General features: G+C 72.7%; 74 protein-coding genes and 5 riboswitches. Of the genes, 52 read left to right on the forward strand and 22 right to left on the reverse strand.

Annotated elements, in window-relative coordinates:
* Positions 1–195 precede the first annotated feature (195 nt).
* The gene (locus tag ACFWNV_RS10620) at positions 196–1356 is read right to left on the reverse strand and encodes a hypothetical protein (RefSeq protein WP_383943644.1); all 1161 of its coding nucleotides are present in this window, start codon (positions 1354–1356) and stop codon (positions 196–198) included.
* Between the two features lie 240 nt (positions 1357–1596).
* Positions 1597–1736: riboswitch (cobalamin riboswitch) on the forward strand.
* Between the two features lie 140 nt (positions 1737–1876).
* On the opposite strand from ACFWNV_RS10620, the gene ACFWNV_RS10625 reads away from it, so the two are divergent.
* Positions 1877–2365 carry a DUF4430 domain-containing protein gene (locus ACFWNV_RS10625; RefSeq protein ID WP_383943647.1) on the forward strand — a complete coding sequence of 163 codons (489 nt, stop codon included), beginning with the start codon at positions 1877–1879 and terminating at the stop codon, positions 2363–2365.
* A 220-nt stretch (positions 2366–2585) separates the two neighbouring features.
* Here the strand turns inward: ACFWNV_RS10625 and aceB are convergent, their stop codons facing one another.
* Both aceB and aceA read right to left on the reverse strand, forming a co-directional pair.
* A complete protein-coding gene (gene aceB, locus ACFWNV_RS10630) occupies positions 2586–4202 on the reverse strand; it encodes a malate synthase A (RefSeq protein WP_383943650.1) in 1617 nt (538 codons plus the stop codon).
* Positions 4203–4231: 29 nt separating this feature from the next.
* On the reverse strand, positions 4232–5545 hold the full coding sequence (gene aceA, locus ACFWNV_RS10635; RefSeq protein ID WP_383943653.1) for an isocitrate lyase: 1314 nt from the start codon (positions 5543–5545) through the stop codon (positions 4232–4234).
* Positions 5546–5869: 324 nt separating this feature from the next.
* Between aceA and ACFWNV_RS10640 the strand changes: the two genes are divergently transcribed.
* The gene (locus tag ACFWNV_RS10640) at positions 5870–7345 is read left to right on the forward strand and encodes a short-chain fatty acyl-CoA regulator family protein (protein WP_383943656.1); all 1476 of its coding nucleotides are present in this window, start codon (positions 5870–5872) and stop codon (positions 7343–7345) included.
* A 21-nt stretch (positions 7346–7366) separates the two neighbouring features.
* Here the strand turns inward: ACFWNV_RS10640 and ACFWNV_RS10645 are convergent, their stop codons facing one another.
* A complete protein-coding gene (locus ACFWNV_RS10645) occupies positions 7367–8284 on the reverse strand; it encodes an ABC transporter substrate-binding protein (protein ID WP_383943659.1) in 918 nt (305 codons plus the stop codon).
* Positions 8285–8338: 54 nt separating this feature from the next.
* Positions 8339–8517, forward strand: a riboswitch (cobalamin riboswitch).
* A gap of 188 nt (positions 8518–8705) precedes the next feature.
* On the opposite strand from ACFWNV_RS10645, the gene ACFWNV_RS10650 reads away from it, so the two are divergent.
* Genes ACFWNV_RS10650 through ACFWNV_RS10670 form a run of 5 tightly spaced genes read left to right on the forward strand, consistent with a single transcriptional unit; the run spans position 8706 to position 14128 of the window.
* The gene (locus ACFWNV_RS10650; RefSeq protein ID WP_383943662.1) at positions 8706–10205 is read left to right on the forward strand and encodes a CoA-acylating methylmalonate-semialdehyde dehydrogenase; all 1500 of its coding nucleotides are present in this window, start codon (positions 8706–8708) and stop codon (positions 10203–10205) included.
* Positions 10202–11353, forward strand: coding sequence for an acyl-CoA dehydrogenase family protein (locus tag ACFWNV_RS10655; protein WP_383943665.1), 1152 nt, complete (start codon positions 10202–10204; stop codon positions 11351–11353). The genes ACFWNV_RS10650 and ACFWNV_RS10655 overlap by 4 nt, the downstream gene beginning before the upstream one ends.
* Positions 11350–12447, forward strand: coding sequence for an enoyl-CoA hydratase/isomerase family protein (locus ACFWNV_RS10660; protein WP_383943668.1), 1098 nt, complete (start codon positions 11350–11352; stop codon positions 12445–12447). The genes ACFWNV_RS10655 and ACFWNV_RS10660 overlap by 4 nt, the downstream gene beginning before the upstream one ends.
* Complete coding sequence (gene mmsB, locus ACFWNV_RS10665) at positions 12444–13346, forward strand: 3-hydroxyisobutyrate dehydrogenase (RefSeq protein ID WP_383943671.1); 903 nt, start codon at positions 12444–12446, stop codon at positions 13344–13346. The genes ACFWNV_RS10660 and mmsB overlap by 4 nt, the downstream gene beginning before the upstream one ends.
* The gene (locus ACFWNV_RS10670; protein ID WP_383943674.1) at positions 13343–14128 is read left to right on the forward strand and encodes an enoyl-CoA hydratase; all 786 of its coding nucleotides are present in this window, start codon (positions 13343–13345) and stop codon (positions 14126–14128) included. Before mmsB ends, ACFWNV_RS10670 begins: the two co-directional genes overlap by 4 nt.
* A 60-nt stretch (positions 14129–14188) precedes the next feature.
* Here ACFWNV_RS10670 and ACFWNV_RS10675 read toward each other — a convergent pair whose 3' ends face one another.
* Positions 14189–15601, reverse strand: a complete 1413-nt coding sequence (locus ACFWNV_RS10675; protein WP_383943677.1) for a hypothetical protein — start codon at positions 15599–15601, stop codon at positions 14189–14191.
* Positions 15602–15740: 139 nt separating this feature from the next.
* A riboswitch (cobalamin riboswitch) is annotated at positions 15741–15815 on the reverse strand.
* Positions 15816–15942: 127 nt separating this feature from the next.
* A riboswitch (cobalamin riboswitch) is annotated at positions 15943–16081 on the forward strand.
* Between the two features lie 110 nt (positions 16082–16191).
* Here ACFWNV_RS10675 and ACFWNV_RS10680 point away from each other — a divergent pair.
* The 6 genes from ACFWNV_RS10680 (at position 16192) to ACFWNV_RS10705 (ending at position 25108) form a co-directional block, all read left to right on the forward strand.
* The gene (locus ACFWNV_RS10680; RefSeq protein ID WP_383943680.1) at positions 16192–18987 is read left to right on the forward strand and encodes a prenyltransferase/squalene oxidase repeat-containing protein; all 2796 of its coding nucleotides are present in this window, start codon (positions 16192–16194) and stop codon (positions 18985–18987) included.
* On the forward strand, positions 18984–19922 hold the full coding sequence (locus ACFWNV_RS10685; protein ID WP_383943683.1) for a hypothetical protein: 939 nt from the start codon (positions 18984–18986) through the stop codon (positions 19920–19922). The genes ACFWNV_RS10680 and ACFWNV_RS10685 overlap by 4 nt, the downstream gene beginning before the upstream one ends.
* Positions 19923–19926: 4 nt before the next feature.
* Entirely contained in the window at positions 19927–21123 is a 1197-nt protein-coding gene (locus ACFWNV_RS10690) for an energy-coupling factor transporter transmembrane component T (RefSeq protein ID WP_383943686.1), read from the forward strand.
* On the forward strand, positions 21120–22781 hold the full coding sequence (locus tag ACFWNV_RS10695; RefSeq protein ID WP_383943688.1) for an ABC transporter ATP-binding protein: 1662 nt from the start codon (positions 21120–21122) through the stop codon (positions 22779–22781). Before ACFWNV_RS10690 ends, ACFWNV_RS10695 begins: the two co-directional genes overlap by 4 nt.
* A complete protein-coding gene (locus tag ACFWNV_RS10700) occupies positions 22778–23617 on the forward strand; it encodes an ECF transporter S component (protein WP_383943691.1) in 840 nt (279 codons plus the stop codon). Before ACFWNV_RS10695 ends, ACFWNV_RS10700 begins: the two co-directional genes overlap by 4 nt.
* Before the next feature lie 255 nt (positions 23618–23872).
* A complete protein-coding gene (locus ACFWNV_RS10705) occupies positions 23873–25108 on the forward strand; it encodes an MFS transporter (protein WP_383943695.1) in 1236 nt (411 codons plus the stop codon).
* Between the two features lie 25 nt (positions 25109–25133).
* On the opposite strand, the gene ACFWNV_RS10710 is transcribed toward ACFWNV_RS10705, so the two are convergent.
* Positions 25134–25640 carry a cupin domain-containing protein gene (locus ACFWNV_RS10710; RefSeq protein WP_383943698.1) on the reverse strand — a complete coding sequence of 169 codons (507 nt, stop codon included), beginning with the start codon at positions 25638–25640 and terminating at the stop codon, positions 25134–25136.
* Positions 25641–25778: 138 nt separating this feature from the next.
* Between ACFWNV_RS10710 and ACFWNV_RS10715 the strand changes: the two genes are divergently transcribed.
* The 11 genes from ACFWNV_RS10715 to ACFWNV_RS10765 all read left to right on the forward strand — a co-directional run bounded on the left by ACFWNV_RS10715 (position 25779) and on the right by ACFWNV_RS10765 (position 37617).
* The gene (locus tag ACFWNV_RS10715; RefSeq protein WP_383943701.1) at positions 25779–26225 is read left to right on the forward strand and encodes an RrF2 family transcriptional regulator; all 447 of its coding nucleotides are present in this window, start codon (positions 25779–25781) and stop codon (positions 26223–26225) included.
* Positions 26222–27163: a DsbA family protein gene (locus ACFWNV_RS10720; RefSeq protein ID WP_383943702.1), complete on the forward strand. Its 942-nt coding sequence runs from the start codon at positions 26222–26224 to the stop codon at positions 27161–27163. Before ACFWNV_RS10715 ends, ACFWNV_RS10720 begins: the two co-directional genes overlap by 4 nt.
* A gap of 592 nt (positions 27164–27755) precedes the next feature.
* Positions 27756–29339, forward strand: a complete 1584-nt coding sequence (locus ACFWNV_RS10725; protein WP_383943704.1) for an ABC transporter substrate-binding protein — start codon at positions 27756–27758, stop codon at positions 29337–29339.
* Between the two features lie 31 nt (positions 29340–29370).
* On the forward strand, positions 29371–30399 hold the full coding sequence (locus tag ACFWNV_RS10730) for an ABC transporter permease (protein ID WP_383943707.1): 1029 nt from the start codon (positions 29371–29373) through the stop codon (positions 30397–30399).
* A 2-nt stretch (positions 30400–30401) separates the two neighbouring features.
* Positions 30402–31292 carry an ABC transporter permease gene (locus ACFWNV_RS10735; RefSeq protein ID WP_383943710.1) on the forward strand — a complete coding sequence of 297 codons (891 nt, stop codon included), beginning with the start codon at positions 30402–30404 and terminating at the stop codon, positions 31290–31292.
* Complete coding sequence (locus ACFWNV_RS10740; RefSeq protein ID WP_383943713.1) at positions 31289–32191, forward strand: ABC transporter ATP-binding protein; 903 nt, start codon at positions 31289–31291, stop codon at positions 32189–32191. The genes ACFWNV_RS10735 and ACFWNV_RS10740 overlap by 4 nt, the downstream gene beginning before the upstream one ends.
* Complete coding sequence (locus ACFWNV_RS10745) at positions 32188–33063, forward strand: ABC transporter ATP-binding protein (RefSeq protein WP_383943716.1); 876 nt, start codon at positions 32188–32190, stop codon at positions 33061–33063. The genes ACFWNV_RS10740 and ACFWNV_RS10745 overlap by 4 nt, the downstream gene beginning before the upstream one ends.
* 42 nt (positions 33064–33105) lie before the next feature.
* Positions 33106–34446 (forward strand): LLM class flavin-dependent oxidoreductase, encoded by a 1341-nt coding sequence (locus ACFWNV_RS10750; protein ID WP_383943719.1) that lies wholly within the window; start codon positions 33106–33108, stop codon positions 34444–34446.
* Positions 34447–34456: 10 nt separating this feature from the next.
* Positions 34457–36208, forward strand: a complete 1752-nt coding sequence (locus ACFWNV_RS10755) for an FAD-dependent oxidoreductase (protein ID WP_383943722.1) — start codon at positions 34457–34459, stop codon at positions 36206–36208.
* Between the two features lies 1 nt (position 36209).
* Positions 36210–37016 carry an alpha/beta hydrolase gene (locus ACFWNV_RS10760; protein ID WP_383943726.1) on the forward strand — a complete coding sequence of 269 codons (807 nt, stop codon included), beginning with the start codon at positions 36210–36212 and terminating at the stop codon, positions 37014–37016.
* A 55-nt stretch (positions 37017–37071) separates the two neighbouring features.
* Entirely contained in the window at positions 37072–37617 is a 546-nt protein-coding gene (locus tag ACFWNV_RS10765) for a flavin reductase family protein (RefSeq protein WP_383943729.1), read from the forward strand.
* Positions 37618–37672: 55 nt separating this feature from the next.
* Here ACFWNV_RS10765 and ACFWNV_RS10770 read toward each other — a convergent pair whose 3' ends face one another.
* Positions 37673–38350 carry a TetR/AcrR family transcriptional regulator gene (locus tag ACFWNV_RS10770; RefSeq protein WP_383943732.1) on the reverse strand — a complete coding sequence of 226 codons (678 nt, stop codon included), beginning with the start codon at positions 38348–38350 and terminating at the stop codon, positions 37673–37675.
* A 141-nt stretch (positions 38351–38491) separates the two neighbouring features.
* Here ACFWNV_RS10770 and ACFWNV_RS10775 point away from each other — a divergent pair, with 141 nt between their 5' ends.
* Positions 38492–40219, forward strand: coding sequence for an amidase (locus ACFWNV_RS10775; RefSeq protein WP_383943735.1), 1728 nt, complete (start codon positions 38492–38494; stop codon positions 40217–40219).
* A gap of 78 nt (positions 40220–40297) precedes the next feature.
* Here ACFWNV_RS10775 and ACFWNV_RS10780 read toward each other — a convergent pair whose 3' ends face one another.
* Positions 40298–40801 carry a DinB family protein gene (locus tag ACFWNV_RS10780; RefSeq protein ID WP_383943738.1) on the reverse strand — a complete coding sequence of 168 codons (504 nt, stop codon included), beginning with the start codon at positions 40799–40801 and terminating at the stop codon, positions 40298–40300.
* Positions 40802–40908: 107 nt separating this feature from the next.
* Between ACFWNV_RS10780 and ACFWNV_RS10785 the strand changes: the two genes are divergently transcribed.
* The 8 genes from ACFWNV_RS10785 to ACFWNV_RS10820 all read left to right on the forward strand — a co-directional run bounded on the left by ACFWNV_RS10785 (position 40909) and on the right by ACFWNV_RS10820 (position 47458).
* Entirely contained in the window at positions 40909–41286 is a 378-nt protein-coding gene (locus tag ACFWNV_RS10785) for an FKBP-type peptidyl-prolyl cis-trans isomerase (protein ID WP_383943741.1), read from the forward strand.
* Between the two features lie 233 nt (positions 41287–41519).
* Positions 41520–42443, forward strand: coding sequence for a heme A synthase (locus tag ACFWNV_RS10790; protein ID WP_383943849.1), 924 nt, complete (start codon positions 41520–41522; stop codon positions 42441–42443).
* Between the two features lie 175 nt (positions 42444–42618).
* Entirely contained in the window at positions 42619–42741 is a 123-nt protein-coding gene (locus tag ACFWNV_RS10795; RefSeq protein WP_133895650.1) for a lasso RiPP family leader peptide-containing protein, read from the forward strand.
* 120 nt (positions 42742–42861) lie between these two features.
* The gene (locus tag ACFWNV_RS10800) at positions 42862–44664 is read left to right on the forward strand and encodes an asparagine synthase-related protein (RefSeq protein WP_383943744.1); all 1803 of its coding nucleotides are present in this window, start codon (positions 42862–42864) and stop codon (positions 44662–44664) included.
* Positions 44658–44909: a lasso peptide biosynthesis PqqD family chaperone gene (locus ACFWNV_RS10805; RefSeq protein WP_383943747.1), complete on the forward strand. Its 252-nt coding sequence runs from the start codon at positions 44658–44660 to the stop codon at positions 44907–44909. The genes ACFWNV_RS10800 and ACFWNV_RS10805 overlap by 7 nt, the downstream gene beginning before the upstream one ends.
* Before the next feature lies 1 nt (position 44910).
* A complete protein-coding gene (locus ACFWNV_RS10810) occupies positions 44911–45405 on the forward strand; it encodes a lasso peptide biosynthesis B2 protein (RefSeq protein ID WP_383943750.1) in 495 nt (164 codons plus the stop codon).
* On the forward strand, positions 45387–46295 hold the full coding sequence (locus ACFWNV_RS10815; RefSeq protein ID WP_383943753.1) for a phytanoyl-CoA dioxygenase family protein: 909 nt from the start codon (positions 45387–45389) through the stop codon (positions 46293–46295). Before ACFWNV_RS10810 ends, ACFWNV_RS10815 begins: the two co-directional genes overlap by 19 nt.
* Positions 46296–46321: 26 nt before the next feature.
* The gene (locus ACFWNV_RS10820; protein WP_383943756.1) at positions 46322–47458 is read left to right on the forward strand and encodes a hypothetical protein; all 1137 of its coding nucleotides are present in this window, start codon (positions 46322–46324) and stop codon (positions 47456–47458) included.
* 18 nt (positions 47459–47476) lie between these two features.
* Here ACFWNV_RS10820 and ACFWNV_RS10825 read toward each other — a convergent pair whose 3' ends face one another.
* On the reverse strand, positions 47477–48514 hold the full coding sequence (locus ACFWNV_RS10825; RefSeq protein ID WP_383943759.1) for a PP2C family protein-serine/threonine phosphatase: 1038 nt from the start codon (positions 48512–48514) through the stop codon (positions 47477–47479).
* 114 nt (positions 48515–48628) lie between these two features.
* Positions 48629–49273 carry a dihydrofolate reductase family protein gene (locus ACFWNV_RS10830; RefSeq protein WP_383943762.1) on the reverse strand — a complete coding sequence of 215 codons (645 nt, stop codon included), beginning with the start codon at positions 49271–49273 and terminating at the stop codon, positions 48629–48631.
* A 226-nt stretch (positions 49274–49499) separates the two neighbouring features.
* On the opposite strand from ACFWNV_RS10830, the gene ACFWNV_RS10835 reads away from it, so the two are divergent.
* The 6 genes from ACFWNV_RS10835 (at position 49500) to ACFWNV_RS10860 (ending at position 53111) form a co-directional block, all read left to right on the forward strand.
* On the forward strand, positions 49500–50090 hold the full coding sequence (locus tag ACFWNV_RS10835; protein ID WP_383943765.1) for a TIGR03086 family metal-binding protein: 591 nt from the start codon (positions 49500–49502) through the stop codon (positions 50088–50090).
* Positions 50091–50208: 118 nt separating this feature from the next.
* Positions 50209–51147: an alpha/beta hydrolase gene (locus ACFWNV_RS10840; protein ID WP_383943768.1), complete on the forward strand. Its 939-nt coding sequence runs from the start codon at positions 50209–50211 to the stop codon at positions 51145–51147.
* 104 nt (positions 51148–51251) lie between these two features.
* The gene (locus ACFWNV_RS10845; protein ID WP_383943771.1) at positions 51252–51440 is read left to right on the forward strand and encodes a DUF6381 family protein; all 189 of its coding nucleotides are present in this window, start codon (positions 51252–51254) and stop codon (positions 51438–51440) included.
* A gap of 155 nt (positions 51441–51595) precedes the next feature.
* Entirely contained in the window at positions 51596–51961 is a 366-nt protein-coding gene (locus ACFWNV_RS10850; protein ID WP_383943774.1) for an STAS domain-containing protein, read from the forward strand.
* A 42-nt stretch (positions 51962–52003) separates the two neighbouring features.
* The gene (locus ACFWNV_RS10855; RefSeq protein ID WP_383943777.1) at positions 52004–52492 is read left to right on the forward strand and encodes an ATP-binding protein; all 489 of its coding nucleotides are present in this window, start codon (positions 52004–52006) and stop codon (positions 52490–52492) included.
* Between the two features lie 82 nt (positions 52493–52574).
* Positions 52575–53111, forward strand: coding sequence for a SixA phosphatase family protein (locus ACFWNV_RS10860; protein WP_383943780.1), 537 nt, complete (start codon positions 52575–52577; stop codon positions 53109–53111).
* Positions 53112–53129: 18 nt separating this feature from the next.
* Here the strand turns inward: ACFWNV_RS10860 and ACFWNV_RS10865 are convergent, their stop codons facing one another.
* The 3 genes from ACFWNV_RS10865 to ACFWNV_RS10875 form a co-directional block, all read right to left on the reverse strand.
* A complete protein-coding gene (locus ACFWNV_RS10865) occupies positions 53130–54431 on the reverse strand; it encodes an acyltransferase (protein ID WP_383943783.1) in 1302 nt (433 codons plus the stop codon).
* Positions 54432–54433: 2 nt separating this feature from the next.
* Positions 54434–56521 carry a bifunctional polysaccharide deacetylase/glycosyltransferase family 2 protein gene (locus ACFWNV_RS10870; protein WP_383943851.1) on the reverse strand — a complete coding sequence of 696 codons (2088 nt, stop codon included), beginning with the start codon at positions 56519–56521 and terminating at the stop codon, positions 54434–54436.
* A 95-nt stretch (positions 56522–56616) separates the two neighbouring features.
* On the reverse strand, positions 56617–57150 hold the full coding sequence (locus ACFWNV_RS10875; protein ID WP_383943786.1) for a hypothetical protein: 534 nt from the start codon (positions 57148–57150) through the stop codon (positions 56617–56619).
* Positions 57151–57654: 504 nt separating this feature from the next.
* On the opposite strand from ACFWNV_RS10875, the gene ACFWNV_RS10880 reads away from it, so the two are divergent.
* Entirely contained in the window at positions 57655–58605 is a 951-nt protein-coding gene (locus ACFWNV_RS10880; protein WP_383943789.1) for a glycoside hydrolase family 16 protein, read from the forward strand.
* Positions 58606–58712: 107 nt separating this feature from the next.
* Here ACFWNV_RS10880 and ACFWNV_RS10885 read toward each other — a convergent pair whose 3' ends face one another.
* Positions 58713–61100: an ABC transporter permease gene (locus tag ACFWNV_RS10885; RefSeq protein WP_383943791.1), complete on the reverse strand. Its 2388-nt coding sequence runs from the start codon at positions 61098–61100 to the stop codon at positions 58713–58715.
* Positions 61097–61789: an ABC transporter ATP-binding protein gene (locus tag ACFWNV_RS10890; protein WP_383943794.1), complete on the reverse strand. Its 693-nt coding sequence runs from the start codon at positions 61787–61789 to the stop codon at positions 61097–61099. Before ACFWNV_RS10890 ends, ACFWNV_RS10885 begins: the two co-directional genes overlap by 4 nt.
* Positions 61790–62023: 234 nt before the next feature.
* Between ACFWNV_RS10890 and ACFWNV_RS10895 the strand changes: the two genes are divergently transcribed.
* The 3 genes from ACFWNV_RS10895 (at position 62024) to ACFWNV_RS10905 (ending at position 64716) form a co-directional block, all read left to right on the forward strand.
* Positions 62024–63367: a sensor histidine kinase gene (locus tag ACFWNV_RS10895; protein WP_383943797.1), complete on the forward strand. Its 1344-nt coding sequence runs from the start codon at positions 62024–62026 to the stop codon at positions 63365–63367.
* Positions 63364–64062: a response regulator gene (locus ACFWNV_RS10900; RefSeq protein WP_383943800.1), complete on the forward strand. Its 699-nt coding sequence runs from the start codon at positions 63364–63366 to the stop codon at positions 64060–64062. Before ACFWNV_RS10895 ends, ACFWNV_RS10900 begins: the two co-directional genes overlap by 4 nt.
* A 180-nt stretch (positions 64063–64242) precedes the next feature.
* A complete protein-coding gene (locus ACFWNV_RS10905; protein ID WP_383943803.1) occupies positions 64243–64716 on the forward strand; it encodes a MarR family winged helix-turn-helix transcriptional regulator in 474 nt (157 codons plus the stop codon).
* A 28-nt stretch (positions 64717–64744) separates the two neighbouring features.
* Here ACFWNV_RS10905 and ACFWNV_RS10910 read toward each other — a convergent pair whose 3' ends face one another.
* Positions 64745–66253, reverse strand: coding sequence for an MFS transporter (locus tag ACFWNV_RS10910; RefSeq protein ID WP_383943806.1), 1509 nt, complete (start codon positions 66251–66253; stop codon positions 64745–64747).
* A gap of 135 nt (positions 66254–66388) precedes the next feature.
* Between ACFWNV_RS10910 and ACFWNV_RS10915 the strand changes: the two genes are divergently transcribed.
* On the forward strand, positions 66389–66886 hold the full coding sequence (locus ACFWNV_RS10915) for a MarR family winged helix-turn-helix transcriptional regulator (RefSeq protein WP_383943809.1): 498 nt from the start codon (positions 66389–66391) through the stop codon (positions 66884–66886).
* A gap of 41 nt (positions 66887–66927) precedes the next feature.
* Here ACFWNV_RS10915 and ACFWNV_RS10920 read toward each other — a convergent pair whose 3' ends face one another.
* Positions 66928–67350 (reverse strand): MarR family winged helix-turn-helix transcriptional regulator, encoded by a 423-nt coding sequence (locus tag ACFWNV_RS10920; protein ID WP_383943812.1) that lies wholly within the window; start codon positions 67348–67350, stop codon positions 66928–66930.
* Positions 67351–67512: 162 nt separating this feature from the next.
* Between ACFWNV_RS10920 and eno the strand changes: the two genes are divergently transcribed.
* On the forward strand, positions 67513–68820 hold the full coding sequence (eno, locus tag ACFWNV_RS10925) for a phosphopyruvate hydratase (protein ID WP_383943815.1): 1308 nt from the start codon (positions 67513–67515) through the stop codon (positions 68818–68820).
* Between the two features lie 175 nt (positions 68821–68995).
* Entirely contained in the window at positions 68996–70255 is a 1260-nt protein-coding gene (locus tag ACFWNV_RS10930) for a DUF2254 family protein (RefSeq protein WP_383943818.1), read from the forward strand.
* A 21-nt stretch (positions 70256–70276) separates the two neighbouring features.
* Here the strand turns inward: ACFWNV_RS10930 and ACFWNV_RS10935 are convergent, their stop codons facing one another.
* On the reverse strand, positions 70277–71728 hold the full coding sequence (locus tag ACFWNV_RS10935; RefSeq protein WP_383943821.1) for a nucleobase:cation symporter-2 family protein: 1452 nt from the start codon (positions 71726–71728) through the stop codon (positions 70277–70279).
* A gap of 333 nt (positions 71729–72061) precedes the next feature.
* On the opposite strand from ACFWNV_RS10935, the gene ACFWNV_RS10940 reads away from it, so the two are divergent.
* Entirely contained in the window at positions 72062–72793 is a 732-nt protein-coding gene (locus ACFWNV_RS10940; RefSeq protein WP_383943824.1) for a multiprotein-bridging factor 1 family protein, read from the forward strand.
* A 343-nt stretch (positions 72794–73136) separates the two neighbouring features.
* A complete protein-coding gene (locus tag ACFWNV_RS10945) occupies positions 73137–74567 on the forward strand; it encodes a nucleobase:cation symporter-2 family protein (RefSeq protein WP_383943827.1) in 1431 nt (476 codons plus the stop codon).
* Between the two features lie 59 nt (positions 74568–74626).
* Here the strand turns inward: ACFWNV_RS10945 and metE are convergent, their stop codons facing one another.
* A complete protein-coding gene (metE, locus tag ACFWNV_RS10950; RefSeq protein ID WP_383943830.1) occupies positions 74627–76984 on the reverse strand; it encodes a 5-methyltetrahydropteroyltriglutamate--homocysteine S-methyltransferase in 2358 nt (785 codons plus the stop codon).
* A gap of 172 nt (positions 76985–77156) precedes the next feature.
* Positions 77157–77380, reverse strand: a riboswitch (cobalamin riboswitch).
* A 228-nt stretch (positions 77381–77608) separates the two neighbouring features.
* Between metE and ACFWNV_RS10955 the strand changes: the two genes are divergently transcribed.
* The 4 genes from ACFWNV_RS10955 to ACFWNV_RS10970 all read left to right on the forward strand — a co-directional run bounded on the left by ACFWNV_RS10955 (position 77609) and on the right by ACFWNV_RS10970 (position 80910).
* Positions 77609–78100, forward strand: a complete 492-nt coding sequence (locus ACFWNV_RS10955) for a DUF1269 domain-containing protein (protein ID WP_383943833.1) — start codon at positions 77609–77611, stop codon at positions 78098–78100.
* 123 nt (positions 78101–78223) lie between these two features.
* Positions 78224–79948 carry a SulP family inorganic anion transporter gene (locus ACFWNV_RS10960; RefSeq protein ID WP_383943835.1) on the forward strand — a complete coding sequence of 575 codons (1725 nt, stop codon included), beginning with the start codon at positions 78224–78226 and terminating at the stop codon, positions 79946–79948.
* A gap of 48 nt (positions 79949–79996) precedes the next feature.
* Positions 79997–80428, forward strand: coding sequence for a hypothetical protein (locus ACFWNV_RS10965; RefSeq protein ID WP_383943836.1), 432 nt, complete (start codon positions 79997–79999; stop codon positions 80426–80428).
* Entirely contained in the window at positions 80419–80910 is a 492-nt protein-coding gene (locus ACFWNV_RS10970; RefSeq protein ID WP_383943839.1) for an FxLYD domain-containing protein, read from the forward strand. The genes ACFWNV_RS10965 and ACFWNV_RS10970 overlap by 10 nt, the downstream gene beginning before the upstream one ends.
* A gap of 112 nt (positions 80911–81022) precedes the next feature.
* Here the strand turns inward: ACFWNV_RS10970 and ACFWNV_RS10975 are convergent, their stop codons facing one another.
* From ACFWNV_RS10975 to ACFWNV_RS10985, 3 genes are all read right to left on the reverse strand, one after another.
* Positions 81023–81901, reverse strand: a complete 879-nt coding sequence (locus ACFWNV_RS10975; RefSeq protein ID WP_383943842.1) for a GNAT family N-acetyltransferase — start codon at positions 81899–81901, stop codon at positions 81023–81025.
* A gap of 163 nt (positions 81902–82064) precedes the next feature.
* Positions 82065–83402 carry a M1 family metallopeptidase gene (locus tag ACFWNV_RS10980; protein ID WP_383943844.1) on the reverse strand — a complete coding sequence of 446 codons (1338 nt, stop codon included), beginning with the start codon at positions 83400–83402 and terminating at the stop codon, positions 82065–82067.
* A gap of 86 nt (positions 83403–83488) precedes the next feature.
* A complete protein-coding gene (locus ACFWNV_RS10985; RefSeq protein ID WP_383943847.1) occupies positions 83489–87439 on the reverse strand; it encodes a Pls/PosA family non-ribosomal peptide synthetase in 3951 nt (1316 codons plus the stop codon).
* Positions 87440–87601 lie beyond the last annotated feature (162 nt).

Below are 87601 nucleotides of genomic sequence, written 5' to 3' on the forward strand. Positions count from 1 at the left end.
ATGCGCGGTGTGTCAGGGACTTCAGCTGACGCGGTGCGCCGCGAACGACTTGTCGACGACGATCTCGAGCAGGTTCTTCACAGTCGGACACCTCCCTTCCGATGTCTCGGGACGCGCAATGCGCGGTGTGTCAGGGACTTCAGCTGACGCGGTGCGCCGCGAACGACTTGTCGACGACGATCTCGAGCAGGTTCTTCACAGTCGGACACCTCCTTCCTTGTTCTCGATCCGGATCGATGCGCCGTCGGATACGGCGGCACCGCTCTCGACGAGCCGCGTCACCGCGGCGTCGAGGAGTTCTTGGGGAACGGCCTGGGGGAAGGTGTCCTGCACCGTGGTGAACAGCTCTTCGCGGGAGCGCCCGTCCAGGGCCGCCCACACGCGCACCATGGCCTCCGTCACGCGGTAGCCGATGTCCGGGCCGGACATCCCCCACGAGTCGCAGAAGCGAACGGGGGTCACCCAGGGGCTGCGCACCGGACCGCCCGCGGCACGGCGGTCGGTGAACCCGGGGACCCGTTCGAGCGGGGCGTCCCAGCCGCCGAGGAGGGCGTGGGCCACGAGGTGCGAGACCAGCAGCAGCCGGCGGACCACGATCTGCCGGGCGGTCTGCGCGCAGGCCAGGTCGGCGGGCTGGCGCAGGGACTCCCACACGTCGTCCAGTACCTCGCCCAGCGCCGCGGAGCGGGCCGCGCGCCGCAGGTGGAACTTGCGGCCCAGGTACACGTCGCCGACGCCGCTCAGGACGCACTCCAGGGAGAGCTCCACCGCGATCAGCGAGGTCTGCAGCGCCGTGAGCGTGTCGCCCACCTGCAGTGCCCCCAGCGCGTCCTCGGCGTAGCTGTTGAGCTGGTAGGCGCTGCGGTTCATGAGGACCCGCCGGATCGTCGACCGGGCCTGCTCGGCTTCCGGCACGCCGCTGCCGTTGTCGGCCAGCACGGTGCCGATCGAGAACCGCACGGCGCGCTGGAGCTCCACATCGCTCAGACCGGTCTGCCACCGGTCGGTCGCGGTGTCGGTGTAGCCGCGGCAGATCCGCACGATGCGGTCGAGCTCCGCGTGTGACACCGGCGTCAGCTGGACGACGAACCCGTCGCGTTCGTACGACACTTCGGGGCGGGGGGCGTCGTCGGTCGTCGCCACGTAGAGGTCGATGTCCGACAGGCCGTGGCCCAGGCCCGCGGCCAGCGATCCGCTGACGAAGGCGAGCCGGACGTTGTCCCGGCCCACCGCTTCGTCCAGCACGGTTCGTGCCGCGGCCAGGTGGGCCTCGCTCAGGTGGACGTCCGGCACTGCCCGGACCGCGTTCCCCCGGGGTGTCTCCGCGCTCGTCGCGTCCCGCTCCGCCGTCTGCATCTCGCGTCCCTTCCCTGCCCGTTTCCGCCCCCGCCGTGTGTGGCCGGGGCATGAACCGAACAGTAGGAACGGGCGATCCACAGCCCGTATTCACTCGATATACGGGGGCGTGTATCGCCGGACCGGCGCGCTCGCGGCGCGCAGCCACGGGGACGGGACAGCGGGGCGGCGAGTCGGCGAGTCCGCCGGGAACGCCCGAAAGCCGCCACTGGTCAGCACGTTGTCGCGACCGTACGATGCGTGTGCCCGGTCGGACCGGGTGACAACTGAATTGCCGTGTGGCCAGGGGGAAGCCGGTGTGAATCCGGCGCTGACCTGCAACCGTGTGGGGCGCCTGCGCGCCCCGAGTCGGATAGCCCGCCATGCGGCTCGTACCGCCTCCCACTGTCACGGACTGCAGCGCGGAGCCTTGAGTCGCCGACTCGCCACAGCCTGTTCCCGCCGCATCGGGGAACGGTGCTGCAGGGCGATGCCGCAGCGGAGGGGCCCGGCTGCGCCGGCCCTGCCCGAAAGGCAACCCATGCGCCCGAACCTCGTCCGTCGCTCCCTCGTCACGACGGCCGCCCTGGGGCTCGCGCTCGCCACCGCGCCCGCCGTCGCCCACGCCAAGCCGGCACCGCACACGAACGCCCCGGTCAAGGTCAGCCTCACGGTGCAGGGCCCGGGCGGCCTGCTGTTCAAGGGGAAGATAAAGACCAAGGGGCACGACGTGACCACCCCCACCGGCGGGACGCACCCGTGCGACGGGACGAACGGCGGCGCCAACCCGAGCGCCGTGCCCACGCCGACGGCCGCGCTGGACGACGCCGCGAAGAAGAAGCACTTCACCTGGGACGGCGCCTGGTACGCCTCGTTCAGCGACTTCTCGGTGGACACGATCAAGAACGTCAGCGGTGGCGGCGTCGCCTACTGGAGCATCTCCGTCAACGGCACGCCGACCCCGGTCGGCGGCTGCCAGTTCAAGCTGAAGGCCGGCGACCAGGTCACCTACACCTGGACCTCCTTCTAGCAGGCGGCTTCCAGTGCCGTGACCGGCACGCACGGTGGGGGTGCGGCGACACCACTCGCCACACCCCCACCGTCCCTGGTCGCCTCCGGCGCACCCTCATGGCCGGAGGTCTGCCGGGCCCCTCAGACCCGGCCGTACATGTGGAACCCGCAGCCGGTCTTGCGGCCCAGCAGCCCCGCCTGCACCATCCGCCGGAGCAGCGGGGTCGCTACGGGGGCGTTCACGCTGTCACCCGCAGGGCGTGGGAGGTGCGGCGGACGAGGTGGCGGACGAGGTGGCGGGTGTAGGCCTCGGGGGTGAAGAAGGCCGGGAGTCGCACCGAGAGGGCGGTGTTCACGAAGATCTCCCTGGCTTCGAGGGGGCGTGCCCGCGGGTCCTCGGCCTCCAGGGCCGCGCATTCGGCGTCGAGGAGGTCGATGACCGTGCCCCGGTCCACGCGGTCGTGGCGGAGCCACTGCCAGATCTGGACGCGGGCGATCTCGGCGGTCGCGGCGTCCTCCATCAGGCCGTTCAGGGCCACGGCCCCGCTGCCGCGCAGCCAGGCGTCGAAGTAGCGCAGCGCCACGGCCACGTTGGAGCGGACGCCCTCCGCGGTCGGCGGAGCGGCGATCCGGCGGACGGACAGCAGGTCGGCGGCCGTGACGTCGATGTCCTCGCGCGTCCGGTCCAGCTGGTGCGGCCGGTCCCCCAGGACGTTGTCGAAGACCGCGCGGCAGACGGGGACGAGCCCGGGATGGGCCACCCAGGATCCGTCGAACCCGTCCTCCGCCTCCCGCTCCTTGTCGAGGCGGACGCCTGCGAGCGCGGCGGAGTCGGCCGCGGTGTCCTTGCTCGGGACCTGGGCCGCCATGCCGCCGATGGCGTGGGCTCCGCGCCGGTGGCAGGTGCGGACGAGCAGGTCGGTGTAGGCCCGCATGAAGGGGGCCGTCATGGTGACGGCGGCCCGGTCGGGGAGCTGGAAGTCGGTGCGGTGGCCGAAGGTCTTGATGAGGCTGAAGAGGTAGTCCCAGCGGCCCGCGTTCAAGCCGGCGCTGTGTTCGCGCAGTTCGTGGAGGATCTCCTCCATCTCGAAGGCGGCCGTGACCGTCTCGATCAGGACGGTGGCCCGTACGGTGCCGCGCGGTATGCCGAGCAGGTCCTGGGCGAGGACGAACACGTCGTTCCACAGCCGTGCTTCGTACGCGTTCTCCAGCTTGGGGAGGTAGAAGTACGGGCCGTGTCCGGCGTCGATCTGCCGCTGGGCGCAGTGGAAGAAGTACAGGCCGAAGTCGACGAGCGAGGCCGGGACGGGCCGGCCGTCGATCTCCAGGTGCTCCTCGGTGAGGTGCCAGCCGCGCGGGCGGACCATGATCGTGGCGAGGTTCTCGCCGAGGCGGTACTCCTTGCCCTGCGCCGTGGTGAAGTCGATGCGCCGCTCGATGGCGTCGAGCAGGTTCAGCTGGCCGCCTATGACGTTGTCCCAGGTGGGCGCGGTGGCGTCTTCGAAGTCCGCCATCCACACGCGGGCGCCGGAGTTCAGGGCGTTGACCGTCATACGGCGTTCGGGCGGCCCGGTGATCTCCACCCGGCGGTCGGTGAGCCCTGGAGCCCGGGGCGCGACGCGCCAGTGGGGGTCGTCCCGGACGGCTCGTGTGGCGAGGGGGAAGACGAGCTGCTTCCCGTCGGCCAGGTGGGCGGAGCGGCGGCGCCGCTCCTTGAGGATGTCCAGGCGCCGGTCGGCGAACGCCGCGTCGAGCCGGCCGATGAACTCCAGGGCCGGGGGCGTCAGGATCTCCTCGTGCCGCTCGCCCGGCACACCGAGGACCTGGACGCTTCTGATCAGGGGCTTGAGTGACATGCGGATCTTCTCCTCGGCGTGGGGCGGGCTCAGTGGAACTGCTCTTCCTCGGTGGAGCCGGCGAGTGCGGTCGTGGAGGAGGCGGGGTTGACGGCGGTGGAGACGAGGTCGAAGTAGCCCGTGCCGACCTCGCGCTGGTGCCTGACCGCGGTGAAGCCCTGGGCCTGGGCGGCGAACTCCCGCTCCTGCAGGTCCACGTAGGCGGTCATGCCGTGCTCGGCGTAGCCGCGGGCCAGGTCGAACATGCCGTGGTTGAGGGAGTGGAAGCCTGCCAGGGTGATGAACTGGAAGCGGTAGCCCATCGCGCCCAGCTCGCGCTGGAACTTGGCGATCTGGTCGTCGTCCAGCGCGGCCTTCCAGTTGAAGGACGGCGAGCAGTTGTAGGCCAGCATCCGGTCCGGGTACCGCGCGTGGATCGCCTCGGCGAACTCGCGGGCCTGGGCGAGGTCCGGGGTGCCGGTCTCGACCCAGATCAGGTCGGCGTACGGGGCGTAGGCGAGACCGCGGGCGATCACCGGTGCCATGCCGTTCCGCACGCGGTGGAAGCCCTCGGCCGTGCGCTCGCCGGTCACGAACGGGGCGTCGCGCTCGTCGACGTCGCTGGTGATCAGGTTCGCCGCCAGGGCGTCGGTGCGGGCGATGATCAGGGTCGGCGTGTCGGCGATGTCGGCGGCGAGGCGTGCCGCGTTGAGGGTGCGGATGTGCTGCGCGGTCGGGACGAGGACCTTGCCGCCGAGGTGGCCGCACTTCTTCTCCGAGGCGAGCTGGTCCTCGTAGTGGATGCCGGCGGCGCCGGCCGCGATCATCGCCTTGGTCAGTTCGAAGGCGTTCAGCGGTCCGCCGAAGCCGGCCTCGGCGTCCGCGACGATCGGCGCCAGCCAGTCCGTACGGTCGTGGCCGCCTTCGGCGGTGGCGATCTGGTCGGCGCGCAGCAGCGCGTTGTTGATCCGGCGGACCACCTGGGGAACGGAGTTGACCGGGTAGAGGCTCTGGTCGGGGTAGGTGTGCCCGGCCTGGTTGGCGTCGGCGGCCACCTGCCAGCCGGACAGGTAGATCGCCTGCAGGCCGGCCCGTACCTGCTGGACGGCCTGGCCGCCGGTCAGGGCGCCCAGTGCGTGGATGTAGTCCTGCTCGTGGAGCTGTCGCCACAGGCGCTCCGCGCCCCGCCGGGCCAGGGTGTGCTCCTCGCGCACGCTGCCCGCCAGCCGGACCACGTCCTCGGCGGTGTAGGTCCGCTCGATGCCCGCCCACCGCGGGTCGTCCGCCCACCGCCGGCGCAGCTGCTCGGCCGCCGCCGTCGTCGTCTTCGTCGTCTTCGTCGTCTTCGTGTTCGCCTCTGCCATGACCGTCACCGTTTTCATCCGTCGCTTGTCTTGCCAATGCGCCGCGCACGAACCCGATCACTGGCACCAAGTGCCTGAGTGTGACCGGATCGCCGATATCAGGGCATGAATCGGCGATCCGGAGTTCGTTCCCCCACACCGGTTCCTGGCTGCGGTTCCGGCTGGGTGCAGGACCGACTCTGGCATTGGCACTGGGTGCCATCAAGGTGGGACGACTGCCAAGGTCTGCGAATCTTCGAGGCCGGATCTGCCAAGGTTGCGAAGGCCCGGAGCGAGCGAAGGCCTTCTATGCTGACGGGGCCCGTCCGACGGTGGAGGAGTCCGGTGAGCAAGACGTACGCGGGAACGCGGCTGCGCAGGCTGCGCGAGGAGCGCCGCATGACCCAGGCCGATCTGGCCCGGGTCCTGGGCATTTCACCCAGCTACCTCAACCAGATGGAGCACGATTCGCGCCCGCTCACCGTCCCGGTACTGCTGCGGCTGACCGAGGCGTTCGGGGTGGATCCCGGCTTCTTCTCGGAGCGTGACACCAGCCGCATGGTGGCCGACCTGCGCGAGGCCCTCGCCGAGCAGGTGGCCGAGGCCCGGGTGTCCCCTTCGGACCTGGCGGAGCTGGCCACCCGGATGCCGGCCGTGGCCTCGGTGCTGCTGGACCTCGGCCGCCGGAGCCAGCTGCTGGCGGAGCGGCTCGCCGACGCCGCCGACGGGCGCGATTCGGTGGAGGAGGCTCCGCGTTCGCCCCACGAGGAGATCCGCGAGTTCTTCTACCGGCGGCAGAACTACCTCCACGAAGCCGACCTCGCCGCCGAGGAGTTGGCCCGCGCGATCGGCATCCGCCCCGGGGACGTCATCCGCGCACTGACCCAGCGGCTCGCCGACCGCCACGGGATCCGCATCTGCGCGGACTCCGACCGGCTGCACCACTACGACACCGCCGCGCGGGTGCTCCACCTGTCGAACCGGCTCCGCCCGGGCCAGCAGGCCTTCCGGATGGCCACCCAGCTCGCCCTGGTCGAGTACGGGGACGGACTCGACCGGCTGGCCACCGAGGACTTCCCGCCCGGCTCCCCCACGCACGCCCTGGCGCGGATCGGCATCGCGAACTACTTCGCGGCCGCCCTGATCCTCCCGTACACGGCTTTCCACACCGCGGCGGAGGAGTTCCGGTACGACATCGAGCGGCTCACCGACCACTTCGGCATCGGCTACGAGACGGTCTGTCATCGCCTGAGCACCCTGCAACGTTCCAGGCTGCGCGGTGTGCCCTTCTCCTTCGTCCGGGTCGACCGCGCCGGGAACATGTCCAAGCGGCAGTCCGCCACCGGGTTCCACTTCTCCCGCGCGGGCGGCACCTGCCCGCTGTGGAACGTGTACGAGGCCTTCGCGGCGCCCGGCCGCATCCACGTACAGGTCGCGGCCATGCCGGACGGGCAGCGGTACCTGTGGACGGCCCGCGCCGTCACCCGGCACCGCGGCGGCTGGGGCGAGCCCGGCAAGACCTTCGCCATCGGCCTGGGTTGCGAGATCCGGCACGCCTCCCGGCTCGTGTACGCGGACGGGCTCGACCTCGACAACAGGTCGGCGGCGACCCCCATCGGCATGGGCTGCCGCCTCTGCGAACGCCTCGACTGTCCCCAGCGGGCGGTCCCGCCGCTCGGCCGGGCCCTGGCCGTGGACGAGAACAGCAGCACCTTCGTCCCGTACCCGGTGGTGGGCCCTCCCGCCCCTGCCCCCGACCGCGGCTCCGTCCCCGTCCCTGCCCCCGTCCCTGCCCACGGCCCCGCCCCCGCCCGCGACTGACCACGGCCGCGGCCCCGCCGCTCACTCCTCCATGCGGCGGGCCTCGGCCGTGGTCACGGGCTCACCCGCCCGAACCCCGTGCAGGACATGGGCGAGCACCTCGGCTCCGCGCACCACTCTGGGCCCGGGGCGGTTGAAGTAGGCGGGCCCGTCCAGGACCCAGACCTCCCCCGCCCGTACGGCGGGGAGCTCGTGCCAGCCGGGAAGGGAGGTCAGCAGGTCCCGTTCGCGGAGCGTGCGCTCGGGCGGGAAGCCGCAGGGCAGGAGCAGGAGCACGTCGGGGCGGGCGGCACGGACCGCTTCCCAGGTCATCGGCTTCGTGTGCTCCCCCGGCGCCGCGAGCAGCGGTTCGCCCCCGGCACACGTGATCTGTTCGGGCACCCAGTGGCCGGCGGGCCACAGCGGGTCGAGCCATTCGACGGCCACGACCCGGGGCCGGGCCCGCCCCGCCGTCAGCCCGCGCACCTCGTCGAGCCGGGCGCGCAGTTCCGTCCGCCGGCGTTCCGCCCGCTCCCGTACGCCGAGCAGGTCCCCGACGGTGACCAGGCAGTCCAGTACGTCGTCCAGGGTGCGCGGCTCCAGGCTGAGCACGCGGGCTCCACCGTGGAGTACGCGCACCGCGCGCGAGACTCCCTCGTAGGACACGGCGCAGACGTCGCACAGGTCCTGGGTGAGGACGAGGTCCGGGGCGAGGGCGGCGAGCGCCGCGGTGTCCAGGGTGTAGAGGGAGGAGCCGGAGTGGGCGGCCCCGCCCACGGCTTCGGAGATCTCCCGGCTGCTGAGCTCCTCGGCGGCGAACTCGGCCCGGGTGACCACGGGTACGGAGGCGACCGCCGCGGGCGGCCAGTCGCATTCGTGGGTGCGTCCGACCAGGTCGGCGGCGAGACCGAGCTCCGCCACGATGTCGGTGGCCGCCGGGAGCAGGGAGACGATGCGCATGCACCGACTGTAGGCGCGCGGGCGGCGGGTCTGGACTTACTAGGACGTCCAACTATATGTTCGTGCCCATAAGGTCCGCGGTGCAGGGAAGCCGGTGAAAAACCGGCACGGTCCCGCCACTGTGACCGGGGAGTGTGCTGCCATCCACACGCCACCGACGAGGGCTGTCGGGAAGGCGGGCGCCGCGCGGTGATCCGGGAGTCAGGATACCGGCCGCGGATGTTCCGTGTTGTCCACGAGGATGGAGCAGACACGCATGGCACCGGTTTGTACCCACGACCCTGGTGATCTGGCGGAGCACGCGCACACCCTTTCCGCGCGCTCGTAGTCCCACGACGTTTCCCTCGCGGCGCACCCCCACCGGGTCCGTCCGCGGTCACGTCGTGCCATCCCGGATCCAACCTGACGAGAGCAGGCATCCATGGTCCGCGAACTCACCCATTTCATCGGCGGAAACCACACCACCGGCGCGTCCGGCCTCTTCGCCGACGTGTACGACCCCAACACCGGAGCGGTGCAGGCCCGCGTCCCGCTCGCCGGGCGCGCCGACACCGAGGCCGCCATCACCAACGCCCAGGAAGCGCAGGTGGACTGGGCGCAGTGGAACCCGCAGCGTCGGGCCCGCGTCCTGCTGCGCTTCCTCCAACTGGTCGAAGGGGAGCGGGAGTCGCTCGCCCGGCTGCTGTCCGCCGAGCACGGCAAGACCGTGGCCGACGCCCATGGTGACCTGCAACGCGGCCTGGAGGTGGTCGAGTTCGCCGCCGGGATCCCGCACCTGCTCAAGGGGGAGTTCACCGACAACGCGAGCACGGGCATCGACGTGCACTCGCTGCGCTCGCCGCTGGGCGTCGTCGCCGGGATCACCCCCTTCAACTTCCCCGCCATGATCCCCCTCTGGCAGGCCGCCCCCGCCCTGGCCTGCGGAAACTCCTTCATCCTGAAGCCCTCCGAACGCGACCCGTCCGTACCGCTGCGGCTGGCCGAGCTGTTCCTGGAGGCGGGCCTGCCGGCCGGCGTGCTCAATGTCGTCAACGGCGGCAAGGAAGCCGTCGACACCCTCCTCGAAGACCCCCGCGTGCAGGCCCTCGGCTTCGTCGGATCGACCCCGATCGCCGCGTACGTCTACGCCACCGCCGCCGCTCACGGCAAGCGCGCCCAGTGCTTCGGCGGGGCCAAGAACCACATGGTCGTGATGCCCGACGCCGACCTGGACCAGGCCGTCGACGCGCTGATCGGCGCCGGATACGGCTCGGCCGGGGAACGCTGCATGGCCGTCTCCGTCGCCGTACCCGTCGGCGAGGAGACCGCCGATGCGCTGGTCGCCAGGTTGAAGGAGCGCATGGGCACCCTGCGCGTCGGCCGCTCCGACGATCCCGAGGCGGACTTCGGGCCGCTGGTCAGCCGCGACGCACTGGACCGGGTGGAGCGCTACGTCGGCATCGGGACGGTCGAGGGCGCCGAACTCGTGGTGGACGGACGGGGGTTCACCCTGCCCGGGCACGAGAACGGCTACTTCACCGGTCCCAGCCTCTTCGACCGCGTCACCCCACAGATGCGGATCTACCGCGAGGAGATCTTCGGCCCGGTGCTGAGCGTCGTACGGGCCGCCGACTACGAGGAGGCGCTGCGCCTGCCCACGGAGCACCCGTACGGCAACGGCGTGGCCATCTTCACCCGGGACGGCGACACCGCCCGCGATTTCACCCGCCGGGTGGGCGTCGGCATGGTCGGCGTCAACGTGCCGATCCCCATCCCCGTCGCCTACCACACCTTCGGCGGCTGGAAGCGGTCCGGCTTCGGCGACCTGAACCAGCACGGTCCCGACTCCATCCGCTTCTACACCCGGACCAAGACCGTGACCTCGCGCTGGCCCTCCGGGGCCAAGGAGGGCGCGAACTTCACCATCCCGACGACGGGATGAGCCCGGTGGCCACCCTGACCGAGGACCAGCTCGCCCTCGCCGAGGTCACCCTCGACTTCGCCCAGGAACAGCTCGCTCCGCACGCCGTCCTGTGGGACCGGACCAAGCACTTCCCGGTCGACGTCCTGCGCCGGGCCGCCGCGCTGGGGCTCGGCGGGGTCTACGTCCGCGAGGAGCACGGGGGTTCCGGGCTCAGCCGGAGCGACGGGGTCCTCGTCTTCGAGACCCTCGCCACCGGCTGCCCGTCCATCGCCGGGTACCTCTCCATCCACAACATGGTCGCCTGGATGATCGACCGCTACGGGGACCCGGCGCAGCGCGCACGATGGCTGCCCTCCCTGTGCACGGCCGAGGTCCTGGGCAGCTACTGCCTCACCGAGCCCGGGGCCGGATCGGACGCCGCCGCCCTGCGCACCCGCGCCGAGCGGGACGGCGACCACTACGTCCTGACCGGCGTCAAGCAGTTCATCTCCGGCGCCGGAGCCGCCGGCGTCTACGTGGTCATGGCGCGGACGGGCGAGTCCGGACCCGGCGGGATCTCGGCCTTCGTCGTCGAACGCGAAGACCCCGGCGTCTCGTTCGGACCCAACGAGGCGAAGATGGGCTGGAACGCGCAGCCCACCCGCCAGGTCGTCCTGGACGGCGTACGGATCCCCGCCGATCGCCGCCTCGGCGCCGAGGGCGACGGCTTCCGCATCGCCATGAACGGCCTCAACGGCGGGCGCCTCGGCATCGCCGCCTGCTCCCTCGGGGGCGCACAGAGCGCCCTGGACCGCAGCCTGTCCCACCTCGCGGACCGCGAGGCCTTCGGCGGCCGGCTCATCGACGCGCAGGCCCTCCAGTTCCGGCTGGCCGACATGGCCACCGAACTGGCCGCCGCCCGCGCCCTGCTCCGGCAGGCCGCGGAGGCCCTCGACGCGGGCGATCCGCTGGCCCCGCGCCTGTGCGCGATGGCCAAGCGGTTCGCCACCGACACCGGGTACGCGGTCGCCGACCGCGCCCTCCAACTCCACGGCGGCTACGGCTACCTCAGCGAGTACGGCATCGAGAAGATCGTGCGCGACCTGCGCGTCCACCAGATCCTGGAAGGCACCAACGAGGTCATGCGCGTCATCGTCGCGCGCGGACTGACGGAGACCCTGCGATGAACCACGCCTCCCCCGATGCATCCTCCGAAGAACCGGACCACGTCCTCCTGCGCACCGAAGGCCACGCGGCCTACATCACCCTCAACCGCCCGAAGGTCCTCAACGCCCTCACGCACCCCATGGCCCTGCGCATCGACCGGGCCCTCACCGCCTGGGAGCAGGACCCGGGCATCGAGACCGTCGTCATCGAGGGCGCCGGCGAACGCGGCCTCTGCGCGGGCGGCGACATCCGCGCGATCCACGAGGACGCCCGCACCGGCGGCGCGGCCTCCGCGGAGTTCTGGCGCGACGAGTACCGGCTCAACGCCCGCATCGCCCGCTACCCCAAGCCCTACGTCGCCCTCATGGACGGCATCGTGATGGGCGGCGGCGTCGGGATCTCCGCGCACGGGAGCGTCCGCATCGTCACCGAACGCTCCCGCATCGCCATGCCCGAGACCGGCATCGGCTTCGTCCCGGACGTCGGCGGCACCTACCTCCTCGCCCTCGCCCCGGGAGAACTCGGCACCCACCTCGCCCTGACGGGCTCGGCCGTCGGTGCGGCGGACGCCCTGGCGTGCGGGCTCGCCGACCACTTCGTCCCCTCGGCGGCCCTGTCCGCCCTGGGCCGCGACCTGGCCTCCGCGTCCGTGCACGCCGTACTGGAGCGGTACGTCGAACAGCCGCCGCCCGGCGAACTCCACGCCGCACGCGCGTGGATCGACCCCTGCTACGCCGCCGACACCGTCGAGGAGATCCTCGCGCGGCTGCGCGCATCGGACGCCCCCGCCGCGAAGGCCGCGGCGGACACGCTCCTGAAGAAGTCACCGACCGCCGTCAAGGTCACCCTGGCCGCGCTGCGCCGGGCCCGCGCGCTCGGCCCGTTGGAGCGGGTCCTGGAGCAGGAGTACCGCGTCTCCCTCGCCGCCCTCTCCTCCCCCGACCTCGTCGAGGGCATCCGCGCCCAGGTCATCGACAAGGACCGCGACCCGCACTGGTCCCCCGCCGTCCTGGAGGCCGTGGACCCGGCCGACGTCGAACGGTTCTTCGCCCCGCTCGGCGACCGCGAACTCCGCCTCGCCGCGTCCGCATCGTCCACGGAGGTCGCCTGGTGACCCGTACCGTCGCATTCATCGGACTCGGACACATGGGTGGTCCCATGGCCGCCAATCTGGTCGCGGCCGGCCACCGCGTCCTCGGCTTCGACCTCGTACCGGACCAGCTCGCCGCCGCGGCCACGGCCGGCGTCGAACCGGCCGCATCGGCGGCCGACGCTGCCGCACCCGCCGACGTGGTGATCACCATGCTCCCGGCCGGCCGCCACGTCCTCGCCCTGTACCGGGACGAGGGGCTGCTCGCCGCCGCCCGGCCCGGCACCTTGTTCGTCGACTGCTCCACGATCGACGTGGCCGATGCCCGCACCGCGCACGAGGCCGTCACGGCCGCCGGGCACCGGGCGCTCGACGCCCCGGTGTCCGGCGGGGTGGTCGGCGCCGAGGCGGGCACGCTCACCTTCATGGCGGGTGGCGGGGAGGCGGAGTTCGCCGCCGCCGAACCCCTCCTTGACGTCATGGGGAAGAAGGCCGTGCACTGCGGGGCAGCGGGCGCGGGGCAGGCCGCGAAGATCTGCAACAACATGATCCTCGCCGTCTCGATGATCGGTGTCAGCGAGGCCTTCGTCCTCGCCGAGAGCCTCGGCCTGGACCACCAGGCGCTCTACGACGTCGCCTCCACCGCCTCCGGCCAGTGCTGGGCGCTCACGGTCAACTGCCCCGTCCCCGGCCCGGTTCCGACGAGTCCCGCCAACCGCGAGTACCGGCCCGGCTTCGCCGCACCCCTCATGGCCAAGGATCTGGGCCTGGCCGCCAACGCCCTGCGGGCGGGCGGCGTGCACGCGCCGCTGGGTCTCAAGGCCGCCGAGCTGTACGCCGCGTTCGCCGCGGGACAGGGCGCCGGGCTGGACTTCTCCGCGATCGTCCGCACCCTCCGACCGCAGAACGGAGCATCCGCATGACCGCCCGTACGCCCTACGAGACCATCCTGCTCGAACGCAAGGGCCGGGTCGCCGTCATCACCCTCAACCGGCCGGAGGCCCTCAACGCCCTCAACCTGAAGGTCATGACCGAGGTGGTGGCGGCCGCCGAGGAGCTGGACCGGGACCCGGAGGTCGGCTGCATCCTCCTCACCGGCTCCGCGAAGGCCTTCGCCGCGGGCGCCGACATCAAGGAGATGCGGCCGCAGAGCTACATGGACATGTACCTCTCCGACTGGTTCACCGCCTGGGACCGGCTCGGCCAGGTCCGTACGCCGACGATCGCCGCGGTCTCCGGCTACGCGCTGGGCGGCGGCTGCGAGTTGGCGATGCTCTGCGACATCCTCCTCGCCGCCGACACCGCGAGGTTCGGGCAGCCCGAGATCAAGCTCGGGGTCATCCCCGGCATCGGCGGCTCGCAGCGGCTCACCCGCGCCGTCGGCAAGGCCAAGGCGATGGAACTCTGCCTGACGGGCCGCACCATGGGCGCCGAGGAGGCCGAGCAGGCCGGGCTCGTCTCCCGGATCGTCCCGGCGGGCGAGCTGCTCGCCGAGGCCCTGTCCGTGGCCGAGACCGTGGCCGGGATGTCGAAGCCGGTGGCGATGATGGCCAAGGAGGCCGTGAACCGCTCCTTCGAGACCACCCTCGCCGAAGGAGTCCGCTTCGAACGCCGCCTGTTCCACGCGGTGTTCGCCTCGGCCGACCAGAAGGAGGGCATGTCCGCCTTCGTGGACAAACGGCCTCCGCACTTCACCCACGGCTGAGCCGCCGACAGCCCGAAACGGGTGCGGGCCCCGCTGAGCCGGGGCCCGCACCCGCGGGGATCAGGCGCCCCAGCGCAGGGCGATCGTGTCGCCCACGTTGATCACCTTGTTGCGGGCGGCGCCGGCGAAGGCCGAGCCGTCGACGCTGACCTTCCAGGTGTCGGAGCCGCTGTTGGCCTTGCCGTTGACGTTGGTGATCGTGCCGGTGCCGGAGGACGGGGTGACCCCCGCGACACAGCCCGACGGGGTGGCGCCGGTGGTCGCGGCGTTCAGCACGTCGCCGAGGGTGGTGGTCGTCCCGGTCGGGGTGAAGGCCACCGAGCAGACCTTGAGGCCGCCGGCGCCGTCGTCGACGGTCAGGGCCAGCTTGGCGGCGGTGCCGGCGGTGAAGGCCGACTGGGCGACCCACTGCGGGGCACCCGGGGTGACGGGGGCCGGCGGGGCGGTGGTGAATCCGCCGCCGACGACGGCGCGCAGTGCGTCGATGGAGGCGTAGGCGGAGGGCGAGGTGTCGGCGGGCTTGTACTTGAATCCGCCCGCCGGGTTGTACTGGTTGGCGATCAGGAAGTCGATCGGGGTCTTGCCGTTGGCGGTGAGGAAGTCGCCGGTCTGCGGGTTGATGCCGCAGGCGTTCAGGCCCGCCACGCCCCAGCCGTTGGAGCTGGTGTTGACTCCGTACAGGGAGTTGAAGGCGCCGGTGGTGGCGGCCAGCTTGCCCTTGAGGAAGTTCTTGGCCTGCACGACGTCCGCGTCCGTGTTGGGGACGCCGGAGACGCAGAGGGCAGCCATCGCGGCGCCCGTCATGTCGACGTCGCCCGCGGAGTTGAGGACGGTGGGGTTGCCCTCGGCCTTGTTGTAGGTCCAACCGCCGTCCACGTGCTGGTTGGCGCGGATGCGGGTGACCATGGAGTCGGTGAGCGCCTGCGGGATGCGGTGGGCGCCGCCCTGGGTCTTGGCCCCGCGCAGCGAAAGGGCCGCGAAGACCGTGCCGTTGAAGTTTCCGGACGGGCCGAAGTAGCCCGCCTCGGCCGTCTGCCAGTAGGAGTAGACGTTCGCGACGAGGTTGCGCGAGGCCGAGACGCGGGCCGGGTCGATGCCTGCCGCGTAGGCGTTCAGGGTGCCGCGCTCGTAGTCGGTGACCACCGGAGAGGCCTGCGGCCAGGCCGCCGTGGAGAGCAGGTTGCGGTAGACCGTGCGGGCGTTCTTCGTGGTGTCGCCGCCCGGGTAGACGTCGACGACGGCCGTACCGGCGGCGGCGAAGGCGCTGAACGCCCATTCGTTGGACAGCCCGGACCCGGCGTACGAACCGTCCGCCGCCTGGAGCGACTTGAGGTAGGTGACGCCGTTCGTCTTGGACGTGGCGATCTGCGCCGGGCTGGAGGTCGCGGAGGCGGGCAGTGCGGTGAGGACGAGGGCGCCGAGCGCGGCGGGCACCGCGAGCGCGAGGCGGCGGGAGGTACGGGGACGGGACATGGCCTGCTCCTGGAATCGGCGAACGCCGGCCACCGCCTGAGCACGCCCGCACGTCACCGCACACGAGCACGGCCGGGGCATGGTCGGAGGGCCGCCGTCCGGAACGCGTGGTACGGCTTCCTGTAGTGCATCGCCGCTTGGGCATTCGGGCTCGGAACGGCCCCCGCCGTCCCACACCGCTGCGCGTCAGCTCCGGCTTCGCACCGGATTCCCCCACGTGGCAGCCCAGGACGCTACCGGAGTGATCAAGGCTCCGCCAGCCACCCGGAGGGCGGGCAGCCGCCGGACCCGCGCCGGTGCCCGGGTGAGCGCCCCGTGAGACTCACGCCACCTTGACGCGTCACCGACATCCGTGTTGCACTCCGGCTGATAACTGCTCAGTACCAGGGGAAGCCGGTCGAATTCCGGCGCTGACCCGCAACCGTAGGCCCGGGGCGTCCCGGGTGAGCCGGAATGCCTGGGGCTGGGTCACAAGTACGAAGAACGCCGTCGCGGACTGCGGTGTGGTCGTCGCAGCCTCCCCATGGCCCATGAGCCCTGCGGGGGCGCATCGCCACGTACCCGGCCGCCCGGCAGAGACGAGGGCCGCGGTGGGGACCGAACAGCAGGCGCAACGGCGTGCGGGAACGAGACGGCGGTTCCTCTCCCTCGTGACCGCGTCCTTCCTGACGCTCGGTGCGGGAGTGGCCTTCCTCACGGTTCCCACCTCCGCGAACGCCGATCCGATCGAGCAGTGCACGGCCACCAACGGCGCCGTCGTCGCCGTGGACTTCGGCCCCTTCGGCGGCAAGGTCGAGCGCGGCTGCGACACCACCCCCACCACCGGCTACGAGCTGCTGCACACCGGCGGCTTCACCACCGAGGGCACCGTCCACGACGGTGACGGATTCATCTGCCGGATAGGCAACGGCTCCTTCAACTCCGGTACGCAGTACCCCACTCCGGCCAAGGAGGACTGCGTCCTCACCCCGCAGGCCACCGCCTACTGGTCGTACTGGACCGCCTCCCCCGGCCAGAAGAGCTGGACCTACAGCTCGCTCGGCGCCATGTCCCGCACCCCGCAGCCCGGCGATGTGGACGCCTGGGTCTACGGCGGCACCGACGTCGGGGGCACCTCGGGCAGGCCCGGATTCTCCCCGGACGACGTGCGCGCCGGGGGAGGTTCCACCCCCGATCCGACCGTGCCGACGGCCCCGCCCACCGTGCCCGCGGGGTCGGTCGACGTCGCCGCGGCCGCCCGCTGGGTCACCGGGAAGCTGACGGACGGGGAGCGCGTCGTCGACGAGGGCGCCACCACCCCGAACCATTTCCTCACCACCGAGGCCGTGTTCGCCCTGAAGGCCGGCGATCCGCAGAGCCCGGCGGCCAAGAAGGTCGCGGGCTTCCTCGCCGCACCCGCGCAGACCGATGCGTACGCCTACCCGGCCGGCAAGGACAAGATCCCCGACGCCACCGCGGCCGCCCGGCTCGCGCTCGTCGCCGAGGCCACCGGCAAGGACCCCCGCGCCTTCGGCGGTCACGACCTGCTCGGCGACCTGCTGACGTACGTCTGCCCGCGCGACATCGGTGACGGCGAGAACATCGAAGGCTGCCTGACCAGGGGGGACTTCCGCACCACCGGCCAGTCCGAGGCCCAGGCCATGGCCGTCATCGCCCTGCTGAACGGAGGCGTGACACCGCCGGGGGACGCCGTGAACCGGCTGACCGGGCTCCAGTGCGAGGACGGCGGCTTCACCTCCATCCTCATCCGCGCCGGCGAATGGTGCGACAGCGACGCGAACTCCACCGGGCTGATCACGCTGGCCCTCAAGCGGGCCGGCGGTCACGACGCGGCCGTGCAGAAGGCCCGCGGCTGGCTCAAGAAGTCCCAGCTGGCGACCGGTGCTTGGCCCTCCGCCTCGTACCTGACGACCGGCAGCCCGGCCTCCACCGCCTGGGCCGCCCAGGCCCTGCGCGCCCTCGGCGACGGGGCCTTCGCGGACGCGGGCGTCTCCTGGCTCTCCCGGCACCAGTTCCCGGGGGCCGGTTTCGGCTTCGAGGAGGACGACACCGAATCGCGGCTGTTCGCGACCGCCCCGGCCGCCGTCGCGGGCGCCAAGAGCGATCTGGTGGCGCTGACCACGAAGAAGACCACCCCGCCGACGACGCCGCCCACCACGCCGCCGGTCACTCCCCCGGTGACCCCGCCCGTCACCCCTCCGGCCGGTGACGGGCCGGACCTGCGGAAGGGCTCGGCGTACCTCGCCGACCACAGCCGTCTGATCCAGGGCCGCTACTACGAGAGCGGCCCGGGCACCGGCTTCGCCGACTACGGCCTGACCATCGACGGCGCCTACGCACTCGCGGCCACCGGCCAGGACAACTCCGCGCTGCGGGGCATCGTCGACTTCCTCGACAAGGGCGGCAAGGACGGCAAGGGACGCACCATCAACGACTGGACGCTGATCGGCACCAAGTACGCCGGCGGCGGCTCCCTCGGCAAGACGGCCCTCCTCGCGGAAGCCGTGGGCCGCGACCCCCGCGACTTCGGCGGCCAGGACCTGCTCGCCGCGCTCGCCAAGGGCGTCTGCGCGGCGAAGAACGACACCCCCAAGCAGTGCGCGGCGAAGGGCAACTACGCCTACGCCACCTCCGTCTTCTCCCAGTCCCTCGGTGTCATCGCCCAGGTCCGCGCCGGCGAGACGGCCGCCGCGGCCGAACCGATCGCCTACCTCAAGAGCCTCCAGGAGCCCTCGGGCGCCTGGCCCAGCCTGATCGGCGAGGCCAGCCGGGCCGAGGTGGACTCCACCGCGATGGCGGCCATGGCCCTCGACCTGCTCCCCGACGCCGCCTCGCAGGAGGCCGTCGACCGGGCCGTCGCCTGGCTGGCCACCCAGCAGAAGGAGGACGGCGGTTTCCCCGGCGCATCCGGCAACTCCGTCAACTCCGCGGCCCTCGCGGTGCAGGGGATGTCCCTGGACGGCACGAAGCACGCGGACCGCATCGCCAAGGCCCGCAAGTTCCTCGTCTCCCAGCAGAACGGCGACGGCGGCTTCACCATCGCCAAGGGCGGCCAGCCCGGTTCCGACGTCCGGGCCTCCGCGCAGGCCGTCGGCGGCGCCACCGGCATCTCCTTCGGCCTGCTGACCCGCGACATGAGCGGCACCGGCCCGCAGCCCGTGCCCAGCACCTCGGTGCGGCCCTCCCCCTCCTCCTCCTCGCCCGTCATCGTGAGCCCGGGTGAGAGCGGGGGCGGCTCGGGCTCCGGCGGGAACGGCGGGGGCCTCGCCTCCACCGGCGCCCAGGTCGGCGGGCTCGGCGCGGCGGCCCTGCTGCTGACCCTCGGCGGCTGGGGCCTGACCCGCGCCGCGAAGCGCCGCCGCGCGGCCACCGGGGGCGAGGCGTGATCCGCGGCCGCGTCCTGCGTGCCCTGTCGCGTACGGCCGCCGCGCTCGGGCTGACGGTGGCGGCCCTCGCCGCCACCGCGGCCCCCGCCGGGGCCGCCCCGCTGCCCATCGGGCAGTGCACCACGTCCTCCGGGGCCGTCCTCGCCGTGGACTTCAGCCGCTGGGGCGGCCCGGTCTACCGCTCCTGCGGCTCCACGCCCACCACCGGTTACGAGCTCCTCAACCAGGGCGGCTGGGCCACCACCGGCACCGGCCACGACGGTCCCGCCTTCATCTGCCGCATCGGGTACAGCGGCTTCCAGGGCGGCAAGCAGTTCCCCACCCCGCAGCAGGACGACTGCGTGCTGACGCCTCCCGCCTCCGCCTACTGGTCGTACTGGCACGCCGACCCGGGCCGCAACACCTGGGAGTACAGCCAGCTCGGCGCCATGCTCTACAAGCCCGAGCCGGGCAGCGTGGACCTGTGGATCTTCGGCGGCACCGACATCGAGGGCACCGAGGGCAAGCCCACCGTCACCCCCGACCAGCTCCGGGCCAAGAACACCGAGCCGACCGGCGGACCCGCGCCCATGGACACCCGCACGGCGGCGCCCGTGCCGCCGACCGTCGGCACGGGTCCCAAGCCGGAGAACCCGCCCGAGCCCGACCCGCAGACGCCGACGCCCGGCCCCACCGCTCCGGAGAGCCCACCGGCCTCGCCGAGTCCCTCCGAGAGCGCCTCCCCGGCTCCCTCCCCCTCCCCCTCGGCCTCGTCGAGCGCGCCGGCGGCCGCCGCGTCCGCGCCGGGTCCCCGGGTCGTCGAGGCGGCCCCCGCCGCCGATGCCGCCCACGACGTGGGCTCGTACCTGCCCGCCGTCGCCACCGGAGCCCTGGTGCTCCTGATCGGTGGCGCCGCCGTGTACGCGGCCCGGCGCCGCCGTCGTGGTACGGAGTAGCCGCGTGTCCCGCACCACCCCCGTGGCCGCGGCCAAGCCGCCCGTGCCGCCCGTGTCCGCCGTCGCGCCGGACACGGGCGGCCGGCGGCTGCCCCGCACCCTGCATCCGGTCGCCTGGTGGATCTGGGCCCTCGCCCTGGCCACCGCCGTCAGCCGCACCAACAACCCGCTGCTGCTGTTCCTCGTCCTCGCCGTCCTCGGCTACGTCGTCACCATGCGGCGCACCGAGGCCCCCTGGGCCCGCGGGTTCGCCTACTACCTGTACCTGGCCCTCACCGTGGTCGCGATCCGGGTGCTGTTCCGCGCCGTCTTCGCCACCGGCATCACCCCCCGCGACCACTTCCTCTTCTCCCTGCCGCACATCCCCACACCCGACTGGTACGCGGGGATCCAGCTCGGCGGCCCCGTCTCGCTGGAGGCCCTGCTCTCCGCCGCCACCGACGGACTGCGGCTCGCCTGCATGCTGTGCTGCATCGGCGCCGCCAACACCCTCGCCAACCCCAAGCGCGCCCTGCGGGTCCTGCCCGGCGCCCTCTACGAACTGGGCGTCGCCGTCACCGTGTCCATCAGCGTCGCGCCCCAACTCGTCCAGAGCGTGCAGCGGGTGCACCGGGCCAGGCGGCTGCGGGCCGGCCGCGCCAAGGGGCTGCGCGCCCTGCGGGGCATCGTCGTACCGGTGCTCGAAGACGCCCTGGAGCGGTCGCTGCGCCTCGCCGCCGCCATGGATTCGCGCGGCTACGGCCGCGCGGGCACCGCCACCCGCCGTTCCCGGCGGCTGACCGGCGCCCTCATGCTGCTCGGCATGTGCGGCCTGTGCGCCGGGGCGTACGGACTGCTCGACGCCACCGCTCCGAAACTGCTGGGCCTGCCGTGCATGGGGGCCGGCGCCCTGCTGTGCTTCGCGGGGCTGCGTCTCGGCGGCCGGCGCATCACCCGGACCACCTACCGGCCGGACCCCTGGCGCGCGGCCGAATGGTCCGTGGCCGGCTGCGGGGTCCTCTCCGCGGTCCTCCTCTTCACCAACGTCGGCTTCAATGCCGCGGAACTCAACCCTTCGATCTACCCGCTCAGTTGGCCCACCCTGCCGCTCGTACCCGCCGCCGCGATCCTCCTCGCGGGTACCGCCGGCTTCCTGGCCCCGCCCCCGGCCCCGCCCGCCCGCGCGGTCGTCCCCGCCCAGCGCACCGAGGAATCCAAGTGATCACCTTCGACGAGGTCACCGTCCAGTACGACGACGCGGACGAACCGGTCCTGCGCGAGGTGAACCTCACCGTGGAGGAGGGCGAACTGTGCCTGGTCGTCGGCCACACGGGGGTCGGCAAGTCCACCCTCCTCGGCGCCGTCAACGGCCTCGTTCCGCACTTCACCGGCGGCACCCTCTTCGGCAGCGTCGTGGTCGACGGACGGAACACCGCGGCGCACCCTCCACGTGAACTCGCCGACGTGGTCGGCGTGGTGGGACAGGACCCGCTGGACGGGTTCGTGACCGACACGGTCGAGGAGGAACTCGCCTACGCGATGGAGCAGTTGGCGGTCCCGCCGGCCACCATGCGCAAGCGCGTCGAGGAGACCCTCGATCTCCTCGGCCTCGCCGACCTGCGCCACCGCGCCCTGCACGAGCTGTCCGGCGGCCAGCAGCAGCGCGTCGCGATCGGCTCCGTCCTGACCGCCCACCCCCGGGTCCTCGTCCTCGACGAGCCCACCTCGGCCCTGGACCCCACGGCCGCCGAGGAGGTCCTCGCCGCCGTCACCCGCCTCGTCCACGACCTCGGCGTCACCGTACTGCTCGCCGAACACCGCCTGGAGCGCGTGGTCCAGTACGCCGACCGCGTGATCCACCTCCCGGGCGACGGGCTCGTCGTATCGGGCACGCCCGCCGAGATCTTCCGTACCTCGTCCATCGCACCGCCCGTCGTGGAGCTCGGCCGCACGGCCGGCTGGTCCCCGCTGCCGCTCTCCATCCGCGACGCCCGGCGTGCGGCCGCCCCCTTGCGGGCCCGGCTGGCCGGCCGGACTCCCCCGCCGGTACGCCCCGCGCCGACGGCCGCCCATCCCGAACTCCTCACCGCGCGCGGGGTCACCGTGGCCTACCAGGGCGTCCCGGCCGTACGGGAGGTCGACCTCGTGCTCCACGGCGGTGAGGTCACCGCGCTCATGGGCCGCAACGGCTCCGGCAAGTCCTCGCTCCTCTGGGCGCTCCAGGGCTCGGGCCCCCGCAAGGCCGGCACCGTGGCCGTCGGCGATCCCGACGGCGGCACGAAGCCGCAGGACCCGCAGAAGCTGTCGGCCGCGCGGGCCCGGCAGCTCGTCGGTCTCGTCCCCCAGACCCCGACCGACCTCCTCTACCTCGAATCGGTCCGGCAGGAACTCGACCAGGCCGACGCCGAGTCCGGTGTCCCCGCGGACGGGATCCGGGCCCGCACCATCCTGGACCGGCTCGCGCCCGGCATTCCCGGCGCCACCCACCCCCGCGACCTCTCCGAGGGGCAGAAGCTCGCGCTGGTCCTCGCGATCCAGCTGACCGCCGCCCCGCGGGTGCTGCTCCTGGACGAGCCCACCCGCGGCCTCGACTACCGCGCCAAGAGCGAACTCATCCGCATCGTCGACGACCTGGCCGCGGAGGGCAGGGCCGTCGTGATCTCCACGCATGACGTCGAGTTCGTCGCCCGGGCCGCCGACCGCGTCGTGGTGATGGCCGAGGGGGACATCGTCGCGGACGGCCCCACCACCGAGGTCATCGTCGCCTCCCCCGTCTTCGCCCCGCAGACCGCGAAGATCCTCGCCCCGCTGCCCTTCCTCACCGTCGACCAGCTGGCCGCCGTGCTCCCCGCCGCCGACGGAACGGACCCGCACGCGTGAACACGTACGCCGCGGCCATCCGCATCCGCCCCCGGGCCGGCATCGTCATCACCATGGCGGCCTTCCTCGGGCTCATCGCGTTCTTCTGGCCCTTCCTCGTCGCACCTGGGAAGTTCGGCTCGAACTACGCTCCGCCCCTGATCTTCGGCGTCCTGCTCGTCATCGTGCTCTCCGTCGTCATCTCGGAGATCGCCGAGGGCGGCATCAACTCCAAGGCCCTGGCCATGCTGGGCGTCCTGTCGGCCGTCAATGCCGCCATCCGTCCCCTCGGCGCGGGCACCGCCGGCATCGAGACGGTCTTCTTCGTCCTCGTGCTGGCCGGGCGCGTCTACGGACCGGGTTTCGGCTTCACCCTGGGCTGTACGTCCCTCTTCGCCTCCGCCCTCATCACCGGCGGGGTCGGGCCCTGGATGCCGTACCAGATGTTCGGCTGCGCCTTCGTCGGCATGCTCGCCGGCTTCCTCCCCAAGGCCACCGGCCGCCGTGAGGTCGTGATGCTCGCGGTCTACGGATCGGTCTCGGGCTACCTCTTCGGCTTCCTCCTCAACCTCTCCTTCTGGCCCTTCTCCCTCGACCCCAACAGTTCCATCGCCTACCTCCCCGGCCTCCCCTTCACCGAGCAGTTCCAGCGCTACCTGGCCTTCGACCTGGCCACCTCACTCGGCTGGGACACCGGCCGCGCGGTCACCAACTTCCTCTGCGTCTGCCTCGCCGGCCCGGCCGTCCTCACGGTCTTCCGCCGGGCCGCCCGCAGGGCCCGCTTCCAGGCCGCCGTCCGCTTCGCACCGCGCACGCCCCCGGCCGGGCAGAGCCTCCCGGACCGACCGGGGTCCTGAAGCCCGACCGGGGTCCTGAAGCCCGACCGGCATCGACGCCGAGCGCCTCGATAACCAAGTTGCCCGGCCGATCTGCGATCTGGCACAGTCCGAACGGTCGCCCGAGTGCGGCGCAAAGGAACGGATCGGGGGGCATCCGTTCACCTGCGCCCGGACGACGCGGTGGCCCGGATGCCGAGCATCTCCGTACGCACCCGCCGGCGCCGAGGCAACCCGCCGCGGCCCCGGCGCCCGCCCCGGAGAGAGGGAACAGCCGTGACGCTGACCACCGATGCCGTCGACGAAGCGGTGGCGCCACCGCTGTGGACCAAGAACTTCCGGCTGTACTTCACCGCCCGGCTGGTCTCGCTCCTCGGTGACGCCATGCTGCCGGTGGCTCTGATGTTCGGCGTCGTACAACTCGGCTACGGGGCCTCCGGAGTGGGCTTCGTCCTGGCCGCGCAGATGCTGCCGTTCGCCGTGCTCATCCTGTTCGGCGGGGTGCTCGCCGACCGGTTCACCCCCCGCCGCATGATGATCGGCGCCGACGCCGCGCGCTGCTGCCTCCAGATCGCAGCCGCGACCGCGTTCGGCACCGGGCACGCCCCGCTCTGGCTGCTGCTCCTGCTCGCGGCGGGAAGCGGTACCGCCTCCGCCGCGTTCCAGCCGGGTGTCGCCAGCATGGTCCCCCAGGTGGCGAAGGACCTGCAGCGGGCCAATGCCACCATCCGCGTCGCCGAGGCCATCGCCTCGATGGCCGGGCCGACCGTCGCCGCCGTACTGGTCGCGGTGTTCGGCGTCGCCCTGGTGCTCGCCGTCGACGCGGCGACCTTCGCCGTCAGCGGCGTCTGCCTCCTGCTGCTGCGGCTCGCTCCCGCGCCGGCCCCGGACCGCAAGACCTCGACCTGGCGCAACCTCCTCGAAGGCTGGCACGAGTTCCGCTCCCGGACCTGGCTGTGGGTGGTCATCCTGGCCTGGGCCGTCAACGGCATCACGACCTTCGGCCCGCTGCGTCCCCTCACCACGCTCCTGGTGGCGAACGAGCACGGAGCCACCGGCCTCGGCCTGGTCTGGACGGCGTTCGGGGCGGGCAACGTCCTGGGCGGCCTGATCGGCATGCGGTTCCGCCCGAAGCGTCCGCTGGCCGCCGGCGCGGTCGCGATGTTCGCCTGGGTCGTCCTCCCCCTGTCCAACGCCGTGGGCCTGCCGCTGTGGTCGACGTGCGCGTGCTTCGTGGTGGGGGGCGCCGCCTGGGCGTTCTGGAGCGTCATGTGGGCCACGAGCGTCCAGTCCCAGGTCCCCGCGGCGGTGCTGAACCGGGTCTACGCCTACGACGTCGCCGGCTCGCTCATCGCCTTCCCCGTCGGCCAGGCCCTGGCCGGCCCGGTCGCCGATCTCATCGGCGCGCGCACACTGCTGTACGTGTCCACGCTGGTCGCGGTGGTGACCTTCGCGGTGCTGCTCTCGGTCCCGGCGGTCCGCTCCCTGCGGCGGGCGGAACCGCCCGCGTGACCCGGGGAGCCGGCGTGCCGGGCCCTCAGCCTTCGGACGCGGGGAGGGAGTACAGCCGCGGAAGGTTGACGACGATCGCCTCCTGGGTGCTGCGGGCGATCACGACCACGGCTTCTTCGGCGGGGTCCGGGTTCTCCTCGCGGTGGGGGACGAACGGCGGGACGAAGATGTAGTCCCCGGGGGACGTGACCAGCCGTACCTCCTCGGGGTGTTCGCCCGTGTCGTCGATGAAGACGAACTCGGGGTGTCCGCTCACCACGTAGATGGCGGTCTCGGACTCCCCGTGGTGGTGGTCGGAGGAGGCCGTCGAGGGCGCCACGTGGGTCTGCCCCATCCAGAGCTTCTCGGAGCCCACGGTCTTCCCGCTGACGGCGGCGAACCTGCGCATGCCGCCGCTCTGGGCCGTGTCGCCGTCCAGGGAGCCGGCACGGACGTGGTGCAGGCGGGTGCGCAGCGGGGCCGTCGCACGGTCCGGGGCGTCGGGGAGGTGCGGGTGGAAACCTTCACCGGGGGCAGTCAGCGGCTCGCTCATGGCCGGGACGCTAGAGGGGTGCCAGAAAGGATGTCAAGAGGTGTCCTTTGCCGTTCACCTGCGGCAATGTTCCCGCAATGCGGGCCGGGAAGCCGCTCGGCCCCCTCCCGGGGGCGGGGCGTCGGGCATGATGGGCGCATGCATATCTCCGCGAAGGCGGACTACGCCACGCGCGCCCTCCTGGAGCTCGCCTGTGAGCCCTCCCGTCCGCTGACCTGCGAGGCCATCGCCTCCTCGCAGCAGATCCCGTTCCGCTTCCTGAAGTCCGTGGTGGGCGAATTGCGGAAGGCCGGCCTGGTGCGCAGCCAGCGCGGCTGCGAGGGCGGCTACTGGCTCGGCCGGCCCGCCGAGGAGATCACCCTGCTGGACGTGGCGCGCGCCGTGGACGGCGAGCTGATCTCGCTGCGCGGCGAGCCGCTGGCCGGGCTGGACTACCCCGGCGCCGCGGTGGGGCTGCCCGGGGTGTGGCAGCGGATCGAGGCGCAGGCCGCGGCGGTGCTGGGCGGGGCGACGCTGGCCTCGCTGCTGCCCGCGGACGTCCTCGCGGGAGCGGCCGGCCGGCTGCCCCGCGAAGGTGCCGCGTGACGGGCCCGCGGGCCGGGGCCGCCCCGCCGCCCGGGGCACGGCCGCCGGGGCTCGAAGTCGTCGAGTACACCGACCCGTTGTGCCCCTGGGCCTGGGGGTCGGAGCCGGTGTTCCGCCGGCTGCGGGCCGCGCTGGACGGCCGGGTCCGCTGGCGCCGGGTGTTCTGCATCCTCTTCGACGAGGACGAGGACCCGGCCCCCGACCCGGCGGCGGAGACCGCCTGGTACGCGCGCTACGTCGAGGGCATCACCGCGCACACCCTGGCGCCCCGCGCGGAGCGGCTCAGCCGGGTGGCGGCGAGTTCGTGGCCCGCCTCGCTCGTCGCCAAGGCGGCGCAGCGGCAGGGTCCCGAGGTGGCCGAGCGGGTGCTGCGCCGGCTGCGGGAGAGCGTCTTCGTGCTCGGCGTGCCGGCGGACACGGCCGCGCTGGCCCTGGCAGCGGTACGGGGCGTGCCCGGCCTGGATCCGGGGCGGCTGGCGGCGGACGCGGGTGGCGCCGAGGTCCTCGGGCAGGTGCGCGCGGACCGCGCGGAGGCACGCCGCCCGGTGGCCGAAGTGCTGTCCGTGCGGGGCGGGTCGCCGCATCCCGGTACCGCCAAGGAGACCGACGGGGGGCACCGGTACGCCCTGCCGACGCTGCTGTTGCGCACCTCCGCGGGCCATCGTGCGGTGCCCGGCTGGCGGACGTTCGAGGAGTGTGCGGCAGCGGTGCGGGAGCTGGCCCCGGACCTGCCGGTGACCGGCGGCAGGCCGTCGCCGGAGCGGGCGCTGGAGCGCTACCGGAGCCTGAGCGAGCCGGACCGGCCGATGCTCGCCGAGGGCCCGTGGCCGCCGCCGCACGCGGTGCGGGTGGAGACCGGGAACGGCCCGCTGTGGCTGCATCCCGAGGAGGCCGCGGTGCATCCGGCCGTCGGCCGCGGGATTCCCGCAGCTCCGTGACAGGCCACTGAAAGGCCTCTGACAAAGGGCTGACAGGCCCCTGACCAGCGGCTCGTACCGTCCCGACGAATGAGACACCAATTGGTGTCCATTGACAGTCCCGGCCACTGCCCCCAGGATGTGGCACATGCTTACGACGCACCCCGGTGTGGTGTGCCGCTACGTGGACCTGCGGCGCACGTCCAGCGCCCTCTGTCGCTGACCCACCAGCCGACCCCGGCCCACAGGCGCCGGACCGCGCCCGCCAACAGCCGCACCGCCTCCGGCGGTTCCGGTCGGCCGCGCTCCCACTGAGCCGCACCGCCCGCGTGCACTGACCGGGCATTCCGGCTCCGCGCCCCGCACTCCGTCGTACTCCTCCCCCGCTTCCGCCTTTGCCCGGGTCCGTTCCCGGCCCGCCCTCCGTGACCCTGCCGGCGAACCGCGCCGACAGCGCGGGGCGGCCCGGCCGCGCCCCGGAGCCTTCTCCCCTCCGTCCGCTGCCCCCGACCACCGGCGCATCCGCCTCCGGTCGTGCGCGGCACCGGGCCCTTCCGCATCCCCGCTCCTCCTGCCCTGACCGGGCCTGGACCAAGTCCAAGGAAAAACAGACATGTCCGCACGCCTCGTGACCCGCAGACCCGGTACGGACCTCCCTCAGGTACGCCGCTCCGGACGCCCGCGCCTCGCCGTGCTCGCCGCCGCTCTGGTCGCCGTGCTGACCCCCGCCCTCGGCGCCTGCGCCGGTGACGCCTCCTCCGTCGGGGGTGGCGGTGGCGGCAACTCCACGCTGAAGTGGACCTCTTCGTACTTCCCGGCCCACTGGGACCCGGTCGTCTCCGGCAGCGGCGCCCAGTTCCGCGAACTCGCCCTGGTCTACGCCTCCTTGACGCGCACCGACGAGAGCGGGAAGGCCGTCCCGGACCTCGCCGAGAGCTGGGAGTACAACGACAAGGGCGACCAGGTCACCTTCCACCTGCGCTCCGGCCTGAAGTTCAGCGACGGCGAGCCGCTCGACGGCGCGGCCGTCAAGGCGGCCGTGGAGCGGGCCAAGAAGCAGAAGAACTCCGCGCTCTTCGGGGACCTGACCTCGATCGCGTCGGTGGACGCCAACGGCCTGGACGCGGTCGTCCACCTCACCCAGGTCGACTACCAGATCCCGCAGCTCCTCGGCCAGCGGGTGCTGCAGATCGCCAGCCCCAAGGCGGCCGGCGCCCCCGAGAAGCTGGACCAGAACCCGGTCGGTGCGGGGCCGTTCACCATCACCCAGCTGGTGCCGGGCACCAAGGCGGTCCTGAAGAAGAACCCCGCCTACTGGGACGCGAAGAACATCCACATCGACAACGTGGAGCTGTCCTCGGCCCCCGACGCCTCCACGGTGGTCTCCGGTCTGCAGACCGGCGTCTACAACTTCGCCGACATCAGGCCCAGTCAGGCCGAAGCGGCCAAGAAGGCCGGTCTGGACGTCTTCGTACAGCCGGGGTTCAACGCCTCCAACATCAGCCTCAACACCAACAAGGCTCCCTTCGACAACGACAAGGTCGTCGACGCCGTCCGATACGCGGTCAACCGCCAGGAGTTCGTCGACAAGCTCACCTTCGGCTTCGGCTCGGTGACCAACCAGCCGTTCCCCAAGGGGTACGTGGCCTTCGACCCGGAGTCCGAGAACACCTACCCCCACGACCCGGCCAAGTCGGTGCAGCTGCTCACCGAGGCGGGGTACAAGGCGGGCGACCTGAAGCTCAGCCTCGTCATCCCCTCCGAGGACCCGCAGGCCGAGATCGTCCAGTCGCAGCTGGCCAAGGTCGGCATCACCGTCACCATCAAGATCGACAAGAACTGGTCCACCCCCTTCTTCGCCAAGGACCTGACCTTCTCGCTGTACGGGACCACCGGCCGGGACTCCGCGGCGCAGACCCTCACCGCCCACTTCGGCCCCAACGGCCCGCTCAACCTCAGCTCTCCCTACCAGCCCGCCGGCTTCGAGGCGGCCATCGCCAAGGTCCGCCAGACCCCGCTGGATTCGCCCGACTACTCCAAGGTCCTGCAGGCGGCGACCCGGGCCGGCCTGGAGAGCAAGGCGCTGGTGTTCACGTACTCCTCGCCGAACCTCATCGCCAAGAGCAAGTCCATCTCCGGCCTGCCCAAGAACCCCGCCCACATCGACTGGACCGGCGTCACCATCTCCGGCAGCTGACACCCGTCCACCACAGAGAGGGGGTAACCCCATGGCAACCACCGCGCTCCGTACCGCGGCCGCCCGGCGCCCCGGGGTCGCCGCGGCCAGGGTCCGGCACACGGCGGGCCGCGTCCTGGCCGCCCTCGCCCGGTCGGTGGCGATCTTCGTGCCCGTCTTCCTGGTCGCGACGTTCGTGACGTTCTCGCTGCGGTCGATGAGCGGGCTCAGCCCGGCCCGGATCCAGCTCGGCGAGGACGCCACGCCCGAGGCGATCCACCGGGTGGAGGCCCAGTGGGGCCTCGACAAGCCCTTCCTGGTCCAGTACTGGGACTGGTTCAGCGGGGTCCTGCACGGCAAGCTCGGCACCAGCTGGAGCAATGGCGCGGACATCTCCACGCTCATCGGTCTGGGCCTGGGCGTGAGCCTGTCCATCGCGACCTTCGCGCTCCTGATCGGCGTCACCGCCGGCTTCCTCCTCGGCACCGTGGCGGCGCTGCGCCGCACCACGTGGATCGACCGCGCGATCACGGGCTTCGTCACCCTGATCTCGGTGATGCCCGCCTTCGTCGTCGGCATCGTGCTGGTCGCGGTCTTCGCGGTCGGACTGCACCTGTTCCCCTCCGCCGGGTACGTGCCCGCGGACCAGGGGTTCGGTCCCTGGCTCGCCCACATCACCCTCCCGGCGGTGGCGCTGAGCTTCGACGTCGTCGCCGACGTCGCCCGCCAGCTGCGCGGCAGCCTCGTCGCCGCCTACCGGGAGAACTACGTGACGGGCGCGCTGGTCCGGGGGCTGAGCCCGCGCCGGATCTTCTTCGGGCACGTGCTCCGCAACGGTCTCGGACCCGCGCTCGCCACCCTGGGCCTGAAGTTCCCGGCCCTGGTCGGGGCCTCCGTGGTGACCGAGTGGATCTTCGGTCTCCAGGGCTTCGGCCGGTTCGCGAACGACGCCGCCCAGGCCGGCGACGTACCGGCCGTCCAGGGGGTCCTCGTGGTGTCGATCGCCCTGGTCGTCTCCTTCAACCTGATCGTCAACCTGGTGCTGGCGCGCGTGACGCCGGCCTCCCAACGGGGGGTGTGACCATGGTGCGCCGCGTTCTCGCACTGCCGTCCGGACGGATCTCCGTCGCCGTACTCGCCCTGATCGGCCTGCTCGCGCTGCTCGGCCCGCTGATCGCCCCGCAGGATCCGCTGGCCACCGGCGAGCAGCTGCTCGCGGCGGCCTCGGGCGACCACTGGCTGGGCACGGACTACCTCGGCCGGGACGTCCTGAGCCGTCTCCTCGACGGCTCCCGCATCAGCGTCCTCGGCTCGCTCGAAGTCGCGCTGACCGCCCTGGCCGTCGGCGCGCTCCCCGGGATCCTGTCCGTCCACCTCGGCCGGGGCTTCGAGTGGATCACCCTGCGGCTGACCGACACGCTCGTGGCGCTGCCGTTCCTGCTCTTCGCCGTCGCGGTGATCGCCCTGCTCGGCAACGGCCTCACCCAGGCCATGCTCGTCACCGGCACGCTGGTCTCCCCCCTCTTCTACCGGGTGGCCCGCGCGGCCACGCTCGCCGTGGCCCGCTCCCCGTACGTGGAGGCCGCGATCGTCTCCGGCGCCTCGACCGGCTGGGTCGTACGCCGCCACGTGTGGGCCAAGGTGCTCCCGCCGATCGCGGTGGCGCTCGCGCAGACCATCGGCGTCGGCTTCATCATCGTCTCCAGCCTCACCTTCCTCGGCATCGGCGTCCAGCCGCCCGCGCCCACCTGGGGCGGCCTGCTCGCCTCGGACCTGAGCTACCTCGGCCAACGCCCCTGGGCCCCCCTCGCACCCGCGTTGCTGATCATGGTCACCGTCTGGGCGAGCAATCTGCTCGCCGACGCGATCCGCGACGTCTCCGGCGAGGCGGGCCGCGCCCTGGTCAACAACCGCAGGGCCCGCGCCAACCGGCGCGCGCAGCCCGACCCCCTGTCCGCCGGAGGCAAGCGATGACGACCCTGTCCCCACAGACCGCTCCCGGACACCTCCGGAGCACCGACCGCGACGGCGAAACGTCCGCCCCGGCCACGCCGGCGGCCGCACCGGTCCTCTCCCTGCGCGACGTCCGCATCAGCGACCACGCCTCCGGGCGCGAGATCGTCCACGGCGTGAGCTTCGAGCTCACCCCGGGCAGGACGGTCGGCATCGTCGGGGAGTCCGGCAGCGGAAAGACCCTCACCTGCCGCGCGGCACTGGGCATCCTGCCCGCGCACTTCGAGGTCACCGGGGGTTCGGTGGAGATCGCCGGCACCGACATCGCCGACCTGACGCCCCGGCAGTGGACCTCCCTGCGCGCCACCACCATCAGCGCGGTCTTCCAGGACCCCGCCTCCTACCTCAACCCCTCGATCCGGGTGGGCCCGCAGATCGCCGAAGTCCTGCGGGTCAAGAAGGGGCTGAAACGGCGCGAAGCGCGCCACCGGGCCCTAGAACTCCTGCGGGCCGTCCACCTGCGCGACCCGGAACTGGTCTACGGCCAGTACACCTACGAGCTCTCCGGCGGCATGCTCCAGCGGGTCCTGATCGCCGCGGCGATCTGCGCGGACCCGCGGATCCTGATCGCCGACGAGGCCACCACCGCCCTCGACGTCACCGTCCAGGCCGAGATCCTCGACCTCCTCGCCGACCTGCGCGTGCGGGCGGGCCTCGCCCTGCTGGTCGTCTCCCACGACCTCGCCGTCGTCGCCCAACTGTGCGACGAGGTCCTCGTGATGCGGCAGGGCGAGGTGGTCGAGCAGGGGCCGACGCACACGGTGCTAAGGCAGCCCCGGCACGAGTACACCCGGCTGCTCATCGCCGAGCACGAGCAGTACGGCCTCGACAAGTTCCTCGTACCCCAGGAGACATCGTGACCAGCCGACCCGTACGGGAGACGGAGACCGCTGCCGCCGCCGCGCGGCCGTCCGGACCCGTCCTCGAAGTCACCGGCCTCGACGTGCACTACGGTTCGCGCCGACGGCGCCGCAGCGCCCTGCACGGGGTGTCGTTGAGCGTCGCCCCCGGCGAAACCCTCGGCATCATCGGCGAGACGGGCTCGGGCAAGTCCACCCTGGCCCGCGCGGTGCTGGGCCTGGTCCGCGCCTCGGCGGGCTCGATCCGGGTCGGCGGCGAGGAGGTCACCGCGTACAACCGCCGCCAGTGGCGCGCGCTGCGCCACCGCGGCATCGTCCAGTACGTCTTCCAGGACCCGCTGCGCAGTCTCGACCCGGACCTCACCGTCGCGCAGTCCCTGGCCGAACCGCTCCTGATCCAGGGCGTCGCCCCCGGGGAGGCCGCCGAGCGGGTCCGCTCCTTCCTCGCCCGTGTCCACCTCGCGGAGGAACTGCTCGACCGGCTGCCCGGGGAGCTGTCCGGCGGGCAGCGCCAGCGCGTCGCGGTGGCCCGCGCCCTGGTCACCGAACCGGAGCTGGTCATCCTCGACGAACCGGTCAGCGCCCTGGACTCAGCCAACCGGGTCCAGGTCCTGGAGATCCTCAAGGAGCTCCGCGCCTCGGGGGTCGCCCTCGTACTCATCTCCCACGACCTCGGCTCCGTCGCCGGGACCGCCGACCGCATCGCGGTGCTCTACCGGGGCGAGCTCGTCGAAACCGGCGCCACCCGCGACCTCGTCGGCCACCCCCAACACCCCTACACCCGCCTCCTCCTGGGCTCCGCACCCACCCTGCACACCGCGCCGGCCGACCGGGCCGAACGCGAGGCCCTGCGCGGCCTCCTGCACGCCTGAGTCCCTCCCGCCGCTCCCCCATCGCTACAGACAGGAACAGAAATGTCCCGCACGATCCACCTCGCACTGCACCCGTACGGCGTCGGAGGCCCGGGCCAGCACGGCCTGTGGAAGGACCCGCGCGTCGCGAAGAACGCCAGCATCGACATCAACTACTACATAGCCCAGGCCCAGGCGGCCGAACACGCCCTCTTCGACGCCCTGTTCATCGTCGACAGCCAGTTCATCAACGCCACCTACCCGGCGCACTACCTCAACCGCCTGGAGCCGCTCACCCTGCTGTCGGCGGTCGCCACCCACACGCGGCACATCGGGCTGGTCGGCACGGCGAGCTCCACCTACAACTCGCCGTTCAACCTCGCCCGCCGCTTCGCCTCCCTCGACCACATCAGCGCGGGGCGGGCCGGCTGGAACGTCGTCACCAGCTTCGACACCGGCACGTCCAAGAACTTCGGGCTCGACGAGCACCTCGACTACACCACCCGCTACGGCCGCGCCCTGGAGTTCGTCAAGGTCGCCCGGGGGCTGTGGGACTCCTACGAGGACGGCGCGTTCCCCGCCGACGTGGAGCGGGGCCTCTTCCTCGACCCGGCCAAGCTGCACGCGCTGGACCACCAGGGCGAGCACTTCAAGGTGGCCGGACCGCTCAACCTCTCCCGCTCCCCGCAGGGCCAGCCGGTGATCTTCCAGGCCGGGGTCTCCGAGGAGGGCCGCGACCTCGCCGCCCAGGTGGCCGAGGGCATCTACGCGCCGGGCGGTTCGCTGCAGCAGGCCCAGGACTACTACGCCGACATCAAGACGCGCACCGCCGCGTACGGCCGCGACCCCGAGCACATCAAGATCTTCATCCACGGCAGCCCGGTCGTCGCCGCCACGGACGAGGCGGCCCACCGCCGCGAGCGGGAGATCTTCGAGGAGGACAACGACTTCGACCGCAACCTGGCCCTGCTCGGACGGGCCTTCGGCGCGTACGACTTCAGCGTGCACGACCTCGACGCACCCTTCCCCGACGTCGCGCACCTCGCCGAGAAGGGCGGCCGGACGGGCGCGGCCAAGCTCATCGAGCGGGCCCGCACCGAGAGCCTGACGCTCCGCCAGGTCGGCGAACTGGTCAACGAGTTCCACCGCTCCCCGTTCGTCGGCGCCCCTGACACCGTCGCCGACACCATCGAGCGGTGGTTCGAGGCCGGCACCTTCGACGGCATCAACCTGGCCTTCCGCACCAGCGACGACCTCGAACTCTTCGTGGACGGAGTCGTCCCCCTGCTGCAGAAGCGCGGCCTGTTCCGCACCGAGTACGAGGCCGACACCCTGCGCGGCAACCTGGGCCTGCCGGTCCCGGCCAACCGCAACGCCCGCGTACCGCAGCTCCTGAACGGCTGAGGGCGGGGCCATGAGCGAATTTCCGGAGACGGGCGGGCGCGACGTCCACACCGTCCGGTTCCCCGTCGCCACCCCGCCCGCCGAAGCCGACGTACTGATCGTCGGCGCGGGCCCCGTCGGCCTGGCCGCGGCCGTGGAACTGACCGCGCGCGGCATCCGGGTCGCCGTCGTCGACCGCGCCCGCACCGCGACCCTGGTCCGGGCCGGGGCCATGGGCCACACCGCGCGCACGGTGGAGCACTTCCGGCGCTGGGGCCTGCTCCGGCGCATCCGTGACGCCTGGACCTACCCCCCGGAGTGGAACCGGGGCACCAGGCTGGTCACCTCGCTCGCCGGGCACGAGCTGGCGCCCGCGCCGGGCCCGTCGTTCAAGGGGACCTTCACCGGCCCCGGCGGCTCCCGGCCCAGGGCGCAGGAGGCGCTGCGCCGGCCCCAGACGGTGCTCCAGCAGGTCTTCCTCGACCACCTCGGGGAGCGCGGGGCGAGCGTCGCCGGGGGCTGGGAACTGCGGGCGCTGCACGAGGACGGCGACGGCGTCCGCGCCGAGGTCGTCGACGTCGACTCGGGCGAGGCCCGCACCGTCCGGGCGGCGTACGTCCTGGGCACCGACGGCGGCTCCAGCACCACCCGCCGGCTGGCCGGCATCGGACGCGACGGGGAGCACGCCACCGAGAAGCGGCTGCGCCTGATCGTGCGCACCGGCGACATATCCGAGCGGGTCGGGGCCGCACCCAATGGCAGCAACATCGTGGTCAACCAGAAGGCCTCCGGGTTCCTGGCCGCGGTGAGCACCCGCGAATGGCGGGTGTACGCCGGCCCGTACCCGCTCGCGTACGAGCCCGGGGAGGACGAGCTCCTGGAGATCGGCCGGGCCGCCTTCGGGTTCGACCTCGAACTCGAACTCGTCTCGGCGACGACCTTCTACCACGCCACCCGGATCGCCGAGTCGTTCCGCCGCGGCCGGATCCTGCTCGCCGGTGACGCCGCGCACGTCCGCACGCCCGGCGGCAACCTCGGCGAGGGCATCGGGGACGTGGCCAACCTCGGCTGGAAGCTGGCCGCCGTACTGGCCGGCCACGCCCCCGAGTCCCTCCTGGACTCCTACGACGAGGAGCGGCGCCCGCACAACCAGCGCGTGGCCGACCACGCCCTGGAGCGCTCGCGGCGCTCGCAGAGCGCGCTCGCCGAGATCCGCCGGGGAGGCATCCCCGAGGACGCGGACCACGGCCCCGAGGCCGTCCGGCGGCGTGCGGAGATCGGCGAACGGCTGCGCCGGGACCATCACGACGCTGCGGGCGTGGCCTTCGACGAGCGCTACGACGCCTCGTCCGTGATCTGGTACGAGCCGGACCAGCTCGGCTCGGAGCCCCGTTGGCGCGCGGACGTCTACGAGGACGACCCGCGGCCGGGCCACCGCGCGCCCGACGGAGCCATCGACCCGTACGGCAGCACGCTGCACGACCGCGTCGGCAGCTCCTTCGCCCTGCTCGTCCTCACCGGGGACCGCAGCGTCGAGCACACATTCCTCACGGAGGCGGCGGCCCGGTCGCTGCCCTTCACGGTGATCCACCTGACCGATCCCGGGGCGCGCGCCGTGTACGGCACCGGCCACGTGCTGGTCCGGCCGGACCAGCACGTCGCCTGGCGCGCGGACGCCCTTCCCGAAGGCGGCGCCGCCGCCGTCCTGGACCACGTACTGGGTCACGGCGCCGGGGACTCCGGGCTCCGTGCCCTCGAACACACCACGACCGCAGGAGTATGAGATGACCCAGACCACCAACCAGGCGGACCTCGCGGACCACGCCGACCACTTCGCCCCGGAGGGCCTGCTCACGCGCGGCACGGTCATCGTGGTGCCCGGGCGGGGCGAGTCACCGGCGACCTACGCCCGCTTCGGCAGGCGGCTCGCCTCGGACGCCTACCGCGTCCGGGTCGTCGACCTGCCGCGCAGCGGTGACGAGGCCGGGAGCGGCTCCTCCGCAGCCGCTTCGGAGGCCTTCGCCGCGCGGCTGGAGGAGGCGGTCGCGGGCGCCGCGGGCCCGGACGGCGTGGCCCGGCCGCTCGTCCTGGTGGGGGCCGACGCCGGGGCCGCCGCGGTCGCGGCGCTCCTCGCCCGGCAGCAGGACGATGCCGCCGTACGACCGGACGGCGTCGTCCTCGCGGGGCTTCCCGGGTCCGCCGCCGGGGCGGTGGAGGCCTGGGAGGAGGAGCTCGACGTCCGCACCTCCTGCCCCACCCACCGGGGCGTGCTCACCGACGACGCCCGGGTCCGACGGGGCGCACTGGGCGATCCGGTGCCGGAGGCCGTCCTGGAGGCCGCGTACGAGAGCACCTCGCAGGTCCCGGCACTGCTCCTCGTCGGGGACGCCGACCCGCTCGCCGACCGCGAGGGTCTCGCCCGCACCGCCAAAACGCTGCCCCGGGCCCGGCTGTCGGTGGTCCGCGGCGCCCACCACGACGTCCTCAACGACGTGCAGCACCGCTCCGTGGCGGCCGAGGTCGTCACGTTCCTGGAGGCCCTGCGGGACGGCCTGGTACCGCTGATCACCGTGGAGTCGAGCGCCTGGTGACGCCGTACGCCGCCTGCTCGTACACGCTCCGCACCACCCGTCGAAGGGAACCGGCATGACCATCTCGACCGCATCCGTACCCCAGCCCGCCGCGGCCTCCGCGCCCTCCGCCGCGCTCTCCCCCGACGAGGTGCTCCGCCGTACCCTGCGCCGGCACGCCGCCGGGGTCACCGTGATCACCGTCCCCGGGCCCGCGGGCTTCACCGCGACCTCCTTCACGTCCGTGTCCCTCCGGCCGCCCCTGGTGGCGTTCTACCTGGGCCAGGGCGCCTCCACCGCGCCCGCCGTGCTCGACGCGGACCGGTTCGCCGTCCATCTGCTCGGCACCGGGAACACCGATCTGGCGCGGCAGTTCGCGCGCAGCGGCATCGACCGCTTCGACGGCGTGGCCTGGACCCGGACGGAAGACGCCCTTCCGCTGCTGGACGGGGTTCCCGCCCATCTGACGGCCCGTATCACCCTGCGCCAGCAGATCGGTGACCACCTACTGGTCGTCGGTGAGGTGGAGTCCGGGTCGGTCGACGAGGAGGCGACCGCGCTGGTCCACCACGACGGTGCCTTCGGCGCGGCGCTCCGGCTCCCCGACTCGGCCTCCGGCTGACGGGAGCCGGCCGGTCCGACGCCCGCATCCGTCCCTGGGACGGGTGCGGGCGTTTTCACGTCCGGGCGGTCGGACGCAGTTCGCGTTCCAGGGCGGACAGGGCGAAGGCGTGCGCGGAGGTGTCCTGCCAGCGAGAGCGTCCGAACATCACGTCCTCGGAGAGACCGCTCAGCATGGCCACGGCCCGGATGGTGAACTCGGGAAGGTCCACCTCGGTGAAGACTCCCAGGTCCCGGCCCTCCCGGACGATGGCTTCCAGTCGCTCGTCCCAGCCGTCCAGCAGTGCGGTGAGGATCTGCCGGCCCGCCTCGTCGTGGCGCCGGGCCAGTACCTGCGTCCACAGCGCGTAGCGTTCGTCGCCCTGGTGGCGGGGCAGGTAGAAGCGGACGAACAGGTCCAGCTTCTCGGCGGGGGACGCGGCCTGGTCGGCGGACTGCTGGAACCGGGTCCAGAGGTCCGCCTGGCTCCATGCGAGGACTTCGAGCAGGAGCCGGTCCTTCTTGCCGAAGTGGTAGAGGATGTGCCCGGTGCTCATGCCGGCCCGCGCGGCGATGTCCGACATCCGCAGGGCCGCCGCACCCTTCTCGGCGATGACGCTGATGGCGGCCCGCATCGCCCGCGCCCGCGCCTCGTCCCCGCTGGGCTGGCGCTTCCGGTCGGCCGGGGACCGGGCCACGGACCGGTAGCCGGCCCCGGCCCCGGCGCCCGCCGCCCCGCTCTCTGACGTCGACATGAGCTCACCTCGGTTCCAAAAGTTTAGATTCTTACTCTAGACTGAAAATCTAGTCAGTGCGGCGAGGAGCGTGACGCCCGTCGGCCGGCCCGACGCACCGGCGCCCCGTATGCCCCATTCCGGCACCCAGGAGACACCCGTATGACGCGCGGATTCGATGTTGTGGAGACCTCTATCGCCGACCTGCGCGCCGCGCTGGAGAAGGGCGAGACCACCGCCGTCGGCCTGCTCGACGCCTACCTCGCGCGGATCGAGGCGTACGACCGGCCCGGTACGGCCACCGCTCTGAACGCGATGGTCGTGATGAACCCGGACGCCCGCGCCGACGCGGAGGCCTCCGACGCACGCCGCGCACGCGGCGCCGCGCTCGGCCCGCTGGACGGCATCCCGTACACCGCGAAGGACAGCTACCTCGCGAAGGGCCTGACCGCCGCGTCCGGCTCCCCCGCCTTCGAGCACCTCGTCGCCCAGCACGACGCCTTCGCGATCGAACGGCTGCGCGCGGGCGGAGCCGTCCTCATCGGCCTGACCAACATGCCGCCCATGGCGAACGGCGGGATGCAGCGGGGCGTGTACGGCCGCGCGGAAAGCCCGTACAGCGCCGACTGGCTCACCAGCGCCTACGGCTCCGGCTCCTCCAACGGCTCCGGGACCGCGACGGCGGCCTCGTTCGGCGCGTTCGGCCTCGGCGAGGAGACCTGGTCCTCGGGCCGCGCCCCCGCCTCGAACAACGCCCTGTGCGCCTACACGCCCAGCCGCGGCGTGATCTCGGTCCGCGGCAACTGGCCGCTCGTACCGACCATGGACGTCGTCGTCCCGCACACCCGCACCATGGCCGACCTGCTCGAACTGCTCGACGTCGTCGTCGCCGACGACCCGCACACGCGCGGGGACCTGTGGCGCGCACAGCCGTGGGTGGCGCTGCCCCCCGCGTCGCAGGTGCGCCCCGCCTCCTACCCGGCCCTCGCACCCGCCGACGCCGGGGCCGCGGCCGACGCGCTCGCCGGCAAGCGCGTCGGCGTGCCCAGGATGTACATCAACGCCGACCCCGACGCCGGAACGAACCCCGACGGAGGCATCGGCGGCCAGACCGGGCAGCGCATCGACACCCGTGCCTCGGTCATCGCCCTGTGGGAGGCCGCCCGCCGCGACCTGGAGGCCGCCGGCGCCGAGGTCGTCGAGGTCGACTTCCCCGTCGTGTCGAACTACGAGTCCGACCGCCCCGGGGCGCCCTCGCTGTTCACCCGCGGGCTGGTCGGCCGCGAGTTCCTCACCTTCGAGATCGAGGACCTGTCCGCCTGGGCGTGGGACGACTTCCTGCGCGCCAACGGCGACCCGGCGCTCTCCACCCTGGCCGAGGTCGACGCCGGCCGCATCTGGCCCAAGTCGGAGGGCGAACTGCCCGACCGCTACGAGGGCTTCGACGACACCATCGGCGACTACCCGCGCTTCGTGCGCGAGCGCCCGTACGCCTCCCTCGCCGACATGCCCCACCTCGAACAGGGGCTGCGCGGACTCGAGGAGACGCGCCGGGTCGACCTGGAGCTGTGGATGGACGGGCTGGGACTGGACGCGGTGGTGTTCCCCGCCGTCGCGGACGTGGGCCCGGCGGACATGGACGTCCGCGTGGAGTCCGCCGACCTCGGCTGGCGCAACGGCGTCTGGGTCGCGAACGGCAACCTGGTCCCCCGCCACCTCGGCATCCCGACCGTGACCGTGCCCATGGGCGCCATGGCGGACACCGGCATGCCCGTCGGCCTGACCTTCGCGGGCCGCGCGCACGACGACAACGCTCTGCTGACCCTCGCGGCGGCCTTCGAAGGCACCGGCAGCCGCCGCACGGTGCCGCCGCGCACCCCGCACCTGTAGGCGAAGAGCAACCGGCCGGCCGTCCGCCCTTCGGGGCGAGGCGGCCGGCCGGGTCGTTCCCAAGGGGTGTCTTGCCCCCTAGTCTCCGGTCGTGCCGTCGAGCAACTCGCGCAGGATGTCCAGGTGGCCGTTGTGGCGGGCCGTCTCCTCGGTGAGGTGGAGGAGGATCCAGCGCAGGTCGACGCGCAGACCCTTGCGCTCGCGCTGCGCCTGCTTGTCCAGGCTGTTGCCGGCGACCAGTTCGCGGTACCGGGCGCTCTGCCCGGCGTACTCGTCGAGCAACTGATCGAGCGGGAAGTCGACGGCGATGCGCATCTCGCGGTCGGGGTCCTCGTCGGTCCAGGGGCCCTGGTCCTCCTCGCCGAGGAAGACCACCTGGAACCAGTAGTACTCGACCCAGCGGAGGTGGTTGATCAATCCGCTCACGGTCATCAGCGGTGAGCCCGGCAGGAGCGCCCTGGCGGCGTTCTCCGCGGAGACGCCCTCGCACTTGGCGCGGGCGGTGTCGCGTGCGTAGTCGAGGAACGTGGTGAGCTGCGTGCGCTCGTCCCACGCAGGCGGTATGTCGTCGATTCTTGTCATCGCGCGAAGCCTCCCGGATCACCGCGCCCGGTGTCGAGGCATTTAATGGGTCCGTGACAGCACGGTCGCCTCCGCACGAGGCACCGGCGGAGAACGGTGAGGCAGCGATGAGCGAACTGACGAAGCCCGAGGTCGAGCGTCCGCAGGGGGAGGCTCCCGAGGAGCTGACGGTCCGGGACCTGGTCGTCGGCGACGGTGCCGAGGCGAAGCCGGGACGGGTCGTACGGGTGCACTACGTCGGGGTGACCTTCGCGTCCGGCAAGGAGTTCGACGCCTCCTGGGACCGGGGCGAGCCGTTCAAGTTCGCCGTGGGCGGCGGCAGGGCCATCAAGGGCTGGGACCGGGGCATCCGGGGGATGAAGGTCGGCGGCCGTCGCGAGATCATCGTTCCCCCGCGCCTCGGCTACGGCAAGCAGTCCCCCTCGCCGTTGATCCCGGCGGGTTCCACGCTCGTCTTCGTGGTGGACCTGCTCTCCGTGGTCTGAGGGGACCCCGATCAGGCGATTCCGCCGCTTCCCCGCGTGTGCGACGCCCCGTCAGGCCGGGGTAATCGCGCGGCGTACGCTGAGGTCCCCGTACCGCGGGCGCGTAAAAGCGACTTAAGGAAAGGCTGATCGTGCGCACTCCCCTCTCATGGCTTGCCGACAGGTACTCACTCGGAGCGAGAAGCGTCAGAGCGGCGGCACTCGGTTCGGTCGTGGCGAGTATCGCGATCATCGTGACCGGCGGAATCGTCCGCGTCACCGGATCCGGTCTCGGCTGTACCGATTGGCCCATGTGCACGGGAGAGACGCTGGCCCCCACCGCGGAAATGGGGATGCACGGAGTCATCGAATTCGGCAATCGGCTCCTTACCGGGGCGCTGTGCGCCGTGGTGGGCTGGGTCATCATTACCGCGCGCCTCCAGGAAAAGCCCATGCCCGCGGTGCTGCGCGGTGGCTGGGCGCAGTTCTGGATCGTCGTGCTCAACGCGGTCGTCGGCGGAGTGACCGTGTGGATGCGGCTGAGCCCGTACATCGTCGCCGCGCACTTCATCGCCGCCACGCTGCTGCTCACCGCCGCGGTGTTCACCTGGCACGCGGCGTACGCCGATGCGGGCAGCGGTGCCGGCACCGATGCCGATGTCGCCACCGGTCCCGACGCCGCGCCCGTCCAGCCCGCGCCGCAGGCCGTCGCGCGGATCCGGTCGCTGTCGGCGGCCCTGGTCGCGGTGACGGCCCTGCTGGTCTTCGTGGGCACGCTCGCCACCGGCTCCGGTCCGCACGCGGGCGACTCCTCCGACGTGACGCGGATGCCCTTCGACTGGACGGCCGTGACGGTCGTCCACGGCGTGCTGGCCGCGACGGTCCTGGTCCTGGCCGTGCTCCTGTTCTCCGCGCTGCCCAAGGACGGCTTCGGGGCCGCGCGCCGCAAGGCGGCCGCCTTCCTGGCCGTGCTCCTGGGCCAGGGTCTCGTGGGGCTGGTGCAGTCGGTGACGGCCCTGCCCGCGCTCCTCGTGATGCTGCATCTGCTGGGCTCGGCCCTCGTGTGGACCGGAGTGCTCCAAGTGCACTTCACAGTCAAGAGGGCCTGTTCCGGCCATTCGGGTCCGCTCAGCGGTGCACCGGTGCCGCGCGCCCGGGGTGCCGCGACCCACGCCTGATCCGCGGGAGGACCAGTGCATACGCCACGCACCCGATAAACCGGAATATGACATTCCATTCCGGCCGGGCCGTTTCTTTCGGCCATCCCCGGCGGCCGATTCGAAAATACGTCTCGCGAATCCCCGCTCCCGCTTGTTAGGTTGAATATCAATCGAGCGGAAGGGGGTGACACAAATGAACGACCACGAGGTTGTCGAATACGAGGCGCCCGAAATGCTGCCGATCGGCGAGTTCTCCGAGCTCACGATGTGGTACGGCTGGGCCAGCAACGACGGTGAGGGCACCGCGATCATCTGATCGCGGTGCGCAAATTCAGTTGGCCAGGGGGATTCCTTGAGTGCGTCATGGTTCATCGCTTTCCCGGAGAACGTCGATGACGCATTTCCGGTCCATTCCGGGCCGACTGACGACACCGAGGTGCTGACGTACGCATCGGGCCGGACGTGGGTGGTCGCGGACCGCTCCCATTCCCGCCTGATCGCCGCGGAGGCCGGCGCCAGACGCCTCGCCCTGTTCGGTGAGACGAACATCGACGCGGGGCGTCTGGCCCGCCTGCTGGCCCACCACGACGAAGCCGCCGCCCTGATGGCCGCCGCGCACGAGTTCGCCGGCAGCTTCCACATCCTCTACACGGACGGCCGCTCCACCCACGTCCAGGGGAGCGCGTCCGGACTGCGCCAGGTGTTCTACGCACGGTGCCGGGACGGCTCGTACGCCGCGTCCGACGCGGTGGAACCGCTGGCCCGGCTCAGCGGGGCCACCCCGCGCATCGAGATGGCCGCCTGGGGGATGCTGCACCCCGGATTCGACTACGGCCTGACCCGCGGCACCTACTGGCACGGAGTCCACCGGCTGCCCGCCGACCAGCGGCTGCGCATGACCGCCGACCGGGTCGAGTCCACCACCTGGTGGCATCCCCCGGCGCCGACGCTGTCGCTCGCGGAAGGCGCTCCGAAGGTGCGGGCCGCACTGGAGGCGGCGGTGGCCGTCCGGATCGCCACGGCCGGCGGCCTCTCCGCCGATCTGTCGGGCGGCATGGACTCGACCTCCCTGTGCTTCCTCCTGGCGGAACAGGGCGCCCCCTTCCGGTCGTTCGTCGAGCAGACCGTCGACCCCAACCACGACGACGCCCACTGGGCGGCGATCGCCGCCCGGGAGATCGGCCGGGACCTGACCGTCCTCGGCCCCGAGGACGTCCCGGGCCCGTACGACGGCATCTGGGAACCGGGCCGCGGGCTCGTCCAGGACGTCCCCTACGGGCTGGGCGAGCCGTACACCCTCATCCGCAACCGGGCACGGAAGACCGCGATGTCCGGGATCTTCGCCGCCACCGGCTCCGACGTGCACATCGGCGGGTTCGGCGGGGACGAGCTGTTCACCATCGCACCGTCCCACTTCGCCGACCTCTACGCGCACGCACCCCTGCGCGCCGTGCGCGGCATCCGCGACCTCGCCCGGCTGCGGCGCTGGAGCATGCCCTCCGTACTGCGCGGGCTCGCCCGGCAGCAGACGTACCGCGGCTGGTTCGAGGAGCAGTCGAGCAGTCTGCACCTGCCCCGGCCGGACGTCCTCGGCCCCGGCCTGAGCTGGGGACCGCAGGTCCGCGTGACCCCGTGGTCGACGCCCGCCAACGTCGAGGCGGTGCGGGCGGTCGCCGCCGCCGGCGATGCCGGCCGCAGCCCGCAGGCCGACACCCGCTCGGTGCACACCAGCATCGCCGGACACCGCATCGGCGGCCAACGGCTGGGTCCACTGAGGGCCCTGATGGAGCATCAGGGCATCACCCTGTCGCTGCCGTACATGGACGACGCGGTACTGGAGGCCGCCCTGTCGGTCTCGCGCGGCGAGGCCCTGCCGGGCACCGGGTTCAAGCCGGTCCTGAAGGCGGCCATGCGGGTGGACGCGACGCCGGGCTCCCGGGCGGGTGCGCTCTCCCGTTCCACCAAGGGCGAGTTCAGCATGTCGGTGCACCGCGGGCTGGCCCGCAACCGCCGCTCGCTCCTCGGCCTGTTCGAGGACTCGCTGCTCGCCGAGCACGGCCTGGTGGACATCGACCGGCTGCGCGCCGCCCTGCGGGACACGATGCGCCCCGAGTACGAGACCAACGCGCTGGAGCTGACCGTCGCCGCGGAAGCCTGGATGCAGGCCGTCGCGGGGGCCCCGGCCCCGGCCGCTCCCGAACGCTCCCTCACCCACCGACGACTGGCCTCACCATGCTGAAGATCTCCCCGCACGTCGTGCTCACCAAGACCGAGGACGCCGCCGTCCTCCTCGACAAGAAGTCCGGCACGTACTTCCGCATCAACCCGATGGGGACCTCGGTGTTCGAGATGCTCGCCGCGGGACGCACCCAGGACGAGGTGGTGGGCGAACTGCGCGCACGCCACCCGGAGGCGGCCGACCGGATCCCCGGCGACGTCGCGAAGCTGATCGACACCATGCGGCGTGCGAAGGTGCTGGTCTGACGTGACGCTGCCCATGACCCTGGAGCCCCGCGCCCGGCTGCCGCTGCGCCGCCGGCCGCTGCCGGTGCTGGCCGTCACGGCGAGCCGCCTGCTGACCCGGCTGAGCCCGCACGCGCTGGAGCGGACGCTGCGCCTGCTCAGCGGTGGCGCCCGCCCCGCAACCCACGCGGAGGCGCTGGCCGCGCGCAGCGACGTCGTCTCCGTCAGCCGCCGCGCCGCCGGACCGTACTGCCTGGAGCGGTCGGTCGCGGCGGCCCTGCTGGCCCGCCTGCGCGGCAGCTGGCCCGACTGGGTCTCCGGCGTCAGCCTGCTGCCCTTCGCCGCGCACGCCTGGATCGAGGTCGAGGGCCGGGCGGTCGGCGAGTCCCTGCGGCTGGACGCCTTCCACAAGAACATCGTCGTGTCCCGCGCCCTCCGCCCGGAGCGGAGCGGGGGACCGCACGAGCACCTCTCCGAAAGCCGAGACGGACGGACGCCATGGACACCCAGCACATAGTGGAACAACTGGCCGGCCGGGGATACGCCCTGGTACCCGGCTTCGTGACGGGCGAGGCCCTCGAACGGGCCCGGGCCGCGATCGACACGTACTTCCCCGACCCGGAGGCGAGCGGGAGCACGCCCGAGGAGGTCAACGCCCTCAAGCACGCGGTGCCCTTCCCCTTCACCAGCAACGACCTGAACCGGCACGCGCTGGACACCCGGGTGATCGACGTGGTCGAGGAGCTGCTCGGCACCACCGACCTGCGGCTGACGAGCTCCTTCATCCAGGCCAAGTACGGAACGGCGTACGGGGAGAGCCGGGACCAGACCCTGCACAACGACGCCTGGGCGGCCAGCAGTCTGGTGCACCCGCGTGCGGACGGCGTCTACCAGCGGGTGTACGGAATCCTCTACCTGACCGACGTGACCGCGGACACCGCGCCCACCTATGTCGTCGACCGGGCCGCACACCTCGGGCTCCCGCTGCTGACCGACGCGGGCAAGGGCTCGTACGACAAGGCGGAGTACCCCGGACTGTACGAGCAGGAGCGGCCCGTCGAGGCGGAGGCCGGCTCGCTCCTGCTCTTCGTCGGCGACATCGTCCACCGGGGTTCGGCCTACAACGAACTGCTCGGCCGGCGCCTCGCGCTCTTCTTCAACATGCACGGCGCGCAGGCCCTTTGGACGGACAAGCACCTGTGGTCGATGCGGCCGGCCCACCCGAACTGGCACACCCTGCACGAGCTCATGGTCGAACTGGACCCGCGCCAGCGCCACTTGCTGGGCTTCCCGCCCCCCGGGGACCACTACTGGACCGAGGAGACGATCGGGCACCTGGAGCGGATGTACCCGGGGATCGACTCCAAGCCCTACCTGCCTCCCGCCCCCGAGCCGGCCGCCCCGTGACGGCCGGGCCGCCGGGGTACGCGGGAGTGGCGGTCGACGGACTGCGCTACCTGGGCGAGGTGTTCGGTCTGGGGGAGGACTTCGATGCCGCGGCCGGGGCGGCCGTCCGGACCCTCTTCGACGGGTGGGGCCACCGCGTCTCGCGGGACGCCGACGAGAACGGAGGCGCGGACGGAGGCGCGGACGGAGGCGCGGACGGACACGCGGACGCCGTGTCGAGCGCCCCGTTCGAGTACTCCCTCGTGCTCGACGGGGACCGCGGCATCGACGTACGGCTCTTCTTCCGGCCGCTTCCCGAGCGCGGCCCCGCCTCCGCGACCGGGAGCTGGGAGCGCGGCCTGCGGACCCTGGCCGAGCTGGAACGCCTGGGCCTCGCGCGCCCGGAGCGGGCCCGGGAGCTCACCGGACTGTTCCGGCCGCGCAGCGGGCGGGCGGCGTTCGGGATGTGCCTGGCCGCTTCGGTCCGCGGCTCGGGCATCGCGCGCCCCAAGGTGTACTTCGACACGCTGGCGGCGGGCACCGAGCGGAGCCGGGAGACCGTGGGGACGGCGCTCGACCTGCTCGGGCGGGGCGGAGCGTGGAACTGGCTCCAGCGGCACGATCCGCAGGGGATGGCCGACCTGATGCCGGCCTTCTTCGCGCTCGACGTGGACGGGTCCCCGCATGCGCGGATCAAGTTCTACACCACGGTCGCGGAGCGCTCGACCGCCGGACTCGAAGCGCGCCTGGACCCGTTGGGCCGCGCCGCGGCCCGCGCCGCGGCGGGTCTGCTGGCGGACTGCGCCCCGCGGGAGCCGGAGCCGCTCGACCTGCCCGGGGTACGCCCGACCCTGTGCTGGAGCATGGCCTCGCGCGACGGGGCCCGGCCGGACGACGCCACGCTGTACCTGCCGTTCAACCTGTACGCCCCGGGCCGGCAGGAGACGCTGGACGGTCTGCGCGGCCGTCTCGGTCCGGCGCTCCTGGAGCGGGTCGGACGGCTGGTGGACGACCACGCCGCTGCCGTGGAGGGGCGGGCGAACCCGTTCCACTGGGCGGCGGCCAAGCTGCTGCACGGCGGGCGGGCCCTCACCCTCTACGCCTCGGCCGCGGCGGTGGAGGCGGCGCGCACGGCCCGGATTCCCGCACGGCCCCGTACGGACGCCCTTCCGGTCGCGCCGTAGGCGCCCGGGCTCCGCCCCTCAGGGCCGGCCCAGGCGTACGGCCAGGGCTGCGATGTCGTCGTCGAGGCGGCCCCTGCTGTAACGGAGCAGGTCGCGGTGGAGGGCCGTGAGCAGATCGCGGGGCGGTGCCTGCGGCTGGCGGCGCATCCAGGCCGTCAGCGGGAAGAACTCGCCGTCGCGGGCGCGGGCTTCGGCGATCCCGTCGGTGTAGAGGAGCAGCACGTCGTCGGGGGCGAAGCCGAAGCTGTCGACGGTGTAGTGGTCACCGATCAGCTCCGCCAGGCTGAGCAGCGGGGACGGGGTGGCCGGGTCGAGGATGCGCAGGATCCCGCGGTTCAGGATCAGCGGCGGTGGGTGTCCGCAGTTGAGGATGTCGATGCGGCCGCCCCCGTGCGGGATCTGCACGAGGAGGGCCGTGGCGAAGCGCTCCATCGGCCCCTCGGGGGGAAAGGCGGCGTTGTAGCGGGTGCTGCTGGCGTCCAGTCTGCGGGCGACGTCGACCAGGTCGTTCTCGCTGTAGGACGCCTCCCGGAAGGCGTTGACGATCGCCGCGGCGGCCCCCACGGCCGGGAGTCCCTTGCCCCGCACGTCACCGATGAGCAGCCTGACCCCGAACGGCGTGTCGACCACCTCGTAGAAGTCCCCGCCGATGCGGGCCTCTGCCGCGGCCGCGAGGTACAGCGACTCGATCTCGATGGCGCCGATGCGGCGCGGCATGGGGCTCAGCACCACCTGCTGCGCGGCGTCGGCCACGAGCCTCACCTGGAAGAGGGTGCGCTCCCGCTGGAGCCGGACGTGGCTTCCGTACGCGGCGGCCACGGTCACCGCGATGATGCCCGAGGCCGTCCACCACGTTCCCAGATCGGGGAAGACGAGGCTGAGGCCGATCATCAGGAAGAGGCAGACCGTGCCGAGCAGCACGGTGGGGAGCACCGGCCACATAGCTGCGGCGAGGGCCGGCGCCGCGGGCAGGAGTCGGCTGAAGGCCATGTCCGGCGGGGTGGTGTAGGCGAGGCTGGCTATGACGACGGTCAGGAAGACCGGCGACAGCCGCACAAGTCTTCCCTGGCCGCGGCGCCTGCGGAGCCGCGACCGTCCGGACTCGATCACATCTACCAGAGTATCCGCGCACGGGGGATACAGCGCTCCGACGAAGGACGAAGGGCCGCCTCAGCCGGCGCTCGCCGCTCCGCGATCGGGTGCGCTCATGTCGCCCGTCGCGGGAATGCCGTCGGCGAGCCCGTAGCGCAGGTACACGGTGCCCTTCGGACCGGCCGCCGGGGGTGCGAGCAGCTCCAGGCTGGTGGGTACCGTGCCCTCGTCGAACACCTTCTTCCCGACCCCGAGCACGATCGGGTGCACCCAGAGGTCGAGGCGGTCGAAGAGCTTCTCGCGCAGGAGGGTCTGCACGAGGTTCAGGCTCCCGACGACCTTCACGTGCTCGTGCCGCTCGCGGATCTCGCGCACCGCTGCGGCGAGGTCCGGGCCGAGCTGTGTGGACCCGGCCCACGCGAGGTCGGGCCGGCCGCGGGAGGCCACGTACTTCGGGACGCCGTTGAACAGCGTGGCGATCCCGTTGTCCTCGCCGCCCTCCTGGTGGGGCCAGTAGGCGGCGAAGATGTCGTACGTCCGCCGTCCGAGCAGGAGGGCGTCCGTGTCCTCGTACGCGGCACCGATCTGCGCTCCGGTGAGCTCGTCCATCAGGGGCGCCTGCCAGCCGCCGTACGGGAACCCCGCCGGGTCCTCGTCGGGGCCGCCGGGTGCCTGCCCGACGAAGTCGAGGGTCGTGAACATCTCGATGTGGATGAGGCCCATGGTGTGCTCCCGCTGAGTCGGTCGTCCGTGTCAAAGGGGTAGACCCCAGGCCTTCCCGAAACTCATCGCCGCGGCGGCGCCCGCTTCCCCGGTTCGCCCACAGGGGTGGATCCCCGCGGTCAGAGGGCTCGTCCCGGCCCGCGCCCCGGCCGCCCGCCCGTGTTGCGATGAGTCCGGGCGCCGCCGCCGGTCTACCCTCCAGACCCATGGCCCCGAAGGAGCGGCAATGACCGATACGACGATGCTCGACCTCGGACCGCAGGCCCGGATCGTGGCCCGCCTCGCGGCGGGCGTCCCGGACGCCCGGCTCTCCGGCCCGACCCCGTGCCCCGAGTACACGGTCGGCACCCTGCTGGGCCACCTCGCCGGCCTGGCCGCCGCCTTCCGTGACGCCGCCCGCAAGGATCTGGGCCCCACGACGGACACCGCCCCCACCGCGGCCCTGCCCGCCCTCCCCGCCGACTGGCGCGAGGAGCTCCCCCGGGTCCTCGGCGAACTGGCCGAGGCCTGGACGGATCCGGCCGCCTGGACCGGCATGACCCGCGCGGGCGGTGTGGACCTGCCGGGCGAGGTCGCGGGGCTGGTGGCCGTCAACGAACTGGTCATCCACGGCTGGGACCTGGCCCGGGCCACCGGCCAGGAGTACGCACCCGACCGGGCCGCGCTGGACACCTCGTACGCCTTCCTCGTGGCCTCGGCCGGGGAGGAGGGCGGCGGCGGGGACATCTTCGGCCCCGTCGTCCCCGTACCGGACGGCGCCCCGCTGCTGGACCGGGCGGTCGGGCTGAGCGGGCGCGATCCGGGCCGGCAGCACTGACCGGTAACACCGCTCACGCTGACCGGCGGCCCTGACCGGCGGCCCTGACCGGCGGCCCTGGCCGGCGGCCCTGGCCGGCAGACCTGGCCGAGATCCGCTTCCCCGGAAGGCTTTCGCCATGCCCCTGGACCCGTCCATCGCGGCGCTCCTCTCGCAGGTCCCGGCGGGCCCGGGGAAGCGCATCATCACGGCCGACCCGGCGGAGCTCCGGGAAGCGGAACGCGCGTCGAACGCCATGGTGGCGCCGGGAACACCGATCGCGGTCGGATCCGTGGCGGACGACACCGTCCCGGGCCCCGCCGGTCCCGTACCGGTGCGGATCTACCGGCCCGCGGCCCCCGGCCCCGCCCCGACCGTCGTCTTCTTCCACGGCGGCGGCTGGATCGTGGGGGACCTCGACACCCACGACCACGTCACCCGCCGTCTCTGCCGCGATCTCGGGGCCGTCGTGGTCGCCGTGCACTACCGGCGGCTCCCCGAGCACGCCTTCCCGGCCGCGTTCGACGACTGCCTCGCCGTGGCCCGGTGGACGGCCGGGCACGTCGACCGGTTCGGCGGCCGGCGCGACCGGCTGGCCCTCGCGGGCGACAGCGCGGGCGCGGCCCTCGCCGCGTCGGTCGCCCTGGCCTTCCGCGATGCCGGGGAACCGCTCGCGGCCCAGTTCCTCGCCTACCCGGCGACGGACCGCGCCCCGGGCGACTACCCCTCCCACACCGAGAACGGGGAGGGCTACCTCCTCACGCTGCGGGACCTCCGCGACCTGACGAGGATCCTGCTCGGCGGCGATGCCTCCGCGGCCACCGACGTACGGGCCTCCCCGCTGCACGCGGCGAGCCACGCGGGCCTCGCCCCCGCCGTGATCGCCACGGCCGCCTACGATCCGCTCCGCGACGAGGGCCTGGCCTACGCCCGCGCGCTGCGGGACGCCGGCGTCGACGTCTTCGTCCGCACCTACGAGGGCCTGGTCCACGGCTTCCTGAACATGTTCGCCGTCTCGGCGGGCGCGGAGGCGGCCGTCACGGAGCTCATCGACCAGTTCGGGACCCGCCTCCGCTGACGGCGGGTCCCGATGCCGGGCGCGGTGGCGCGGGCGGTTCGGTGCTGATTGGCTGGGGGCACGGCACTCCCCCGAACCCGACTCCCCCGAACCGAGGACCGGTCATGAGCAACGAGAGCCAGCCGAGCCTGCGGGCCCGGCAGATGCGCGACAAGGCCCAGGAACTGGAGCAGGCGGCGCAGCACGCCGCGGATCCGGCCGAACGGCAGCGGCTCATCGAGAAGGCCCTGCACATCCGGCGCAAGAGCGAGCAGGAGAACGGGCCCGGCAGCGGAACCATGGACCCCATGTAACCGGTGGTCACCGGTCCGGCGACACCGTCACCCAGGCGAGCGGCGCGGTGATGCCGCCCATCGGCACGGTTCGGTGGCGTGCAGGCGGGTAGGCGCGGGACGTGTCCGGATGCGGATCCGGACCCGTGTGGGGACCCGTGGAAAAGGGGTGCACGATGGCCACCACGGACGATGACCGCTTCGCGGTCGAGGTACGGCCCGTCGAGGGAGCCACGGTCCTGGCGCTGGCGGGCGAGCTCGACCACGACACCGCCGAACCCCTGCGGACGGCTCTCGAAGCCGCCCGGGCCGGCGGTGAGCTGCGGCTGCTCGTCGATTTCAGCGGGCTGGACTTCTGCGACTCCACGGGACTGAACCTGTTGTTGCACAGCCGCCTCGCGGTCCGGGAATCGGGCGGCAGTCTCGAACTGATCGGCCTCCACCAGCCGATCACGCGGATGCTGCACATCACGGGTGTGGACGGACTGTTCCCGCTGCACCCCGATGTGGATGCCGCGCTGGCGAGCGGCCCGCGCGCATAGCGGAGGAGCACGAGGAGTACGAGGAGTAGTACGAGGAGCGCCATGAGCGAGCGCCGGTCTCCGGAGCAGCCCCGGCGTCTGGTGCTGCACGGCACCACTGATGTCGTCAGCCGCTGCCGCGACTTCGCCCGCGCCGCGCTGACCGACTGGCAGTGGCTGCCGGAGCCCGGGAGCGGCCACGCCCGGGGCCTCCCGGACGGGACCGCGGACGACGCCCTGCTGCTGGTCTCCGAGATGGTGGCCAATGCCTGCCTGCACGCGGGCGGGCCGAGCTCGTTCCTGCTGCGCCCCACCGCCGGGGGGCTGCGCATCGAGGTCACGGACACGAGTCCGGTCGCTCCGCTCGTGCGGCAGCCTTCGGACCCGGCGCGGCCCGGGGGCCACGGGCTGGTCATCGTGGATCGGCTGGCCCGCACGTGGGGCTCGGAGCCGGTGGACGGCGGAAAGTGCGTATGGGCGGAGCTCGACGCACCGCCCTGGGCCCGGTCCGGCGGACCGTGGGAGGCTGGGGCCATGGGGCTGCGGCCGTGAAGCTGCGGCCATCGACCTGCGGCCATGAGGCTTGCGGCCACGAGGCTGGGAGCACGGGGGCAGAAGTCATGGGGCTGAGAACATGAGCGCGGAATCCGCCGCCCGCCTGGTGCTGCTGCGCCACGCCAAGTCGGCCTGGCCCGACGTCGCGGACCACGAGCGGCCGCTGGGTCCGCGCGGTCTGCGGGACGCGCCCGCGGCGGGCCGCTGGCTGCGCGATGCCGGCTGCCTGCCCGCCCTGGTCGTCTGTTCCACCGCCCGGCGGACCCGCGAGACCTGGGCCCTGGCGGCCGGAGAGCTCGGCGCCGCGGTCCCGGTGCGCTTCGACGAGCGGGTGTACGCCGCCGAGCCGGAGGAGCTGCTGGCGGTGGTGGCCGAAGTCCCCGACGAGGTGCGGACGCTGCTGCTCGTCGGGCACAACCCGGGCCTGGAGGAGCTGGCCGCCGCCCTCGCGCGGGAGGCGGTGGACGCTGCGGAGGCCGCGGCGATGGAGCGGCTGACGGAGAAGTTCCCGACGTCCGCGATCGCGGTGCTCGCCTGCCCCGGTCCCTGGCGGGAGCTCGCGCCGGGCTCGGCCCGGCTGACGGGTTTCGCCGTCCCCCGGGGCGCCGCCCGCTGACGCGGGCCGCGTGCCCCGTCAGTCGGCGGACCGGCGCCTGCCCCGTTGGCGTCGCGGGTAGGGCAGGAGTCGTGGCGAGCGTTTGGCGGCCACGTCCTCGATCCAGCCGAAGGTCAGCACCAGCAGGCCGACCAGCGGGATCGCCACCAGCAGCGCGAACCACTGGCTGGTCAGCAGCCATTGGAAGTTCGCGTAGAAGAAGTGGACGCCCCAGAGGGGGTCGATCAGCGGGATGGCCACCACCAGCGCGGTCTGGTGCCACAGGTAGACGCTGACGGCGCGCGCGTTGAGCAGGCTGACCAGGCCGTTCCACCGTTCGAGCGCCCTGGGCCACTGCTCCCAGGACGGGCTGACGTGGAGCAGGATGGCGACGAAGCCCAGGGACCACAGGGCCTGGGCGATCGGCCAGGACTCGATGTCGGTGGCCTCGGTCGGGTCGACCGGCCGGGTCTCCAGGTACCAGAGGCCGGCCACCATGAACAGCGGGGCGATGGAGGGCAGGACGTACTGCGGGATCCTCTTGAGGATCCCCTCCTGGTGGGCCATGCCGAGGATCCAGCAGGAGCCGAACATGGCGAAGTCGTTGGCGGTCTCCCAGACGCGGCCGTAGATGAACTCCTGGTCGGCGAAGAACTGGTTCATGACGATCAGCACCGCGAGGGGGCTGAACAGCGTCACCCACGGAAGCCGTCGCAGCGCCCGGAGCATCAGCGGCGAGAACAGTACGAACCACAGGTACGCCCGGAGGTACCAGAGCGGGACGATGATCTGGGTGGCCCAGGTGCTTCCCGTCAGGCCGCCGAAACCGGGCAGGTCCTCCGCGAACGGCGGAGTGCTCAGCGGCAGGATCCAGAACGCCAGCTTGCCCCACCACCAGTTGGGGTGGCCCTCGGAGTCGGGGCCCCAGCCGTCGATGATCTGAAGGGTGATCATGATCGCGCCGAACAGCCACATCGGCGGCAGCAGACGGCGCAGTCGCCCGCGGATCACGCCGAGCGCGGGACGGCTGAGCGAGCGGGCCATCAGCATCCCGGCCAGCGCGAACATCACGCCCATCGACGGGAAGATCAGGGGCAGCCAGAACCAGCCGAAGTTGTGGTAGATCATCACGCGCACCAGGGCCAGCGCGCGCAGCAGGTCGAGGTAGCGGTCGCGGCCGCCCTTGCGCGGGGCCGGCGCCGCCGGCTCCGCCTGCTGCTCCGGCTCCGGTTCGAACTCCGGCTGCGGATCCCGGTCCTCCTCCCAGCGCTGTCGCAGGAGGTCGGGGACCCTCAGCTGGACGGTGTCCTGATGGCGCCCGAGGTTGGTGTATCCGGTCATGGTCAGACCTCCACGGGTACAGCGACCTCGCCGGTGCGCCGGAGCTTCTGCCAGCGCAGGCGGCCACCGGTCATCGCGGTGATCGCGGACTGCAGCAGGACGATGTACATGAGCTGCCGGTAGACCACCTGCTGGATCGGCAGGCTGATCAGGTACCAGGGCTTCTCGCGGTCGAGGTGGAAGGCGTACCAGGACAGCACGGCCTGGAGCAGGATGAAGCCGCCCCAGCCGGTGAGGGTGATCGCGGCGTCCCCGAAGAACACGCCGTACACCAGGAACATGTCGACCAGCGGCGCCAGCAGCGGGGCGACCACGCCGAAGAGCACGACGAGCGGCAGCCCGATCCGGCCGAAGCGCCCGGCCGGGCCGCGGGCGGTCACCGCGGCGCGGTGCTTCCACATCGCCTGCATGCTGCCGTAGCTCCAGCGGTACCGCTGGGACCAGAGCTGCTGGAGGCTGGCGGGAGCCTCGGTCCAGGCGCGGGCGTGCTCGGCGTAGACGATCCGCCAGCCGTCGCAGAGCACCGCGATGGTGATGTCGGTGTCCTCGGCGAGGGTGTCGTCGCTCATCCCGCCGACCCTGCGCAGGGCCTCCTTGCGGAAGGCGCCGACCGCGCCGGGGATGGTCTGGATGACGTTCAGCATGTCGTACATCCGGCGGTCCAGGTTGTGGCCGAGGACGTACTCGATGTGCTGCCAGGCGCCGATCAGGCTGTCGCGGTTGCCGACCTTGGCATTGCCCGCGACCGCGCCGATCCCCGGGTCGCCGAAGGGCTGGACCAGCTCGCGCACGGTGGACGGTTCGAAGACGGTGTCGCCGTCCATCATCACGATGATCTCGTGCGAGGCGGCGGCGATACCGGTGTTGAGCGCGCTGGACTTGCCGCCGTTCACCTTGCGGATCAGCCGGACGAACGGCAGGTTCATCGCCTCGACTATGTCCGCGGTGCCGTCACTGGAGCCGTCGTCGATGACGATGACCTCGATCGGGTAGTCGCTGACGGCCAGGGAGTTGAGGGTGTTGGCTATGCACTCGCGCTCGTTGTACGCGGGGACCAGCACCGTGACCTTCTCGGTGACGGGCCGTCCCCAGGTGTCGCGCCGTTTGGCGCGGCGGGCGTGCATCGGTGCGAGGACGAGCATCAGCCCGAACCGGCCGAAGTTGAGGAAGCCGACGAGGGCCAGCAGCCAGACCATCACCGGCAGGGTGTGCACGGCGAACTGGGTGGCCCAGATGTATCCCTTGCCCGCCCACAGCTGGAATCCGGTCACCGGCACGGTGGCGCTGCTGGCGCCGAGTGCCTCGGAGATGGTGGTGAAGCGGTAGCCCTGCGCCTGGAGTTCGTCGATGATCTGCTCGAGCGCGGCGACGGTCTGGGCACGGTCGCCACCGGCGTCGTGCAGCAGGATCATCTCGCCCGCACCGGGCGTGGCCGGCATGGCCGCCTTGACGATCTCCTCGACGCCGGGACGCTTCCAGTCGTCGGTGTCCCGGTCGATGAACGCGGTGAGGTAGCCGCGTGCGCCCACGTACTTGATGACCGGATAGTTCCAGTCGTCCATCGCCGAGGCGTCGGCGGAGTACGGCGGGCGGAACAGCGCGCTGTGGACGCCCGCGACCCCGGCCAGCGCCAGCTGCGTCTGCGCCAGCTCCCAGCCGATCCGGCCGTGGGACTGCAACGCCATGTCGGCGTGCGTGAAGGTGTGCACCCCGAGTTCGTGACCGCCCGCGACGATCTGCCGGATCAGCTCCGGGTTGCGCGCCGTCATGGCGCCGGTCACGAAGAAGTCGGCGCGGATGTCGCGCGCCTTGAGCACGTCAAGGATCTTCGGGGTCCACTCCGGCGAGGGACCGTCGTCGAAGCTCAGCACCACGGTGTGGTCGGGGATGCGGTAGCTCACGGGGTGCGCGTTCTTGCTGCCGCGCGCGTCGATGACCGGACCGCCGTTGAGCAGCTCGTCCGGCACGGTCGTCTTGTCGACCGAGGCCGCGACCCGGGCGTCGTGGAAGGCCTCGTTGGTGGCGAGGCCGCGCAGTACGAGCAGCGCGAGCAGGCACGCCAGCAAGGACAGCGGCATGACGAAGCGCAGTGGCGGCGCGGCCAGTCGGCGCGGCCTCAGCAGGGACTGCCGGCGGCGCTGATGGCGGGACAATGACGCTCCTGTGAGATGGGTGGTGCGGACGATCAGGGGGTCTGGACCGACGGGCCCGAAGGGCGCGAAGGGATTGCGTCGGGCAGCGCGGCGGCCGCCGTGGCGGCCATGGGCTTGGGTGCGCTAGCCGTGGGCTTCGGTTTGCCGGCCGGGGGTTTCGGCGTGACGACCGCGGACTTGGACGGAGCGCCCGACGGCTTCGGCGTGGTGGCCGACGGCTTGGACGGGGTGGCCGAGGGCTTCGTCCGGGGCGTCGCGGACGGTGAGGCCGTCCGGGGTGCGGAAGGCCCGGGCGCAGCCGCCGGCACCGCCGCCCCGGGCGTCGCCGAGGACGGCGAGGGCGGGGAGCCGGGCGACAGCGAGGGCTGTGCGGGGATGCCCATCGCCGGGGCGTCGGCCTGCAGGCCGACCAGGCTGCTGCCCATGGCGACCGCCAGGACCGCGCCGATCACGGAGACCGGCCAGCCGAGACCTCGCAGCAGACGGCCGCGCAGACCCGACTGGTCGACGAAGACCGGGTCCGGGAGGGGCTCTTCAGAGCTGGACTCAAAGCTCGACCCGGACATTTCAGGCTTTTCCTGGTGCGCCGATCCGTGTTCAATGGAACTGATGACTGAGCGCACCTTGCGGGGCCTTTCAGGGCAGGCTACGTAGACCATGGGATGGCAGGGCGAACGCTAGTGCACCCGCCCGAATCGACTTGGGCCCGATGTGCGCTTTTGGAGCGATCTGCCCCGGCGTCGTAATCGTATTGGAATACCAATTGCCGGTACCAGTCGGTAAGTCTGAACGCGCGGTTTACGCACGGTTGCGGACGTTGATCCGCCCGCGTTCGGTCCGAGCCGTTTCACCGCGTCCCAGCCGTTTCACCGCAACCGCGGCCGCCGCGGTCCCGAAGGCCGCAGCCCCGGAGGCCGCGGTCGCGAAGGGCGTGGTCGCGAAGGCCGTGGCCACGAAGGCCGAGCCGAACCTTAGGATGACCACTTCGTACGATCAGCTTCGTGCGATCGGCAATTGATCTTCATGTAAGGGCGTGTGCAGGCACCGCCCCTACGCACCAAGGAGCCCGTGTGAGTCAGCCCCGCCGCACCTCTCGTCGCCGCGCGTGGACCGCGGTCACGCTGCCCGCGCTCCTGTGCGTACTCGCCGCCTGCTCCGGCAGCGTCGGCGGCCCCGGCCCCGATGACGCCGCGCCCGCCCGGAGCGCTTCGCCGACTCCGTCCGGACCGCCGGGGACCCTGTTCGACAGCTTCCACTACAGCGGCTCCGACGACCCCGCGCTCGACGCCAACGGCTGGGAGGTCCGTACCGGTGTCGGCGGCCCGGGGATCAAGGACACCTGGACCGCCGCCGGCGCCACCTTCCCCGAGGACCCGAGCGCCCAGGGCGGCAGGGCCCTCCAGCTGCAGTCTTCCACCGACGGCACCAAGCAGGGCACGAAGCAGGTCGAGGTGCAGACCACCGGCACCCCCCTCTTCACGGGCACCTACGCCGCCCGGGTCTATTTGAGCGACAAGCCCGTCAGCGGCCGCAACGGCGACCACGTCGTCGAGACCTTCTTCCCGATCTCCGCCTCGGACTCCTCGGAGAACTACAGCGAGCTCGACTACGAGTACCTGCCGAACGGCGGCTGGGGTTCGGTGGGTCCGCAGCTCGACACCACGAGCTGGTTCAAGGCCGATCCGCCGGACCGGGTCACCCGCGCGCTCAAGAAGCAGCGCCTCGAGGGCTGGCACATCATGATGATCACCTTCATGGACGGAAAGGCCACCTATTCGCTGGACGGCAAGGACCTGTTCACCAGCTCCGGGAAATACGTCCCGCGCGAGAAGGTGGACATGCATTTCAGCAACTGGTTCATCGACCTTCCCTTCACCGGTGGTTCACGCACGTGGAACATGAAAGTCAACTGGTTCTACTACAAGGCCGGTGAGGCCGTTTCCCAGGCGGACGTCCAGAAAACCGTGGACGGCTTCTACAACGCCGGAACCAACCACATCAACACCGTTCCCAAGTCCTGACTTTGCGCATGCCACGAGCCCCGCTGTTCCGGACGATCCGTCAGAACAGCGGGGCTGCACGGTTTCTGTCGGAACGACAGATTCCGTGCGCCGGTCCCGCCGGTCCCTCACTCCGCCCGTAGCGCCTGCGCCGTCCGCGTCCGAGCCGCCCAGCCGGCCGGCAGCAGCGCGCCCGCCACCGCGATCAGCACCCCCGCCAGTGCCAGCGCCCCCAACAGCACGGGGCCGTACACGTCCACGTCCGCCGGCGGGATCGTGGTGCCGACGGCCCGGCCCATCTCCGGCATCACCCGGCCGTGCAGCGCCACCCCGAGCGGCACACCGACCGCCCCTGCGGCGAGGCCGATCGCGCCGACCGAGGTGAGGACCTGGACGACCGTCTGCCGGGGTGTCATCCCCAGCGCCTTGAACACCCCGAGATCGCGCACGCGGTCCCGGGTGTCCAGTACGACGGTGTTGAGCACCCCCAGGCAGGCCACGGTCACCAGCATCACCGTGAGCATCGCGATCAGGGCCTCCATCGCGCGGATCACGCTCGACTTGCCCGGCCCGGCCGCCTCCGCTTCCGCGCCGAGCGGCTTCAACGCGGCGTTCAGGTCCGCGACATAGCGTCCGGTATCCGTCCCGGAGGCGAGCCGCACGGTGAAGTCGCTCGGCAGGTAGTGGCTTCCCAGGTCCGCGACGGAATCCATGTCCGTACGCAGGGCCATCCCCTCGGAGCCGAGGTCGAACACCTCCCCGACGATGCGCAGCCGGACGGTGCGCCCCTGCTCCGACAGGACCACGGTGTCCCCCGGCCGGACCCCCGCGGCCCGGAGGAAGCGGGTGGCGGCGACGGCCTCCCCGGGGGCGCCGAACCAGCGTCCGGACACCATCGTGTGGTCGGCGCCGGGCGCCTCGCCCTCGTACGCCACCAAGGGGGCGCCGCCCTTCAGGCCCGCCACCGACACCTGTGTCCTGGCGGTCCGGTACGAGGACGCGGTCCCGGGCCGGGCTCCGATCACCCCGGCGACCGCCGCGGGGTCGGCGGGCTCCCGGGCCGGGCCGGCCGGGCCGCCGTCGGGCCTGGCCAGCGAACGGACCGTCACCTCGCCGCCCCGGTCCGGGTCCCCGTCCTGCTGGACCGCGACGAGCGTGCTGCCCAGGCCCACCGCGAAGGTCACCGCGAGCGCCCCGAAGGCGACGGCCGCCGCCATCGTCGCCGAGCGGGCCGGGCGGGCGAAGGGGCTCGCCAGCCCGAGACTGACCGCGCGCGGCAGCGGCAGCCGGCCGAGCAGGTTCCGCACCCGGCGCCCCCGCCCTCCACCGGCGCCCCGGCCCATGGCGATGACGTGCGCGGTGCGCAGCCTGGCAGCCCGCAGCGCGGGCACCGAGGCCGTGACCGCCACCAGGGCCAGGGCTCCGGCGGGCACCGCGAGGTTCACCCAGACCGGGATCAGCACCGCCCCGGTCCCGTACGACTCGGCCACCTCGGCCATCAGCGGTACGGCGAGGGCGTTGCCCAGGGCCATGCCCGGCACGGCGCCCGCGGTGGCGGGGATCAGCGCCTGGGCCACGTACGCCCGGCCCACCTGGAGCGGTGTGAAGCCGAGGGACTTCAGGATGCCGATCCGCCGGGTGGCGGCGCCGACCGCGCCGCTCACCACGATGCCGATCACCAGCATCGACAGGACCAGTCCCAGCACCGCGAAGGCGGTCACGAAGGGGACGTAGGCGGCGGTGTTCTGCTGGGCGGCCCGGCGTACGTCGAGGTAGGACTGGGCGCCGGTGACGGCGCCCGGCGGCAGCGCCGCGGCGATGGCCTCGCGCACGCCCTCGACCGCGGCGGCGGTGCGGGCATCGGTGAGCCGGTACATCACCTGGCGAGCCGTCAGCTCACCTGCTAGCCCGTCCAGTTGGGCCGGTACGACCCAGGCGTCGGCGCTCTCGCCCACCGACTCGGCGATGCCGACCACCGTGAGCCAGGTCCCGCCGTCGCCGCCGGTCCCGGCGCCCCCGCCCGCGCCGCCCGCCTCCAGGCGGCTCCCGGGCCGCATCCCCGGCTGCCGCGATCCGGCCTCCAGCACGATCTCGCCGGGTGCGGCGGCCCACCGGCCCTCCACCAGGTCCACCCGGTCCACCCCGCCCCCGGCCTCCGGCCGGCCCACCACGGTCAGCGGCGGCGGCTGGAAGCCGGGCGGCGTGGCACCCGTCGGCCGGAACCGTACGGAGGCGACCCCGAAGGGCCCCGTCGCGGCCGCGACCCCGGAGAGCCGGGCGGTGTCCGCCAGTTGTGCGGCGGTGACCGCCGATCCGTCGAACTGCACGGTGAGGTGGGCCCCTTGCTGCCGGGCGAAGGCCCGGTCGAAGGGTGCCTGCGAGGCGACGAGCAGTCCGAGTGCGAGGACCGAGGCGGCGACCGAGACGAGCAGCGTGAGGACCATCACCGCGGTCTGCGCGCGCCGCCGCCCCACCCCGCCGCGCACCACGCGTCCCAGGGCTCCGCCCCGGCTCATCGCCGCACCGCCGTGACATCGCGCGCGATCCGTCCGTCGACGAGTTCGATGGTGCGGGTCGCGCACGCCTCGGCCAGCGCCAGGTCGTGCGTGACCAGCACGATCGTCTGACCCTCCGCGTTCAGCTCGCGCAGCAGGTCGCGCACGTCGGCGCCGGACGCGCTGTCCAGCGCCCCGGTCGGTTCGTCGGCGAGCAGCAGGGGCGGACGGTTCATCAGCGCCCGTGCCACCGCCACGCGTTGCCGCTCCCCTCCCGACAGCCGGCCGGGGAAGGCCCGGGCGTGCCGCTCGATGCCCAGCTGCGCCAGGAGTCCGGCGGCCCGGGCGGCGGCTTCGGTGCGGGGCACGCCGGCCAGCTGGGCGGGCAGCAGCACGTTGTCCAGCACGGTGAGGTCGTCCAGGAGGTTGAAGAACTGGAAGACCATGCCGATCCGGGAGCGCCGGTACTTCGCGGACGCGGTCTCGGTCAGCCCGTCCACCCGTACTCCGTCGACGCTCACGCTGCCCTCGCTCGGCCGGTCCAGACCCGCGATCAGGTTGAGCAGCGTGGACTTGCCGCTGCCGGAGGGACCGAGCACGGCGAGTGCTTCGCCCTTCCGCACCCGCAGGCCGATCCCGGCCAGCACGGCCGGGCCCGAGCCGTAGGTCTTGGTCACCTCGCGCACGTCGATGAGGTGGTTCTCGGTCATGGATCCTCCACGGTCCGTACGTCCTGGGTGGGCGGCCGGGTCCGGTCCCGCTCCCCGGTGGCCGTCCCGACGCTAGGAGCCCGGGTCCCGGAGCCTCGTCGGCCCGGCTGCGGATCTTCCGTACCGTGCGGGGCCGATGCCCCGCGGCGTCATCCGAGCGGTGTAGGCGGGAGGCGGAGGCCACCGGTCCTCCGGGCTGATCCGCTGCCGTCCGGCCCTGGGCACACTGGTCCGATGAGCACACGAGACGCCCTCGTCCGCCGGGCCCGCGGGCTGGGTCTTGCCGGGGCGCCGCGGCAACTGCCGCGGCTGTCGCCCCCGTCGTGGGCCTTCGACGCGGTGATCGCCCTGGTGCTCGCCGTGTTCACGGTCATCGGCGACCTCAACCGGTCGTACGTGGAGGTGCGGCCGGGGCCCGACATCGCCGTTCCGCCCCCGGCGCGGATCCCGTCACCGCCCACCGTGCCGCATACGGCCGTGGAGCACGTCCTGCCTCCGCCCACCGTGCCGCATCCCGTACCGGCCGTGGAGCACGTCCTGCCTCCCGCGGAACCCTGGGAACTGCTGGTCGCCGTACTGACCGCGCTGCCGCTGCTGGTGCGCCGCCGGTACCCGCTGGCCGCCTACTGGGCCGTGATGGGTGCGACGCTGCTGCTGCACCGGGGAGCGGTCGCCGCGGACGCCACCACGGTCACCTTCGCCTCGGGCCTGATCGCGGCGTACAGCGCGGCCGTGTACAGCCCCCACCGCAAGGCCGTGGCGGGTTCACTGCTCGCGGGAGCCGTCCTGTACGCGGTCTTCCCGCTGGTCCCCGAAGTGGACAAGGGGCTGGTCCCGGTACTCGTCCTGCTCCCGGTCGGGCTCGCCGCGCACGGCGTCCACACCTGGCGGCAGCGGGCCCGGACGCTCCAGGAGGAGCAGCAGGCGGCGCTGCGGCGGGCCGTGGACCAGGAGCGGGCCCGGATCGCCCGGGAGCTGCACGACGTGGTCACCCACAACGTGAGCATGATGACCATTCAGGCGGGCGCCGCGCGCAAGGTGCTGGACTCGGCCCCCGACCAGGCCAGGGAGGCGATGCTCGCGGTGGAGGCCGCCGGGCGGTCGGCGATGTCGGAACTGCGCCACGTGATGGGCCTGCTCACCATGACCTCCGAGGGCCCCGACCCGGCCGCCGGTGCCGATCTCGCGCCGCAGCCCGGTCTGGACCGGCTGCCGGAGCTGGCCGAAGGGGTACGCGAGGGCGGCGTGCCGGTGGAACTGACGGTCCGCGGCGTCCCGGCCGCGCTTGCGGGGGGTGTGGACCTGGCCGCGTACCGGGTCGTTCAGGAGGCACTGACCAACGCGGTCAGGCATGCCGCGGGCGCGAGCGTGTCGGTCCTGGTGGAGTACGCGCCCGGGGAGCTGCGGGTGGAGGTGACCGACAGCGGGGGCCGCGCCCGGCCCCCGGGTCCGGGCGGCGGCCGCGGTCTGGCCGGCCTGCGCGAACGGCTCGCGCTCTACGGCGGTAGCCTGCACACGGGCCCCCGGCCCGGCGGAGGTTTCCGGGTCCGCGCCGTCATCCCCGTGGAGGGTTCGTGACCGAGGCACCGCGCGTGGTGGTCGTCGACGACCAGGCCCTGGTCCGTACCGGCTTCCGGATGATCCTCGCCGCCGACGGCATCGAGGTGGTCGGTGAGGCCGCCGACGGCGAAGAGGCGGTCGCCGTGGTCCGGCGCACCCTGCCCGACGTGGTCCTGATGGACGTCCGGATGCCCGGCACCGACGGCCTGGAGGCCACGCGCCGCATCCTCGGGCACGAGGGCCCCGCGCCCCGGATCGTCATCCTCACGACCTACGACCTCGACCGGTACGTGTACGCCGCCCTGCGCGCCGGGGCGAGCGGCTTCCTGCTGAAGGACGTCACCCCCGAGCACCTGGCGGCCGCGGTCCGTCTGGTGCGCTCCGGCGACGCCCTCCTGGCCCCGGCCATCACCCGCCGCCTGGTCGAACGCTTCGCCTCCGCCGACGACCGTGCCGCGCCCCTCCACCGGGACCTGTCGGCGCTCACCCCGCGCGAACTGGAGTTCCTCGAAGCCCTGGCGCGCGGTCTGAGCAACGCCGAACTGGCCGGCCGCTTCCACGTCAGCGAGGCCACGGCGAAGACGCACGTCGCCCGCATCCTCGCCAAGCTCCGGCTCCGCGACCGCGCGCAGGCGGTGATCGCGGCCTACGAGACGGGTTTGATCACCCCGGCCTCACCGGGGAGCGGGCCCCGCCCGACGACATCCATGTAGACCGCTCACCCCGGGCCACGTAGGGTGAGATCAGGTCCACCTCGCCCGCCCGGAACCGGAAGGCTGTCCCCAGCCCGAGCCGAAGGCACCCGGCCCTCCTTCTCGCGGTACGACGCCACCGACACCGCACGTCGCGTGTCCCGGGCCGAGGAAACCCACGGCCCGGCGATTGGATACGACGTGTACGACAGAGGGAGCGGATCCGCGGGCCCCTCGGAGGAGATCGCGTACCTGCTCGCCGAGGCGGGCCGGGCCGTTGACGTACTGACCGCCGGGCGTCCCGGTGCACGCGTCCTGGGCCCCGCCCATCAGAGGGTCCTGCGGACACTGGACGGTCTGGGACCGCACGCCCGGCTCGATCTGGCCGAGCAGCTCCAGGTACCGCCGGCCACCGTCGCGCAGGTGATCGAGGACCTCCTCGGGCAGGGCCTGGTCCGGGAGATGGTCGTCACCCTGGGTGGCCGGCACGAGGTGGTGGCCCTCACCCCCGCCGGCAGCCAGGCTCTGACGACGATGTACGAGGAACTGGACTCCGTACACGACACGCTGCTCGCGTCCCTGACCAAGGGCGAGCGCGCCCAGCTGGGCTACCTGCTGCGCCGCGTGTGCGCGGCCGCCGCCAGAGCCGGCGTACTGCCGCCCGCTCCCGTCTAGGCCCCCCGCGCCGCACCTCGGGGGCGATTCACACGGTGAGGTGCTGCTGCGCGTCGGATCCGGTGGCGGGCTCGACGGCGGGCTCGGTGGCGGTGCCGTGCTGGTCGTCGGGGCGCCCCTCCTTGGGCAGCAGGAAGGTGATCGCGAGGAACGCCGTCAGCAGGCACGCCTGAACGATCAGCGCGCGGTGGAATCCGCCGGTGAAGTCACCGGTCTTGGCCTGGGCGAAGAACACCGAGCCGAAGACCGCGACGCCGATGGAGCCGCCGACGGCCTGCACGGCCGACAGGACCCCGGAGGCGGAACCGATCTCGTCGTCGTCGACCGCGGCGAGGATGAAGCTGAACAGGGCGGCGATCACCATGCCCGCGCCGATGCCCGCCACCGCCGTGCCGGGAACGACGTCCCAGATCGAGAACGAGTCGGCGTCGAGGCCGTCGAGCTCGAACCAGAGCACGGCCGCGCCGGCCAGCTGGACCAGCGGTCCGATCTGCAGCACCTTGCGGCCGATCCTGTCGGCGAGGAACGCGCCGCTGATGGCGCCGCCGATCGCGGTTCCCACGGCGAGGGGCAGGTTGCCCAGTCCCGCCTCACCGGCGCTGAAGTGCCGGCCGATCTGGAGGAACAGGGTCAGTACGAGCTGGGTGCCGATCAGTCCGCCGAAGAACAGGGCGATGCCGCCGAGGCCGACGGTGAATGCGGGCTTGCGGAGCAGGCCAGGGGTCACCAGCGGCTCGCGGCCCGCGGCGGCCGTGCGGCGCTGCTGGAGGGCGAAGAGGGCGAAACCGATCGCCGAGGCGGCCATGGACAGCCAGGTCCAGAGCGGCCAGCCGTTCTCCTGCCCCTGGTTGAGCGGCAGCACCAGCAGGGCGCAGGAGACCACGACCAGGGCGGCGCCGGTCAGGTCGACCCGTACCGTACGGTCACCCGCCTTCCTGGGCACGAACTTCGCGGCGATGATCAGCGCCGCGATTCCGATGGGCAGGTTGATCAGGAACACCGACCGCCAGCCCAGGCCGAAGAAGTCGCCCTCGATGAGGAAGCCGCCCAGGACCGGGCCGATGATGCCGCCCAGGCCCAGGACGGGTCCGAAGATCGCGAAGACCTTGGTGAGCTCGGGGCCGGAGAAGTTCTCCCGCAGCAGCCCCAGGCCCTGGGGCAGCAGCATCGCTCCGGCGGTGCCCTGCAGCAGGCGGAAGGCGATCAGCGACTCGATGTTCGGCGCGATCGCGCACAGCAGCGAACTGGCGGTGAAGGCCGCCAGGCCGATGAGGAACATCCGGCGCCGGCCGTAGCGGTCGCCGAGCCGGCCGCCGAGCACGAGCCCGGCGCCCAGGGTGAGGGCGTAGCCGCCGATCACCCACTGGAGTCCGACGGAACCGGCGCCGAGGGACTCCTCCAGGGCCGGTCCGGCGACGTTGACGATCGAGGCGTCCAGGAGATCCATGATCTCCGCGACGATCATCACCACCAGGATCAGCCACCGCCACCGGTAGGGCTCGGTCGTCTCGTCAGGGGTGGGGGACGGGTCACGCACGCCAGATACCTCCATGGTGAAGTAATTCCACCATGAAGGTAAAGTGATGGAGGTAGGTTGTCAAAGGGCCGCCCACCTGGACGCCCGGCAGGAGAGAAGCAGCAGAGAAGAGGGGCGGACCCGGTGGCGGAAGCGATGGCCGACGATGTCGCGGCGCGGCGCGAGCGGCTGATGGAAGGGCTGCGGATCTACGGCGGGCACTACGCCGAGCTCAGCCGGCGCTTCGCGGCCTGGCTGGGCCTGCACTCCACCGACGCGACCGCGGTGCTGGAGATCGCCGCCGCCGAAGAACGCGGAACCCCGCTGTCACCGGCCCGGCTGAGCGAGCGCATCTCCCTGTCCACGGGCGCCACCACCGCGCTGCTGAACCGCCTCGAAGCGGCCGGGCACATCACCCGCACCCGCGAGCACTCCGACCGGCGCGTCGTCACCCTGCGCGGCGGCCCGCACATCCAGGAGCGGGCGGACGAGTTCTTCGGCCCGCTCGCCGGCCGCCTCGATGCGACGATGTCCCCGTACCCGCCACGGCTCCTGGAACAGTTCGAGCGGTTCGTGACCGATCTGAACGCCGCCATGGACACCCACCTCGCCGAGCCGGACCCGGCGACGCCGCCGAAGCGGGACGAGCTTTAGCGGGACGGGCTTCAGCGGGACGGCCTTCAGCGGGTCGACCTTCAGCGGGTGGCGAGCCGTTCCAGCAGGGTGGCGCTCCGCGCCAGGACCGAGCGTTCCTCGTCGGTGAGTTCGGCCTCGATGGCCTGGGCCAGCCAGCCCGCCCTGCGGCCGCGCTCCGCTTCGAGGGCGGCCCGGCCCGCGTCCGACAGCTCGACCAGCGACTTGCGGCCGTCCGTGGGGTGAGCCCTGCGCGTGATCAGGTTCTGGTCCATGAGGAGCCCCACCGCCCGGGCCATCGACTGGGGGCGTACGCGCTGGTCGGCGGCGAGGTCGCTGGTGGTCATGGCGCCTTCGCGGTCGAGGGTGCCGAGCACCGCGACCTGGCCCAGCGGGATGCGGTCCTCGTGTTTGACGCGCCGGGTCAGCTTGCCCATCGCAGTACGCAGTTCTGCGGCGATGGCGGCGGCTTCCGAGGTGAGCATGAGGCACTTTACCCCGCTGATCAGCATGAATGCCGTAGATGACCATCACAGCAATGCTGTTCAGCCAAACTGAACAGCATTGCTGTAGGGTTTTCCCTGTCGGGCTCAGCGCCAGCGCTGTCGCAGCCGGGGCCACGACACGCACGACGGGGAGGAACCACCATGTCCGCAGGGACAGTCGGAAACATCGACGCCACCATCGAGACCGTCACCGCCCGCCGGATCATCGACAGCCGGGGCAACCCCACGGTCGAGGTCGACGTCGTCCTCACGGACGGATCCCTGGGGCGCGCGGCCGTTCCCTCGGGCGCCTCCACCGGGGCCCGGGAGGCCGTGGAACTGCGCGACGGGGACTCCGCGCGCTGGCACGGCAAGGGCGTCGACCAGGCCGTGGCCCACGTCAACGGGGAGATCGCCGCGTCCGTGCGCGGCCGGGACGCATCGGACCAGGCCGGCCTCGACGCCGCCCTGATCGCCCTGGACGGCACCCCCACGAAGTCCCGGCTCGGTGCCAACGCGGTCCTCGGCGTCTCCCTCGCCGCCGCCAAGGCCGCCGCGGCGGCCCACCGCCGCCCCCTCTACCGCTACCTCGGCGGCGACGGCGCGCACCTCCTGCCGCTGCCGATGATGAACATCGTCAACGGCGGAGCCCACGCCGACAATCCGCTGGACTTCCAGGAGTTCATGATCGCGCCCGTGGGCGCGGACACCTTCGCCGAAGCCCTCCGCATGGGCAGCGAGGTGTTCCACACCCTGCGCCGCGACCTCCTGGCCGCCGGCCACTCCACCGGGGTCGGCGACGAGGGCGGCTTCGCGCCCGCGCTGCGCACCGCCGAAGAGGCGCTCGACTTCATGATGGCCGCCATCGAGCGGACCGGCTACCGCCCGGGCACCGACATCGGCCTGATCATGGACCCCGCCTCGTCCGAGTTCTTCCGCGACGGGGTCTACGACTACGCGGGCGAGGGGGTGCGGCGCACTTCCTCGGAGAACGTCGACTACCTGGTCAAGCTGATCGACTCCTACCCGATCCTCTCCATCGAGGACCCGATGGCGGAGAACGACTGGGAGGGCTGGCGCGAGCTGACCGCGCGCGTCGGCGACCGCTGCCAGCTCACCGGCGACGACCTGTTCTGCACCAGCGAGACGCTGCTGCGCGAAGGCATCGCCACCGGCGCCGGCAACTCGATCCTGATCAAGGTCAACCAGATCGGCACCCTGACCGAGGCGCTGGCCGCCGTCACCACGGCCCACCGGGCGGGCTGGACGGCCGTCATATCGCACCGCTCGGGCGAGACGGAGGACACCACCATCGCGGATCTGGCGGTGGCGACCGGCTGCGGGCAGATCAAGACCGGCTCGCTCTCCCGCTCCGACCGGACGGCCAAGTACAACCAGCTGATCCGGATCGAGGAGGAGCTGGGCTCCTCGGCCCGCTTCGCGGGCCGCTCCGCCCTGCGCAGGGCGTGAACGACGGGTCCCCGCACCCTCAGGTGCGGGGACCCGGGCCCGCGGCCCGCCGTCCAGCGGGCACCGCGACTCCCCGAAATGCCATACATCCGGCATTTCGCCGCCCGCTCTCGCGGCTCCCGTGGTTGCATCCTCATCGGAAGGGTGCGTTCGACCGGGACCTGGAGGTGGCTGGATGTCCGGCTCGGCTGACGGCCCCGGGCACATCCGGGCACGGGAGCGGCGGCGCGGGCGGGGCTCGTCGTTCCACCGTCCCCGGCGCGCGATGCGCAGGGATCTGGCCCAGCTCGTCTGTGCGGTCGCCGGGCTGGCCCTGGGGGTGCTGGTCCCGAGGATCTCGCTGGGTCCCCAGGTGGACGCCGGACCCGTGGTGACGCTCCTGTTCACCCTCGGATTCGGTGTCATCAGCCTGGTGAGCATCATCTATTCGATGCTGTTCCTGGTCGTCCAGTTCTCCGCGACCACCTTCACTCCGCGCCTCGGCCTCTTCCGGGACGACCCGATCGTGTGGCGCGCGTTCGCCTTCACCGTCGGCGTGTTCGTCTTCAGCATCACCTCGGGGCTGGCCGTCGGTGCGCGCAAGGCGACCGTTTCGACCCTCGTTCCCGGCACCGCCATGGTGTTCACCCTGATCGCGCTCGCCCTCATGCGGTCGTTGCAGACGGGGGCGTTCCAGTCGATCCAGCTCGGCCATTCCCTGACCGCGATCGCCACGCGGGCGCACCGGCTGTTCGACGACCTGTACGTACGGCCGTACGACCCGGGCGCGGACGCGGCCTCACCGCCCGCGGCGGCCGGGGCCACCGCCGTCCTGTGGTCCGGGCCGGCGGTGGTGGTGCAGCAGATCGACGTACGCGCCCTGGTCGGCGCGGCGCGGGAGCGCGACTGCTCCATCGCCTTCCTCGTCCCCCCGGGAACGACGGTGTCCCGGGGCATGACGCTCGCCGAGGTGACCGGCGGCGACGTGTCCGAGGCGGTGCTGCGCGGCGCGCTGGAGACCGGAGTCGAGCGCACCTTCGACCAGGACCCCGACCTGCCCTTCAGGCTCCTGGCCGACATCGCGCTGCGCGCCCTCTCCCCGGCCGTCAACGATCCGGCCACGGCGGTGGAGAGCCTGGACCGCATCGAAGACCTGCTGACCCTCCTCGCCGGCCGCGAGCTGAGCGTCGGTCACTTCACCGATGCGGCGGGCCGGTTGCGGGTGACCGTTCCCGTGCCGGACTGGGAGCGGTACCTGCGCACGGCCGTCGACGACCTCCTCTACGCCGCCGCCGGCTCCCCGATGGCCCTGCGCAGGATGCACGACCTGCTGGGCAGGCTGGCGGAGCGGGCCCCGGAGAGCCGGCGCGGGGTCGTACGGGACCGGCTCCACTGGGTCGACCGGTCCGGGCGCGAGCGGTACCCGCTCACCTGGCCCGCGCCCGAAGCCGGTTGACCGGTGGGCCCGCCGGCGGCCTCATCCCGAGGTGCGGTGGGCCCCGCCCCCCGTCGCGTGCGCGCTGCCGATGCCGTCGAAGGCGTTGACGTGGGCGGCGGGTACGTGACTCTCGTTGGCCTCGCTGCCCCGGCCGAAGTGGTTCAGGAGCAGGTTGAGGAGGACGGCGACGAGGCATCCCGCCGTGATGCCCGACCCCAGGACCAGGGCGACGGGCGCGGGGAGCCGCTCGTAGAAGTCGGCCGATGCGACGGGGAAGAGACCGAAGGCGAGGGCGACGGACACGATGATGCCGTTGTGCCCGGTGGCCAGGGAGGCCTTGGTCAGGGTCCGGATCCCGGCGACGGTGATCGAGCCGAAGAAGACGACGGCGGCCCCGCCGAGCACGGGCAGTGGCACGAGCGCGACGAGCGAGCCCAGGACCGGCACGAGGCCCATGAGGGCCAGGATCGCTCCGCACAGGGTGACCGCGTACCGGCTGCGGATGCGGCTGATGGCGACCAGTCCGACGTTCTGCGCGTAGGCGGTGCTCACGAAGGCGCCCAGGACGCCGCCGAGTGCGGTGCCCAGCCCCTGGGCGCGCAGACTGCCCGCGATGACGCGGGGGTCGACCGGGCGGTCGACGACCGAACCCACCGCGATCAGGGAGGCGGTGGATTCCGTCATGGAGACGAGCATGATGACGAGCATGGTGGCGATGACCGGCACCTCGAACTGCGGGGCGCCGAAGGCGAACGGTTCCGGGAGTGCGAACAGCGGTGCCTGGGACAGGGCTTGGAAGTCGACCTTGCCCATCGGCACCGCGGCGGCCGTGCCCGCGATGAGGCCGAGCAGGATGGCCACCCGCTGGAGGAAGCGTCCGCTGAGGAGCCGGTGCAGGAGCAGCGTGAAGGCGAGGGTTCCGGCGGCGAGTGCCAGGTTGGACGGCGAGCCGTAGCCGGAGGATCCGGGGTCGCCGCCCCGGGCCCATTCCCCGGCCACCGGCAGCAGCGACAGGCCGACCAGTGTGATGACGGAACCGCTGACGACGGGCGGGAAGAAGCGCAGGAGCCGGCAGAAGGCCGGGGCCAGGAGGAAGCAGACGGCCCCGGCGACGAGGGTGGCGCCGAACACGAGGGGCAGGGTGTCCTGCCCCCGTGACACGGAGGCGGCCAGCACCGGGGACACCACGGCGAAGGAGACGCCGTTGGTGACGGGCAGCCCGGCCCCGACGCCCCAGAAGCGGAGCGTCTGGGCCACGGTGGTCAGGCCCGCGACCAGCAGGCTCGCGGCGAGCAGCGCGGTGAGCTGCGCCGCGGTCAGGCCGAGGGCGCCGCCGATGATCAGCGGCGGCGCGGCGAGGCCGGCGTACATGCTGGCCACGTGCTGCAGGGCGGCGGGGACCATCCGCCGTGCGGGCAGCACCTCGTCCGCGGGGTGGACGGGGAGGGGCGGAGCGGGGCGTTCGTGCGGGAAGAGCGTTGGGGAGCGCAAAAGGGAGAGTCCCTCCGAGAGACCTCCCGGCCGGCGGGCGGCGGGGACGGTCGGGGGCGAAGCACGGCCGGAAGAGCCGGACAAGTGGACGGACTTGCCCGGAGGGAGACGGGAATCGTGCCGGTTTCCGGGGTACGGGGAACGAGCGGATTCCTCATTGCGGAATTTACTTTCCACTGTGGACGACTGCGACCCTACGAACCGACCCCCCGGCCGTCAACTCCTCCAGGGGGTCGAATCGATTCCTTCGATTCTTTGGATGTACGCACAATCACCGTTGACCGGGGCCTCCGGCCTTGGCTGGGGCGCCCCGCCGCCCTACGGTGTGCGGCTATGCCAACCCAAGACGATCTCCACGGCGATCTCCACCGACCTTCCGAGGGCGAAATATCCCCCTATCCCCCGCTGGACCCCCGCCGAGCCGCAGCCGTGCGCGAGCGGCTCGGCCTCACGCACGGCCAGGTCGCCTGGGCCGTATCGGCCTTCCAGGGGCACCCGCTCCACCCCGGCACGCTCGCGGCCTGGGAGCAGGGGACGCTCGTACCGACGGGGCATCAGATCAAGGCGCTGGCCGCCGCGTTGTGGTGTGCGCCGGGCGATCTGCTCGGCGCACCGGCCACGCTCCTGCAGTGCCGGACGCTCCTCGGACTGACGGTGGAGCAGGCCGCCACGGGCGTCGGCATGACCCGCGACCGCTACGCCGAGGCGGAGCGGCGCAACCGCTGGCGCGGGTCGGGGCGGCAGACCCAGGCGCTGTTCGAGGTGCTCAGGCCGCCGCCCGCCTGCTACGTCGGGGCGTGCGGCAGGACGGGGCAGTTGCGCGTACTGCTGCGCGAGGCGGTCACCGGGTGGTGGCCGAACTACGTGCGCCCCGTCGCGAAGATCGTGCCCGTGGAGCCGGCGGAGGTCCACCGGGCCCTGGAGCGGCTCCACTTGGAGTACCAGCGGATCGACAACCACGGCCGGACGGGCACCGCCGCCGAAGCCGTAGAGCGCGAGGCCCTGGCCTTCCTCGACCGGATCGACGAGCAGCTGTGGCAGCAGCTGCGCCCCCGGGGAGCCTGACTCCGCCCGCCTCCCGGATCCCGGGTCTTGACACGGTCCCCGCCGCGTGAGGCACTAGAGCCACCCAGCCATACGGAAACTGCTTTCCGCATCGTGGATGATCCGTTCATGCAGTCTTCGGCAGGGCCGTCGGGGCTCGCTCACCCCACGGCACCCCGGTTCGGGCAACTCTCCCCTTCCCCGTTTCCCAGGGCACCTCCATGCCCTCGCCCCCGGGCCCTCCTGTCGCCCGCTCGACTGCGTCATCGCACCGGTCCACACGGCCCCCCGAGGCTTCGGCCGCGCCCCGGCGCGCCCCTCCCCCGGCGAACGCCGTGCCACAGCAGTCCTGGAGGTACCTTCCATGTCGCCCACCGCCACGCCCGGTTCCACCCCTCCCCCCGCGCCGGACCCGGCCGCGGCCCCCGCCGGGGCCCCCGCCGCGAAGCATCCCGTCGACCAGACCCTGCCGTTCGGAAAGCTCCTCGGCGCCGGGCTCCAGCACGTGGCGGCCATGTACGCCGGTGTCGTCGCCCCGCCCCTGGTCGTCGGCATCGGCGTGGGACTGGGCCAGAGCGAGATCGCGTTCCTGATGAGCGCCAGCCTCTTCGCCGCCGGCATCGCCACCCTGCTGCAGACGCTCGGCTTCTGGAACATCGGCGCACGCCTCCCCTTCGTCAACGGCGTCTCCTTCGCCGGCGTGGCCCCGATGCTGGCCATCGCCAAGGCCGAGGGCCCCGAGAACGCACTGCCCGTGATCTACGGCGCGGTGATCGTGGCCGGGGTGTTCGGCTTCCTGCTCGCCCCCTGGTTCTGCAAGCTCATCCGGTTCTTCCCGCCCGTCGTCACCGGCACCGTGATCACGCTGATCGGGCTGTCCCTGCTGCCCGTCGCCTTCAACTGGGCCCAGGGCGGCAACCCGCGCGCCGAGGACTACGGGGACGTCAAGTACATCGGCCTCGCCGCGGCGACCCTGCTGATCACCGTGGTGCTCCGCAGGGTGCTGCGCGGCTTCCTCAAGCAGATATCCATCCTGCTCGGACTCCTCGCCGGCACCCTGATCGCCCTCCCCCTCGGACTCGCGGACTTCAGTGCCGTCACCGACGCCGACGTGATCGGCTTCCCCACGCCGTTCCACTTCGGCGCTCCGCAGTTCGCCGTCGCCGCGATCGTCTCCATGATGATCGTGATGATCGTGTCGATGACCGAGAGCACGGCCGACGTGATCGCCCTCGGCCAGATCGTCGACAAGCCCGCGGACGAGAGGACCCTCGCCGCGGCGCTGCGCGCGGACGGCCTGGGCACCGCGCTGAGCCCGGTCTTCAACGGCTTCGCCGCCAGCGCCTTCGCGCAGAACGTCGGCCTGGTCGCCATCACCAAGGTCCGCAGCCGCTACGTCGTGGCCGCGAGCGGCGGCATCCTCATCCTGCTGGGCCTGTGCCCGTTCCTCGCCTCGGTCGTCTCCCTCGTACCGCAGCCCGTCCTCGGCGGCGTCGGCCTCGCCCTGTTCGGCACGGTGGCCGCCAGCGGCATCCAGACCCTCGCCCAGGCAGGCCTCGAACGCGGTGACAACGTCCTCATCGTCGCCATCAGCCTCGGCATCGGCGTGATCCCCATGGCCAGCGAGGGCTTCTACCACGGCTTCCCCGAGAGCATGCGCATCATCCTCGACTCCGGCATCAGCACCGGCTGTGTCGCCGCGGTCCTGCTCAACCTCGCCTTCAACCACATCGGCCGCCCCGACCGGGACGAGGTCAAGGAAGGGGAGCCCGCTTCCGCCGTGCCCGTGCACTGACGCCGGACGGCCGGCACCCGGTCCTCCCGTGTGCCGGCCGTCCTGCCGCCCTACCGGGATCAGGCGTTCGGGGAGAGCTCCGCGCGCACCCGGCGGGCCGCCTCGACGAGGTGTTCCAGGGAGGCCCTCGTCTCGGGCCAGCCTCGGGTCTTCAGACCGCAGTCGGGGTTGACCCAGAGCCGTTCCGCGGGGATCGCCCCGAGTCCCTTGCGCAGCAGGGCCGCCGCTTCCCCGGCCGAGGGGATGCGGGGCGAGTGGATGTCCCAGACTCCGGGGCCGACCTCGCGCGGGTAGCCCGCGCCGGCGAGCTCGTCGGCGACCTGCATGTGGGAGCGGGCCGCCTCCAGGCTGATGACGTCGGCGTCGAGGTGCTCGATGGCCTCGACGATGTCCCCGAACTCCGCGTAGCACATGTGGGTGTGGATCTGGGTGTCCGGCCGGACGCCGCTGGTGGTGAGGCGGAAGGACTCGGTGGCCCACGCCAGGTACTCGGCGTGGTCGGCGGCGCGCAGCGGCAGCGTTTCGCGCAGGGCGGGCTCGTCGACCTGGATGACCGAAGTGCCGGCCGCCTCCAGGTCGTCGACCTCGTCGCGGAGCGCGAGTCCGACCTGGCGCGCGGTCTCGCCGAGGGGCTGGTCGTCGCGTACGAAGGACCAGGCGAGCATGGTGACCGGGCCGGTGAGCATGCCCTTGACCGGCTTGGCCGTCTGCGCCTGGGCGTACGCGGTCCAGCGGACGGTCATCGGGTCGGGGCGGGAGATGTCCCCGGCGAGGACGGGCGGGCGGACGTAGCGGGTGCCGTAGGACTGGACCCAGCCGTGCTGCGTGGCGAGGTAGCCGGTGAGCTGCTCGGCGAAGTACTGGACCATGTCGTTGCGTTCGGGCTCCCCGTGCACGAGCACGTCGAGGCCCGTCTTCTCCTGGAAGGAGACGACCTCGCGGATCTCGGCCCGGATGCGCTCCTCGTAGGCCTCCGTCCCGATGCGTCCGGCGCGCAGGTCGGCGCGGGCGGTGCGCAGTTCCGTGGTCTGCGGGAAGGAGCCGATGGTGGTGGTGGGGAGCAGCGGCAGGCCGAGGTGGGTGCGCTGGGCGGCGGCGCGTTCGGCGTAGGGCTGGGCGCGGTGGCCGTCGGCCTCGGTGATCGCGGCGGTGCGGGCGCGGACGGCCGGGTCGTGGGTGATCCGGGAGGCGGTACGGGAGGCCAGGTCGGCCCGGTTCGCGGCGAGTTCGGCCGCGATCGCGTCGGTTCCGCGGGCCAGTCCGCGGGCCAGCGTGCTGATCTCGGTGGTCTTCTGGCGGGCGAAGGCGAGCCAGCGCCGGATCTGCGGATCGATGTCCCGCTCGGCGTCGGCGTCGATCGGGACGTGCAGCAGGGAGCAGGAGGCGGCCACGTCGACCCGGTCCGCGAGGCCGAGCAGGGTGCCGAGCGTGGTCAGTGACTTCTGGTAGTCGTTGATCCAGATGTTGCGGCCGTTGACCACGCCGGCGACCAGGCGCTTGCCTGGGACGCCGCCGACGGCGGCGAGGTCGTCGAGGTTGGCGGCGGCCCGGTCGGTGAAGTCGAGGGCGAGTCCCTCCACGGGCGCCTTCGCGAGGACGGGCAGGGCGTCGCCGAGCCGGTCGAAGTAGGAGGCGACGAGCAGCTTGGGGCGGTCGGTGAGGCCGCCGAGCTCGCGGTAGGCGCGGGCCGCCGCGTTCAGTTCGGCCGGGGTGCGGTCCTGGACCAGGGCCGGTTCGTCGAGCTGGACCCATGCGGCGCCCGCCGCGCGCAGTTCCGCGAGGACCCGGACGTAGACGGGCAGCAGCCGGTCGAGCAGGGCGAGCGGCTCGAAGCCGGCGGCCACGCCGGGTGCGGGCTTGGCGAGGAGGAGGTAGGTCACCGGTCCGACCAGCACCGGGCGGGCCGTGTGGCCGAGGGCCAGGGCCTCCTTCAACTGCGCGACCTGCCGGTCGGGTTCGGCGGTGAAGAAGGTGTCGGGGCCGAGTTCGGGGACCAGGTAGTGGTAGTTGGTGTCGAACCACTTGGTCATTTCGAGCGGGGCCACGTCCTGGGTGCCGCGCGCCATCGCGAAGTAGCCGTCCAGGGCGTCCGCCGCGACGGCGGCACGGTGGCGGTCGGGGATCGCGCCGACCATGACGGTGGTGTCCAGGACGTGGTCGTAGTACGAGAAGTCTCCGGTCGGGACCTCGGTGATGCCGGCCTCGGCGAGCTGGGCCCAGTGGGTCCGGCGCAGGTCGCGGGCGGTGTCCCGGAGGGCTTCGGCGCTGACGCGGCCCTTCCAGTAGCCCTCGACCGCCTTCTTCAGTTCCCGGTTCTGCCCCTGGCGGGGATGGCCGTACACGGTGGCCCGTACGGGCGTGGCGGCCGGCGTGGCTGCGGGTGCCGGCGTGGCTGCGGCTGCGGACTCGGTGGTCACGGAACTCTCCTTCGCGAGCGTGTCTCCATGAACCCGGTGACGGGTCGCGGAGGCGAAGGGTGCCGGAACGGGCGGACCGCCGGGGTCGCGTACGGCTGGGTACGCGACGGGAGGATCCGCCTGAGGTGCACGCCGACCCGCCCACGAGGTCACCGGGAAACCGTGCGCGGTCGATCGCGCACGGGCAACGGGCAGGTCTTCGGACTCGCGGGCTCGCGGACCACGAAGGTCCGCACCTACTGGCCGTCGCTTCCCAGGACCGGTTCCGGTCCCAGTGCGTATGACGGCGGTCGTTCCCGCTCACCGCTGCGGGGCAGTCCCGGATTCCCACCGGGTTCCCTCTTACGACGCATCCCGCCTGGCGGACGGGGGCGAACCAGCTGCGAGGCCCACAGTAGGGCGGGCGACCGGGGAACGGGCACGCCTTCCCACATGTCGGACGGTGAAATGGGACACGCGCGGCTCCCGGCCGCCCGGCCGGACAGCCGAGTTCGGCCGAACGGGCGAATGACGCTGACGGGTCGACACATGACAAAGAGTCACGATTATGCTAATTGTGGTCAATTGTCCGATTGTGGGTTGTACTGGACGGCAGGCAACACCGTCCAGGAACTGGAGCGTTACGTGGCATCCACCACTCTCACCGTCTGGAAGTTCGCCACTCCCGAGGGGGCGCAGCAGGCGGAGTCCGCCCTGCTCGCCCTGCAGAAGGAGCAGCTGATACAGGTGCACGACGCGGCGGTCGTCACCTGGCGCGAAGACGCCAAGAAGCCGAAGACCCGGCAGCTGAACAGCCTCACGGGAGCCGGCGCGCTCTCCGGCACCTTCTGGGGGATGCTCTTCGGGCTCCTGTTCTTCGTACCGCTGCTCGGCGCCGCCGTGGGTGCGGCGGCCGGAGCCATCGGCGGATCGCTGTCCGACGTCGGCATCGACGACCAGTTCATCGACGAGGTGAAGTCCGAGGTGAAGCCCGGCACTTCCGCCCTGTTCCTGCTCTCCTCCGACGCGGTCGTCGAGCGGGTGCGCGGCGCCTTCCCCGGCGGGCAGGCGCAGCTGATCCGCTCCAACCTCTCCGGCACGCAGGAGCAGCAGCTCCGCGAGGTCTTCGCGGCCTGAGGACCCACACCCCGAACCGACGCCGTGGCCCTGGGCCGGGGGCTCCTCCCCCGGTCCCGGGCCACGGCGGTGCTTCGCCGCCCCGTGCGGATTTTCCGCCGAGCCGAGGAAAGGACCCGCGCGGTGAGCGTTCCGCGGACGGCAGGACCCGACGCCAAGGCCGCGAACGGCCTCGTACCCCCCTGGCTGCGCCGTTACCGCGGCCGATGGCTGCGGGGCGACACGCTGGGGGCCCTCACCGCATGGGCACTGATCGTGCCGGAGTGCGTGGCCTACGCGCAGATCGCCGGGGTCCCCCCGCAGAACGCGTTCTACGCGGCCCCGGTGGCCCTCCTCGTGTACGCGCTGCTGGGCCGCTCCCACTTCCTGCTCATCGGGGCCACCTCCGCGGCGGCCGTCCTGTCGGCCGCCACCGTCTCGGCCGTCAGCCCCTCCCCGCAGGACGCCGTCGGCCTGTCGGCCGCCCTCGCGGTGATCGTCGGCGCGGTGCTGCTGGCGGCCGGGCTGGCCCGGCTCGGGTTCCTGACCAACTTCCTCGCCGAACCGGCCCTGGTCGGCTTCCTGTTCGGCATGGCGCTGACCATCGTCGTGCGGCAGGCCGCGAAGCTCGTCGGCGTGCCGGGCGGTGACGGCAACTTCTTCGAGCGGCTGTGGACCGTACTGTCCGGAGCCCCCCACTGGTCCCTGGTCACCCTGGCCGTCGGGGCGGGCGCGCTCGCCGTGCTGTTCCTGCTGGAGCGCTTCGTACCGCGCCTGCCCGCCTCCCTGATCGTCCTGGTGGCGGCCCTCCTCCTGTCGGCGGCCCTCGACCTCGACGGCCACGGCGTCGAGACCGTCGGTCACATCCCCTCGGCCGTGCCGGTCCCCCACCTGCCGGGCATCCCGGCCGCCGACTGGATCGCACTGTTCGGCGGCGCCCTCGGCGTGGCCCTGGTGGTCTTCGCCGAGGCCTTCAGCATCGCGAGCCGCTTCGCCCGGGAACACGGCCAGGAGGTGGACCCCGACCGGGAGATGGCCGCCGTCGGCCTCAGCAACATCGCCGTCGGGTTCTTCCGCGGTTTCGTCGTCTCCGGCAGCGCCTCGCGCAGCGCGGCCGCGGCCGGAGCGGGCGGCCGGACCCCGATGGTCTCGCTCATCGCGGCGGGGCTGATCCTGCTGACCGGCGCCTTCCTCACCCCGCTGTTCACGGACCTGCCGGAGCCGGTGCTCGGCGCCATCGTCATCTTCGCCGTACGCGGCTTCCTGCGGGTCGGTGAACTGCGCCGCTACTTCCGCCTGGACCGGCCCAGCCTGTGGGTGGCGCTCACCTCCCTGTTCGGTGTGCTCCTCTTCGACCTGCTGCCCGGACTGCTGCTCGCCGTCGCGCTCTCCCTCGCGCTGTTCGTCGGCGCCGCGAGCCGGCGCAACGTGGCCGTCCTCGGCCGGCTGCCCGGGAGCCGGCTGTACGGAGACACGGCCGGTCACGCGGACGCCGCCGTCGACCCCGCCGTCCTCGTCGTACGCCCCGACGGCAGCCTCTTCTTCGGCAACGTGAACCGGGTACGGCTGGCCGTGCTGGAGCAGCTGCGGACGTCCCCGGTGGCGCCCCGGGCCGTCGTCCTGGACCTGACCGCCTGTTACCAGCTGGGCGTTCCCGTCCTGGACACCCTCGGGGAACTCCGCGAGGAGCTCGGCCGCCGGGGCCTCGCCCTGCACCTGGCGCGGCTGCGCTCGCCGGCCGCCGCGGAGCTGGCCCGGCACCCGCTCGGCCGTCACCTGGGCGCGCGCGGGGTGCACCGCACCGTCGACGAGGCCGTATCGGCGGCGGAAGCCGGGCGGCCCGAACTCCCCCCGGATGCAGCTCATTAGTTTGTATGTCAGGTTTTATCCAGAAGTTCCGAAAGGGGAAGGATTTTCATGAAACGTCTCCCGATCGCCGCGGCCCTGGGCGCGGCCGCGGCCCTGTTCCTCACCGGCTGCTCCTCGGACGACCCGAGCCCCAAGGAGCAGGCGACCCAGGCCGCCTCGGAGCTCTGCACCGGTCTCTCCACCCTGAAGGCGGACCAGGCCAAACTGGCGGCGCTGGACCCGGCTTCCGCGACGAAGGACCAGATCAAGGACGCCGTCGACGCGGTCCAGACCGACTGGGACAACGTCTCCTCCTCCCTGAAGGACCTGGGAGCCGCGAAGAAGTCCGCGGTGGGATCCGCCGTCGGCGATCTCAAATCCGGCTTCGGGAACCTGCCGGGCGACACCACGGGGTCCGACGCGCTGACCCAGCTGAAGCCCCAGATCCAGAAGTTCGACGAGACCCTCGTCGCGGCCTCGGTGGGCGTCACATGCCCCTGACCCCCACGAGGATCCGCGGCGCCTGCGGCGCCCTGCTCGCAGCGGCGGTGCTCGCCACGACGGCCGGCTGCTCCGACTCCGACGGTGACGTGTCGACCGGGGTGTCCAAGGCGGCCTCGGCCGCCGCCTCGGTCCAGTCGCAGGCCGCCGACGCGGTCGACTCGGCCAGTGCGGCCGCGAAGAAGAAGCTGGACGAGGTCAAGGACGGGGTCGACGCCAAGGACGCGGTGACGCTCGGCAGCGTCTCCACCGACGGGGACGGGCTGTCGGCCGTGACGGTCACGGCCCGCAACACCGACGGGTCGACGAAGTCGTTCGCCGTCCAGGTCGACTACAAGGACGCCTCCGGCAATCCGCTGGACACGGTGGTGGTCACCGTCTCCGACGTGCCCGCCGGCCAGTCCAAGGACGCGACCGCGCGCAGCACCCACAAGCTCTCGGGCGAGGTCCGCACCACCGTCGCCACCGCACTCAGGTACTGACTCCCGGCCACCCCCGCACGCCCCGCCCGGCCCCCGCGACACCCCGGATTTCGACCCGGGCGCGGCGGGCCGGGCGGGGCGCTGTGCCGAGGGGAGGCAATCGCCCCATGGATTACAGGTCGAGCTGGTACTGGACCGTCGTGTGCGTGGGCACGTAGCCGAGGCTGTCGCTGATGTGCCTCATGTGCGTGTTGCTGTCGGCGGTGTCGGTCAGGAGGCCGCCGAGGTCCGGGAGGCGCCCGTGGGCCTGTCGGATCGACTCGGCCTTCATCCACCGGCCGAGGCCGTGTCCGCGGTGCTCGGGCAGCACGGCGGTGCCGTAGTGCTGGCCGTCACCCCTGCCGTTGCCGGGGACGACGAGTTCGGTGAACCCGGCGATGGAGCCGTCGGTCGTGTCGATGGCGACGACCGTGTGGAGCTGGTCTCCGCGGTCGTGAACGGCCTTGGCCGCGGCCCGGACCCGGTCCACGTCCCAGAGCGTGGTGCCGTGGTCGGTGTCTTCCATGGGCATGTCGTCCATGGCGCGGCGCGAGGCGGCGAACGTCTTGGCGAGCTCGTCGGGGACGGTCCCCTCCCATGACTCCAGCCGGTAGCCGGGGTGCGGACGCCCGATGATCCCGGCGAGGGCGGCGAGGTCCACGTCGGCCAGGGGCAAGCGGGCGAACCTCAGGGTGAGCACCTTGCGGAAGCCGTGGGCCGGCAGGAAGAGATCGCCGGGCGATCCGGCCTCGGCCTGCGCGCTGACGCAGCGTCGGGCGTTGTCCCGGGCGGCGGCCACGGCGGCGTCGAGGAGCCGGGAGCCGACGCCCTGGCGGCGCTCCGTGGGATGGACCTGGAGGGTCAGCTCGGCCAGGTGCGCCTGTCCGCCGTCGAACAGGCGCAGGAAGGCCGTCCCCAGGGGGATGGAATCGGCATCGGACGCCAGCCAGGCGAGGCGTCGGCTGTGTGCCCCGTGTGCGGGGTCGGTCAGTGGAGTGATGCGGAGCGACAAGGTGTCTCCGTCGTCAGGAGGTGGCAGAGGTCGGTACGCGGGCTCACCTGCTGGGCACTCGTGCGCATGAGCTCCACACCTCCTCGTCGACGAGGCCGGTCCTGATCGTCATGGACGGCTCGGGCGAACCTAATCCGCCCTGCGGTTTCCTGGCAACGGGTTTCTACAGCGCCCCGGCCGGCGCGGGCAGCGGCGGGAGGGACGGCTCGGAGAGCCAGGCACGGAACAGGTCCTCCAGCGGTCCGGTCGCGAAGCGTGCCGCGTGCGCGGCGAACCCGGCCGTGGTGACCACGCCGTGGCGGTTCACGGTGGCCCACTCCCGCAGCATGCGGAAGAACGGGCCGTCCCCCAGCGCGCAGCGGATCGCGTGCACGGCGAGGCCGCCGCGCTGGTAGAGGCGGTCGTCGAACATCAGCTTGCGCCCCGGGTCGGCCAGCAGGAGGTCCTGCGGCTGACCGGACAGCAGGCGGTGTGCGGAGGCCGCCAGTTCGTGCGCGGTGCGGCCGCCGGAGCGCTCCGACCAGAGCCATTCCGCGTACTTCGCGAAACCCTCGTTGAGCCAGATGTGCCGCCAGTCGGCGATGGTCACGCTGTTGCCGAACCACTGGTGCGCGAGCTCGTGGGCGATGAGCCGCTCGGAGCCGCGTACGCCGTCCACGTGGTTGGCGCCGAACAGGGAGAGCCCCTGGGCCTCTACCGGTACGTCGAGTTCCTCGTCGGCGACGACCACCGCGTACTCGCCGAAGGGATAGGGGCCGAACAGCTCCTCGAACAGCTGCATCATGGCGGGCTGCCGCGCGAAGTCGCGGGAGAACCGGGGCAGCAGGTGCGCCGGTACGTGGGCGCTCTGCGGGACCCCGCCGAGCCCGGGGTCGCCGAGCAGCACCGTCTGGTACATGCCGATGGACAGGCCGACCAGGTAGCTGGAGGTCGGCGCCGGCTGCTCGTACACCCAGGTGGTCGTGGAGGCACGGGTCGTGCGCGTGAGCAGCCGGCCGCCCGCGACGACGGTGTAGGCGGAGGGGGTGTTGACCGAGATCTGGTACGAGGCCTTGTCCGCGGGCCGGTCGTTGCACGGGTACCAGGTCGGGGCGCCGACCGGCTGGCTGGCCACCAGCGCGCCGTCGGTCAGTTCCTCCCAGCCGAGCCCGCCCCAGGGGCTGCGCACCGGTGTGGGGTTGCCCGCCCAGTGCACCTCCACGGTGAAGGCGGCGCCGGCGGGCAGCGGCTTGGGCGGCCGGATGCGGAGCTTGCCGCCGCGGTGGCTGTAGTGCGGCGCCCGGCCGTTCACCAGGACCCGGCCTATTTTGAACTCGGCCAGGTTGAGGTGGAACTCGGTGAGCGGCGCCCGCCCGGCGATCGCGCTGAGCCGGGCCGTCCCGGCGAGCCGGTTGGGTCCGGGACGGTACTCCAGAGCGAGTTCGTACCGGTGCACGCGGTAACGGGGGTCGCCGTTGGCCGGAAAGTACGGGTCCGATGCCGCTGTCTTCTGGCCGTTCACTGCCGCTTCCGCTCCCTGCGTTGTGCTCGTACGACGTGCTGGTGGTGCCGGGACCGGGAGCCCGCTGCCGGGCCCGGACCCCTCGTTCAGGACCGCCACGCCTCGATCGGGTTGCCCAGCCAGCGGGTGTCGGCGGGAACGGATTCCCCGGCCATCACGAGGGAGGCGGGACCCAGTGTGCTGCGGGCCCCGACCGTGCTCCCGGGCAGGACGATTCCGCCCGGGCCCAGGGTGGCGCCCTCACGCAGGACCACAGTATCCGTCCTCAAGATCCGGTCGTGGAAGAGGTGCGTCTGCAACACGCAGCCCCGGTTCACGCTGACCGCGTCGCCCAGGGTGACCAGGTCGGTCTCGGGCAGCCAGTAGCTCTCGCACCACACGCCCCGGCCGATCCGGGCACCGAGCGCGCGCAGCCACAGGGACAGCACCGGGGTACCGGGCACCGAGCCGACCAGCCAGGGCACGGCCAGCACCTCGACGAAGGTGTCGGCCAGCTCGTTGCGCCACACGAAGCCGCTCCACAGCGGGTGCTCGCCCGTCCGGTGCCGGCCGACCAGCAGCCATTTCGCGGCCGCCGCGACCACGCACGCGGCCGCCCCGGCGGTGAGCAGGACCGCTCCGGACAGCAGCGCGGTCGCCCACGCGCCGGGCCCGTCCGCCCCGGCGAGCGTGCAGAACGCCGCCACGGTGAGGACGCCGAGCGCGGCCGAGCAGAACACCGGGACGAGCCGGCACAGCTCGACCAGCCCGCGCGCCCACAGCAGCCGCGCGGGCGGATCGTAGGTCCGGCTCTGGTCGGAGTCGGCGGTGGACCGCGGCAGCCGGACCGGCGGCAGGCCCAGGTAGGAGCTGCCCTTCTTGGCCTTCTTCGGGGTGGCGGACAGGACGCCGACCAGCCCGTCGTCCGGTACGGAGCGGCCCGGCGCCGTCATTCCGGAGTTGCCGAGGAAGGCCCGGCGGCCGATCTCGGAGTGGCCGATCCGCAGCCAGCCGCCGCCCAGCTCGTAGGGGGCGGTCAGGGTGTCGTCGGCGAGGAAGGCGCCCTCGCCGACGGTGGTCAGGCTCGGCAGCGCGAGCACCGTGGACACCTCGGCGCCCCGGCCGATCTTCATGCCGAGCAGCCGCAGCCACACCGGGGTGATCAGCCCGGCGTACAGGGGGAAGAGGGTTTCCCGGGAGAGGTCCATGAGCTGGGTGACCGTCCAGGCCTGCCAGCCGATCCTGCTGTGCGTGGGGTGGACGCCCGTGCGCAGTCCGAGGCTGAGGAGGCGTACGGAGACCAGGATCAGGGCCGCGTACGCGAACCCGAAGGCGAGCGCGCCCGGCACCACGGCGAGCAGCGCTCCGGCCAGGGCCCGGCCCGCTCCGGCGTCGGCGGGCACGAACCGGGTGGCCACGAGGAGGGCGGGCAGGGCGGCGAGCACGGGCAGCGAGGTGAGGCAGAACCCGGCCGCTCCGTAGGCGGCGCGCCAGGGCAGACCGCGCGGCGGGCGTTCCTTGGGCCAGTTCCGCTTGGCCTTGCCGAGTTTCCCGGCGGGGGCTCCGGCCCAGCGCTGGCCGGTCGGGATCTGGCCGACCACGGCGGAGCCGGGGGCCACCTCGGCCCGCTTGCCGACCCGGGCGCCGGGGAAGAGGATGCTGCGGGTGCCGACGACGGCGCCCGCGCCGACCTTCACGGCGCCGATCTCCAGCCGGTCCCCGTCCAGCCAGTGGCCGGAGAGGTCCACCTCGGACTCCACGGCGCAGCCGCGGCCGAGTTTGAGCATGCCGGTGACGGGCGGCAGCGAGTGCAGGTCGACCTCGGGGCCGATCTTGGCGCCGAGGGCCCGTCCGTAGCGCTCCAGCCAGGAGCCGGTGAGCGAGGTCGCGCCGGAGTACTCGGCGAGCCGCTCGGCCGTCCACAGCCGCAGGTGAACGTTTCCGCCGCGCGGGTGGCGCCCCGCCTTCACCCCGCGCAGCAGCAGCCGGGCGCCGCCGGCCGCGATCGCGAGGCGGCCGGGCGGGCTGAAGAGCAGTGCGGCGCCGGCGGCGACGAGCCACCAGGAGGCGGCCGGCGCCCACGGATAGGCCCCGAACCAGTGCAGTACGTTGCCCAGGGCGAGCACCGCCACCGTCCAGCGCAGGCCGACCAGGGTGAACAGCGGGAGCAGCAGCAGGGACTGGATCACCTTGGTCCGCAGCGGCACGGGCGCGATGGTGCGGACCGCGCCGTCGTCCTGCGCGGACTTCTCCAGGTGCCGGGCCAGCTTGCGCAGGGTGGGCTGCTGGTAGATGTCGAGGACGGCCGCGCTCGGGTAGCGGGTGCGCAGCCGGGTGGTGAGCTGGGCGGCCGCGAGGCTGCTGCCGCCGATCGCGAAGAAGTCGTCGGCGGCGCCGGTGACGGCCACGCCCAGGGTCTCGCTCCACTGCTCGGCGAGCCAGGCCTCGGTCCCGTAGAGCTGCTCGGCGGGGCCGCTGGTCTCCAGTTCCGGGAGCGGCCAGGGCAGGGCGCCCCGGTCGACCTTGCCGGACGTGCGGGTGGGCAGTTCCGCGACCGGTGCGAGCAGCGGTACGAGGGCTGCGGGCAGCTCGGAGCGCAGCCGGGTCACGGCGGCCGCGTGGTCCCAGCCGTCCTGGGTGACCAGGTAGCCGACGAGGAGCTGGTTGCCGCTGCGTGCGGTGCGGACGGCGGCGGCCGCGCCGGCGACCCCGGGCAGGGCCTGGAGGGCGGCGTCCACCTCGCCCAGCTCGATCCGGCGGCCGCCGAGCTTGATCTGCTCGTCGCCGCGGCCCAGGAAGACCAGTCCCTCGGGTTCCGCGCGGACCAGGTCGCCGCTGCGGTAGGCGCGCTCCCAGCCGAGGGATTCCAGCGGGGCGTACTTCTCGGCGTCCTTCGCGGGGTCGAGGTAGCGGGCCAGGCCGACGCCGCCGATGACGAGCTGGCCGCTGCCTCCCATGGGCACCGGTTCGCCGGATTCGTCGACGACGGCCAGTTCCCAGCCGTTCAGCGGGAGGCCGATGCGGATCGGCTCCTCGCCGGTCAGCAGGGAGGCGCAGGCGACGACGGTGGCTTCGGTGGGGCCGTAGGTGTTCCAGACCTCGCGGCCCTCGGTGACCAGGCGCTGGGTGAGCTCGGGCGGGCAGGCCTCGCCGCCGAAGATGAGCAGCCGGACCTCGTTGAGGGTCTCGGGCTCCCACAGGGCGGCCAGGGTCGGGACCGTGGAGACGACGGTGATCTCCTGCTCGGCCAGCCAGGGGCCGAGGTCGGCGCCGCTGCGGACCTGGGAGCGGGGCACGGGCACGAGGCAGGCGCCGTAGCGCCAGGCCAGCCACATCTCCTCGCAGGAGGCGTCGAAGGCCACGGACAGTCCGGCCATGACCCGGTCGCCGGGGCCGATCGGCTCCTCGGTGAGGAACAGCTCGGCTTCGGCGTCCACGAAGGCGGCGGCGCTGCGGTGGCTGACGGCCACGCCCTTGGGCTTGCCGGTGGAGCCCGAGGTGAAGATGATCCACGCGTCGTGTTCGGGGCCGGGGCGGGCGGCGGGTGCGCCCGCGGGGGCGGCCTTGCCCGGTGCGGCGACCTCGATCCGCTGGTCGGCGCCCAGCACGGCCCGTACTCCGGCCTCGCCGAAGACCAGGTCGGCCCGCTCGTCCGGGTCCTCGGCGTCCACCGGTACGTAGGCGGCGCCCGCCGCGAGGACGGCCAGGATGCCCGCGTACAGCTCGTTGGTCCCGGACGGGACCCGTACGCCGACCCGGTCGCCGAGGCCCACTCCGGCGGCCGCGAGGGCCCGGCGGCGGAGTTCCACCTCGACGGCGAGGGCCCGGTAGGTCAGCCGGGCGGCTCCGTCGTCCAGGGCGAGCTCTTCGGGGTGGGCCCGTACGGAGGCCTCGAAGACGTCGATCAGGGTGCGGGCCGGGGCGGCGGGTCCGGCGGAGAAGAGGGCCGATTTGCCGGACTCCCCGGGTCCCTCCCCGGCGTCGGGCGCGCGTCCTTCGCCGAGCCCGGTCCCGTCGTCGAGCAGAGTGACTTCACCGTGCTCTGGTGTGGCTGCCATCGGCCCTCGCGTCGTGTTCCCGGAAGCCTCCGGGTCGCCGGGCGGAGCCCGGGTCTGCCCAGGTTGTTCCGGTCCAGCGCCAAACAACCCGCCAGTCTAGTGCGACATCAAGGATTTTCTGGTTCAAGCCTTGCGCATGGCCGGTAAGGGACGGTAAAAGGC

The organism is Streptomyces sp. NPDC058401 (assembly GCF_042722885.1).
Classification (GTDB): domain Bacteria; phylum Actinomycetota; class Actinomycetes; order Streptomycetales; family Streptomycetaceae; genus Streptomyces.

What these genes read in the sequence shown, in the direction of transcription:
- ACFWNV_RS10620 (WP_383943644.1), bottom strand. Translation starts at nt 1,356, where the DNA reads ATGCAGACGGCGGAGCGGGACGCGACGAGCGCGGAGACACCCCGGGGG.
- ACFWNV_RS10625 (WP_383943647.1), top strand. Translation starts at nt 1,877, where the DNA reads ATGCGCCCGAACCTCGTCCGTCGCTCCCTCGTCACGACGGCCGCCCTG.
- aceB (WP_383943650.1), bottom strand. Translation starts at nt 4,202, where the DNA reads ATGTCACTCAAGCCCCTGATCAGAAGCGTCCAGGTCCTCGGTGTGCCG.
- aceA (WP_383943653.1), bottom strand. Translation starts at nt 5,545, where the DNA reads ATGGCAGAGGCGAACACGAAGACGACGAAGACGACGAAGACGACGACG.
- ACFWNV_RS10645 (WP_383943659.1), bottom strand. Translation starts at nt 8,284, where the DNA reads ATGCGCATCGTCTCCCTGCTCCCGGCGGCCACCGACATCGTGGCGGAG.
- ACFWNV_RS10650 (WP_383943662.1), top strand. Translation starts at nt 8,706, where the DNA reads ATGGTCCGCGAACTCACCCATTTCATCGGCGGAAACCACACCACCGGC.
- ACFWNV_RS10655 (WP_383943665.1), top strand. Translation starts at nt 10,202, where the DNA reads ATGAGCCCGGTGGCCACCCTGACCGAGGACCAGCTCGCCCTCGCCGAG.
- ACFWNV_RS10660 (WP_383943668.1), top strand. Translation starts at nt 11,350, where the DNA reads ATGAACCACGCCTCCCCCGATGCATCCTCCGAAGAACCGGACCACGTC.
- ACFWNV_RS10670 (WP_383943674.1), top strand. Translation starts at nt 13,343, where the DNA reads ATGACCGCCCGTACGCCCTACGAGACCATCCTGCTCGAACGCAAGGGC.
- ACFWNV_RS10675 (WP_383943677.1), bottom strand. Translation starts at nt 15,601, where the DNA reads ATGTCCCGTCCCCGTACCTCCCGCCGCCTCGCGCTCGCGGTGCCCGCC.
- ACFWNV_RS10710 (WP_383943698.1), bottom strand. Translation starts at nt 25,640, where the DNA reads ATGAGCGAGCCGCTGACTGCCCCCGGTGAAGGTTTCCACCCGCACCTC.
- ACFWNV_RS10715 (WP_383943701.1), top strand. Translation starts at nt 25,779, where the DNA reads ATGCATATCTCCGCGAAGGCGGACTACGCCACGCGCGCCCTCCTGGAG.
- ACFWNV_RS10725 (WP_383943704.1), top strand. Translation starts at nt 27,756, where the DNA reads ATGTCCGCACGCCTCGTGACCCGCAGACCCGGTACGGACCTCCCTCAG.
- ACFWNV_RS10730 (WP_383943707.1), top strand. Translation starts at nt 29,371, where the DNA reads ATGGCAACCACCGCGCTCCGTACCGCGGCCGCCCGGCGCCCCGGGGTC.
- ACFWNV_RS10735 (WP_383943710.1), top strand. Translation starts at nt 30,402, where the DNA reads ATGGTGCGCCGCGTTCTCGCACTGCCGTCCGGACGGATCTCCGTCGCC.
- ACFWNV_RS10740 (WP_383943713.1), top strand. Translation starts at nt 31,289, where the DNA reads ATGACGACCCTGTCCCCACAGACCGCTCCCGGACACCTCCGGAGCACC.
- ACFWNV_RS10750 (WP_383943719.1), top strand. Translation starts at nt 33,106, where the DNA reads ATGTCCCGCACGATCCACCTCGCACTGCACCCGTACGGCGTCGGAGGC.
- ACFWNV_RS10755 (WP_383943722.1), top strand. Translation starts at nt 34,457, where the DNA reads ATGAGCGAATTTCCGGAGACGGGCGGGCGCGACGTCCACACCGTCCGG.
- ACFWNV_RS10760 (WP_383943726.1), top strand. Translation starts at nt 36,210, where the DNA reads ATGACCCAGACCACCAACCAGGCGGACCTCGCGGACCACGCCGACCAC.
- ACFWNV_RS10765 (WP_383943729.1), top strand. Translation starts at nt 37,072, where the DNA reads ATGACCATCTCGACCGCATCCGTACCCCAGCCCGCCGCGGCCTCCGCG.
- ACFWNV_RS10770 (WP_383943732.1), bottom strand. Translation starts at nt 38,350, where the DNA reads ATGTCGACGTCAGAGAGCGGGGCGGCGGGCGCCGGGGCCGGGGCCGGC.
- ACFWNV_RS10775 (WP_383943735.1), top strand. Translation starts at nt 38,492, where the DNA reads ATGACGCGCGGATTCGATGTTGTGGAGACCTCTATCGCCGACCTGCGC.
- ACFWNV_RS10780 (WP_383943738.1), bottom strand. Translation starts at nt 40,801, where the DNA reads ATGACAAGAATCGACGACATACCGCCTGCGTGGGACGAGCGCACGCAG.
- ACFWNV_RS10785 (WP_383943741.1), top strand. Translation starts at nt 40,909, where the DNA reads ATGAGCGAACTGACGAAGCCCGAGGTCGAGCGTCCGCAGGGGGAGGCT.
- ACFWNV_RS10795 (WP_133895650.1), top strand. Translation starts at nt 42,619, where the DNA reads ATGAACGACCACGAGGTTGTCGAATACGAGGCGCCCGAAATGCTGCCG.
- ACFWNV_RS10805 (WP_383943747.1), top strand. Translation starts at nt 44,658, where the DNA reads ATGCTGAAGATCTCCCCGCACGTCGTGCTCACCAAGACCGAGGACGCC.
- ACFWNV_RS10815 (WP_383943753.1), top strand. Translation starts at nt 45,387, where the DNA reads ATGGACACCCAGCACATAGTGGAACAACTGGCCGGCCGGGGATACGCC.
- ACFWNV_RS10830 (WP_383943762.1), bottom strand. Translation starts at nt 49,273, where the DNA reads ATGGGCCTCATCCACATCGAGATGTTCACGACCCTCGACTTCGTCGGG.
- ACFWNV_RS10835 (WP_383943765.1), top strand. Translation starts at nt 49,500, where the DNA reads ATGACCGATACGACGATGCTCGACCTCGGACCGCAGGCCCGGATCGTG.
- ACFWNV_RS10840 (WP_383943768.1), top strand. Translation starts at nt 50,209, where the DNA reads ATGCCCCTGGACCCGTCCATCGCGGCGCTCCTCTCGCAGGTCCCGGCG.
- ACFWNV_RS10845 (WP_383943771.1), top strand. Translation starts at nt 51,252, where the DNA reads ATGAGCAACGAGAGCCAGCCGAGCCTGCGGGCCCGGCAGATGCGCGAC.
- ACFWNV_RS10850 (WP_383943774.1), top strand. Translation starts at nt 51,596, where the DNA reads ATGGCCACCACGGACGATGACCGCTTCGCGGTCGAGGTACGGCCCGTC.
- ACFWNV_RS10855 (WP_383943777.1), top strand. Translation starts at nt 52,004, where the DNA reads ATGAGCGAGCGCCGGTCTCCGGAGCAGCCCCGGCGTCTGGTGCTGCAC.
- ACFWNV_RS10860 (WP_383943780.1), top strand. Translation starts at nt 52,575, where the DNA reads ATGAGCGCGGAATCCGCCGCCCGCCTGGTGCTGCTGCGCCACGCCAAG.
- ACFWNV_RS10865 (WP_383943783.1), bottom strand. Translation starts at nt 54,431, where the DNA reads ATGACCGGATACACCAACCTCGGGCGCCATCAGGACACCGTCCAGCTG.
- ACFWNV_RS10875 (WP_383943786.1), bottom strand. Translation starts at nt 57,150, where the DNA reads ATGTCCGGGTCGAGCTTTGAGTCCAGCTCTGAAGAGCCCCTCCCGGAC.
- ACFWNV_RS10885 (WP_383943791.1), bottom strand. Translation starts at nt 61,100, where the DNA reads ATGAGCCGGGGCGGAGCCCTGGGACGCGTGGTGCGCGGCGGGGTGGGG.
- ACFWNV_RS10890 (WP_383943794.1), bottom strand. Translation starts at nt 61,789, where the DNA reads ATGACCGAGAACCACCTCATCGACGTGCGCGAGGTGACCAAGACCTAC.
- ACFWNV_RS10895 (WP_383943797.1), top strand. Translation starts at nt 62,024, where the DNA reads ATGAGCACACGAGACGCCCTCGTCCGCCGGGCCCGCGGGCTGGGTCTT.
- ACFWNV_RS10915 (WP_383943809.1), top strand. Translation starts at nt 66,389, where the DNA reads ATGGCCGACGATGTCGCGGCGCGGCGCGAGCGGCTGATGGAAGGGCTG.
- ACFWNV_RS10920 (WP_383943812.1), bottom strand. Translation starts at nt 67,350, where the DNA reads ATGCTCACCTCGGAAGCCGCCGCCATCGCCGCAGAACTGCGTACTGCG.
- eno (WP_383943815.1), top strand. Translation starts at nt 67,513, where the DNA reads ATGTCCGCAGGGACAGTCGGAAACATCGACGCCACCATCGAGACCGTC.
- ACFWNV_RS10930 (WP_383943818.1), top strand. Translation starts at nt 68,996, where the DNA reads ATGTCCGGCTCGGCTGACGGCCCCGGGCACATCCGGGCACGGGAGCGG.
- ACFWNV_RS10940 (WP_383943824.1), top strand. Translation starts at nt 72,062, where the DNA reads ATGCCAACCCAAGACGATCTCCACGGCGATCTCCACCGACCTTCCGAG.
- ACFWNV_RS10945 (WP_383943827.1), top strand. Translation starts at nt 73,137, where the DNA reads ATGTCGCCCACCGCCACGCCCGGTTCCACCCCTCCCCCCGCGCCGGAC.
- ACFWNV_RS10965 (WP_383943836.1), top strand. Translation starts at nt 79,997, where the DNA reads ATGAAACGTCTCCCGATCGCCGCGGCCCTGGGCGCGGCCGCGGCCCTG.
- ACFWNV_RS10970 (WP_383943839.1), top strand. Translation starts at nt 80,419, where the DNA reads ATGCCCCTGACCCCCACGAGGATCCGCGGCGCCTGCGGCGCCCTGCTC.
- ACFWNV_RS10985 (WP_383943847.1), bottom strand. Translation starts at nt 87,439, where the DNA reads ATGGCAGCCACACCAGAGCACGGTGAAGTCACTCTGCTCGACGACGGG.